The organism is Providencia sp. PROV004, assembly GCF_011045615.1.
GTDB lineage: Bacteria > Pseudomonadota > Gammaproteobacteria > Enterobacterales > Enterobacteriaceae > Providencia > Providencia rettgeri.
In genome coordinates, this window is sequence record NZ_CP042859.1 from 1,728,253 (window position 1) to 1,843,595 (window position 115,343).

Annotated in this window: 97 protein-coding genes and 7 tRNA genes (2 of these 104 only partly in view); 59 read left to right on the forward strand and 45 right to left on the reverse strand. The window is 40.8% G+C overall.

Annotated features, from left to right (window positions below):
• Positions 1–513, reverse strand: the 5' portion of a protein-coding gene (locus FVA69_RS07485; RefSeq protein WP_004912686.1) for a GntR family transcriptional regulator. 393 nt of this gene lie to the left of the window's left edge; 513 of the gene's 906 nt are visible here — the first part of the coding sequence; the start codon lies at positions 511–513; its stop codon lies off the left edge, out of view.
• Between the two features lie 143 nt (positions 514–656).
• Between FVA69_RS07485 and FVA69_RS07490 the strand changes: the two genes are divergently transcribed.
• Positions 657–1,673 carry a zinc-binding alcohol dehydrogenase family protein gene (locus tag FVA69_RS07490; RefSeq protein WP_110732031.1) on the forward strand — a complete coding sequence of 339 codons (1,017 nt, stop codon included), beginning with the start codon at positions 657–659 and terminating at the stop codon, positions 1,671–1,673.
• An 83-nt stretch (positions 1,674–1,756) separates the two neighbouring features.
• On the opposite strand, the gene suhB is transcribed toward FVA69_RS07490, so the two are convergent.
• Positions 1,757–2,560: an inositol-1-monophosphatase gene (suhB, locus tag FVA69_RS07495; RefSeq protein WP_109911478.1), complete on the reverse strand. Its 804-nt coding sequence runs from the start codon at positions 2,558–2,560 to the stop codon at positions 1,757–1,759.
• Positions 2,561–2,683: 123 nt separating this feature from the next.
• On the opposite strand from suhB, the gene trmJ reads away from it, so the two are divergent.
• From trmJ to rluF, 22 genes are all read left to right on the forward strand, one after another.
• Complete coding sequence (gene trmJ / locus FVA69_RS07500; RefSeq protein WP_004912680.1) at positions 2,684–3,415, forward strand: tRNA (cytosine(32)/uridine(32)-2'-O)-methyltransferase TrmJ; 732 nt, start codon at positions 2,684–2,686, stop codon at positions 3,413–3,415.
• Between the two features lie 119 nt (positions 3,416–3,534).
• The gene (gene iscR, locus FVA69_RS07505; protein ID WP_004264917.1) at positions 3,535–4,032 is read left to right on the forward strand and encodes a Fe-S cluster assembly transcriptional regulator IscR; all 498 of its coding nucleotides are present in this window, start codon (positions 3,535–3,537) and stop codon (positions 4,030–4,032) included.
• Between the two features lie 121 nt (positions 4,033–4,153).
• Positions 4,154–5,368 (forward strand): IscS subfamily cysteine desulfurase, encoded by a 1,215-nt coding sequence (locus FVA69_RS07510; protein WP_004912674.1) that lies wholly within the window; start codon positions 4,154–4,156, stop codon positions 5,366–5,368.
• 24 nt (positions 5,369–5,392) lie between these two features.
• The gene (gene iscU, locus FVA69_RS07515; protein WP_004264914.1) at positions 5,393–5,779 is read left to right on the forward strand and encodes a Fe-S cluster assembly scaffold IscU; all 387 of its coding nucleotides are present in this window, start codon (positions 5,393–5,395) and stop codon (positions 5,777–5,779) included.
• 201 nt (positions 5,780–5,980) lie between these two features.
• A complete protein-coding gene (gene iscA, locus FVA69_RS07520) occupies positions 5,981–6,304 on the forward strand; it encodes an iron-sulfur cluster assembly protein IscA (protein ID WP_004912669.1) in 324 nt (107 codons plus the stop codon).
• An 88-nt stretch (positions 6,305–6,392) separates the two neighbouring features.
• Positions 6,393–6,914, forward strand: a complete 522-nt coding sequence (hscB, locus tag FVA69_RS07525) for a co-chaperone HscB (protein WP_004912668.1) — start codon at positions 6,393–6,395, stop codon at positions 6,912–6,914.
• Between the two features lie 12 nt (positions 6,915–6,926).
• Positions 6,927–8,777: a Fe-S protein assembly chaperone HscA gene (hscA, locus tag FVA69_RS07530; protein ID WP_004912663.1), complete on the forward strand. Its 1,851-nt coding sequence runs from the start codon at positions 6,927–6,929 to the stop codon at positions 8,775–8,777.
• A gap of 2 nt (positions 8,778–8,779) precedes the next feature.
• Positions 8,780–9,115, forward strand: a complete 336-nt coding sequence (gene fdx, locus FVA69_RS07535) for an ISC system 2Fe-2S type ferredoxin (protein ID WP_004912660.1) — start codon at positions 8,780–8,782, stop codon at positions 9,113–9,115.
• Positions 9,116–9,449: 334 nt separating this feature from the next.
• Entirely contained in the window at positions 9,450–9,650 is a 201-nt protein-coding gene (iscX, locus tag FVA69_RS07540; protein WP_004912658.1) for a Fe-S cluster assembly protein IscX, read from the forward strand.
• 173 nt (positions 9,651–9,823) lie between these two features.
• Positions 9,824–11,119 carry an aminopeptidase PepB gene (gene pepB / locus FVA69_RS07545; RefSeq protein ID WP_036959049.1) on the forward strand — a complete coding sequence of 432 codons (1,296 nt, stop codon included), beginning with the start codon at positions 9,824–9,826 and terminating at the stop codon, positions 11,117–11,119.
• Between the two features lie 111 nt (positions 11,120–11,230).
• Entirely contained in the window at positions 11,231–11,683 is a 453-nt protein-coding gene (locus FVA69_RS07550; protein ID WP_004912652.1) for an enhanced serine sensitivity protein SseB C-terminal domain-containing protein, read from the forward strand.
• Between the two features lie 316 nt (positions 11,684–11,999).
• Positions 12,000–17,039: an alpha-2-macroglobulin family protein gene (locus FVA69_RS07555; RefSeq protein WP_164528623.1), complete on the forward strand. Its 5,040-nt coding sequence runs from the start codon at positions 12,000–12,002 to the stop codon at positions 17,037–17,039.
• Between the two features lie 72 nt (positions 17,040–17,111).
• A complete protein-coding gene (gene pbpC, locus FVA69_RS07560; RefSeq protein ID WP_164528624.1) occupies positions 17,112–19,433 on the forward strand; it encodes a peptidoglycan glycosyltransferase PbpC in 2,322 nt (773 codons plus the stop codon).
• Between the two features lie 277 nt (positions 19,434–19,710).
• The gene (gene ndk / locus FVA69_RS07565; RefSeq protein ID WP_004264899.1) at positions 19,711–20,136 is read left to right on the forward strand and encodes a nucleoside-diphosphate kinase; all 426 of its coding nucleotides are present in this window, start codon (positions 19,711–19,713) and stop codon (positions 20,134–20,136) included.
• Between the two features lie 161 nt (positions 20,137–20,297).
• Positions 20,298–21,479 (forward strand): bifunctional tRNA (adenosine(37)-C2)-methyltransferase TrmG/ribosomal RNA large subunit methyltransferase RlmN, encoded by a 1,182-nt coding sequence (locus FVA69_RS07570; RefSeq protein ID WP_004912645.1) that lies wholly within the window; start codon positions 20,298–20,300, stop codon positions 21,477–21,479.
• Between the two features lie 202 nt (positions 21,480–21,681).
• On the forward strand, positions 21,682–22,626 hold the full coding sequence (gene rodZ / locus FVA69_RS07575) for a cytoskeleton protein RodZ (RefSeq protein WP_164528625.1): 945 nt from the start codon (positions 21,682–21,684) through the stop codon (positions 22,624–22,626).
• Positions 22,627–22,818: 192 nt separating this feature from the next.
• Positions 22,819–23,937: a flavodoxin-dependent (E)-4-hydroxy-3-methylbut-2-enyl-diphosphate synthase gene (gene ispG / locus FVA69_RS07580; RefSeq protein ID WP_004264895.1), complete on the forward strand. Its 1,119-nt coding sequence runs from the start codon at positions 22,819–22,821 to the stop codon at positions 23,935–23,937.
• Between the two features lie 219 nt (positions 23,938–24,156).
• Positions 24,157–25,434 carry a histidine--tRNA ligase gene (gene hisS / locus FVA69_RS07585; RefSeq protein WP_109911481.1) on the forward strand — a complete coding sequence of 426 codons (1,278 nt, stop codon included), beginning with the start codon at positions 24,157–24,159 and terminating at the stop codon, positions 25,432–25,434.
• A gap of 10 nt (positions 25,435–25,444) precedes the next feature.
• On the forward strand, positions 25,445–26,068 hold the full coding sequence (locus tag FVA69_RS07590; protein ID WP_004912636.1) for a YfgM family protein: 624 nt from the start codon (positions 25,445–25,447) through the stop codon (positions 26,066–26,068).
• 20 nt (positions 26,069–26,088) lie between these two features.
• Positions 26,089–27,261 carry an outer membrane protein assembly factor BamB gene (gene bamB, locus FVA69_RS07595; RefSeq protein WP_004912633.1) on the forward strand — a complete coding sequence of 391 codons (1,173 nt, stop codon included), beginning with the start codon at positions 26,089–26,091 and terminating at the stop codon, positions 27,259–27,261.
• Between the two features lie 129 nt (positions 27,262–27,390).
• On the forward strand, positions 27,391–28,869 hold the full coding sequence (gene der / locus FVA69_RS07600; protein WP_004912629.1) for a ribosome biogenesis GTPase Der: 1,479 nt from the start codon (positions 27,391–27,393) through the stop codon (positions 28,867–28,869).
• Between the two features lie 181 nt (positions 28,870–29,050).
• Positions 29,051–29,920, forward strand: a complete 870-nt coding sequence (rluF, locus tag FVA69_RS07605) for a 23S rRNA pseudouridine(2604) synthase RluF (protein ID WP_109911482.1) — start codon at positions 29,051–29,053, stop codon at positions 29,918–29,920.
• 115 nt (positions 29,921–30,035) lie between these two features.
• On the opposite strand, the gene FVA69_RS07610 is transcribed toward rluF, so the two are convergent.
• Together FVA69_RS07610 and hemF are read right to left on the reverse strand one after the other, a co-directional pair.
• Entirely contained in the window at positions 30,036–31,175 is a 1,140-nt protein-coding gene (locus FVA69_RS07610) for a M4 family metallopeptidase (protein WP_164528626.1), read from the reverse strand.
• Between the two features lie 158 nt (positions 31,176–31,333).
• On the reverse strand, positions 31,334–32,251 hold the full coding sequence (gene hemF / locus FVA69_RS07615; protein WP_004912622.1) for an oxygen-dependent coproporphyrinogen oxidase: 918 nt from the start codon (positions 32,249–32,251) through the stop codon (positions 31,334–31,336).
• A 136-nt stretch (positions 32,252–32,387) separates the two neighbouring features.
• On the opposite strand from hemF, the gene FVA69_RS07620 reads away from it, so the two are divergent.
• The 8 genes from FVA69_RS07620 (at position 32,388) to cysM (ending at position 40,148) form a co-directional block, all read left to right on the forward strand.
• A complete protein-coding gene (locus tag FVA69_RS07620) occupies positions 32,388–32,819 on the forward strand; it encodes a GNAT family acetyltransferase (RefSeq protein ID WP_164528627.1) in 432 nt (143 codons plus the stop codon).
• Between the two features lie 91 nt (positions 32,820–32,910).
• The gene (locus FVA69_RS07625; protein WP_117162423.1) at positions 32,911–33,516 is read left to right on the forward strand and encodes an RpoE-regulated lipoprotein; all 606 of its coding nucleotides are present in this window, start codon (positions 32,911–32,913) and stop codon (positions 33,514–33,516) included.
• Positions 33,517–33,759: 243 nt separating this feature from the next.
• On the forward strand, positions 33,760–34,659 hold the full coding sequence (locus tag FVA69_RS07630; protein ID WP_109911485.1) for a Dyp-type peroxidase: 900 nt from the start codon (positions 33,760–33,762) through the stop codon (positions 34,657–34,659).
• Positions 34,660–35,087: 428 nt separating this feature from the next.
• Positions 35,088–36,110 carry a sulfate ABC transporter substrate-binding protein gene (locus FVA69_RS07635; RefSeq protein ID WP_109911486.1) on the forward strand — a complete coding sequence of 341 codons (1,023 nt, stop codon included), beginning with the start codon at positions 35,088–35,090 and terminating at the stop codon, positions 36,108–36,110.
• On the forward strand, positions 36,110–36,940 hold the full coding sequence (gene cysT, locus FVA69_RS07640; RefSeq protein ID WP_004912608.1) for a sulfate/thiosulfate ABC transporter permease CysT: 831 nt from the start codon (positions 36,110–36,112) through the stop codon (positions 36,938–36,940). Before FVA69_RS07635 ends, cysT begins: the two co-directional genes overlap by 1 nt.
• Positions 36,940–37,800: a sulfate/thiosulfate ABC transporter permease CysW gene (gene cysW, locus FVA69_RS07645; RefSeq protein WP_117162422.1), complete on the forward strand. Its 861-nt coding sequence runs from the start codon at positions 36,940–36,942 to the stop codon at positions 37,798–37,800. Before cysT ends, cysW begins: the two co-directional genes overlap by 1 nt.
• 2 nt (positions 37,801–37,802) lie before the next feature.
• Positions 37,803–38,891 carry a sulfate/thiosulfate ABC transporter ATP-binding protein CysA gene (gene cysA, locus FVA69_RS07650; protein WP_109911488.1) on the forward strand — a complete coding sequence of 363 codons (1,089 nt, stop codon included), beginning with the start codon at positions 37,803–37,805 and terminating at the stop codon, positions 38,889–38,891.
• A gap of 372 nt (positions 38,892–39,263) precedes the next feature.
• Positions 39,264–40,148, forward strand: a complete 885-nt coding sequence (gene cysM, locus FVA69_RS07655) for a cysteine synthase CysM (protein WP_117162421.1) — start codon at positions 39,264–39,266, stop codon at positions 40,146–40,148.
• A gap of 95 nt (positions 40,149–40,243) precedes the next feature.
• On the opposite strand, the gene crr is transcribed toward cysM, so the two are convergent.
• The 5 genes from crr to cysZ form a co-directional block, all read right to left on the reverse strand.
• Positions 40,244–40,753, reverse strand: a complete 510-nt coding sequence (gene crr / locus FVA69_RS07660) for a PTS glucose transporter subunit IIA (RefSeq protein ID WP_004912598.1) — start codon at positions 40,751–40,753, stop codon at positions 40,244–40,246.
• A gap of 48 nt (positions 40,754–40,801) precedes the next feature.
• Complete coding sequence (gene ptsI / locus FVA69_RS07665; RefSeq protein WP_004912596.1) at positions 40,802–42,529, reverse strand: phosphoenolpyruvate-protein phosphotransferase PtsI; 1,728 nt, start codon at positions 42,527–42,529, stop codon at positions 40,802–40,804.
• Positions 42,530–42,669: 140 nt separating this feature from the next.
• Entirely contained in the window at positions 42,670–42,927 is a 258-nt protein-coding gene (gene ptsH, locus FVA69_RS07670) for a phosphocarrier protein Hpr (protein ID WP_004264876.1), read from the reverse strand.
• Between the two features lie 351 nt (positions 42,928–43,278).
• Positions 43,279–44,232, reverse strand: a complete 954-nt coding sequence (gene cysK / locus FVA69_RS07675) for a cysteine synthase A (protein WP_004912592.1) — start codon at positions 44,230–44,232, stop codon at positions 43,279–43,281.
• 243 nt (positions 44,233–44,475) lie between these two features.
• Positions 44,476–45,240 (reverse strand): sulfate transporter CysZ, encoded by a 765-nt coding sequence (cysZ, locus tag FVA69_RS07680; RefSeq protein ID WP_109911490.1) that lies wholly within the window; start codon positions 45,238–45,240, stop codon positions 44,476–44,478.
• A gap of 218 nt (positions 45,241–45,458) precedes the next feature.
• Here cysZ and zipA point away from each other — a divergent pair, with 218 nt between their 5' ends.
• The 4 genes from zipA to FVA69_RS07700 all read left to right on the forward strand — a co-directional run bounded on the left by zipA (position 45,459) and on the right by FVA69_RS07700 (position 50,293).
• Positions 45,459–46,460, forward strand: a complete 1,002-nt coding sequence (gene zipA / locus FVA69_RS07685; RefSeq protein ID WP_164528628.1) for a cell division protein ZipA — start codon at positions 45,459–45,461, stop codon at positions 46,458–46,460.
• 57 nt (positions 46,461–46,517) lie between these two features.
• Positions 46,518–48,536, forward strand: coding sequence for an NAD-dependent DNA ligase LigA (gene ligA / locus FVA69_RS07690; RefSeq protein WP_123382561.1), 2,019 nt, complete (start codon positions 46,518–46,520; stop codon positions 48,534–48,536).
• A gap of 275 nt (positions 48,537–48,811) precedes the next feature.
• Positions 48,812–49,996 (forward strand): NupC/NupG family nucleoside CNT transporter, encoded by a 1,185-nt coding sequence (locus FVA69_RS07695; protein ID WP_004912578.1) that lies wholly within the window; start codon positions 48,812–48,814, stop codon positions 49,994–49,996.
• 81 nt (positions 49,997–50,077) lie between these two features.
• Positions 50,078–50,293 (forward strand): DUF3820 family protein, encoded by a 216-nt coding sequence (locus FVA69_RS07700; protein ID WP_004912576.1) that lies wholly within the window; start codon positions 50,078–50,080, stop codon positions 50,291–50,293.
• On the opposite strand, the gene FVA69_RS07705 is transcribed toward FVA69_RS07700, so the two are convergent.
• The gene (locus FVA69_RS07705; RefSeq protein ID WP_004912574.1) at positions 50,290–50,706 is read right to left on the reverse strand and encodes a MarR family winged helix-turn-helix transcriptional regulator; all 417 of its coding nucleotides are present in this window, start codon (positions 50,704–50,706) and stop codon (positions 50,290–50,292) included. The genes FVA69_RS07700 and FVA69_RS07705 overlap by 4 nt on opposite strands.
• 123 nt (positions 50,707–50,829) lie before the next feature.
• Between FVA69_RS07705 and FVA69_RS07710 the strand changes: the two genes are divergently transcribed.
• Positions 50,830–51,582, forward strand: a complete 753-nt coding sequence (locus FVA69_RS07710) for an SDR family NAD(P)-dependent oxidoreductase (RefSeq protein ID WP_109911495.1) — start codon at positions 50,830–50,832, stop codon at positions 51,580–51,582.
• 56 nt (positions 51,583–51,638) lie between these two features.
• On the opposite strand, the gene FVA69_RS07715 is transcribed toward FVA69_RS07710, so the two are convergent.
• Positions 51,639–52,676, reverse strand: coding sequence for an LLM class oxidoreductase (locus tag FVA69_RS07715; RefSeq protein WP_196718972.1), 1,038 nt, complete (start codon positions 52,674–52,676; stop codon positions 51,639–51,641).
• A gap of 14 nt (positions 52,677–52,690) precedes the next feature.
• Positions 52,691–53,314 carry a glutathione S-transferase family protein gene (locus FVA69_RS07720; protein ID WP_164528629.1) on the reverse strand — a complete coding sequence of 208 codons (624 nt, stop codon included), beginning with the start codon at positions 53,312–53,314 and terminating at the stop codon, positions 52,691–52,693.
• A 113-nt stretch (positions 53,315–53,427) separates the two neighbouring features.
• On the opposite strand from FVA69_RS07720, the gene gcvA reads away from it, so the two are divergent.
• A complete protein-coding gene (gene gcvA, locus FVA69_RS07725) occupies positions 53,428–54,327 on the forward strand; it encodes a transcriptional regulator GcvA (protein WP_109911497.1) in 900 nt (299 codons plus the stop codon).
• Here the strand turns inward: gcvA and FVA69_RS07730 are convergent.
• The 4 genes from FVA69_RS07730 to gltX form a co-directional block, all read right to left on the reverse strand.
• Positions 54,328–54,403 (reverse strand) — tRNA-Ala (locus FVA69_RS07730).
• A 42-nt stretch (positions 54,404–54,445) separates the two neighbouring features.
• Positions 54,446–54,521: transfer RNA gene (locus tag FVA69_RS07735), tRNA-Ala, on the reverse strand.
• A 140-nt stretch (positions 54,522–54,661) separates the two neighbouring features.
• The gene (locus FVA69_RS07740; RefSeq protein ID WP_109911498.1) at positions 54,662–55,693 is read right to left on the reverse strand and encodes a filamentous hemagglutinin N-terminal domain-containing protein; all 1,032 of its coding nucleotides are present in this window, start codon (positions 55,691–55,693) and stop codon (positions 54,662–54,664) included.
• 149 nt (positions 55,694–55,842) lie between these two features.
• Complete coding sequence (gene gltX, locus FVA69_RS07745) at positions 55,843–57,264, reverse strand: glutamate--tRNA ligase (protein ID WP_004912558.1); 1,422 nt, start codon at positions 57,262–57,264, stop codon at positions 55,843–55,845.
• Positions 57,265–57,685: 421 nt separating this feature from the next.
• Here gltX and FVA69_RS07750 point away from each other — a divergent pair.
• The 6 genes from FVA69_RS07750 to FVA69_RS07775 all read left to right on the forward strand — a co-directional run bounded on the left by FVA69_RS07750 (position 57,686) and on the right by FVA69_RS07775 (position 59,775).
• Positions 57,686–57,761 (forward strand) — tRNA-Val (locus FVA69_RS07750).
• Positions 57,762–57,786: 25 nt separating this feature from the next.
• A tRNA-Val gene (locus FVA69_RS07755) sits at positions 57,787–57,862 on the forward strand.
• Positions 57,863–57,896: 34 nt separating this feature from the next.
• Positions 57,897–57,972 (forward strand) — tRNA-Val (locus FVA69_RS07760).
• A gap of 36 nt (positions 57,973–58,008) precedes the next feature.
• Positions 58,009–58,084, forward strand: a tRNA-Lys gene (locus FVA69_RS07765).
• 33 nt (positions 58,085–58,117) lie between these two features.
• Positions 58,118–58,193: transfer RNA gene (locus FVA69_RS07770), tRNA-Lys, on the forward strand.
• Between the two features lie 1,288 nt (positions 58,194–59,481).
• A complete protein-coding gene (locus FVA69_RS07775) occupies positions 59,482–59,775 on the forward strand; it encodes a helix-turn-helix domain-containing protein (RefSeq protein ID WP_004912555.1) in 294 nt (97 codons plus the stop codon).
• A gap of 246 nt (positions 59,776–60,021) precedes the next feature.
• Here the strand turns inward: FVA69_RS07775 and FVA69_RS07780 are convergent, their stop codons facing one another.
• The 5 genes from FVA69_RS07780 to FVA69_RS07800 all read right to left on the reverse strand — a co-directional run bounded on the left by FVA69_RS07780 (position 60,022) and on the right by FVA69_RS07800 (position 66,420).
• The gene (locus tag FVA69_RS07780; RefSeq protein WP_226537920.1) at positions 60,022–61,788 is read right to left on the reverse strand and encodes a potassium/proton antiporter; all 1,767 of its coding nucleotides are present in this window, start codon (positions 61,786–61,788) and stop codon (positions 60,022–60,024) included.
• Between the two features lie 360 nt (positions 61,789–62,148).
• Positions 62,149–62,817, reverse strand: a complete 669-nt coding sequence (locus tag FVA69_RS07785; RefSeq protein ID WP_004264861.1) for a methionine ABC transporter permease — start codon at positions 62,815–62,817, stop codon at positions 62,149–62,151.
• Positions 62,814–63,827 carry a methionine ABC transporter ATP-binding protein gene (locus tag FVA69_RS07790; protein WP_109911499.1) on the reverse strand — a complete coding sequence of 338 codons (1,014 nt, stop codon included), beginning with the start codon at positions 63,825–63,827 and terminating at the stop codon, positions 62,814–62,816. The genes FVA69_RS07785 and FVA69_RS07790 overlap by 4 nt, the downstream gene beginning before the upstream one ends.
• Before the next feature lie 3 nt (positions 63,828–63,830).
• The gene (locus FVA69_RS07795) at positions 63,831–65,291 is read right to left on the reverse strand and encodes an NAD(P)-binding domain-containing protein (protein ID WP_164528630.1); all 1,461 of its coding nucleotides are present in this window, start codon (positions 65,289–65,291) and stop codon (positions 63,831–63,833) included.
• Positions 65,292–65,295: 4 nt separating this feature from the next.
• Positions 65,296–66,420 (reverse strand): CMD domain-containing protein, encoded by a 1,125-nt coding sequence (locus FVA69_RS07800; RefSeq protein ID WP_164528631.1) that lies wholly within the window; start codon positions 66,418–66,420, stop codon positions 65,296–65,298.
• A 213-nt stretch (positions 66,421–66,633) separates the two neighbouring features.
• Here FVA69_RS07800 and FVA69_RS07805 point away from each other — a divergent pair, with 213 nt between their 5' ends.
• Both FVA69_RS07805 and FVA69_RS07810 read left to right on the forward strand, forming a co-directional pair.
• A complete protein-coding gene (locus tag FVA69_RS07805) occupies positions 66,634–67,476 on the forward strand; it encodes a MetQ/NlpA family ABC transporter substrate-binding protein (protein WP_004912542.1) in 843 nt (280 codons plus the stop codon).
• A gap of 227 nt (positions 67,477–67,703) precedes the next feature.
• Entirely contained in the window at positions 67,704–68,441 is a 738-nt protein-coding gene (locus FVA69_RS07810) for a cyclase family protein (RefSeq protein ID WP_109911502.1), read from the forward strand.
• 52 nt (positions 68,442–68,493) lie between these two features.
• Here the strand turns inward: FVA69_RS07810 and FVA69_RS07815 are convergent, their stop codons facing one another.
• Complete coding sequence (locus tag FVA69_RS07815; RefSeq protein ID WP_004912534.1) at positions 68,494–69,729, reverse strand: SLC13 family permease; 1,236 nt, start codon at positions 69,727–69,729, stop codon at positions 68,494–68,496.
• Between the two features lie 629 nt (positions 69,730–70,358).
• On the opposite strand from FVA69_RS07815, the gene FVA69_RS07820 reads away from it, so the two are divergent.
• The 4 genes from FVA69_RS07820 to FVA69_RS07835 all read left to right on the forward strand — a co-directional run bounded on the left by FVA69_RS07820 (position 70,359) and on the right by FVA69_RS07835 (position 74,627).
• Positions 70,359–72,308, forward strand: a complete 1,950-nt coding sequence (locus FVA69_RS07820) for a PTS mannitol transporter subunit IICBA (protein ID WP_109911503.1) — start codon at positions 70,359–70,361, stop codon at positions 72,306–72,308.
• 11 nt (positions 72,309–72,319) lie between these two features.
• Entirely contained in the window at positions 72,320–73,480 is a 1,161-nt protein-coding gene (locus FVA69_RS07825) for a mannitol-1-phosphate 5-dehydrogenase (protein ID WP_164528632.1), read from the forward strand.
• A gap of 100 nt (positions 73,481–73,580) precedes the next feature.
• A complete protein-coding gene (locus tag FVA69_RS07830; RefSeq protein WP_004912528.1) occupies positions 73,581–74,111 on the forward strand; it encodes an MltR family transcriptional regulator in 531 nt (176 codons plus the stop codon).
• 96 nt (positions 74,112–74,207) lie between these two features.
• On the forward strand, positions 74,208–74,627 hold the full coding sequence (locus FVA69_RS07835) for a GNAT family N-acetyltransferase (protein WP_164528633.1): 420 nt from the start codon (positions 74,208–74,210) through the stop codon (positions 74,625–74,627).
• A gap of 14 nt (positions 74,628–74,641) precedes the next feature.
• Here FVA69_RS07835 and FVA69_RS07840 read toward each other — a convergent pair whose 3' ends face one another.
• On the reverse strand, positions 74,642–75,973 hold the full coding sequence (locus FVA69_RS07840) for a glycosyl hydrolase family 28-related protein (protein WP_164528634.1): 1,332 nt from the start codon (positions 75,971–75,973) through the stop codon (positions 74,642–74,644).
• Positions 75,974–76,267: 294 nt separating this feature from the next.
• Here FVA69_RS07840 and FVA69_RS07845 point away from each other — a divergent pair, with 294 nt between their 5' ends.
• Positions 76,268–76,765: an AAA family ATPase gene (locus FVA69_RS07845; protein WP_164528635.1), complete on the forward strand. Its 498-nt coding sequence runs from the start codon at positions 76,268–76,270 to the stop codon at positions 76,763–76,765.
• 274 nt (positions 76,766–77,039) lie between these two features.
• On the opposite strand, the gene FVA69_RS07850 is transcribed toward FVA69_RS07845, so the two are convergent.
• The 21 genes from FVA69_RS07850 to tssB form a co-directional block, all read right to left on the reverse strand.
• Positions 77,040–77,447 (reverse strand): hypothetical protein, encoded by a 408-nt coding sequence (locus tag FVA69_RS07850; protein WP_164528636.1) that lies wholly within the window; start codon positions 77,445–77,447, stop codon positions 77,040–77,042.
• A 667-nt stretch (positions 77,448–78,114) separates the two neighbouring features.
• Positions 78,115–79,452 carry a VasL domain-containing protein gene (locus tag FVA69_RS07855; protein ID WP_164528637.1) on the reverse strand — a complete coding sequence of 446 codons (1,338 nt, stop codon included), beginning with the start codon at positions 79,450–79,452 and terminating at the stop codon, positions 78,115–78,117.
• Positions 79,453–79,474: 22 nt separating this feature from the next.
• Entirely contained in the window at positions 79,475–79,903 is a 429-nt protein-coding gene (gene tssE, locus FVA69_RS07860; protein ID WP_004912512.1) for a type VI secretion system baseplate subunit TssE, read from the reverse strand.
• 1 nt (position 79,904) lies between these two features.
• Positions 79,905–80,444, reverse strand: a complete 540-nt coding sequence (tssJ, locus tag FVA69_RS07865) for a type VI secretion system lipoprotein TssJ (RefSeq protein WP_164528638.1) — start codon at positions 80,442–80,444, stop codon at positions 79,905–79,907.
• A 15-nt stretch (positions 80,445–80,459) separates the two neighbouring features.
• A complete protein-coding gene (gene tssG / locus FVA69_RS07870) occupies positions 80,460–81,551 on the reverse strand; it encodes a type VI secretion system baseplate subunit TssG (RefSeq protein ID WP_109911508.1) in 1,092 nt (363 codons plus the stop codon).
• On the reverse strand, positions 81,527–83,278 hold the full coding sequence (tssF, locus tag FVA69_RS07875) for a type VI secretion system baseplate subunit TssF (protein WP_110732018.1): 1,752 nt from the start codon (positions 83,276–83,278) through the stop codon (positions 81,527–81,529). Before tssF ends, tssG begins: the two co-directional genes overlap by 25 nt.
• A gap of 23 nt (positions 83,279–83,301) precedes the next feature.
• Positions 83,302–84,912, reverse strand: a complete 1,611-nt coding sequence (gene tssA / locus FVA69_RS07880) for a type VI secretion system protein TssA (protein ID WP_110732017.1) — start codon at positions 84,910–84,912, stop codon at positions 83,302–83,304.
• Positions 84,913–84,931: 19 nt separating this feature from the next.
• The gene (locus tag FVA69_RS07885; RefSeq protein ID WP_164528639.1) at positions 84,932–88,267 is read right to left on the reverse strand and encodes an ImcF-related family protein; all 3,336 of its coding nucleotides are present in this window, start codon (positions 88,265–88,267) and stop codon (positions 84,932–84,934) included.
• Positions 88,268–88,297: 30 nt separating this feature from the next.
• The gene (locus tag FVA69_RS07890; protein ID WP_164528640.1) at positions 88,298–89,422 is read right to left on the reverse strand and encodes a hypothetical protein; all 1,125 of its coding nucleotides are present in this window, start codon (positions 89,420–89,422) and stop codon (positions 88,298–88,300) included.
• A gap of 3 nt (positions 89,423–89,425) precedes the next feature.
• Positions 89,426–89,683, reverse strand: a complete 258-nt coding sequence (locus FVA69_RS07895) for a PAAR domain-containing protein (RefSeq protein WP_164528641.1) — start codon at positions 89,681–89,683, stop codon at positions 89,426–89,428.
• A gap of 44 nt (positions 89,684–89,727) precedes the next feature.
• Complete coding sequence (locus FVA69_RS07900; RefSeq protein WP_164528642.1) at positions 89,728–90,705, reverse strand: DUF6708 domain-containing protein; 978 nt, start codon at positions 90,703–90,705, stop codon at positions 89,728–89,730.
• Between the two features lie 20 nt (positions 90,706–90,725).
• Positions 90,726–93,299 carry a T6SS effector BTH_I2691 family protein gene (locus FVA69_RS07905; protein WP_164528643.1) on the reverse strand — a complete coding sequence of 858 codons (2,574 nt, stop codon included), beginning with the start codon at positions 93,297–93,299 and terminating at the stop codon, positions 90,726–90,728.
• A 12-nt stretch (positions 93,300–93,311) separates the two neighbouring features.
• Positions 93,312–93,998, reverse strand: a complete 687-nt coding sequence (locus FVA69_RS07910) for a hypothetical protein (protein ID WP_164528644.1) — start codon at positions 93,996–93,998, stop codon at positions 93,312–93,314.
• Positions 93,999–94,123: 125 nt separating this feature from the next.
• Complete coding sequence (locus FVA69_RS07915; RefSeq protein ID WP_164528645.1) at positions 94,124–96,520, reverse strand: type VI secretion system Vgr family protein; 2,397 nt, start codon at positions 96,518–96,520, stop codon at positions 94,124–94,126.
• Positions 96,517–99,180: a type VI secretion system ATPase TssH gene (gene tssH, locus FVA69_RS07920; RefSeq protein ID WP_164528646.1), complete on the reverse strand. Its 2,664-nt coding sequence runs from the start codon at positions 99,178–99,180 to the stop codon at positions 96,517–96,519. The genes FVA69_RS07915 and tssH overlap by 4 nt, the downstream gene beginning before the upstream one ends.
• A gap of 167 nt (positions 99,181–99,347) precedes the next feature.
• Positions 99,348–99,839, reverse strand: a complete 492-nt coding sequence (locus tag FVA69_RS07925; RefSeq protein WP_004912469.1) for an Hcp family type VI secretion system effector — start codon at positions 99,837–99,839, stop codon at positions 99,348–99,350.
• 2 nt (positions 99,840–99,841) lie between these two features.
• Entirely contained in the window at positions 99,842–101,578 is a 1,737-nt protein-coding gene (locus tag FVA69_RS07930; RefSeq protein ID WP_164528647.1) for an OmpA family protein, read from the reverse strand.
• 2 nt (positions 101,579–101,580) lie between these two features.
• Positions 101,581–102,237, reverse strand: coding sequence for a type VI secretion system protein TssL, short form (tssL, locus tag FVA69_RS07935; RefSeq protein ID WP_164528648.1), 657 nt, complete (start codon positions 102,235–102,237; stop codon positions 101,581–101,583).
• Entirely contained in the window at positions 102,234–103,571 is a 1,338-nt protein-coding gene (gene tssK / locus FVA69_RS07940; RefSeq protein WP_004912456.1) for a type VI secretion system baseplate subunit TssK, read from the reverse strand. The genes tssL and tssK overlap by 4 nt, the downstream gene beginning before the upstream one ends.
• A 22-nt stretch (positions 103,572–103,593) precedes the next feature.
• Positions 103,594–105,138 (reverse strand): type VI secretion system contractile sheath large subunit, encoded by a 1,545-nt coding sequence (tssC, locus tag FVA69_RS07945; protein WP_109911521.1) that lies wholly within the window; start codon positions 105,136–105,138, stop codon positions 103,594–103,596.
• Positions 105,139–105,157: 19 nt separating this feature from the next.
• Positions 105,158–105,655 carry a type VI secretion system contractile sheath small subunit gene (gene tssB, locus FVA69_RS07950; protein ID WP_110732011.1) on the reverse strand — a complete coding sequence of 166 codons (498 nt, stop codon included), beginning with the start codon at positions 105,653–105,655 and terminating at the stop codon, positions 105,158–105,160.
• Positions 105,656–106,930: 1,275 nt separating this feature from the next.
• Between tssB and FVA69_RS07955 the strand changes: the two genes are divergently transcribed.
• From FVA69_RS07955 to FVA69_RS07990, 8 genes are all read left to right on the forward strand, one after another.
• Positions 106,931–107,098 (forward strand): helix-turn-helix transcriptional regulator, encoded by a 168-nt coding sequence (locus tag FVA69_RS07955; RefSeq protein ID WP_336298222.1) that lies wholly within the window; start codon positions 106,931–106,933, stop codon positions 107,096–107,098.
• Complete coding sequence (locus FVA69_RS07960; protein WP_238789291.1) at positions 107,062–107,931, forward strand: hypothetical protein; 870 nt, start codon at positions 107,062–107,064, stop codon at positions 107,929–107,931. The genes FVA69_RS07955 and FVA69_RS07960 overlap by 37 nt, the downstream gene beginning before the upstream one ends.
• 22 nt (positions 107,932–107,953) lie before the next feature.
• Positions 107,954–108,973 (forward strand): P2 family phage major capsid protein, encoded by a 1,020-nt coding sequence (locus FVA69_RS07965; protein WP_164528649.1) that lies wholly within the window; start codon positions 107,954–107,956, stop codon positions 108,971–108,973.
• Positions 108,970–109,503 (forward strand): GPO family capsid scaffolding protein, encoded by a 534-nt coding sequence (locus FVA69_RS07970; protein WP_164528650.1) that lies wholly within the window; start codon positions 108,970–108,972, stop codon positions 109,501–109,503. Before FVA69_RS07965 ends, FVA69_RS07970 begins: the two co-directional genes overlap by 4 nt.
• A 159-nt stretch (positions 109,504–109,662) precedes the next feature.
• Positions 109,663–110,085, forward strand: coding sequence for a host cell division inhibitor Icd-like protein (locus tag FVA69_RS07975; RefSeq protein WP_238789292.1), 423 nt, complete (start codon positions 109,663–109,665; stop codon positions 110,083–110,085).
• A 2-nt stretch (positions 110,086–110,087) separates the two neighbouring features.
• Entirely contained in the window at positions 110,088–110,315 is a 228-nt protein-coding gene (locus FVA69_RS07980) for a hypothetical protein (RefSeq protein ID WP_004912432.1), read from the forward strand.
• Positions 110,315–113,035, forward strand: a complete 2,721-nt coding sequence (locus tag FVA69_RS07985) for a DUF927 domain-containing protein (protein WP_164528652.1) — start codon at positions 110,315–110,317, stop codon at positions 113,033–113,035. Before FVA69_RS07980 ends, FVA69_RS07985 begins: the two co-directional genes overlap by 1 nt.
• Before the next feature lie 285 nt (positions 113,036–113,320).
• On the forward strand, positions 113,321–113,533 hold the full coding sequence (locus FVA69_RS07990; protein WP_164528653.1) for an ogr/Delta-like zinc finger family protein: 213 nt from the start codon (positions 113,321–113,323) through the stop codon (positions 113,531–113,533).
• Positions 113,534–114,070: 537 nt separating this feature from the next.
• Here FVA69_RS07990 and FVA69_RS07995 read toward each other — a convergent pair.
• Positions 114,071–114,640, reverse strand: coding sequence for a hypothetical protein (locus FVA69_RS07995; protein WP_004906882.1), 570 nt, complete (start codon positions 114,638–114,640; stop codon positions 114,071–114,073).
• Between the two features lie 106 nt (positions 114,641–114,746).
• On the opposite strand from FVA69_RS07995, the gene FVA69_RS08000 reads away from it, so the two are divergent.
• A protein-coding gene (locus FVA69_RS08000; RefSeq protein WP_164528654.1) for a hypothetical protein crosses the window boundary here: on the forward strand, positions 114,747–115,343 show its 5' end (the start). 771 nt of this gene lie beyond the right edge of the window; only the first 597 of its 1,368 coding nucleotides appear in the window; it begins with the start codon at positions 114,747–114,749; its stop codon lies off the right edge, out of view.

The window sequence follows — 115,343 nt, forward strand, 5'->3', positions numbered from 1 at the left end:
AGCATTGGTTTCTAGCAATTCCCTGAACTCAAAAAGCTTTTCTGCATATTCACGCGAAAATTTCATCATGTGCCAGTTCCCCCGGTGGGTGTTTTTAATTAACCCATAACGAGAAAACTCCACTAAGAACTCCCGAACAATACTAGAACTTACATGGCTTTTTTTTGCTAGTTGTAATTCAGTAAAAGTATCCCCAGGCATCAATTCTTTGCGTTTAATCATTTGATAAAACGCTTTTTCGAATAAGACGATTTGTTGATCAGGAAGACTTGATTCAACAGGAAAGAAATCAGTTTTATTGGGATAGCGAATAACATGATATTCACTCCCTTGTTTTTCAATGATTTTCTTTTCTAATAAATATTCGAGGGTATGTCTCACTGTGGTTCGACTGATATTAAACATCTCAGCTAAAGAAGATTGTGAGGGAAAGGGGGATGTTAATAAATTTTTATGTATAGCGTCTAAAAATTCATTAATTGACCCATAGCGTACATTTTTACTCCTCACCATTTAAACACTCCTTAATCTGATTTTTATTCTTTAAAGACCGATTTAAAACCGATTTAAAAACATTTAATCACAAAATTCGGTTGTTAAGTATCTAGTCTATGTTTTTTAAATTAAAAAAGACAGATTAATTGACGGAGGAAAATATGAAACAATTGATTTGTCAGGAACCTAAAAAATTAGTCTATCAACAAGTCGTTGAACCTACAGTGCAAGTTGGGCATGTAAAAATAAAAATACATGCGGTTGGAATATGTGGAACGGATATCCACGCTTGGGGAGGAAATCAGCCTTTTTTTCAATATCCACGAGTATTAGGACATGAAATCTCTGGAACTATTTGTGATGTTGCACCTGACGTTACACAATGGAAAGTCGGTCAGCGTGTTGCTGTAATGCCTTATGTTGCCTGCTATGAATGTGGTGCTTGTAAGGAAGGAAAAACAAATTGCTGCGAAAAAATTTCAGTTATTGGCGTTCACGAAGATGGTGGTTTTTGTGAATATTTAAATGTGCCAGAGAAAAATGTATTAGCGATTGAAGATACAGTTACAGATATTGATGGCGCCTTAATCGAACCATTTTCAATCAGTGCTCATGCCGTCAGGCGTGCGCAGGTTAAACCTCAAGATACTGTTTTAGTTGTAGGGGCAGGGCCTATAGGGCTAGGTGTTGCTGCTATTGCTAAAGCGGATGGTGCTAACGTATTAGTGGCTGATACCAGCGAGGCACGTCGTCAACATGTTGAAAAAGTATTAGGCTTAAAAACGTGTGACCCAGCCGATGAAAACTACTTATCAAGTATTGAACACCATTTTTCAGGTATGCTTGCTGAGAAAGTTATTGATGCAACGGGGAATCAACACGCAATGAACACCGCGGTGAATTTAATTCGTCATGGTGGCTTAATTGTATTTGTTGGGCTATTTAAAGGTAATTTATCGTTTCCAGATCCAGATTTTCATAAGAAAGAGACAACAATGATGGGAAGCCGAAATGCCACTCCTGAAGATTTCAATAAAGTTGCAAGGTTAATGGCAGAAGGTAAGTTATCTAGTGGTATGATGCTAACGCATCAATTTGATTTTAATACCATTGGTGATATTTATGAAAGTGATGTTATTAATAATCGTGAATTAATTAAAGGTGTTATTTTATTTTAAATAACAATTTATCTTTAAATAACAACAAAAAAACCCACAATAAAAGTGGGTTTTGTTTTTAGTTCGTCTCTAGAAAGGATGTGTTAGCGCTTTAATGCTTCTGATAACTCATCTTTCATGACGGACAGTATGTCTCTAACAACACGTGGGCTACCAGCAACTAAGTTACCTGAGGCTAAATAATTATGACCGCCAACAAAGTCAGTTATGATGCCGCCAGCTTCACGCATGATCAGCTCACCGCCCATGAAATCCCACGGTTTTAAACCAATTTCAAAAAAAGCATCAACACGGCTAGAAGCCACATAGCATAAATCTAATGCTGCGGAGCCGGTACGACGCAAATCAGCACATTTGTTAAACATCGCAGTCATGATGTTCATATAGACAGGTGCATGTTGTTTTTGTTTGAAAGGGAAGCCTGTCGCAACGATAGCGCCATCAAGGTCACGTTTTTCGTCGATGCGAATACGATAACCGTTAAGCTGAGCGCCTTGCCCACGTACTGCGCTAAATAATTCATTACGCATTGGGTCATAAACAACAGCAACTTCTGTACGGCCTTTAACGCGCACAGCGATAGAAACAGAAAAATGGGGGAGACGTTTTGTGAAGTTGGTAGTGCCATCCAGTGGATCGATTACCCATTGAATATCATCATCTTTACCAATTAATTCACCACTTTCTTCAGTGATAATAGTGTGGTCAGGATATGATTTGCGGATGATTTCAATAATCAGTTGCTCAGATTCTTGGTCAACGTTAGTAACGAAATCGTTAGTGCCTTTCTGAGTGACTTTAATATTGCTAGGCATTTCATAGTTTTTAGCTATGTGATTACCGGCCTTACGTGCTGCACGTATGGCGATGTTAAGCATCGGATGCATGGGCTTTTTCCACTGGAATGTTAAAGAACGAAAAACTTGAGTGCCGAAGTATATAGATGTTCGTCACAATAAGCAATTTTGTGTTAAGCTATTGCAATAATTTTTTCATTAAACGTATAAATCATGTTAGATAACATCCGTATTGTTCTTGTTGAAACCTCACACACTGGTAATATGGGCTCAACAGCTCGTGCCATGAAAACCATGGGGCTTTCTAATCTGTACCTCGTTAATCCTCTCGTTGAACCTGATTCACACTCTATTGCGCTTTCTGCCGGGGCAAGTGATGTTATTGGTAATGCGACAATAGTTAAAACTCTCGATGAAGCTTTAGAAGGCTGTAAGTTAGTGATCGGTACCAGTGCACGTTCTCGCACCTTATCTTGGCCAATGGTTGAACCACGTGAATGCGGCATTAAATCTGTTGAGCAATCCAAAGAATCACCTGTTGCTATCGTATTTGGCCGTGAGCGAGTGGGCTTAACCAACGAAGAACTTCAAAAATGCCAATATCATTTATATATCCCCACAAACCCAGAATACGGTTCTTTGAATTTAGCGATGGCAGTGCAATTGGTGAGTTATGAAATACGCATGGCGTATCTTTCAATGGATGAAAAAAATACGGTAATTTCCGCTGATGATGAGGTAGAATACCCACCGTCAGAAGATGTTGAACGTTTTTATGTCCATCTTGAGAGCGTGTTGAATGAATCAGGTTTTATTCGTAAAGCGCACCCTGGCTTAATTATGAATAAATTACGCCGTTTATTCACTCGAGCGCATATCGAAACCCAAGAGTTACATATCCTGCGGGGTATCTTAACATCAATGGAAAAATGGGCGAAAAAGTGAGGTTAAATCCGTGGTAAAATCAGGTGAATAATACTTGAGTAAATTAGTCAGGTAAATAGTTGACTAAATTACTCAGGAATGTCACAATCTGACCATAATTTACCATGGAGTAATATGTTATGAGACTCACTTCCAAAGGGCGTTACGCAGTAACTGCGATGTTAGATGTCGCATTACACTCTCAGTCAGGTCCAGTGCCTTTAGCTGACATTTCTGAACGTCAGGGAATTTCCCTCTCTTATCTTGAGCAACTTTTCTCTCGTTTACGTAAAAACGAGTTAGTTTCGAGTGTGCGCGGTCCAGGTGGCGGTTATTTGCTTGGTAGAGACGCAGACCAAATATTTGTTGCTGAAGTAATCGCTGCGGTAGATGAATCTGTTGACGCCACCCGTTGTCAGGGTAATAAAGAAGGTTGCCAAAATGGTGATCGCTGCTTAACTCACGCATTATGGCGCGATTTAAGCGATAGAATTACAAGTTTCCTTAGCAGCATTAGCCTTGATGAACTGGTTAAAAACCAAGAAGTCATGGTTGTTGCTGATAGACAAGATAACGAACAGCGTAAGACCATGCCAAATGGGATTACACCTGAATCGATTATCAATGTACGTGCTTAAAAATATTAAAAAAATTGCAGTCGGTACATTTTGGTGAGTTATTAGACGAAGAGCTAATTTCCGCCATTTGTATCTTTAAAAATTAAAGGCAAGTTAGCTTGTCCTTTGGAGTAAGTGAGCAATGAAATTACCAATTTATCTTGATTATTCAGCAACAACACCGGTTGACCCGCGTGTGGCTGAAAAAATGATGCAATGTTTAACAATGGATGGGAACTTTGGTAACCCAGCGTCCCGTTCTCATCGTTTCGGCTGGCAAGCTGAAGAAGCGGTGGATATTGCTCGCAATCAAATCGCCGAATTAGTGGGTGCTGACCCACGTGAAATTGTATTTACCTCAGGCGCAACTGAGTCTGATAACTTAGCGATTAAAGGCGCTGCTAATTTCTATAAAAAGAAAGGCAACCACATTATTACCTGTAAAACGGAACACAAAGCCGTTTTAGATACCTGCCGCCAATTAGAGCGTGAAGGTTTTGAAGTGACTTATCTGTCACCACAAAGCAATGGTTTAATTGCTATGCAAGACCTACAAGACGCTATCCGTGAAGACACCATTTTAATTTCTATTATGCATGTTAATAACGAAATTGGGGTTGTGCAGGATATCGCAGCTATCGGTGAATTATGCCGTAGCAAAGGAATTATTTTCCACGTTGATGCAACACAAAGCGTAGGTAAATTACCTATCGACCTTAGTGCGCTAAAAGTGGATTTAATGTCATTCTCTGCTCACAAACTTTACGGGCCAATGGGTATCGGTGCGTTATATGTGCGCCGCAAACCGCGTATTCGCCTTGAAGCGCAGCAACATGGCGGTGGTCATGAGCGCGGTATGCGTTCTGGGACATTACCTGTACACCAAATCGTGGGTATGGGCGAAGCTTACCGTATTGCCAAAGAAGAAATGGCGGCGGAATCTGAACGCTTACGCGGTTTACGGTTACGTTTGTGGAATGGCATTAAAGATATCGAAGAAGTTTACCTCAATGGTGATTTAGAACACGGTGCGCCGCACATTCTGAACGTCAGCTTCAACTATGTTGAAGGTGAATCACTGATGATGTCATTAAAAGATTTGGCTGTATCTTCAGGTTCTGCATGTACTTCTGCAAGCCTAGAACCTTCTTATGTACTGCGCGCTTTAGGGATGAATGATGAGCTGGCACATAGCTCAATCCGTTTCTCTTTAGGTCGTTTCACGACAGAAGAAGAAATTGACTATGCAATCAAAATGATTCATGGCGCAATTGGCCACTTACGCGAGCTGTCTCCTTTATGGGAAATGTTCAAAGACGGCGTAGATCTTAACAGCATCGAATGGTCTCACCATTAATCAGACGGTTTCAGGAGTTTAAAAATGGCTTACAGTGAAAAAGTTATCGATCATTATGAAAACCCACGCAACGTTGGTTCGTTTGATAACAGCGACCCAAGCGTAGGTAGCGGTATGGTAGGCGCACCTGCCTGTGGTGACGTCATGAAATTACAGATTAAAGTAAATGATGACGGCATTATTGAAGATGCACGCTTTAAAACTTATGGTTGTGGTTCAGCAATTGCATCAAGTTCACTCGTGACTGAATGGATGAAAGGCAAAAGTTTGGACGAAGCGGAGTCAATCAAAAATACAGCGATTGCCGAAGAGTTAGAATTACCACCAGTGAAAATTCACTGTTCAATTCTGGCTGAAGATGCAATTAAAGCTGCTATTGCTGATTACAAAAGCAAACGCCAAAGCAAATAAGTTTTTAATCAGTCTATAGGGCAACCCATATTAATAAATAACAACAAGTTATCGTCCTATAACTGGAACAATACCCACGGCGTCTAGGCTAAACATCGCTGAGTTTCTTAGTTTAGAAATAGGGTGGGTATAAAATAATTTGAAGGCGGATGCGACTCATGAGTAGCATCTGCCTTGTTTGTTTCTAAAGTGAGGTTTGCAATGTCTATTTCTCTTACAGAAAGTGCTGCGCAGCGTATTCAATCCTTTCTACAAAATCGTGGGAAAGGCGAAGGTTTGCGTTTAGGTGTAAGAACTTCAGGTTGTTCAGGAATGGCTTATGTTCTTGAATTTGCTGATACAATCAATGAAGAAGACACAGTTTTTGAAGATAAAGGTGTGAAAGTCATCATCGATGGCAAGAGCATTGTTTATCTTGATGGTACTGAGCTGGATTTCGTGAAAGAAGGCTTAAACGAAGGGTTTAAATTTAATAACCCTAACGTCAATAGTGAATGCGGATGCGGTGAAAGTTTTCACGTATAATGCGTTTTATTAAGCCTAATTTTTGGCCAATCTTACTAATTTTATTTTATTAGTGGTATTGGTAACCGGTTCGAGAAACTGAGCACTTATGGATTATTTTACTCTTTTTGGGTTGACTCCCATCTATGCCATCGATAGCGAACAACTGACGTTACGTTTTCAAGACTTACAGCGTCAATACCATCCTGACCGTTTTGCAACCTGTTCTGAACAGGAGAAAATGCAAGCACTACAAAAAGCAGCAACCATTAATGCTGCTTATCAAGCCCTCCGTCATCCGCTAAAACGCGCGGAATATATGCTTTCATTGCATGGTTTTGATATTAATAACGAACAACATACCATGCATGATACGGCATTTTTGATGGAGCAACTTGAGCTACGCGAAGAGTTAGACAATATTGAGAACAGTGATGACGCACTTGATCTATTGGCTAAATTTATGCAGAGCGTCAAACAAATGCAGCAAGCACGAAGTGCACTGATGGTGACAGAGCTAGATGCCATGCAGTGGGAAAAAGCCGCTGATACCGTACGTAAACTACGTTTTCTCGACAAGCTTCAGCAGCAAGCAGAGCAACTCGAAGAACGATTACTAGATGAATTTTAAGAGAAAACGATTATGGCGTTACTACAAATCAGCGAACCCGGTATGACAGCAGCTCCGCATCAACGCAAATTGGCTGCAGGCATTGATTTAGGTACCACCCACTCTTTGATTGCGACAGTGCGCAGTGGTGAAGCTGCAGCTTTGCCTGATAGCCAAGGGCGCTTTTTATTACCATCGATTGTTAATTATCAACCCGAAAGCAAATTAGTGGGATGGGAAGCGAAACAACTTGCCGAGCAAGACCCGGTCAATACCATTATTTCAGTGAAACGTATGATGGGGCGTTCATTAGCCGATATTCAAAAACGCTACCCTGACTTACCTTATCAATTGACTGCCAGTGAAAATGGTTTGCCGTTTATTCAAACCGTGGCTGGCCAAGTTGACCCAATCCAAGTTTCTTCTGACATTCTAAGAACACTAGCAAAACGTGCTGAAGAAACCTTAGGTGGGGAAATGGATGGCGTAGTGATCACAGTACCGGCTTATTTTGATGATGCACAACGCCAAGGGACCAAAGATGCAGCGCGCCTTGCAGGCTTACATGTATTGCGTTTGCTGAATGAACCGACTGCGGCTGCGATTGCCTATGGATTAGACTCTGGGCAAGAAGGTGTGATTGCTGTTTATGACCTCGGTGGTGGCACTTTTGATGTGTCCATTTTACGCCTGAGCCGTGGTGTTTTTGAAGTGTTAGCAACGGGCGGCGATACCGCGCTTGGTGGTGATGACTTTGACCAAGTATTGGCTCAGTGGATTGCTGAGCAGGCAGGGGTTTCATTACAAGGTGATCATCATTTAAATCGTCAGTTATTAAATGTGGCGACAGAAACCAAAGTTGCGCTTAGTGATGCAGAAACAGTGACTATTCAGCTTGCCAACTGGCAAGGGGAAATTCGTCGTGAGCAGTTTGAAACGTTAATTGAAAATTACGTAAAGCGCACTCTGATGGCTTGTCGCCGTGCGTTAAAAGATGCGGGTGTTGAGGCTGAAGATGTTCTGAATGTCGTGATGGTCGGTGGTTCGACTCGTGTGCCACTAGTACGTCAAAAAGTCGGGGAGTTTTTTGGTAAATCACCACTGACATCCATCGACCCAGATAAAGTTGTCGCCATTGGCGCTGCAATTCAAGCGGATATTTTAGTCGGAAACAAGCCTGATAGCGAGATGCTGTTGTTAGATGTGATCCCACTCTCTCTTGGTTTGGAAACGATGGGTGGATTAGTCGAAAAAGTGATCCCGCGTAACACCACCATCCCTGTTGCTCGAGCCCAAGAGTTTACCACCTTTAAAGATGGTCAAACGGCGATGAGCGTTCATGTCGTACAAGGTGAACGCGAAATGGTGGCAGATTGCCGTTCATTAGCTCGCTTTACCTTGCGTGATATTCCAGCGATGGCCGCAGGTGGGGCACATATTCGTGTGACTTTTCAAGTCGATGCCGATGGGCTGTTGAGTGTTAGCGCCATGGAAAAATCGACAGGTGTAGAAGCATCGATTCAAGTTAAGCCATCGTATGGGTTAACGGATAACGAAATTTCAAACATGATTAAAGATTCAATGACTAACGCGCAAGATGATTTAAATGCGCGCCGCTTAGCGGAGCAAAAAGTTGAAGCTGCAAGAGTGCTTGAAAGTTTAACGAGCGCATTAGCCCAAGATGGCAATTTACTGACGCCAGAAGAAGAGTCAGAAATTGATAATGCAGTCAATGAGTTAATTAAAGCGGTTGAGGGTACAGACCCAATCGTAATTGAAAATGCCATTAAACAACTGGATAAGCAATCGCAGGAGTTTGCAGCGCGTCGCATGGATACCTCCATTCGCCAAGCGTTGTCAGGCCATTCTGTGGATGAGATATAATTATGCCTAAAATAGTTTTTTTACCTCATAGTGATTTATGTCCAGACGGTGCAGTAGTTGAAGCACAAGAAGGCGAATCTATTTTAAATGTTGCACTACGCAGCGGTATTGAGCTTGAGCACGCCTGTGAAAAATCCTGTGCTTGTACAACCTGTCATTGTATTGTTCGTGAAGGTTTCGATTCACTGGAAGAAAGCAGTGAACTCGAAGATGACATGTTAGATAAAGCATGGGGGTTAGAGCCTGAAAGCCGTCTAAGTTGTCAAGCATTGGTGACGGATGAGGATTTAGTGGTAGAGATCCCTCGTTATACTATCAATCACGCCCGCGAACACTGATTTTTGTCATACTTCACGCTGTAGCGTTGTTGGCTTCTTTCGCTAACCCTAGTCACATACTTTTGTATGCTCCTAGGGATTAGCTCAACTTGCCGCCTAGCTACAACGTGAATTATTTAAAAAATAGAAACGCTCGTCATACTTCATACTGTAGCGTTGTTGGCTTCTTTCGCTAACTCGAATCACATACTTTTGTATGCTCCTAGGGATTAGCTCAATCGCCGCCTAGCTACAATGTGAATTATTTAAAAAATTGAAATGCTCGGCATGTTTGGCGTTGTAACGTAGAGCATCAATGGTAAAAATCATTTAATAATCAAATTGGTGAGAGAACATGAGTTTAAAATGGTCAAATAGCCGCGAAATCGGTGAAGCACTGTACGACGCATTTCCTGATGTTGATCCTAAAACGGTGCGCTTTACTGATATGCACCAGTGGATTTGCGATTTAGAAGAATTTGATGATGACCCGCAAAAATCGAATGAGAAAATCCTAGAAGCCATTTTGTTAGTTTGGCTGGATGAGTTCGAATAAGTAGAGTTTTACCCTAAAAACCGAGTGACTGTCAGAAATAGTGCTCGGTTTTTTATTTTATATCAGCACTATAATGATATCCCTATTGGTATTTATCAGTTAAGGTAATGCTATCTGCCGACAGAATCAATGGGTTTTTACTGTCTGCAAAAATAGACAAAGTGAGAAAAACGATGACAAAACAAATTATGCCAGTAATGATTTCTTGTGAGCCTGCTGCACCTTGTTGGGGTGAAGGCGCATTGTTAAGCTCTAGTGATAAAGGGATGACAATCCACCTGAAACATGCAGGTAAATTATGTGCAGTACAAAGCGCTGGCCGTAAATTAGATGGTCAAGGGATCCGCAATGTTGCTTTGGCTGGCGAAGGATGGGATTTAGAAAAAAGCTGGGCATTTTGGCAAGGTTTTCGTGCGCCAAAAGGGGCGAGAACGATTGAATGGCCAGTATTGCCTGAAGCAGACCGCAAAGAATTAGAAAACCGTATTCGTACCATTGATTGGGTACGTGATGTCATTAACGCACCTGCAGAAGAGTTAGGCCCAGAACAACTCGCACAACGCGCCATTGATTTACTCTGCACTGTGGGCGCACAAGACATTAGCTACCGCATTATTAAAGGCGATGACTTATTAGAACAGGGGTATACCGGTATTCATACGGTCGGTCGTGGTTCAAGTCGCCCACCTGTCTTTTTAGCGTTAGATTACAACCCAGGTGCGAACCCAAATGCCCCTGTTTTTGCTGCGTTAGTCGGCAAAGGTATTACTTTCGATTCAGGTGGTTATAGCATCAAACCATCGTCTTCCATGAATTCAATGAAAGCGGATATGGGCGGTGCTGCAACCTTAGCGGGTTCATTGGCATTGGCGATTTCTCGTGGCTTACAAAAACGCGTCAAAATGTTCCTGTGTATTGCTGACAATATGGTTAGCGGTAATGCATTCAAATTGGGTGATATTATTCGTTACCGTAATGGTAAATCCGTTGAAATTATGAATACGGATGCTGAAGGCCGCCTTGTGTTAGCTGATGGCCTGATTGATGCGAGCAAAGAAAAACCAACGCTGATCATTGATGCTGCAACCTTGACGGGTGCGGCGAAAACCGCCGTGGGCAATGACTACCATTCAGTGTTGAGCTTCGATGATAAATTAGTTGCTGACTTGATGAGCGCTTCAGACGCTGAGTTTGAACTGTTCTGGCGTTTACCTTTGGCAGAGTTCCATCGCCAACAATTACCGTCTGGCTTTGCGGATTTGAACAACATCGCGGCACCATCGCACACAGCAGGCGCAAGCACTGCTGCGGCATTTTTATCGCATTTTGTCGAAAATTATCGTCAAAATTGGGTACATATCGACTGCTCCGCGACTTATCGTAAATCTGCAGTTAGCTTATGGGCAGAAGGCGCAACGGGTACAGGTGTAAGAACATTAGCAAACTTATTAATCAGTAAATCAAAGTAGTGAATGTTTGATTAATAACAGGCACGGGAAGGTAACTTTTCGTGCCTATTTTTTATCTTGATGTATTTGCGAGTATAATAAGCTCTTCTTTTTAATAGCAGGGGATTGGCAATGTCGCAGCAATCGAATAATAACAGTTCCACCCAAGAAACTGAGATCCAATTTACTGAGTTAACCGTACCGAAAGGCTCATCACTTAAATTAAGTGTGTTAGAAGAACAGCCGCAGGCTATTGTTGATGCGCTTAGCGAATTTTTTAAACAACACAAAGTCGTGAGACGCGGTTTTATGGTCTCCGCAGTAGAGAGTGATAACGCTGAAGAAACGCCAATATTAATGATAGCGTTAGAGTTTACTGCAGGGGCAGAAAATATTGATTCCATTATTCATGAGGCGGGGACACTTGCTTGTGAGTTTTTAGCCGATGACGAATCTATTGATTTTTGTGTGGTAAATGAGAATGAGCAAGGTGTCAGCCACTTTATTACTCAACATATTCAGCCTTTTTATCAGCGTCGCCTTGGTAGCTTCTTACGAGACACAATCCCAGTAAAAAACACATAATAGTTCCATGTATAGAGTGAGAAAAATGTTTTTCTCACTCATAAAAGGCATATTGCTCATTTATTAAATATATATTCTGCTTACTATTTAAAAAATATTATTTCATTTCACTGTTTTTCTCGCCCATCATTTTTTCCGTTTTGTCTGATAGGTGTTCTAATCACATTCTGTTAAATTATATTGATAATTGAAACAATATCAGCAGTATTTATCTGTGTGTGTTTTTAGCCATTTCCAAGTATATAGTGGGTTTTAACCTCCTGTTAAAACCTTAAAAAAACAGAATAAATTTTAACTAATTAAAGGGCGGGCGGTAATGAAACAACAATCTAGTTGGGCTTCATTGGCGGGTCTAAAAACCAAAAAGCGTTATTTAGCACTTGCGTTGGCATCTGTCGTGGCATTGGCCGGTTGTGATAATACAGAAGAAGCAACCAAAAATGAGCCAAATGTTTCCACGACAGCGCCAGAAAATCAAACTAAAACAGCGCCAGTTGCAGAGCAGAAAAAAGCAGCACCGAAACTTTCCACTGAAGAAATGGTAAAAAAATATGCAGGGAAAGATCTCACCATTTTAGATGCGTCTGAATTGCAGCTTGATGGTGCGAGTGCCATGGTGGTGACATTCTCCGTTCCATTACAAGCAAACCAAGATTTTGGCCAGTACATAAACCTCATTGATGTTAAAACCGGTAAGTTAGATGGCGCTTGGGAACTGTCTGATAACCAAATGGAATTACGTTTTCGTCACCTTCCACCGTCTAAAGAATTAAACCTCACCATTAACCCGGGTATTAAAGCGGTTAATGAGCGTACAACGACCGAAAGTTTTGAGAAAAAACTTACCACGGCGCAAATCATCCCAACAGTTGGTTTTGCAAGTAAAGGCTCTTTATTACCGAGTAAAGTCGCACAGGGTTTACCTGTGATTGCGCTGAATGTTGATAAGGTTGATGTTAATTTCTTCCGTGTGGATGAAAAGCAGCTGCCACAATTTTTAGCGCAGTGGCAGTATCGTAGTAATTATGAGTATTGGTATTCAGAAGAGTTTCTCGACAAAGTGGAGCTGGCTTATACCGGCCGTTTTGATTTAAATCCAGATAAAAATACTCGCCAAACTATTTTACTGCCGTTGAAAGATGTCAAAGAATTACAGCAAGATGGCGTATATTTGGCCATCATGCAAAAAGCAGGCAGCTATAGCTATCAATTCCCTGCAACCGTCTTCACATTAAGTGATATTGGCGTGTCACTACACAGTTACCAAGACCGAGTCGATATTTTCACGCAATCCTTAGCGAAAGGCTCTGCCATTAAAGGCGTTGAGCTACGTATTTTGGATGAAAAAGGTCAGTTAGTGACAAAAGGCACCACAGATGGTGATGGTCACGCTCAATTAGATAAATTAGCGGGTGGAAAATTATTACTGGCAACCCATGAAGGGCAAACCAGTATGATTGATCTCACGCAGCCGGCACTTGACCTGTCTGAATTTGATATTTCAGGGCCAGAAGGCTATGCAAAACAATTTTTCACCTTTGGGCCGCGTGATTTATATCGCCCGGGTGAACTGCTGCTGGTGAATGGCTTACTGCGTGATGGCGATGGTAACCCAGTTAAAACTCAGCCGGTTAAAGTTGATGTATTAAAAACAGATGGGCAAGTGGTTCGTAGTTTCGTGTGGCAGCCGGAAGAAAACCAAAATGGGTTATATCAATACCAATTTGAAATTCCTAAAAATGCAGAAACGGGCGGTTGGTCGTTACGTTTTGATTTAGGTGACGGTTCACCACAACGCTATTACAAATTCAATGTTGAAGATTTCATGCCAGAACGCATGGCGCTGGAAATTGTTGGCAGTGATGTTCCTCGTTTAACAGACCAGTCGGTTGATTTTGATATTCAAGGCCGTTATTTATACGGAGCACCTGCAGCAGACAACCAACTGCAAGGCCAAATTGTTTTAAAAGCAGATCGTGAAGCGGTAGCAAAATTACCCGGTTTTGAATTTGGCGCTGTCAATGAAGAGGGCTTACCTCGTAAATTAGATGAGTTTGACTTGACGCTGGACAGCAACGGTGAAACCGTCATTTCAATTCCAAACAGTAATTGGAGCTCAACACGTTCACCAATTTCGGCAGTTTTACAAGCAAGTTTACTCGAAGCTGGCGGACGTCCAGTGACGCGTCGTGCTGAGCAAGCCATTTGGCCTGCGGAAAAACTGGTCGGTATTCGTCCATTATTTGCCAAAAAAGAAATTTACGATTACCGCACAGATCGTTATGTCAAACGCCACAATGTGGATGAAAATTCACTCGCAGAATTTGAATTAGTCATGGCGGATGCGGCGGGTAATAAACTGGCAGCAGAAAACTTAACCGTGCGTTTAGTGTATGAACGCCGTGATTATTACTGGAGTTGGTCTGAAAGTGCTGGTTGGTCTTCAAATTATGACCAAAAAGACCTTGTTATGGCGAATGAAAATATTGCCATCGCCAAAGACGGTACAGCGAAAGTCTCCTTCCCTGTGGATTGGGGGGCATTCCGTTTAGAGGTATTAAACCCAGAGAATCAGCTCGTTTCCAGCGTCCAGTTCTGGGCGGGGTATTCATGGCAAGATAACACAGGGGGAAGCGGTTCAGTTCGTCCTGACCAAGTGAAACTCAGCCTGAATAAGCCTGCGTATTTACCAGGTGAAAAAGCCAAAGTTCGCATTGAATCCCCTAAAGCCGGTAAAGGCTATATATTGCTCGAGTCGAGTAATGGCCCACTGTGGTGGGAAGAAATTGATGTACCAGAAAAGGGCTTAGACGTTGAAATCCCAGTCAATAAAGAGTGGGCTCGTCATGATTTATACGTTTCTGCCGTCGTTGTTCGTCCAGGTGATGACTCTAAAGAAGCCACGGTGAAACGTGCGGTGGGTGTGTTGCATTTACCAATTGCAGATGAAAACCGTAAGATTGCGTTGGCCTTAACGACGCCAGACAAAATGCGCCCTAATCAAGACTTAACGGTAAAAATTAAAGCGACAGCGCAAGATGGCAAACCGTTACCTGAAAAAGTGAATGTGCTGTTATCTGCAGTTGATACTGGTGTATTAAATATCACGGATTTCAAAACCCCAGACCCGTATGACGCCTTTTTTGGCCGCAAGCGCTATGGCGTTGATCAGTATGACGTTTATGGCCACTTAATTGAAGGACAAGGTAAGATTGCTAACTTACGCTTTGGTGGTGACAGCGAGGATGCGGCATTAGAGCGTGGTGGTATGAAGCCACTCACTGAAGTGCAAATCATTGCGGAGCAAGCCAAACCTGTCACATTAAATAAAGACGGTGAGGGTGAAATTAGCCTTGCTATCCCTGATTTTAACGGGGAATTACGTGTGATGGCCCAAGCATGGAATGAAAAAGAGTTCGGCCATGCGGATAGCAAAGTGATTGTCGCGGCACCATTAGTGACACAAATGTCGATGCCTCGCTTTATGGCGGGCGGTGATAAGTCTTACTTTGCGCTTGATTTGACCAATATGACGGATAACACACAAAATGTGACTGTTAATTTCAAGGCATCAGGAATGGTGAAACTTGATGGCGTCAGCAGCCGAGAGTTGGAGTTACCAAAAGGCAAACGCACCACCATTAATTTACCTGTCAGAGCCGACTACGGCTTCGGTGAAGGCGAAGTTTCGATGACCATTAATGGTGTGAAAATTCAAGGCGAAGCGAATAAAGACTACAGCAATAGTTGGAAAGTGGGTGTTCGTCCGGCACAGCCAGCAGAAACGGTTTCTTTTGCCACTTCCATTGAGCCAGGTACTTCATGGGCACTGCCAACTAACCAAATTGCAGGCCTGCAACCGGATACCATTGAAGGGCAAGTTCTGTTAACCAGCCGTCCGCCATTAGATATCTCACGTTATATTCGAGAGTTATTTGCTTATCCATACGGTTGTTTAGAGCAAACTATCAGTGGTTTATACCCTTCATTGTTCTCAACCCAAGCCGAACTGAATAAGTTAGGGATTAAAACGCAAACAGATGCGGACCGCCATAAAGCGATTGAAATTGGTATTCCACATTTGTTAAGTATGCAACGTAATGATGGCGGTTTTTCATTATGGGATAGGAACGGTCGCGAAGAGTATTGGTTAACTGCGTATGCGGCGGATTTCTTGAATAAAGCCAATCAACGTGGCTTTACTGTCCCGCAAGAGGCGATAAGTAACGCCAATACGCGTCTACTGAGCTATTTACAGGATGGTAGTCAAATCAACTACCCGTATACGGAAAACCAAGAGGGCGCTCGTTTTGCTACTCAGGCCTATGCAGGTTTAGTGTTAGCATCACAGCAAAAAGCACCGTTAGGCGCATTACGTCAACTTTATAACCAAAGAAACTCTGCAGCAAGTGGCTTACCTCTGGTTCAGCTTGGAGTTGCATTGAACTTGATGGGGGATAAATCACGTGGTGAGAGTGCAGTGATTGACGGACTGAAAAAACAACGTAACCGCTACAGCTATGTTGGGGATTACGGTTCGGTGATCCGTGATGATGCGATGATTGTTGCGCTATTAAATGAATATAATTTAATGCCAAAATCCCGTGACCAAAAACTTCAAACTTTATCTAATAATTTGACTTCTCAACGTTATTTCTCAACACAAGAGAGCAATGCGTTATATTTAGCAGGTCGTTTCTACTTAAATGAAAGTGAAGCACCGTGGAAAGCTACGATTAATGGCCAAGAACCCCCAATGGTCTCAGATAAACCTGTAAGTGAATTCCTGAGTAAAGATCAATTGGAGACAGGTTATAGCATCGAAAACAGCGGAACGAATACTTTGTATACACGCTTAAATGTGGTGGGTTATCCGCAACATTCACCAAAACCAAGCTCGAATGTATTAGGTATCACTCGTAGCTACTATGATATGAAAGGCAATCGCATTTCGTTAGATAGATTAAGAAGCGGTGAAATGGTGGTGGTTAAACTGGAAGTTCAAGCATCCCAAAGTGTGCCAGATGCGTTAGTGGTTGACTTGCTGCCCGCAGGCTTAGAACTGGAAAACCAAAATTTAGCGAACAGTAGCGCTAATTTGAGTGAGTCCGCGCCGAACCTGCAAGAATTAATTGATGACATGCAGCAATCGCAAATACGCCATATGGAATACCGTGATGACCGTTTTGTGGCTGCGGTTGAAGTTCAGCAATACCGCCCAACGACCTTAGTCTACTTAGCGCGAGCGGTGACGCCGGGTGTGTATAGTATTCCGGTACCACAAGTTGAATCAATGTATGTCCCTGACTGGCGTGCGACTGGCTACTCGGATGGCCAATTAGAAATCGTTCGCTAATCACCTTCTAAAGCCCTTATATTGATACTCAGATATAAGGGCTTTTTTAATTTATTTTCGGTACTCCCATCAATGAAAAAATGGTTACGTCGCACAGGCATCACACTGGTTCTGTTGGTCATTATTTTGCCACTGGCTTTTTTAGCTGCTGATAAAATTTGGCCGTTGCCGATTAAGCAAATTGAAATGGCACGGACCGTGGTTGCAGCGGATGGTACACCATTGTGGCGCTTTGCAGACAAAGAAGGAATTTGGCGCTTTCCTGTTACAGTCGAAGAGGTTTCTCCTGATTTTATCGAAGCGTTATTAACGTATGAAGACCGCCATTTTTACCGTCACCCGGGGGTAAACCCGTTTTCGTTAGTTAGGGCAGCGGGGCAGTTTGTGAGTTCAGGGCGTATTGTGTCGGGCGGAAGTACCATTTCGATGCAAGTTGCACGGTTAATTGACCCCCACGAAAGAACATTGGGCGGTAAGCTGAAACAGCTTTGGCGTACGGCTCAACTCGAATATCACTATTCGAAAGATGAAATTTTAGAAATGTATTTAAACCGTGCTCCGTATGGCGGAACCATTGAAGGTATTGGCGCAGCTAGCTGGGTATATTTGAATAAGTCACCGGCAAAATTGACGGCGAGTGAAGCGGCTCTCTTTGCTGTTCTACCTCAAGCCCCTAGCCGTTTAAGGCCAGACCGTTATCCACAAAGGGCACAAGCCGCCCGTGATAAAGTATTGGATAGGTTAGAAGAATACCAAGTCTGGAGCTCTGAAAAAGTTGCCGATATTAAACAAGAACAAATTTGGTTAGCACCGCGAAAGAATCCGCATTCAGCCCCTTTGCTTGCAAGGCGGGTGACCAAAGATACGCAACAGTCCATCATTGAAACCACTATCGATGCCAGTTTGCAAAGGCAACTGGAAGACATGGCCATGAATTGGAAAAACCAACTACCAAAACAAACATCATTGGGAATTTTGGTGGTTGATCATACAGATATGGCAGTGAAAGCGTATATTGGCTCAATTGATTTTCAGGATGATAGCCGTTTTGGTCATGTGGACATGATTAGTGCTTGGCGCTCTCCAGGCTCAACGTTAAAACCATTCTTATACGCATTAGCTATGGATGACGGGCTCATCCATGCGGAATCGTTATTACAAGATGTTCCACGGCGCTTTAATGATTATCGTCCGGGGAACTTTGACAGTGGTTTTAATGGGCCAGTGAGTGTTAGCGATGCGCTCGTTCGTTCATTGAATTTACCGGTGGTTCAGTTGTTAGATGTGTATGGCAGCAAACGATTTACGGCTCAACTGCGCAATGTTGGGACTGAGCTGCGTTTTCCGTTAGGTAGTGAACCAAACTTGTCGCTGATTTTAGGCGGCACAGCCACACGGATGGAAGATTTAGTTTCTGCCTATAGCGCATTTGCGCGAAAAGGTAATGTGTCACCGTTACGTTTTAAACCAGCCGATGAAATTCGCGATAGAGTGTTGATGTCACCGGGAGCTGCATGGATAGTACGCCGTATTATGGGGGGGGAAGCACGCCCTGTTCCTGAGGCTAATTTATCAGGGCAACTCAATTTGGCATGGAAAACGGGAACCAGTTATGGTTATCGCGATGCGTGGGCGATTGGTGTTAATCCACGTTATACCATCGGCGTTTGGGTTGGGCGGCCTGATGCGACACCCGTTGCGGGACAACTAGGCTTTGCAACCGCCATTCCGATTATGAACCAAATTAATGGCATGTTACTGAGCAAAATCTATCAATCCCACGAACCACTACCAAAAGATGTAAAACCTGCCAGTGTGAGCCAAGCGGTGATCTGCTGGCCGGGAGGAACTTCATTACTGAAAGACGATAATAACTGCCGCCAAAGGCGTCTTAGTTGGATCTTGGATAATACCATTCCGCCTACTTTAATGGCGCGAGATCAAGAGTCACTATTAGGATTAAGACAAAAAATCTGGGTAAATGACAAAGGGCTTCAAGTCGCGGCAGATTGCCCAAATGCCCAAGAAAAAGAAGTACATTTATGGCCTATTACCGTCGAATCTTGGTTGCCATCAAGTGAAAAACGTGAGAACCGTTTACCCAAAGCGGATTTAGCGTGTCCACCGATGAAGCTAGAAATGCCGCCATTATTGATTTCTGGTATCCGTGATGGGGAGGTTTTACAGCGTCTACCCGGGAAAACCAGCTTAGATTTACGTTTAGTCACGCAGGGTGGGCAAGGGCAGAAATGGTGGTTTTTAAACGGAGAACAAGTGAATACAACCGAGCAAAACGGTTCTATTTTGCTGACACTCGATAAAAGTGGGAACTACCAAATTTCGGTATTAGATTTAAGCGGCCAAGTGACGGCAATGAGCTTTAGAGTGAAGTAATAGATGAAAAACGTGACTTACCCGAAAAAATAGTGTTTTTTGCTATAAAAAGTTTAACAAAATGTTGTTGTGACTGTAGGAAATTGTAATCAGAGCCCCTATAATCATCGCCTTATTTTTCTTTTTCCTAGATATGGTTGCTTTTGAAGTCTAAAGGCCTAACAATAGAATTAGAAATAATATAAAAAACTACAACATGCCTATTTTAAGTTCTTGCATCCTAAGTTACAGGGAAGAATAAAGAATAAAGGCCTAATGAATCGCTAAGAGGTTATTTATGACTGTTCAACGTACATTTTCTATTATTAAACCAAACGCTGTGAAGAAAAACGTTATTGGTGCAATCTACAACCGTTTTGAAAGCGCGGGTTTCACAATCATCGCTGCTAAAATGATGCATTTGACTCGTGAGCAAGCTGAAGGCTTCTACGCTGAACACAAAGGCCGTCCTTTTTTTGAAGGTCTGGTTGAATTCATGACTTCAGGCCCTATCATGCTGCAAGTGTTAGAAGGTGAAAACGCAATCCAACGTCACCGTGACCTGATGGGCGCAACTAACCCAGATAACGCATTAGCGGGTACTTTACGTGCAGACTACGCAGACAGTTTCACTGAAAACGCAACTCACGGTTCAGACTCTGAAGAATCTGCTGCACGTGAAATCGCGTATTTCTTCACTGCTGATGAAATCTGCCCACGCTAAGACTTCTTTAACTAATGCATTAGCATTATTGTTATAAAGTTTGTACAATGCGACGCCCTGCTATGATTAGCGGGGCGATTATATTTTTAAGACCGCAAAAATTACGTCGTGCTATACTCACTACTAGCACTGCCGAAAGTGTAACAACGAGGCAATACACCATGTCTGATATGACGACAGATGCACAATGTGCAACTTCTTCCGCTATTTCTGTCACACCAGAAAAAACGAACCAAAAAACCAATTTACTTGATTTAAACCGCAAGCAAATGCGCGAGTTCTTTGCTCAAATGGGTGAAAAACCGTTCCGCGCGGATCAGGTCATGAAATGGATTTATCATTATTGCTATGATGATTTTGACCAAATGACCGATATTAATAAAGTCCTTAGAGCAAAACTGAAAGAAGTCGCGGAAATCCGTGCACCAGAAGTCGCTGATGAACAGCGTTCATCAGATGGCACCATTAAGTGGGCAATCAAAGTGGGTGACCAACTGGTTGAAACGGTGTATATCCCAGAAGCAGACCGTGCAACATTGTGCGTTTCTTCACAAGTGGGTTGCGCATTGGAATGTAAATTCTGCTCTACGGCGCAACAAGGCTTCAACCGTAACTTACGTGTTTCAGAAATTATTGGTCAGGTTTGGCGAGCTGCCAAAATTATTGGTTCACTGAAATCCAGTGGACGTCGTCCAATTACCAACGTTGTGATGATGGGAATGGGCGAACCATTGCTGAATTTGAATAATGTCGTCCCTGCGATGGAAATTATGTTAGATGACTTCGGCTTTGGTCTATCTAAGCGCCGTGTCACGATTTCCACTTCAGGTGTTGTGCCTGCACTGGATAAGCTAGGGGATATGATTGATGTTGCGTTAGCGATTTCATTGCATGCGCCAACAGATGATATCCGTGACGATATCGTTCCAATTAATAAAAAATACAATATTGAAACCTTCCTCAACAGTGTGAATCGTTATTTAACGAAATCGAATGCTAATGCAGGGCGAGTAACTGTTGAGTATGTGATGTTAGATCACGTGAACGACAGTGTTGAGCAAGCACATCAATTAGCGGAATGTTTAAAAAACACACCGAGCAAAATTAACCTAATTCCATGGAACCCGTTCCCAGGGGCGCCATACGGTAGAAGTTCGAATAGTCGTATTGACCGTTTTTGTAAAGTATTGATGGGATATGGTTTTACCACGATAGTGCGCAAAACACGCGGTGATGATATTGATGCTGCCTGTGGGCAACTTGCTGGCGACGTGATCGACAGAACAAAACGAACGTTGAAAAAACGCTTAGCAGGGGAACCTATCAAGGTAAAAACAGTCTGATTTATAAATAGGATTGAATCAGTGAATTAGGTGATGATTTAGGGCGTTTTAGAGTTAGGCAAAACGCCTTTGTTCACCTACAATAGTTGAAGCAATAAGAAAAATTTAATTGTTGTTTCAACATGATGATAAATTATTGACGAATAAAGCTGCTCAATGTTTGCTTTATATCTTTTAAACTTGGAAATAGTGTTGCCAGCAAATGACTATCGAAAATAATACCGAACAAGCTACGACCACAGTAGGACAATTATTGACGCAAGCACGTGAGCGCATGGGGCTAACCCAAGATGTTGTTGCAGAACGATTGTGCCTTAAAATCAGTACGGTAAAAGAGATAGAACAAGATATTGCTCCCGCTGGCGTGGAACCAACATTTTTACGAGGCTATATTCGTCTTTACGCTCGTATGGTAGGTATACCCGAAAGCGAATTAAAAACGTATATGAAAACGGAAGAAACCGTTACGTTAGCCAAAGTTTCTCCTATGCAAAGTTATTCTTTGGGGAAAAAACGCAAAAAGCGCGAAGGTTGGTTAATGAAGCTGACTTGGTTGATTGTGATTGTTCTTATCGCAATGGTTGGCATATGGTGGTGGCAGGATCATAACGCTCAAAAAAATGAGCTAGTTTCAATGGCAAATCAAAATGATTTGATTTTGTCCCAGCAAGATAATAACACCACACCGGTTGAATTACTGACATCAACAGAGGTCGTCTCAACTGACACGGCGCCTGTTGTACCGGAAAATACTCTTGAATTACAAACTCAAGAGCCCGTATTAGCGACTGACCCTATTACCGAGCATGTCAAAACAATTCCATTACCTAATGCACCGCAATCTTCAGTTGCATTAGACAGAACACAAAATACAGAAACGGCTGAACCTGTTGCTGCAAGCAGTCAAGCCCTAGTATTGAATTTTACTGGCCAGTGCTGGTTAGAAATTCGTGATGCGAATAATAAAATCTTATTTAGTGGCACCAAAAATAATGGTGATAAGTTGGAACTTGATGGGCCGCAACCTTATCGCCTGAATATTGGTGCGCCAGCGAATGTCACTGTACAGTTTCAAGGCAATACTGTTGATTTAAGCCGCTTCATTAAAGCGAAACGTCCAGCAAAATTGAAGTTACCTGAAGCCTAAAAACAGACAGGTAAAAAGAAGCAAACTATATCCGAAAACATCTTTTTTGATAGGCTATAGTTTGCTTTCTTGTGTATAGTTGAGCGTATAAAAATAATCGTTAAAACTATATCGCGGTAACAAAGAATATCACGGTAATAAAGAGTACCACGGTAACAAAGAGCACATGGACGTTCGGAGAATTAAACCAAAATGCATAATGAATCACCGATAAAAAGACGTAAATCCACCCGTATTAATGTAGGTAGCGTACCCGTAGGCGATGGCGCTCCTATCGCTGTCCAGTCAATGACTAATACCCGTACAACTGATGTCGAAGCCACAGTTCGCCAAATAAAATCCCTTGAGCGTGTGGGTGTTGATATTGTGCGTGTTTCTGTTCCTACCATGGATGCCGCTGAAGCATTTAAATTGATTAAACAGCAAGTTAGCGTTCCATTGGTGGCGGATATCCATTTTGACTATCGTATTGCATTAAAAGTGGCAGAATACGGCGTTGATTGCTTGCGTATTAACCCAGGTAATATTGGTAGCGAAGAACGAATTCGCCAAGTTGTTGATTGCGCACGCCACTACAATATTCCAATTCGTATTGGGGTTAATGGTGGCTCCCTTGAAAAAGATATTCAAGAGAAGTACGGCGAGCCAACACCTGAAGCATTGGTTGAGTCGGCAATGCGTCATGTGGACATCCTAGATAGGCTTAATTTTGATCAGTTTAAGGTTAGTGTAAAAGCATCAGATGTATTTCTTGCTGTCGGCTCTTACCGTTTATTAGCGAATAAAATCGATCAACCACTGCATTTAGGGATTACCGAAGCCGGTGGTGCCCGTGCAGGTTCAGTAAAATCTGCAATTGGCTTAGGAATGCTATTGTCTGAAGGTATCGGTGACACCTTGCGTATTTCTTTAGCTGCTGACCCTGTTGAAGAAGTTAAAGTGGGTTTTGATATCTTAAAATCACTGCGAATTCGTTCACGTGGTATTAATTTTATTGCTTGCCCAACTTGTTCACGGCAAGAGTTTGATGTGATTGGTACCGTGAATGAATTAGAACAGCGTTTAGAAGATATCATTACACCAATGGATGTATCGATTATTGGCTGTGTGGTTAATGGCCCTGGTGAAGCGGAAGTTTCTACGCTAGGCGTTGCAGGGGCAAAAACCAAGAGCGGTTTTTATGAAGACGGTAAACGACAAAAAGAGCGTTTTGATAATGACAACATTATCGACCAGTTAGAGGCTAAAATTCGAGCCAAAGCGGCAATGATGGATGAAAGCAAGCGGATTGAAGTCAACTTAAAAGACTAATTTTGTGTATTCTACTGCTAAGCGGCTCACTGAGTCGTTTGGCATGTTTAGAACAAACACTCTATCAATCATCCGCATTTTTTTCTAAAATCGGTCGCTCACCGTACAAATTGACAGATAAATCTCGATTAGTATCAGTAATTGGTGTTTGTTGATTGAACCAGATGATATTTCGCTCTTATAATCAAACTTATGTAATTCTGAAAATAGAGAAATAAAGTGGGAAAAAATATCCAAGCCATTCGCGGTATGAATGATTACTTACCAGCTGACACGCGTGTATGGCAGAAAATCGAAGCAACATTGAAAAATATTTTACAGGGTTATGGTTTTAGTGAAATTCGTACCCCGATTGTAGAGCAGACCCCGCTATTTCGCAGAGCGATTGGTGAAGTGACGGATGTCGTTGAAAAAGAAATGTACACTTTCAATGACCGTAACGATGAAAGTCTGACATTACGCCCTGAAAATACCGCAGGTTGTGTCCGTGCCGGTATTGAGCATGGTTTGCTGTACAATCAGGAACAGCGTTTGTGGTATTTAGGACCTATGTTCCGTTATGAGCGCCCACAAAAAGGACGTTATCGTCAATTTCACCAGTTAGGGGCTGAAGTTTTTGGTCTTGCGGGTCCTGATATCGATGCTGAAGTCATCTTAATGACGGCACGCTGGTGGAAAGCGTTAGGCATTAGTGAGCATGTGACTTTAGAGCTGAACTCGATTGGCTCATTAGAAGCGCGTGCCAATTACCGTGAGGCTTTAGTTGCTTTCTTAGAACAGCATAAAGACAAGCTGGATGAAGATTGTAAGCGTCGCATGTATACAAATCCTCTACGTGTTTTGGATTCTAAAAATCAAGAAATTCAGGCTTTATTGAATGATGCACCTGAACTGTTTGATTACCTTGATGTCGAATCACGTGAGCACTTTGATGGCTTATGTAAGTTATTAGAAGCAGCAGGGGTTAAATACCGCGTTAATCAACGCTTAGTTCGTGGTCTTGACTACTACAACCGCACCGTTTTTGAATGGGTAACAACGGCACTGGGCTCACAAGGCACAGTTTGCGCGGGCGGTCGATATGACGGCTTAGTTGAACAATTAGGCGGTCGTGCAACACCTGCGGTTGGTTTTGCCATGGGTATGGAACGGATGGTGTTGTTAGTCCAAGAAGTGAACCCAGAATTTACAGCGGATGCTTCAGTTGCTGATGTTTATCTTGCTTCTTTTGGCGAAGATAGCCAACAAGCAGCGATATTAGTAGCCGAAAAAGTACGTGATGCACTACCAACACTACGGTTAATGACTAACCACGGTGGTGGTAACTTCAAGAAACAGTTAGCAAGAGCGGACAAACAAGGCGCTAAAATTGCACTGATCTTGGGGGAAGATGAAATTAAAAATAGCCAAGTCACATTGAAAGATTTACGCACAGGCGTACAAGAAACTATTTCGCAGCAACTTATGGCGTCACGCATCGCCGAGTTATTAGGTTAAGGAGAGACAAGTGGAAGTCTATACAAACGAAAATGATCAAGTCGATGCGATTAAACGCTTTTTTGCGAATAATGGCGTGGCATTAGTTGTTGGCCTCGTAATTGGTGTTGGTGGTGTATTTGGTTGGAACTACTGGCAGTCTCATAAAACGAATGTACTGCAGGAAAGCGCTCAAAAGTTTGAAGCAGTAAATAGCCAATTACGTTCAGGCTCAGAGCAAGGCATTGTTGCAGCGCAAAAATTCGCGGCTGAAACCGACGATGTATACAGTGCGATGATGGGCTTAGAGCTTGCACAAATCGCGGTGGATAAAGGCGATTTAGCTAATGCACAAACTGCATTGACCAATGCACTAGCCAAGGCAAAAACCGTGGATATGCAAGATTTAATTAACTTGCGTTTAGCGCGAGTGCAATTAGCCCAAGGTAATGCTGATGGCGCGATAGCGTCAGTTGCAAATATTAAAAGTAAATCATGGCAAGCAACGGCACAGGATGTCCGTGGCGATGCTTTACTCCATAAGGGCGATAAAGCTGGTGCAAAAGCCGCTTATGCTCAGGGGTTAGAAAGTGAAGGCTCTCAATCTATTAGAGGTATTTTGACTCTGAAGTTGAACAACGTATCTAATTCATAAGAAGAAAGGAAACGACAAACATGCAGTTGCGCAAAACACTTTTAGTTGGCCTAGTCGCTTCAGCTTTACTTGCCGGTTGTTCCAGCGAAACTGATTCTATTATCATGGCGCCACTTCCACAGGTTGAAAATCAATTCACCCCATCAATTGTTTGGGATAAATCGGTTGGAAATGGTGTTGAACAATTTTATTCTGAATTATCACCTGTTTGGGATGGTTCAGCCGTTTATGCAGCAGACCGCAAAGGTTTAGTTAAAGCCTTTGAACTCGATAGTGGCAAAGAACTGTGGTCAGTCGATTTATCTAAACGCACGGGTTTTCTTTCTGCTAACTTATCGGCATTGCTATCAGGTGGTTTAACCGTTGATGGTGATAAAATTTTTGTGGGTACTGAGCGCGGAACCGTTATTGCTCTGAACAAAGAAGATGGCCAAGTTGCTTGGGATGTCGAAGTTGCAGGCGAAGCCCTTTCTAAACCTGTTGTGAGTAACGACTTTGTTATTATTCACACCAGTAATGGTCAACTACAAGCTTTAGATGTCAATAGTGGTGAAATCAAGTGGACCGTTAACATGGATACACCATCGTTGTCATTACGTGGTGAATCTGCTCCTGCGGTTGCTTTTGGTGCTGCGATTGTCGGTGGGGATAACGGCCGTGTCAGTGCGGTGCTATTGTCTCAAGGTCAGTTAATTTGGCAACAACGTATTTCTCAAGTGACAAGTTCGACAGAAATCGGCCGTTTAAATGATGTCGATATGACACCAATTATTGATGACGGTAAAGTGTATGCGATTGCTTATAATGGTACTTTAGCCGCACTGGATATGCGTTCAGGTCAAATTCTGTGGAAACGCGAGCTTGGCTCAATCAATGACATGGTGATGTCAGGTGAAAACCTGTATCTTGTCGACCAAAATGATCGCGTGTTATCTGTTCGTAAAAGCGATGGTGTAACGCTGTGGACACAGGAAGAACTGCTAAACCGCGGGCTATCTGCGCCAGAAATGTATAATGGCTATCTTGTGGTCGGTGATAAAGAAGGTTATCTGCATTGGTTAGATATGAGTACGGGCGGGTTTGTAGCACAAAACAAATTAAACAGCTCCGGTATTCACAGTCGTCCAGTGGTTGCAAGTGATAAGCTAATGGTTCAGACAAAAAACGGAACAGTTTACCTCTTAACACGTTAATTTTCTGACAAACCGCCAATTTATCGATAAAATCAACGGTTCCTGAAGATAGGAGCCGTTTCGTTTTTTGTTTTCTGAGTTAAAGCCTCAGAATTCCTTTAGTTAATAAAAGTTGTGAGGCATCTAAAAATGATACCCGTCGTAGCGCTGGTAGGGCGTCCAAACGTAGGAAAATCCACGTTATTTAACCGTTTAACCCGTACCCGTGACGCATTAGTAGCGGACTTTCCCGGTCTGACTCGTGATCGTAAATATGGTCGTGCTGAAGTTGAAGGGCATGAGTTCATTATTATAGACACGGGTGGTATCGATGGGACTGAGGAAGGCGTAGAGACGCACATGGCCGCACAGTCCTTGCAAGCAATTGAAGAGGCAGACATTGTTCTGTTTATGGTTGATGCAAGAGCCGGGTTAATGCCCGCTGATGAAGGCATTGCCAAACACCTTCGTAGTCGCAAGAAAAAAACCTATTTAGTCGCGAACAAAACCGATGGAATTGATGTAACTACGGCAATCGGAGATTTTTACTCGCTTGGCCTAGGCGAAATTCATCCGATCGCGGCATCACATGGTCGCGGTGTTACTCAGTTAATTGAACAGTCGTTGAAACCTTTTGTGGAAGAAGACGAGGAAGAAGTTGAGTTGACCGAGGAAGAAGAAAATGCGGCATATTGGGCTGAGTTAGAAGCTCAAGGTGAGCTTGATGAAGACGAAGAAGATGACTTTGACCCAACAACATTACCGATTAAATTAGCCATCGTTGGCCGTCCGAATGTCGGTAAATCGACATTAACCAACCGTATTTTAGGTGAAGAACGTGTTGTGGTGTTTGATATGCCAGGAACCACACGTGACAGCATTTACATCCCAATGGAACGCGATGAGCGTGAGTATATTTTAATCGATACCGCCGGTGTGCGTAAGCGTGGAAAAGTTACAGAAACAGTGGAAAAATTCTCTGTTATCAAAACATTGCAAGCGATTGAAGACGCGAACGTCGTACTCTTAGTTATCGATGCACGCGAAGGTATTTCAGACCAAGATTTATCTTTACTTGGCTTTATCCTCAATGCGGGGCGCTCATTGGTGATTGCAGTCAATAAATGGGATGGTATGAAGCCAGAAGACCGCGAGCACGTAAAAGACATGCTTGAACTGCGTCTTGGTTTTGTTGATTTCGCGCGTATTCACTTTATTTCTGCACTGCATGGTAGTGGAGTGGGTAATTTATTTGAATCAGTGCAAGAAGCTTATGAGTCTGCAACTCGTCGAGTAGGTACTGCATTATTAACTCGTATCATGAAGATGGCAGAAGATGAGCACCAACCGCCACTTATTCGTGGTCGTCGTGTTAAAATGAAGTATGCCCATGCTGGGGGACACAATCCACCGATTGTAGTGATCCACGGTAACCAAGTTTCTGATTTACCAGATAGCTATAAGCGTTATTTGATGAATTACTTCCGCCGTTCATTGCAAGTGATGGGAACGCCAATTCGAATTCTGTTTAAAGAGGGAGAAAACCCTTATGCAGATAAGAAAAATAAGTTAACGCCAACCCAGTTGCGTAAGCGTAAGCGTTTAATGCAGCATTTGAAAAAACGCTAGTCAATAAGGCGCTGATGAAAGCTTAATTAGCCCTATTGAACGCACAAAAGCCGTAACAAAGTCATTATGTTACGGCTTTTTAATATTATCTGGATAATACTTTAAGAATGAATATCGCCCTTACGTTACTAGCATATATCATGATGAACGTAAGGGTAAGAATCAAAGATTGAGGAAAATTATGGACACTCGTTCTTCTACACGTTTAAACAAATATATTAGTGAAAGTGGTATTTGCTCAAGGCGTGAAGCTGACCGTTATATTGAACAAGGTAATGTATTTATTAATGGTAAGCGTGCAGGAATTGGCGACCAAGTTTTTGCTGGTGACGTGGTAAAAGTTAATGGGCAATTAATTGAGCCGCGTAATGAAGAAGATTTAGTATTAATCGCACTCAATAAGCCTGTCGGTATTGTTAGTACGACAGAGAGTGGTGAAAAAGATAATATTGTTGATTATGTTAATCATAGTACCCGAATTTTCCCGATTGGCCGCTTAGATAAAGACTCTCAAGGGTTAATTTTTCTCACCAACCATGGGGATTTGGTGAATAAAATTTTACGGGCAGGCAATTCTCATGAAAAAGAGTATTTAGTCACGGTCAATAAACCCGTAACGGATGACTTTATTCGTGGAATGGGGGCTGGAGTACCCATTCTTGGAACAATGACGAAAAAATGTAAGGTTAAGAAAGAGGCTCCTTTTGTTTTTAGAATTACACTTGTACAAGGACTAAACCGTCAAATTCGTCGTATGTGTGAGCATTTTGGCTTTGAGGTCACCAAGCTTGAACGTGTTCGCATCATGAATGTTAAGTTAACAGGCATTCCTGTCGGGGAGTGGCGTGATTTAACTGATGATGAACTGATTGAATTATTTGATATGATGGAAAAATCTGAATCAGACGTAAAAGTAAAGAAGCCACAGAAGTCAGCTTCTGCTAACAAAAGTAATACAAAGCAGACTTCGCCAAGTAAACCCAAAGTAAAACCAGAAAACCCGACACGCAAAAAGTTTACACAACCAGGTAGAAAAAAGAAAAAACGTTAACGTGCAGGTTTGATTAATAAGGCTGAATAAAAGAGTTGTTTTGAGCTCTTTATTATCGGCCTTTATGTTTTACAGAAAAATTAATCTTAAATTAGTTTAAAACTGTTTATATAAATTATTGCAGTTTTAAAACTAGTCCAACATCTAACCAGCTTTGCTGTGTTTTTTGCGCGATATTATCATCAAATAATTTCTTAGCAGCACGGATCGTTGCATTAGCAAATTCGATGAAGTTGGCTCTCTTTGTCACATTATTGTCAGACACGGCTTCAAGCCAAATTTTACCGGCGATGTCCCATGTATAACCTCCAAGACTCTTAGCTAATAGGTAAAAGGCTCTATTTGGGATACCTGAATTAATATGTACGCCGCCATTGTCAATAAAAATAGGTAAATCCTGATATTGAGACATATGACCAACTTGCGGGTCTCTAACATCGTCAGAAAGATAATAAGCATCCCCTGGGTTTATCATAGAACGTAGTGCCGGCGCATTTATTTGGTCAATAAATAAATTTTCGCCTAGTAGCCAATTAGAAGTATCGGCTGTTCCATTATTTAAATATTGTTTCACCATAATCCCAAGTACATCTGCGACAGACTCATTGAGCGCACCAGATTGGTAAGTATATCTAAAATCAGCTTTTGAACTAATAAAGCCGTGAGCCAGCTCGTGAGCGATTATATCGATGTCATTATAGAATGGGCCAAAAACGATTCCATCCCCGTCACCAAAGAAAATAGCTTGAGAATTCCAAAATGCATTAGCGTAGTTTGTTCCATAATGGATAACCGCATTAATATCAGCAGAACAGCCAAAAATTTGGTCAATATTTAATTTTTCCTTAAAAAAGGTACGGATAATGCCAATTGAATTAAATACTTGCCCCGCTGGTTCTGATGGCGCATGAGTATCTTCTTCGCGCATAATCACCGCGTAGTCATCATGTGGCATATGGCTATCAGGTGAAAGTCCTGAACGTTCACAAATTGGCAGGTCGGAATGCCAGTGGTTTTTATGTGGGACAGGGCGTTGAGCATCGCGAATAAAGCGATTATAGCGCTTTCCTATCATATCTATAGGGCATGCTGAAAGATTATTGCGGTGGAGTAATGCATCTTCATGTGAATAGGTTCGGCTCATAATATCATTGATATGCGTGAGCGTTGATTTTAAGTCTGTGTGGCCTGATTTAGTGACTAAACTTGCTAATAAACAAGGTGATAATAATGAACGGCCTAAAATTTGATTCATATTACAACTCCATTCAGTTGGGTGAAATGGAATCATAATCTGTCGTGATTGATTTGTAACTACTTGATATTTAAGATTTATAATCAATAATTATTATTTTATGTTAGAAAGGTAGAACGGTTATTTTTCTACCTTAATTTATAAACCAGTGTTATCAATTATGGCGAAACCCACTCTTTATTTAAGACTAAAAATTCAGTATAGAGGGCAGCTTCTGGGCTATTAGGTTCTGGATGATAGTCGTATTCCCAGCGAACAAGCGGTGGCATTGACATTAAAATTGACTCTGTGCGGCCTCCGCTTTGTAAGCCAAATAATGTACCTCTATCCCATACTAAATTAAATTCTACGTAGCGACCACGACGATATAATTGGAATTGACGTTCTCTTTCACCCCATGAATGAGCTCGGCGTTTTTCAACAATCGGGACATAGGCATCTAAAAAACCATTACCCACCGCTTGAGTGAAGCTAAAACAAGACTCAAAACCACCTTGGTTAAGGTCATCATAAAATAGCCCACCAACACCTCGAGGTTCATTTCTATGTTTCAGGAAAAAGTATTCATCGCACCAATTTTTATATTTAGGATATACATCAGTCCCATAAGGGCGACATAGATCACGAGCAACGGTATGCCAGTGGATAACATCTTCATGAAAACCATAGAAAGGGGTTAAATCAAAACCGCCACCAAACCACCAAACGGGCTCACAACCTTCTTTTTCAGCGATAAAGAAACGAACATTAGCATGGGTAGTTGGAATGTAAGGATTCAGAGGGTGAATAACAAGAGAGACGCCCATTGCTTGGTAGCTACGGCCAGCAAGCTCGGGCCGATGTGCAGAGGCTGATGCTGGCAACTTTTCTCCTTTAATATGTGAGAAGTTAACCCCAGCTTGTTCAAATAATGCGCCTTTCGTTAGTACTCGGCTACGACCGCCACCACCTTCAGTTCGTTCCCATGTTTGTTCTAGAAAAGTTTGCTTACCATCTAGCTCAGTAATTTTTTGGCAAATAGTCTCTTGCAAGTTCTGCAAATAGGCTTTTACGCGATCAATATCTGGGTAATTCATTGTTTTATAATAGAACCATAGCAAAAAAATAATGGTTAAAGTATACCCTTTTACTCGAAGAAAGGCATATTGAATATTGATTGTGTTGCAAAAGCAGAGATAATGGCAGAAAGATTAGCTTAAGTAGGCAAATGAGATGGAAATACGAGTCTTTCGGCAAAGTGATTATGAAGACGTCCTGACCTTATGGGAGCGTTGTGCTCTCAATGAATTTTCAGGTGATCCTGAACTCGATATTGAACGCAAATTACAGTGTGGGGCCGACTTATTTTTAGTGGCTGAAGTTGTCGGTGAAGTTGTCGGTACTATTATGGGGGGCTACGATGGCATTCGTGGCACAGCTGTTTATCTTGCTGTTCACCCTGAATATCGCGGTCGTGGTATTGCTAATGCATTAGTGAGTCGACTAGAAAAAAAACTGATAGCCAGAGGCTGCGGAAGAATAGAGTTATTAGTGAGTGAAGAGTCTGATGCGGCTATTTGTATGTTTGAAAAAATGTTGTATGAAGAAGAACAACCTGAACGTTTGATTTATTCGAAAAAATTAACGCACGAAACGGATTTTTAAGTTAATTGACTATTTATTTAACTTTCTATGGGAATGTTTTAGTAAATAGATTGTCACAATATGCATTATGCGACTCATAAAAGAGGATGATATGTCCCAACATGCAAAGTTGAACAGTAATAATGGATTATCGCCGTTGTTGAAGGTTTCTCTACTCTGTGGAGCAGCCTTGTTATCAGGGTGTGCGGGTGTGAAGGTTTTTTCGCCATCGACTTGGTTTAGTGGCCCGTTGGTAGTTTCTAGCTCAGGGCTTGGCCAAGTGACCAGTTTTACACCAATGCAAGCGGATATCATTAAGAAACAGCTTAATGACCGTTATACACTACGCAGCGGTATGCAAATGGAAAGTGGGGATGTGGTCACAGTTTTCCAAGGTATGGATGACAATGAAGTAAAATTAGAAATAGTGGGCCCTGAGCACGGTTATGTCTCACGTATTACGGTGAGTGATCCAAATATCGTCACCGAATGGGGGCCTGAAATTGGTACTGAATTTAGCGAAATTTACCAAAAAGCCTTCGGTATTTGCGGCTTAGGTGAACGAGTCAATGACGTTCCGACTATTGAATGTAATTCACCACAATCAAGTAAAGTGGTTTACCGTTTTACTGGTAAATGGCAAGGGCCAGAAGATTTAATGCCTCCAGATGATGACCTAAAAACATGGCAAATCTCGCAAATTATTTGGCATAAATAGTTTTATTTCATTAATGATATCGCCGGGCCTATTCAGACTGGCGATATCTTCCCACTAATACTTCTTTTTCGTTGTTTTCAAAGAAATTTCCCCTTTCTTAAATTTTCTTTCTTATAATAGACCTGAAACCTATATTCCCTTGCGTTAAAACAAGGTGAACATCATGGCGATAAGATAGGATATTAATATCGTTTTATATAAGAAATAGGTTATATAACATATTCATTTTACGAGGTTTACCGTATGTCTCATTCTCAAAGTGGTATTTTGAAAGAACATAGCCGTTTTGGTATTTTTATTGAAGCGCAAGTGCAAGAGGGATCTCTGGATGAAATTAAGTCTGGATGTAAAAGCTTTGTCGAGGCTTTAACTAAATTACAAGCCCAATACCCAGATGACCGCCTCGGCGCGGTTATCGCGTTTGGCTCTGACATCTGGAAACAGCTCGGTAAGACAAATAGTGCCCCTGAATTGAAACCATTTCGCACGCTAGGTAAAGGACTCGCTCCTGCCACTCAACGGGATATGTTTATTCATATTCAATCACTGCGCCACGATATTAACTTTTCATTAGCACAGGCGGCTTTAAAAGCATTTGGTAAATCTATCTCTGTGGTTGAAGAAATCCATGGCTTCCGTTGGGTAGATGATAGAGATTTAAGTGGTTTTATTGATGGAACCGAAAATCCGCAAGGGGAAGAAATTGCGGAGGTCACATTAATCGAAGACGGTGAAGATAAAGGCGGAAGCTATGTTTTAGTCCAACGCTATGAACACGATTTAAGAAAATGGGATCGTTTTTCGGAACATGAACAAGAAAAAATGATTGGTCGGACGAAAAAAGACAGTATTGAGCTGGACGAAGATGCCCGTAATGTTACCTCTCATGTTTCCCGTGTGGTTATTGAAGAAGAAGGTGAAGAGCTTGAAGTTATGCGTCACAGCTTGCCATATGGAACAGCAAGCGGTAAGCACGGCTTATTCTTTGTGGCTTATTGTGCAAGATTACACAATATCGAACAGCAATTATTAAGTATGTTTGGTGAAAAAGACGGCAAATACGATGATTTGTTGCGAATGACGAAAGCGGTATCGGGCAGTTATTACTATGCTCCATCAATAGAGTCATTGCTGTCTTTATAAGTTTACTCGTCATTCTTTGCGTTACAGCGTTGTTGGCTACGTAAGATTACCCTAGTCACATACTATTGTATGCTCCTAGGGCTAATCTTCCTTGCCGCCTAGCTGTAACACAAATTATTTAGAGTAACTGTTTATACTTAGCAATTTAAACATAATGATTTGTATTTATTCTATTATTATTAGCCCGTTATCATTAATGCCTACTTACTACCTAGTAATGATTTAACTTATAGAATGCTCCTCCATTGAGTAATATTCATATCACTAACTAATTAAAAAATCAGTTAATTTTCCTGCTTATGACGTTCATTTCTTTGTTATTCTAATTTGATATATAAAAAGGTGATTGATAGCTACACAGTTATAACCAAAACATATACAGTGGTTCCAATGTCAGCCATTTGGGTTTAGTTACGAACAGGTGTGGAATGAAAAAATCATTTTTGAAAAAAACGGCACTCGCAAGTTTGGCAACAGTCTCATTACTCGGCAGCTCGCCACTAATTGCAGCTGAACTGCTTAACAGTTCTTATGATATTGCACGTGAACTATTTGTGGCGTTGAACCCATCATTTGAAAAACAGTGGAATGAGGCTCACCCTGACGACAAACTAACGATTAAACAATCACACGCAGGCTCATCAAAGCAAGCCTTAGCGATTTTACAAGGGTTAAAAGCAGATGTGGTGACCTACAACCAAGTCACCGATGTGCAAATTTTGCATGATAAAGGCAATTTGATCCCAGCAGACTGGCAAGCTCGCTTGCCAAATAATAGCTCACCGTATTATTCAACAATGGCGTTTTTAGTTCGTAAAGGAAACCCGAAAGGAATTAAAACGTGGGATGATTTGGTCCGCGAAGATGTCAAATTAATCTTCCCAAATCCAAAGACTTCAGGAAATGGTCGTTATACCTACCTTGCTGCATGGGGGGCTTTTAATCAAGAAAATAAAGGTGATAAAGCGAAAACCCGTGAGCAAATGAAACAGTTTTTGAAAAATGTCGAGGTATTTGATACCGGAGGGCGTGGTGCAACAACGTCATTTATTGAGCGAGAGCTTGGTGACGTCCTGATTAGCTTTGAATCTGAAGTGAATAATATTCGCTCTCAGTATGGTGAATCAGACTATGAAGTTATTGTGCCACCAGTGGATATTTTAGCAGAATTCCCTGTCGCTTGGGTCGACAAAAATGTACAAAAAAATGGGACTGAAGACGTCGCTAAAGCTTACTTAAATTATCTCTATAGCCCACAGGCGCAAGAAATCATCACTCAGTATAATTATCGGGTGAATGATAAAGCGGTAATGAATGCGAATAAGGATAAATTTCCTGAAACTCAGCTGTTTACGGTTGAATCTCAATTTGAGAGCTGGCCAAAAGTGATGGATGTTCATTTCGTCACTGGTGGGGAATTTGACAAATTAATGGCAGAAGGGCGCCGTTAATGAATCGTTCAGGAAAGCGCTTTTTGCCGGGTTTTGGGCTAACGCTAGGTAGCAGTCTGTTCTATACGTGTTTGATTTTGCTATTACCCATGAGTGCATTGGTGATTCAATTATCAGAAATGACATGGCAGCAATACTGGGCCGTCATAAGTTACCCGCAAGTGGTTGCTGCGTATAAAGTGACGTTACTGTCAGCGTTAGTCGCAAGTCTGTTTAATGCGGTATTTGGCATGCTATTAGCTTGGATTTTAACGCGTTATCGCTTTCCTGGGCGTTTGTTTTTAGATGGTTTAGTGGATTTACCCTTTGCATTACCTACCGCTGTGGCGGGGCTAACATTAGCAACCTTATTTGCAACCTCAGGGTGGTATGGGCAATATCTGCACCAGTTTGATATTAAAGTTGTTAATACTTGGCTGGGAATTGCGGTTGCAATGGCATTCACCAGTATTCCGTTTGTTGTGCGTACGGTTCAACCAGTGTTGGAAGAGCTCGGCCCTGAGTACGAAGAAGCTGCTCAGACTCTAGGTGCAAGCCGTTGGCAAACTTTTCGTCGAGTGGTATTACCGGAGCTTTCACCAGCCTTATTAGCCGGAACGGTTTTATCCTTTACACGTAGTTTAGGTGAGTTTGGCGCCATTATATTTATTGCGGGTAATATTGCGTGGCAAACCGAGGTTGTTTCATTAATGATTTTTAGTCAGTTACAACAATTTGATTATCCGGCCGCCAGTGCTGTCGCCTCAGTTATTTTAGCGGTTTCATTGTTACTGTTATTTAGTGTCAATTTAGTACAAAGCCGCTTCGGTAAACGGTTAGGAGGTAAGTAATGGCGCAAATTACCCCCATTCATACTGCTAGCCGTACCCAAATAAACTGGGGGAAATGGCTATTAATAGCGATAGGTTTATTGTTTTCACTTTTACTATTAGTTATTCCAATTGTTTGGATATTTATTACAGCTTTTCAAAAAGGGTTAGATGCTGTTTTACTGAATTTGGCAGACCCTGATATGCTACATGCCATTGGTTTAACAGTATTAATTGCTTTAATTACGGTTCCGGTAAATTTAGTCTTTGGTACCATGATGGCGTGGTTAGTGACGCGATTTCAGTTTCCTGGTCGCCAATTATTACTAACCCTAGTTGATATTCCGTTTGCGGTTTCACCTGTTGTTGCAGGTTTGCTGTACTTACTTTTTTATGGCTCAAACAGTTGGTTGGGTGGATGGCTTGAAGGTTTTGATATCCAACTGATGTTTTCATGGCCAGGTATGGCATTGGTGACTATTTTTGTCACTTGCCCATTTGTGGTACGTGAGTTAGTCCCGCTAATGTTAAGTCAGGGTAGCCAAGAAGATGAAGCGGCGGTTTTACTTGGGGCCTCAGGATGGAAGATGTTTTGGCGTGTGACATTACCTAATATCCGCTGGGCATTGTTGTATGGGGTTGTTCTAACTAACGCTCGCGCGATCGGTGAATTTGGTGCGGTTTCGGTGGTTTCAGGGGCTATTCGAGGTGAAACATACACCTTACCATTGCAAGTTGAATTGTTGCATCAGGATTATAATACGGTGGGCGCATTTACGGCCGCAGGGATCCTCGCACTAATGGCAATTATCACCTTAATTCTTAAAAGTGCATTGCAGTGGCATTTGAGTCGCCAGCAATCTGAATCAGGAGTCCATTAATCATGAGTATTGAAATTGAAAAAATCGGTAAATTATTTGGTAAAACCCAAGTACTTAACGATATTTCACTGGATATTGCATCGGGTGAAATGGTTGCCCTATTAGGGCCTTCCGGTTCAGGAAAAACAACCTTATTGCGGATTATTGCAGGGCTTGAGCAACAAAGTCAGGGGCTATTACGTTTTCATGGTCACGATGTCAGTAAAATCCATGCTAAAGATAGGCATGTTGGCTTTGTATTTCAACACTATGCACTATTTCGCCACATGACAGTGTTTGATAATGTAGCCTTTGGTTTAACTGTCTTACCAAGAAAACAGCGCCCATCCGCTCAGGCTATTAAAGATAAAGTAACAAAATTGCTAGAAATGGTTCAACTCGGTCATTTAGCTTCACGTTACCCTGCACAACTTTCAGGGGGGCAAAAACAGCGAGTGGCATTAGCAAGAGCTTTAGCCGTTGATCCACAAATTTTATTATTGGATGAACCTTTTGGCGCGCTCGACGCACAAGTACGTATTGAATTACGCCGTTGGTTACGTCAATTACATGATGAATTAAAATTTACCAGTGTTTTTGTGACTCATGACCAAGAAGAAGCCATGGAAGTTGCAGACAGAGTGGTGGTGATGAGCCAAGGTCATATCGAGCAAGTTGGCACACCGAGTGATATATGGCAGCGCCCAGAAACACGATTTGTCCTTGAATTTATGGGGGAAGTCAACCAAATCTCTGCCCATATCAAAGGTTCAACATTAAATATCGGTGGCTATGACTTTCCACTGAACCACACTAGTGTTCAACAAGGAGAAGTCGACGTATTTTTACGTCCTTGGGATATCTCATTACAAGCTGAAGTGGATGAGCAGCACCGTTTACCTGTAAGGGTCACGGAATCGGGGCCAAGAGGGCATTTTTGGCAATTAACCGTTCAACCGTTAGGTTGGGGAAAAGAGCCGTTGTCAGTGATTTGGCAGTCTGAGAAAACAATACCCACTCGAGGTGAACGTTACTTTTTAGGTAGCCAGCAGGCAAAGATTTATCAAGGTGATCAGGCGTTAATTTTTCCACAACTCGCTGAAAGTGCATGAATATAAAATTCAATAATTTATAACACTAATAAATATATTATTGGTGTTACCTTCTCTATTACTTTCTAGGTATATTCCCGATGATTAGACTTTATATTAAAAATATTAAGTCTAATCTCTCTATGTTTAATTTTCGCATAACCATTTGATATCAAATAATTAATTATTATATTTTTATGGGAAATATAACTGGCAATTCTATAAACTTATTGTAATATAATATATCAATTAGCTATATCAGAAATGGTAATTAAGATAATCTATTTTTCTAATATTAATGTGAAGAGATTTCAATTTTTACATTTCAATATTGGGGTAATATCTTATCTCTATTCTTTCTTATTTATATATAAAAATTATAAGGATGGTAAAGTGTCGGCTCTGGAACAGTTTATCGGTAATACCCCATTAGTAAAACTTCAGCGTTTAACACAAGGGATTGAAGCTGAAATTTGGGTAAAACTTGAAGGCAATAACCCCGCGGGTTCAGTGAAAGATCGTGCGGCATTTTCAATGATTAATGAAGCGCAATTACGGGGTGAAATTAAGCCAGGCGATACGCTAATTGAAGCGACTAGCGGTAATACCGGTATCGCCCTCGCGATGATAGCCGCAGTAAAAGGCTACAAATTAAAATTACTCATGCCAGATAACATGAGTAAAGAGCGACAAGCCTCTATGCAAGCTTATGGTGCAGAACTTATCTTAGTAAGTACGGCTGTCGGTATGGAAGGTGCACGGGATCTCGCTAAAGAAATGGAGCAGCGAGGAGAGGGGAAAGTTTTAGACCAATTTAATAACCCTGATAACCCATTAGCCCATTTTAAAACAACGGGTCCTGAAATTTGGCAGCAAACTCACGGCGCAATTACCCATTTTGTGTCGAGTATGGGAACCACGGGGACCATTACAGGGGTTAGCCGCTATTTAAAATCCCAGTCAGCGGACGTGCACATTGTTGGCTTACAACCTGCTGAAAAAAGCCAAATTCCGGGTATTAGGCGCTGGTCACCGGGTTACTTGCCCGGCATCTTCGATAGCTCATTAGTTGATAGCGTACTGGACATCAACCAGCAAGAAGCCGAAGAAACCATGAGAGCCTTAGCGAAGGTTGAAGGTATCTTTTGTGGTGTGAGCTCAGGTGGAGCGGTTGCCGGTGCTTTAAAAGTGGCTCAAGCTAACCCAGGAGCGGTGATTGTGGCAGTCATTTGCGACCGAGGAGACCGATATTTATCAACAGGTGTATTTAATGAGTGAGATAATTTAATTGCCACTGGCGTGCAATAAAGTACCCCATCAATGAAAAACCATCAGGCAAGCCTGATGGTTTAAACTAAATATGGGTAGTTGAGTTATTTCTTAATACGCATGACGACAGTTTCACCCACTGTCACTGAGCCCGTCAGTTTGTTTAGCTCTTTGATTTCGTCCATATTAGAAATGACAACCGGAGTTAGAACCGATTTTGCTTTCTCTTCTAATAGTGCTAAATCAAACTCAATGATTAAATCACCTTTTTTCACTGCTTGACCTTCTTCGGCGATGCGTTTAAAACCCTCACCTTTAAGCTCAACAGTATCAATACCGAAGTGAACAAATAGTTCTATGCCATCATCTGATTCAATAGAAAACGCATGGTTAGTTTCAAAGATTTTACCAATTGTACCGTCTACAGGGGCAACGATTTTGTTACCTGCGGGTTTAATCGCAATACCGTCACCTACAATTTTTTCTGCGAACACAACGTCTGGAACATCTTCAATATTGACTATTTCACCCGATAAAGGCGCGATAATCTCAATACTGCCACTGCTACTTTTGTCTTCCGAAACGAGTGATTTCAGTTTGTCAAACAGACCCATGGACCTTCTCCTAATCGTTTTATATGGGACCGAACTAATGTGCTGTTCTTAGCATAACGTTTTTTCTTGGATAAAGGTATCTACAAGTTTCATCAATTCATCCGCTGTTGGTTGAGCAAGTGCTTGTTCAGCCAAAGCTTGAGTATCAGTAAAGCTCGCATTGCGAATTAGCTTTTTGATACGTGGAATTGAAATTGCGCTCATACTAAATTCATCCAGCCCCATGCCAAGTAGCAATAAGGTTGCACGCTCATCTCCAGCTAACTCCCCACACATCCCAGTCCATTTACCTTCAGCGTGTGATGCATCGATCACTTGCTTAATTAAGTTTAGGACAGCAGGTGACATCGGGTTGTAAAGATGAGAAATCAGTTCATTACCACGGTCGACCGCTAAAGTGTATTGAGTGAGATCGTTCGTCCCAATACTAAAGAAATCAACTTCTTTTGCCAAATGGCGAGCAATAACAGCAGCTGCTGGCGTTTCAACCATCACACCGACTTCAATTGACTCGTCAAAAGCCTTACCTTCTTCACGTAACTGAGCTTTTAGCATTTCTAGCTCTGCTTTTAGTTCACGAACTTCTTCAACGGAAATGACCATTGGGAACATAATACGCAGTTTACCAAATTTAGAGGCTCTTAAAATAGCTCTTAATTGTGAGTGTAAGATTTCTTTGCGATCAAGACAAATACGAATTGCACGCCAGCCGAGGAATGGGTTCTCTTCTTTCGGTAAATTCATGTATGGCAGGTCTTTATCACCGCCGATATCCATAGTGCGGACAATAACGGCTTGGCTGCCCATCGCTTCTGCAACTGCTTTATATGCCTGGAATTGTTCTTCTTCAGTAGGAAGAGAGTCTCTATCCATGAATAAAAATTCAGTACGATAGAGGCCAACGCCTTCTGCGCCATTGCGTTCTGCTCCGGCAACATCACGCACGGTACCAATGTTGGCACAAACTTCAACTTGATGACCATCAAGGGTGATAGCTGGCAAATCTTTTAATTTTGCGAGCTCTTCTTTTTCTTGAAGATATTCATCACGGAAGGCTTTCAGTTTGTCAATTTCGGTTTCAGATGGGTTCAAGTGGATAGTGTTGTTGACACCATCTAACACAATGAAATCGCCATTTTTAATTTTACTGGTGGCATCGCTCGTACCGACAATGGCAGGTAACTCAAGGGAACGCGCCATAATTGAGGTATGCGATGTACGGCCACCTAAATCAGTAATAAACCCTAATACTTTATCTAAATTCAGCTGGGCGGTTTCTGAAGGGGTTAAATCCGCAGCGACTAAAATAACTTCTTCGCTGATTGCACTTAAATCAACGATAGGAATATTTAAGATGTTTTTTAATAAACGTTTACCAATATCGCGTACGTCAGCGGCACGCTCTTTAAGGTATTCATCGTCAAGAGATTCAAGTGCTTGGGCTTGGTCTTCAATAACGGAATATGCAGCTGCATCAGCAGTTTTTTTATCACCTTTGATTAAAGAGACAATTTCTTGTTCCAGCTCTTCATCTTCCAGCAGCATGATATGACCTTCAAAAATCTCAGCTTTTTCGGCTCCAAGATTTTTTTCGGCTTTCTCTTTAATCAAATTGAGTTGTTCGGCTGATTTGTTACGACCCTCAATAAAACGAGCGATTTCTTTATCAACCTGATCGTCAGCGATTTTTTTTGTGCTAACAACGATAGGATCTTCTTTGAGGATTAAAGCCTGACCAAAAGCAAAACCCGGGGATACTAAAATTCCTGAAATCATAATATTACCTTACTGCTGCTAGTGCTGGGAGTTCTGATGTTGCAGAGACGACAATAAATATAGCTGATTATACAAATGTCCCCGAATGAGATCACTCAGGGACATTGAATGAAATCAGTAAACGCTATATTCGTGCGAAATTATTCTAATTCGCCCATCAGTTTAACTAAATGCTCAACGGCTTCTTTTTCATCTTCGCCTTCAGCTGAAATTGTCACTACTGTGCCTTGTGTTAGGCCTAAGGTTTGTAATTTAAACAAACTTTTCGCACTAGCGGATTTACCACCAGAGATTAAAGAAATATCGGAAGAGAATGCTTTTGCTTCTTTTACGAATTGAGCTGCAGGACGAGTATGTAGACCATTTGGTGCCGTAATAGTAACTTCTTGCTGAAACATAGTATTTCCTCAATAACTTTCGTTTTTTTAATTACCCAGCCAATTGTAGATGAAATAGACTAGGTTTGCGTATAAGTTAGATTATTAACTTGAAAAAAGGTTTCCTACTTTGTGCGGTATCAACCCTTTTTCTGCTTTTCTTGCGAACTCGTGACTTTTTCTCGTTGGCAAATTATTTTACTTGGCCTAGAGGTTGGCTAAAAAGTGATTAATTTCGAGGTGCAAAATAATTACTATGTTTAATACTAAACCCCGAATTAGAAATCATCTCCATCCGTGCTAAAGTTTGATCCATGCCACAAAAAAAGCACCATTTAGGTGCTTTTTTAACGATATTGTAACGAAATTATGTTATTCAGCGGAAATGTCAGCAAACAGGACAGTTGACAGATAACGCTCACCTGAAGAAGGTAAAATAACGACAATATTTTTACCTTTATAAGCAGGGTCAGCGGCAATCTTAGTGGCAGCAGCAATTGCTGCACCTGATGAAATCCCTGCGAGAATACCTTCTTTTTCCATCAGTTCGCGTGCGGTTTTAATCGCTTCGTCATCACTGATTTGAATGACTTTATCAAGCAATTTTAAATCTAAGTTACCTGGAATAAACCCAGCGCCGATCCCTTGTATTTTGTGAGGACCCGGCTTAATTTCTTCGCCCGCCAAAGCTTGGGTAATGACAGGAGATGTTTCGGGTTCAACAGCGACGATAGTCACATCTTTACCTTTGGTATTTTTCAGATACTTTGCAATACCGGTAATTGTCCCACCCGTACCGACACCTGCGACTACAACATCTACATTGCCATCGGTATCTTCCCAAATTTCAGGCCCTGTGGTTTTTTCATGAATTTCAGGGTTTGCTGGGTTATTAAACTGTTGAAGTAATAGGTATTTTTTAGGGTTACTATTCACTATCTCTTCAGCTTTAGCTATCGCACCTTTCATGCCTTTTGCACCCTCGGTTAAAACGAGGTTGGCACCCAATGCTTTGAGCAGTTTACGGCGTTCAATGCTCATAGTTTCAGGCATGGTTAACGTCAATTTATAACCTCTTGCCGCAGCCACATAGGCTAAAGCGATACCCGTATTACCACTGGTTGGCTCAACTAATTCTTTGTCTTTGTTGAGGATACCTTTTTTTTCTGCATCCCAAATCATGTTCGCACCAATACGGCACTTAACACTGAAGCTTGGGTTGCGAGATTCCACTTTTGCTAAAATATTGCCATTACCAAAATGCTTTAAACGGACAAGAGGGGTGTGGCCAATGGTCAACGAGTTATCATCATAAATTTTGCTCATGGGATATCCTTAAAATCGGTTAGCCGGTAATGTAATCGGTATTAATAAAAAAATAATGAGATGGATTCAACATACGTTAAGAACAAATTAATGCAAATATGATTTGAGTATAAGCTTATAACGTAATGCTATTTTAGATCCAATTGTTCTAAGAAATTTCGCTGAAAAGAAGTGAAGTATTCGATAAGAGAAAGGCGCAGGCGATAAGCCTGCGCAATAATTGGTATACAATAATTGATAAAATTAGTAACGTGCGTAACGCTCACGATACCGGTCAACCCACATCAATGTTGCACCACAGACAGCAACAGGCATGATCACTAAGTTGACAAAAGGCACCATCATTAACAGGCTAACGACACCACCAAATTGAACATTTCTCATTCGTTCTTTGGCAAGTGCTTGCTTCATTTCACTGAAACCAACACGATGGTTATCAAACGGATAATCGCAATATTGAATTGACATCATCCAAGCACCAAATAAAAACCACAGTACCGGAGCGACAGTTTGGCCAATACCAGGTATGAAAAATAGGATTAATAACCCAATAGCGCGAGGCAAGTAGTAACCGATTCGGACAAACTCGCGTTTTATCATACGAGGAACATCTTTTAATAACTCAGCCACACCCGTATCTGGCGATGGTTTACCCGTTAGCTCAGCTTCGAGTTTCTCTGATAGCCAACCGTTAAAAGGCGCCGCGATAATATTAGCAACCGTACTAAAGAAATAGGTAAATACGAGCAGTATTGAGATAACGGCGATTGGCCAAATAACATAGTCGAGCCATTGTAGCCAGTCAGGAACGTAACTCATCACTTGGTTTATCCAGCCACCAAGCTTGGTATATAACCACCAAAATGCGCCGCCTAAGAATAAAATATTGGCTAATAGGGGCAAAATAACAAAACGTTTAATACCGGGACGAGTGATTAATCTCCACCCTTGTGTAAAATAATAAAAACCGGAATGGTCTTTTTGTGTCGAAAATGTCGATTGGGTCATACTTCTTGTTCTCTCCTTTTCGGTTGACCATGTATCATATAGATATGAAATTAGGCTGACTAGCCATTATTCGCTTAAAAAAGCAGCAAATGAAAGCGGAATATTCTCTTTCTTGTAAGAAAATCGTTCTGGGGGTTGCACTTAGAGCAATTGAGAAATAATCTTAGGGTAGTTTCCGCCGTATTGGCATTATCATTCATCAACTAGAGATAGCAGCGATGCAGGATTTGCGTCTGATATTAGTGGTCGTAGGTGCGATAGCGATTGTCGCTTTATTACTGCATGGTTTATGGACCAGCCGTAAAGAGCGCTCAAAGTTATTTCGCGATAGACCCGTAAAACGTAGAAAAAACGATATGCAAGAGAATTCATCAGAATATGATGATTCCGCATTATTTACTGAAAATCAACCTATTCAGCAAGCGCCTGTTCACCCCGCTGCGACTGAGCCTGTATATCCGGTAAAAAATGAGTCTCCAGTTGAACCTAATATACAGCCACAGGCATCGGTTGAACCTGACATTATTATGAATATGGAGCCAGAGGCTAAATCGCCAGTTCATAATGAGCCTACGATGCACCAACGTACTGAACCTGTTCATGTACCTGAGCAACTCACCATTAATATGAGTGAGGAAGTGGCTATTGAGCCAGAAGTTCGTACTCAGCCAGTCATTGGTACTGCCGCTGAGCCGCATATTGATTCAACTAAATTGAGCGAAGAGCCTCAGCCGAGTACCTATGAACAAGAGACGCAGCATATTGAGAAGAAAGCTGAGCCGCAGGAAAATTCTGCTACAACAAGTAGCAAGGAGACAGTCCTGGTACTTCACGTAGCCGCTCTTCAAGGACAAGAACTTCAAGGTGAATTGTTACTGCAGAGTATTTTACAAGCCGGTTTCCAATTTGGGGAAATGAAAATATTCCACCGTCATGTGAATCCGTCTGGTACAGGGCCTGTGCTGTTTAGCTTAGCTAACATGGTAAAGCCGGGCTCATTTGACCCTGAGACAATGGCGGACTTTACCACCCCAGGGGTTTCCATGTTTATGATGGTACCGTCTTACGGTGATGCAGGGCAAAATTTCAAACTGATGTTGCAAGCGGCTCAACGTATCGCATCAGATGCGGGAGGGGTTGTTCTTGATGACGAACGCAAAATGCTGACACCTCAAAAAATAGAGGTGTATCATGCACGAATTAGAAACACACTAAGTTAAGTAAACATTGAACAAAACCCCCATTAATTGGGGGTTTTTTATCTGTATGAGTGAATCATGACTACCAAACAAGAAATAGACGAATTAAAAAAGCAGTTACGTCATCATGAATATCAGTACCATGTATTAGATGCGCCTGAAATTCCAGACGTGGAATATGACAAGTTAATGCAACGTCTAAAAGAGATAGAGGCGCAGCATCCTGAACTTGTCACCAGTGATTCACCGACTCAACGTGTTGGTGCTGCACCATTAGCTGCGTTTGATACCGTACGCCATGAAATTCCTATGTTGTCGCTAGATAACGTTTTTGATGAAGAAAGCTATCTTGCGTTTGATAAGCGAGTCAGGGATCGCTTGAAAAATCATCAAGAACTGACTTTTTGTTGTGAGCTCAAGTTAGATGGGTTAGCGGTCAGTTTGCTGTATGAAAACGGTGAGCTAGTACAGGCCGCGACTCGGGGCGATGGAACCGTAGGCGAAAATATTACTGCGAATGTTCGAACCATTCGTGCTATCCCATTGCGTTTAACGGGAAGCAATATTCCTGATCGCGTTGAGATCCGTGGGGAAGTTTTTATGCCCCAAAAAGGCTTTGAAGCGCTTAATGAGCAAGCACGCAAAACGGATGGCAAAGTCTTTGCAAACCCACGTAATGCAGCAGCAGGTTCTTTACGCCAATTAGACCCACGTATTACCGCCAAAAGGCCGCTTACTTTTTATTGTTATGGTGTGGGGCTTGTGGAAGGAGGCTCTTTACCGGATACACATTATGACCGTTTAATGCAATTCAAGGCATGGGGTTTACCGGTTAGTGATTATGTTCAATTACGTGTTGGTCATCAGGCAGTATTGGATTTTTACCATGAAATTGAGCAAGTTCGACCTGACCTTGGCTTTGATATCGATGGTGTGGTTATTAAGGTTAACTCGATTGCGATTCAAGAAGAGTTAGGGTTTGTTTCTCGAGCACCTCGCTGGGCGACCGCATTTAAATTTCCAGCGCAAGAACAAGTGACATTATTAAAAGATGTTGAATTTCAAGTCGGGCGTACCGGGGCTATCACGCCTGTCGCGCGTTTAGAGCCCGTGCAAGTTGCAGGCGTCGTTGTCAGCAATGCGACTTTACACAATGCCGATGAAATCGAACGCCTTGGTGTGCATATTGGTGACAAGGTTATTATTCGTCGAGCCGGAGATGTTATTCCGCAAATCGTCAGTGTTGTGGTTGATAACCGCCCTGCAGATAGCCGGGAAATTGTTTTTCCAACTCATTGCCCAGTATGTGGCTCTGATATCGAACGAATCGAAGGCGAAGCGGTAGCGCGCTGTACAGGTGGGCTTATTTGTGGGGCACAACGCAAAGAAGCACTGAAACATTTTGTCTCACGCAGAGCAATGGACGTCGATGGCATGGGCGATAAAATTATCGACCAATTAGTTGAAAAAGAGTATGTCAAAACGCCGGCAGATTTATATCAATTAAGTGCGGGTATCTTAACAGGCTTGGATAGAATGGGGCCGAAATCGGCACAAAATCTGGTTGATGCACTCAATAAGTCTAAACAAACGACGTTAGCTCGTTTTATTTATGCCCTTGGAATTCGTGAAGTTGGTGAAGCAACGGCGGCAAACTTAGCCGCGCATTACACCACACTTGAAGCCGTGATGGCGGCAGATGAAGAGTCACTAAAAACGGTTCAAGATATTGGTCATGTGGTCGCGAAGCATGTGGTCAATTTTTTCCGCGAACCTCATAACCAAGCGGTGATTGAAGATTTACTGACTAAGGCAAATATTCATTGGCCTGAAGTAAAAGTCGTCAACAGTGCAGAAATTGATAGCCCATTTGCAGGTAAAACGGTAGTGCTAACAGGGTCAATGAGTATCTTGACGCGTGATGAAGCCAAAGACAAATTAGTCGCTTTAGGTGCAAAGGTTTCAGGAAGCGTCTCTAAAAAAACAGATTTGGTGATTGCTGGTGAGGCTGCAGGTTCTAAATTAGCGAAAGCAAATGAACTTGGCATACGTGTTATAGATGAAAATGAATTGATTCGTTTGCTGAATATTCAATAGTGAACTATATTCAATTTGGCTTAGTTGCCTACAATCTCTGTAGGCAACAATTTTGTACGCAGGTTGTTGTAAGTCTTAACTTAAATTCTCAGTAAAATTTCTGTGCAAAAAAAGCGAATACTAGGATTTGTTATAGTTGAAACGTGATCCCCTTCTTCTTTTTGCAAAATACACCTAGTAAGCTTTCATATTAATGTGACCTCCGTCTCATTTAAATGTTGTCTATTACATAGAATATGCACATAGACTGATTCTTAAATTTGTTGGAGTCGCATATGACCTCGATCCTGCATTTCGTTTTATCTTTAGTAGTAATAGCTGCTCTTGCTATTTTAGCCAGTAGTAACCGTAGAGGGATCCGCCCTCGCTATGTTGTTCAACTACTGGTTATTCAAATTGCATTAGCTTATCTGTTCTTAAAATCGAATATTGGCGAATCATTTGTTCTTGGTGTGGCAGGGGTATTTACCCACTTGCTAGGCTATGCAGCAGAAGGGACCAAATTTATTTTTGGCGGTATGATTGAAGGCAACTTAGCGTTCTTCTTCTTACAAGTATTATGCCCAATCATCTTTATTTCTGCATTGATCGGGATCTTACAGCACGTCAAAATTCTTCCTATCGTGATCCGTATCATCGGTACCGTGCTATCGAAAGTGAATGGTATGGGGAAATTGGAGTCATTTAACGCAGTCAGCTCATTGTTATTGGGTCAGTCAGAAAACTTTATTGCGTATAAAGACCAATTGAACCGGATGTCAGACCGCAGAATGTACACCATGGCCGCAACAGCCATGTCAACGGTATCTATGTCTATCGTTGGGGCATACATGACCATGTTAGAGCCACGTTTCGTGGTCGCTGCATTGGTTCTGAATATGTTTGGTACTTTCGTTATACTCTCACTGATTAACCCGTATCCACCGGAAGGTGAAGAAGATATTCAAATGAGCAACCTGCATGAAGGGCAAAGCTTCTTTGAAATGTTAGGTGAATATATTCTTGCTGGGTTTAAAGTAGCGATTATCGTTTCAGCGATGTTAATTGGTTTTATTGCCCTCATTGCGATGATTAACGGTATTTTCTCAGCCGTATTCGGTATCGACTTCCAAACCATGTTAGGTTACGTGTTCTATCCGTTTGCGTGGATACTTGGTATTCCTGCTGATGAAGCCTTACAGGTTGGCGGAATTATGGCAGTGAAAATGGTAACAAATGAATTCGTTGCGATGGACGGCTTACAAGCGATTGCTGGTGGGTTATCTGAGCGCTCTGTTGGTATCTTATCTGTATTCTTAGTTTCTTTCGCTAACTTCTCATCCATCGGTATTATTGCGGGTGCGATTAAAGGCTTAGATGAGAAACAAGGTAATACCGTGGCTCGCTTCGGTTTGAAATTACTGTACGGTTCAACCTTAGTTAGCTTCTTATCTGCAGCCGTTGTCGGGTTAGTTTTGTAATCCACTAAAACATGCTAGATTAAGAAACGGCGTTCAAATGAGCGCCGTTTTTTTATGCTTTGATACAAAAGAGAACTAATAATGGAAAAACAAGATCTCATCGATATGGCCAATACCTATATGCCATTTGGTAAATATAAAGGCTGCGTATTAATTGATTTACCCGAAGAATATTTATTATGGTTCTATAAGAAAGGAGAGTTTCCTGCTGGACGTTTAGGGCAGTTAATGGAGATGACTCTAGGATTAAAAATAGAAGGCTTAGAAGGACTTGTAAAGCCTTTAAAGAGGGGTTAATCGTGCCCCAGTGCGTGAGTAATCTTCTGGCTTAAAGTAATAAATAACTTTTGCTCTTGGGGGGTTAATGCTGCTTTGACCTTAGCCGCGTTTTCAGCACGTCCTGTGGCTGCACGCTGCAAAAAATGATGCCCTTTGTCGGTTAAATGGGTGATCAGTTCCCGTCTATCTTCTTCAGATTGATATTGCTCGACAAATTCATAATATTTCAGAACTCGAAGAAACTTCGATAAATTTTGGCGAGAAAGGCCAAGTGCTTGGCTTAACTGGCTTGGTGTTAAGTCTCCTTTTAATCTCAATATCTCTAGCACATCATATTGGCCCCAAGTTATTTGTTCAGGGGTAAAGCTAACTCTGCGTGCAACTAGCGTACATTGCAGTAGAGAAAGCGCATCTTCAAGAGAATTTGGCATTATGACGATCCCGTAATATTCAATCTGTTGAGTATATATTGATTTTAATAATAAGACGACCAGTTGATTAACTTTAGTTAATTAATTATAGTTAACTAAAGTTAATTATAATTGAGGTGAGCTATGGGTAAATTTAATCAGCGAGTTGCGCTTATAACAGGGGCATCGACAGGTGTCGGTTTCACTATTGCACAAAAGCTGTATTCACTTGGCGCAATAGCGGTAATTACGGGGCGTAATGAGGCAGCTTTACAACAAGCCGCTAAAGAAATAGACCCAACAGGACAACGTGTCTATGCCATAAAAATGAATGTCGCAAATGCACAAGACTTTAAAACAACAGTTGAAAAAATTGAGCAACAATACGGTGCATTGCACTACTTGGTGAATAATGCAGGGATCACTGGGCCTCATGGCGTCAATATTGAAGATTATCCTTTAGAGGCTTGGCATGAGGTGATCGAGACCGATATAACAGGAACATTTCATGGTTTGAAGTACAGTATTCCTGCGATTTTGCGCAGTGGTGGGGGAGCTATCGTGAATTTATCAGCTTGCAATGGGGTAACAGGGATAGCGGGCATAGCACCTTACACCGCAGCAAAGCATGCGGTACTGGGGTTAACGCGTTCAGCAGCCTTAGAAAACGCTCAAAAAGGTATTCGTATCAATGCGGTTGGCCCCGGCTATGTAGAAACACCGAATATTAGCGTATTACCACAGGAAACGAAGCAATGGATGGCTTCAACTCATCCAATGGGTAGAATGGCTACTCGGCAAGAAATTGCTAATGTTGTCGCTTTCTTGTTATCAGAAGAGAGTAGCTTTATAACAGGGGCGTTTATTCCTATTGATGGTGGTTATACTGCGCAGTGATGCAAAATAATCAAGGTTTGGCGTCAGCCACAAAATGAGGGAAGACGCCAAAATTACTACCAGTCTACGAGCCTGCTTTGCATCCCTTGGTGGCTAGGGAAATGTGGTAAAACCTCTTCAGCCATTTCTTGTAGTACCTCTAAAGCTGGTCGCTCAGAGTATTGAATTCCAATCGCGGCATGGTTAACTCCCGCAGCTTGCCATTCTTCGAGTAGTTGAATCAAACCGTTACGGCCTGTTCGTAGAGTGAATCCTCCTCGTAAAGGAGTGCGCGGGAAATCAGGATCATCGACAAGGTCAATCCATTCATTTGTCATATGTGGCCTAAAGTCATGTTCAGGGATGAGGGCACGCCAGGACGCAATTTTCTCAGCTAAACGAAGAGCGCCTTCTGGATGACTGGTAGCTTCAGGATAGGATAACCAACCATCGGAATAATCAGCAATCCACTGTTTAGATTGGCCTGAGCCTCCTGTGACGATTAATGGTATTTGCCCAGTGATTGGTTTCGGGAGTAGCTGGGCTCGATTGAACTCACCTAGTGGGGATTGAATATTCAGTAACCCATCAGCCATTAACTGCCTAAAGTAATCAACAGCCTGTGCAAATCTTTTTGCACGTTGCTCATAATTAATACCATAGGCAGGAAACTCAATAGCTCTATCTCCTGAGGCAATACCCATTACTAGCCGGTTACCTGAAAGTTGGTCAATTGTGGTGGCCGCTTTGGCTAAATCAATTGGGTGTCGTAATGAAAAAATCGAGCTTCCTGTAACCAATGCAACATTTTTTGTTCTGGCAGCAATAAAGGACAAATAGGTCAGAGGATCAAATAACTGACCTGCATCACCAAACAATGGGTCGAATAAGGGAATATCTCGCACCCAAACTGCAGCAAAATTATATTCATCAATATGTTCGATTAAGTTTATTTGCCCTTTTAATATCTGGGTATCTCCTTGATAAAAACGTAAGGGCAGGAAAATTCCGACAGTAAGTTTGTTAGGAGAAAACATACGATTATAGCCTACATGAGATGCAAAGGACGATGATGGCTGTGCTTTTTGTTTAGGGAAAAATGGGGATGTATTCATGTCATTGTCCAATATTAGGCTTCTGTAGCAGGGGCGGGTAGAGTGATCCCTTTCATGACAGCGGGTCTCAAGGCAACTCGGTCATACCATTTCGTTAAATGTGTGTGTTGGCTAAAATCGAACGCAATAACCTGAGCAATGTGTAACCAGCCGAAATTAGCGATATCTGCGATGGAGTAATCAGAGCCTGCAAGATAAGGTGCATTTTCGAGTTGTTTGTCTAATACCGTGAGTGCCTTGTGGGTCATATTAAAATAGCGTTCCACAATCGCTGGCTTTGGTGATTTATCGAAAATAGCGAAGTTTACCCATTGACCTATAATCGGCCCTAAACTGGCAGAATGGAATTGTAGCCATTTAATGGCTTCCCACTTTTGTTTAGGGATAGCGGGAAGAAGTTGGCCTGTTTTTTCAGCAAGATATAATAAAATTGCGGCTGATTCAAAGAGAGTAATCTCTGTTTGTGGATCATAAATAACAGGAATACGTCCATGAGGATTTAACTGTAAAAAAGTGGGTTGCTGGTGGTTACCACGAGAAATTTGTATATGATTAAGGTGGTATGGAAGGTTTAGTTCCTCTAATGCTATTGTTATTTTAAATCCATTTGGCGAGCTATCAGTATAAAGTTCAAGCATAGTTGTATTCGCTTTTCTATATCGTTAAGATTGAATTGATGCCTTGATTATTGGTTTTCTACTGAAGAAAATAAAACCATATTAACTCAACTTAAATTTAGAAAAACTAAACTATGAATCCGGTTCTCCCATTACTTGCTTTACGAGCTTTCACCGAAGTGGCGAAACATAAAAGTATTAAGCGCGCCGCACACTTTCTTGGTGTGACATCAGGTGCGGTTAGCCAGCAAATTCGTTTATTAGAAGAACGGATTGGAATGCCATTGTTTGTGCGCAGTCACCACAGCATGGAATTAACACATGCAGGGCAGTGTGTTTACCCTGCGTTGTTGCAGGCATTCGAACAAATCGAAGGTTCAATGTATGTGCTAGAAAATATTCGTAAAGAAAAAACGATTAACATTAGTACCGTTCCTTCATTTGCCGCCTCTTGGCTAGTACCCCGTTTAGGGAGGTTCACGCAGTCACATCCTGAAATTGAGGTGCATATTGAAGCTTCTTCAGCATTAGTTAATTTGCATCAGCAGCGGGTTGATATAGCTATTCGCCATGGTTTAGGGCATTACCCAAATTTAGTGAGTGAGCGGTTAATTACACCTGTTTTATTACCGGTGATGAGTCCTGATTTTCCGATTAATAGCGCGATTGAAACCCCGCAAGACTGCCTGAATTACCCATTATTACAAGATAATGACCGTATGGACTGGTCACTTTGGCTAGCGGCTCATGGCGTGGAAAATAGCGAAAGAGCAAAACGGGGAAGTGCATTTGATGATGATTATTTATTGATCCGTGCTGCGATTGCAGGGCAAGGTTTAGCCTTAGTCCCAAAAGAGTATGCGATACAGGAAATCGAAGAAGGGCGGCTAGTGCAAGTGATTGATAAGCCATGGCCAGCGAGGTTCGCGTATTATTTAGTGATGTTACCGGAATCTATTGAAAAACCAGAAGTTTTAGCATTTTTAAATTGGATTAAATCGGAAGCTAAACAGACTGAAAGTGTAGAAAGTTAATGGTGGAGCTAAGCGGGATCGAACCGCTGACCTCTTGCATGCCATGCAAGCGCTCTCCCAGCTGAGCTATAGCCCCAATCGAAATGTTTTGTATTGTGCCATCTAACAGGGAATTAGATGGTGGAGCTAAGCGGGATCGAACCGCTGACCTCTTGCATGCCATGCAAGCGCTCTCCCAGCTGAGCTATAGCCCCAAACAAAATCTTTTGGACGCAGGGATGATATTCAAGGCTAGAGAGAGTGTCAATCAAATAATAGCATTTCCAAACCGATTGATTAAATATAAAGCAAATTCTAGCTAATTCAAATGATTGAAGTAATCAGCGGGTAACTTTTATTTATTAAAGCCAAACCCTTGGCCGATGTTAATTTTTGCACCGTTTCTCAAGAGCAGCGTATTATTATATTGGATATCATCATTAGTTAGATTTGGAGCCATAAGCAATAAGCTACTGCTATCAACGAGAAGGAGCGTATTTTTTAATGATATGTTATTCATGCTTATTGATGAGGTTTTTTTATCATCTGGCCGTGTGATATTAATGGCGGAAAACACCTTTCCTTGAAACTCACCTAGAGTTGAGATCTCTGCGCGTTTAGTATTAATAATTCCATTATTTGCTATATTAAATTCATTTTCGCTATGAATGAATAGATAAGGTGTATTTACCGTTGCAGCTGGCCTTATCAGAATATTTTTTCTTTTCCGCTGTTGTGGTATTGCCTCAGGAAAGATATCTGGAATAATTATTTCATCTTTTGTGATTTTAACATCACCATTATAAATTTTAATACTTCCTTCAGAGTGATTTTCTTTATTAAACCTAATTTTATTGGCTATCAAATTCAAGTCATTATAATTATTTTTTAATTTACTGATGTTGATTGTTCCTTTTTGAACTGTATTGGGTTTATATTCTCCTTGATTATTAATATGTTGGACTGAAAAGGCTGTTAAAGTGGTTAAATTATCAAAGCTACAGCGATTACAGTTGATCCCATTGGGGTTGACGATAAGGTGATGGGTTTTCTCGGTGTTAATATTAATATTACCGTTAATATAACTTTTGTTATTGGAAGTGACCTCGCTAATAATTAATTTTGCTGGATAAATAGGGTGGTTATTGATTTTCAATCCCTTTTTATTAACATGAAATTCTTGATAATAATTATGGGAAACTTGGTTTTTATCGCTTGGGTTTACCTCTATAATAGGAATATTGTTTCTGTTTTCAGCTATTCTAATTTGTTGGTTTTTACTATTATCAATGAGTACTTTCTTTTCTGAGAGAATAGAGGAAAAACTCATTTTTGAAAATATTAATATAGGTAATATGATTGTGAGATTGATAATGAATTTTTTCATTTAATGACCGTAATTGTGTGATAGAAGTGTTTACCATAAATTAATCATCACCCATACGTCTAATTAAGATTTTATATGAACCCAGGTAATATATAAATAATAACCTCATACGTGATAAGACGCATGAGGTTATTTAATTTTAGTCGTTATTATTGTGCGCTTGATTCGCGCTCACTAATAAATGAAAGTGCTTTTTCAATACGAGCGATTGAACGGGCTTGGCCGATAGCGTGAACGGTCACATCAAGGCCTGGAGATTGGCCGGCACCTGTTACAGCAACACGTAAAGGCATTCCCACTTTACCCATACCCACTTCTAATTCAGCTGCAGTAGCTTCGATGGCTTGATGAACATTTTCAGCCGTCCAATCAGTGATCGCAGCTAACTTATCTTTTACGACTTCTAACGGTTGACGTGCAACAGGTCGTAAGTGTTTTTTCGCGGCATCAGCATCAAACTCTTCAAAATCTTGGTAGAAATAGTGGCAGGATTCCGCCATTTCTTTCAATGTCTTGCAGCGTTCACCCAGTAATTTGATTAGATCAACTAATTGAGGCCCTGTGCTGGTATCAATGTTTTGTTGTTCAATATGCCATGCAAGATAGGTTGCAACTTCTTCTGCTGGTAATGTATTGATATAGTGGTGGTTTAACCATTGCAGTTTTTCAGTGTTAAACGCACTTGCTGATTTACTGATAGCATCAAGGCTGAAATACTCTTTCATTTCTTCAACGGTGAAAATTTCTTGGTCACCATGAGACCAACCTAAACGCACAAGATAATTAAGAAGCGCTTGCGGCAAATAACCGTCATCACGGTACTGCATAACGCTAACTGCACCATGGCGTTTTGACAGTTTTTTACCATCATCACCTAGGATCATTGACACGTGGGCATACACAGGCACTGGTGCCCCTAATGCTTTTAGAATATTGATCTGGCGAGGTGTGTTATTAATATGGTCTTCACCACGAATAACATGAGTGATTTCCATATCCCAGTCATCAATTACGACGCAGAAATTATATGTCGGGGAACCATCAGTACGGCGAATGATTAAGTCATCCAGTTCTTGGTTACTAAACTCAATTGGCCCACGAATTTTGTCGTCAAAAATAACGGAACCTTCTTGTGGATTACGAAAACGAACAACGTGTGGCTCATCTGGCGTATGGTTGTGAGCATGATCACGGCAGCAACCATCGTACCGAGGCTTTTCGTTATTTGCCATTTGTTCTTCACGTAACGCTTCTAGACGCTCTTTTGAACAATAACAACGATAAGCGGTACCCGCATCTAACATTTGATCAATGACATCATTATAACGGTCAAAACGTTTAGTTTGATAATAAGGGCCTTCATCCCAATTTAAATTCAACCAGTTCATACCGTCCATAATGGCGTCGATAGCTTCCTGAGTTGAACGTTCTAAGTCAGTATCTTCAATACGCAGGACAAATTCGCCCTGATTGTGGCGACTAAATAACCAGGAATACAGAGCGGTACGTGCACCACCAACGTGTAAATAGCCAGTTGGACTTGGCGCAAAACGGGTTTTGATTTTACTCATCGAGATTGCCTTAATTGCAAAACATGTTTTTGAAGCGCTTATCTATTTACTGTAAAAGACTAAAAACAAGCACAGTTAACTGGGTAGCAAGTTTGATGTTCTAAACAGCGAAATGTCTAAGCATTGCTAATATGTGTATCTATTCTATCATCCTACAATGATTCCTCAATCAAGTTATCAGAATAGAAGACAAGAAATTACGCAGTTTCGACAAATTTGACATAAATAAATGCGCTTTAAAAATAATTTCTGTTTTTTTCTTAAAAGAACAAAGAGAAAATGATAGGTAATTGATTAAAAAGGCAGCTTTTCTGGTGAATATTGAAACATCTTGATTATTTTTGCAACGAACGATAAAAATCTATTGAAAAAGCGTTGACTCAGAACTCAGTATCCCTATAATGCACCTCCATCGACGACGGGGCGATTAGCTCAGTTGGTAGAGCACCTCCCTTACAAGGAGGGGGTCAGTGGTTCGAGCCCGCTATCGCCCACCACCGTTGACGATGACAATAAATAATTGGGCGATTAGCTCAGTTGGTAGAGCACCTCCCTTACAAGGAGGGGGTCAGTGGTTCGAGCCCGCTATCGCCCACCAATTATTTATTATAATGTAATATAAGTCATGAAGTGGGCGATTAGCTCAGTTGGTAGAGCACCTCCCTTACAAGGAGGGGGTCAGTGGTTCGAGCCCGCTATCGCCCACCACTTCATTAGATACTTGCATTAAAATACAATTTAGATGGGTCGTTAGCTCAGTCGGTAGAGCAGTTGACTTTTAATCAATTGGTCGCAGGTTCGAATCCTGCACGACCCACCATCTAAGCAGTAAAAAAATCAGAATTTCCAAGATGGGTCGTTAGCTCAGTCGGTAGAGCAGTTGACTTTTAATCAATTGGTCGCAGGTTCGAATCCTGCACGACCCACCATCTCAGCCATTTCTAAGTTAATTCCCAATCAAGTAAATACTCAAGTTGCCAAGCTATACCTCGACAAGCTGGTTGTAGGTTCAGCCCGTAGGGAAAATCCTGTACGACCCACCATTAAGACATGGTGTTATTGCAGACTAAATCTAGCGAATACACACATATTATGGCAGTTTTATTTCTTAAAGGACTCAATAAGGATTAAAGTAATTAGCAATTATACTGCTTGCCTGATATGTAGAATAATTCAGGATGCGCTTTGCAATGATCATTTCGTTCTTACACCTATATTTCTATATGGCATTAGCAGAATATATTTTACTACTAATAGATAATAAAGGAGTAAGCGATAGACTATAATGATTTAATTAGGCATAAATGACAAAATAAAATTGTATAAATGAATGTCTAATTGCTATTTTGTGGAATAGAGAAAGTACATATCAATTTTTTATAAACTATTTTTATTATATCGTAAATGTGAGATACTACATCTTGGTTATAAACTCTGAGATCGTGTTTGTTTTTGAAATATTATAGCAATCTGCGTACTGTAAAAAATAGAAACTAGTAAGAACCAAATTAGATTGTCGATGAAAGTCATTTTTCATAATTTTGTGATGCTCATCTAGTAAAATGAATAATAAGCTTTCTTAACGTTATGGTTTTGTTATGTTTGGTACTTGAATATTATAAATTTTATTCTTGCTACTTTAAAAATTTACTATTTCGCTAATTGTAACAGGTTAACTGGCTTTTTAGCGTACTGATATTTTGTCGAATCAGAGAGTTTTAGAGATAAAATTGATTGTTTTTACTATTTTTTACATAAAAGTACCATCTAAACTGGGTTTATCACATTTCTCCAACTTAAATTGTATCAATAACATTAATATTGTTACAGTGTTAAATAATTCTGTTTATTTCCTTTGTTTTTAGATTATACATCGGCTATATGGGTCTTTTTTAGATAAATATTCCAAAGAAAGGTGGGTGTCTTATGGAATATAAGCATGAGGAATTACTCATTTTGTGCGTAACTAGGTGATATTACAGCACTATTTTGATTTTAAACATGAAGTGTATAGAGTGAAATACTTTGTTACATAGTTGCAATGTCAATTTAGGACTAGTTGAAACTAATTATAATGGTAGTATATCATTCTTTCCGATATATGCTGAATCGACTATAGCATTATCAAATGTTATACACATAAATATAAAAATAAAATATGTAGATAATTATCTGCTAATTTTTATTTCCTTAATATAAATTGAAGCGAGAATGTTTATGAACACGAAATATCCTGTCGCTTGTGCAGTTGGACAAAAAATAAAAGCCCTTAGAAGAGCTCAAGGCTTTACTGTTTTTCAGTTAGCTAAAGAGATAGATATAAGTGAACAGCAGCTATTTCGTTACGAGCGCGGTGTTAATCGTATTGATATAGATTGCCTTGTTCGAGTGTTAAAAGTTTTAGACGTTAACATGGGTGAGTTTTTTAGTGAAGTCCTACAAGATGATACTCAAGTAGATGAGAGCACTGGTGATAAAGGGTTTGAAAGCTCTGCATATACCCTTGTATAACCAAATATCCATATTGTCTCAGAATGAAACGTAATTAACTTTCGTTCTTAATTATTTCAATTGGGAACGTAAATTAAATGTATCTGCTGTGTATGATTTAAATAAGACAATAGCTATTTTTAGCTTATGTTTCATAATAGAACAAATAAAAGCCCGAAAGGGCTTTTATTTTTATATCCTTAAACTAACAATTACTTAATATTTCACTCGGTATGGGGGTAGTTTTTCTGGCGTGCTTATGCCTAGTTAACTTTCTTGTTCTTGAATTGGCTCTAATATTACTGTGACGATACGTGTTTCGATCATTTCTCCAATTCTTAATTGCAGTTGTTCTAGTTTTATGACGGTATCTTGTAAAGGACTCGATATAGAAGCATAAATAAATTGGTTAAGCGTCCTTTCATCGCCGTTATCAATTTGAATACCATAAGAGGATTGGATCTCATTTAATCGCGTCGTTCCTTTTAGACTTAACCCTGTATCGGGTAGTTCAATAGGTATGTGCTCAGAGATATTTTTTTCTGAAAAAAGACGTTCAAGGAAAATACGGTTTTCAGGTTTAAGAACAACGAATAAATGGTCATCAGCGTGAAGAATAGTTGACCCCCTTGGTGGTAAAACACTTTTTTCTCTCGTAATCATTGCAATGACAGTTTGGTCTGGTAATGCTAATTGTGATAACCGACGACCTACCGCAGAGCAATCCTCCCCTAAAGTATATTCCACTAAATCAGCATCTATTTGGTCTACTGCGGTAATATCTAAAGTGGCTGCAGGGATCAATGGAGGTGGCTGCATTAAATTCAATTTACGTGCTACATAAGGCAAGGTTGAGCCTTGTAAAGTTGCTGAGATTAATACCACAAAGAAAACCACGTCAAAAATCAGATGGGCATTAGGTAGCCCGTAGATAAACGGGAAAATAGCGAGAATAATAGGCACTGAGCCACGTAAACCTACCCAGGAAATCAATGTTATTTCAGGTTTTGGAAAACCAAATAATTTTAGGACAGGTATTACAGCCAATGGCCTCGCAATAAAAGTTAAGACAAGGGCGATAACTAAGCCTTCAAGCCAGACTTCAATAAGAGAACTTGGGTTGACAAGTAACCCTAACATAACGAACATGATAATTTGGCTTAGCCATGCTAATCCATCATGGAATAAAAATGTATTACGTTGAAAAACAAACCGATGATTACCAATTACCACACCGGTAACAAAAATAGATAAGAAACCACTGCCTTCTAAGTTACTGGCGAGCCCGAAAGAAAGTAGTCCACATGCAGCGACAAGGACAGGATATAATCCAGTTGCTAGTAGCTTAATCTTATTGATAATTTTGACTGAAACCCAGCCAACACTCAAGCCAACAACTGTCCCTATTCCCATCTGGCTAAAAAATAGCAAAATTAATTCACTACCTGAAGCTTGTGGATTCATTAAGAGTTGTAATAAACCAACCGTTAAGAATATGGCAGTAGGATCATTGGTTGCACTTTCTATTTCTAAAGTAGATTGCAGACGCTCGTTTAAATAGATCCCAGCGTTGCGCAGTAAGGAAAAGACGGCAGCGGCATCGGTAGAACCGACGATAGCGCCAAGTAGTAGCCCTTCAAGCAGAGGGACACCGAGAATATAAGCTGCGGCGAGCCCAGTTACACCAGCAGTTACAAGAACGCCAAGTGTTGCTAGTGTAAAAGACGGTTTCCAAACTAAACGAATTGACTTTACGGATGTTTGCAGACCTCCATCAAATAAAATTAAAGCAAGAGCAAGAGAACCAACGGCATACGAAACATTAACGTTATCAAACGTAATCTTACCTATCCCATCTTCACCGGCTAACATGCCAATAAATAAAAACATGACTAGCATGGGTAAACCAAGTCTAGCTGACAATTTGCTAGAGAAAATACCCAAAAGAATGAGTATAGAAATCAATAAAATGAGTTGTTCAATAGTTGGCATAATCAGTTTAATCTGTAAGTGAATAAAACGCTGACGATGCATCGTAAAGCGCGCGTAGAAAGCAAAAAATGTCAAAATAGCAAGATAACTAAATATACACTGAGAATAGATTATTTTAGCGAAAAGCCGATAATATCCATTAAAAAGTATATCTACATGATTATAATATAAATAAATTTAAATAATTTGATTATTTATCGCATTTTTTGTCATTAAAGTGAGTTAAAGCACGTAAAAAAACGATAAATTTGAATAAGTAAGCATCGAGGTGGGCTTATTATATTTTTTTAATCAAAGATAATTATGGCGTGGGGAGAGAAGTATTGAAGGGAGGGAATAGGCATTTATAAAGTAAGGTCAAAATAAAGAAGGCCGAAAAAATTTTCGACCTTCACCATTACACTAATGATAGCGAGCTTTTTTAGCTAAATAGTCGCCAATAAATTGCATGCCTTGAACGATAATTACCAATGTAACAACGGTGATAGCCATTGCGACATTATCAAAACGCTGGTAACCATAGTTTAGAGCTAAGTCACCCACACCACCACCACCAACGGCGCCTGCCATGGCGGTTGCACCAACTAAAGTAATACTGGCAGCGGTTAAACTTAGGATTAATGATGACTTCGCCTCAGGTAAAATAAAGTGCCAAACAATTTGCCAATTTGTTGCTCCCATAGAATCAGCCGCTTCAATAATACCTGAATGTACGCTGAGTAATGAGTTTTCAACTAAACGTGCAGTATAAGGAGCAATAAAAATAACTAATGGTACAATTGCTGCAGTTGTTCCTATTGAGGTTCCAACCATAAAGCGTGTTAGGGGGATCATTGCAACTAATAATATGATAAAAGGCAATGAGCGAATAATATTAATAATAGGGTTCACTATACGATAAATACATTTATTTTCCCAAATACCGTCTGGCCTCGTTACAACAAGTACGATACCTAACAGAATCCCAAATATAGAGCCTAATACGAGTGCAACGCTGACCATCGTAAAGGTTTCTGACATCGCTAATAAAAACTGTTTAGTTGTTAAAGCGGTTTCGAATAATTGTGTCATATTGCCCCCTTATTGACAGCAACCCCACGTTGACGAAGAAAAGAAACCGCCTCATCCATTTTTTCTTTATCACCAATAAATTGGACAAACATGCTACCTAGCACGACACCACTGATTTCTTTCATGTTGGCAAATAAAATATTTATTTTGACAATTTCTTTCAGTATTAACTCATTAACAACAGGTTGTTGAGCGGAAGTTCCTAAAAATTCAAGACGATAAACATCTTGTTGATGTTCTAAGTTATGTAGAACGCGCTCTGGAATTTCTTCGTTTAACACGGTTCCTACAAACTTTCTGGTTGTGTCTTGGCGTGGGTTGGCAAAAATATCAAGTACGGTTCCTTCTTCGACAATTTTACCTGATTCCATAACAGCAACACGGTTACAGATTTGTTCAATAACTTCCATTTCGTGAGTCACGAGTAAGATAGTAATATGTTGTTCTTGGTTGATCTTTTTTAATAATTGCAAAATTGAGCGAGTCGTTTGTGGGTCAAGTGCTGAGGTGGCCTCGTCACATAATAAAATTTGTGGGTTATTGATCAAAGCGCGAGCAATACCAACTCGTTGTTTTTGTCCACCAGATAACTGCCCTGGGTATTGGTTTTTTTTATCGCTAAGTTCGACATATTCAAGAATGCTATCAACTCGCTGAGTGATTTCCTGTTTATCAATACCTGAGAGTACTAAGGGCATCGCAATATTTTGTGCAACAGTTTTCGTTTCCAGTAAATTAAAATGCTGGAAAATCATACCGATGCTTTTTTTATGTGAACGAGTTTCTGCTGGGGTATGCTCAGCAATATTTTGGCCATTAATGATAACAGCACCACTGGTTGGTTTTTCTAATTGATTCACTAGGCGGATAAGTGAGCTTTTACCAGCTCCGCTATAACCAATAAATCCAAAGATATCCCCTTTATTGATATGCAAATTAATATCTTGCAATGCAACTAAAGACTGCCCATCTTTTTCATAGACTTTTTGAATATTTTGAAAGGTAATCATAATTTACTCTACATTATCAGTTAATTGCATACGTTCTGAAGGTGGTGCAGCGGGGAGCCACTCATCACCTAATAATTCAGCTTCTTGGCTATTTTTGACTTGCTCAAGATGTTGTTCTTGATGGTTCAGATACAATTGAGCGGCAATATGGTCAGCCAATCGTTCAGCTCCAACATTCGTTCCGGGGATTAACCCTATAACGGGCCCCATGCTGAGTGATGCGCTTAAATTAAAACAATATAACTGATTGATTTTTAATGTGTCTGAGTTGCTTTTAGCTTGAAATTCAAAGTGATTACCTAAATAAGGGTGTGAAGCTAACTCTGCATTTTCCTCATGGAAAGATGGTGTGTATGCATCCCCCCATGTTTTGACTAGCAGAGATAATTGATGAAAAGCTCTGTCCTTAGCCCAATTAATTCGATAGCCAGTTGCCAAGATTAAATAATCTAATATGAATTTGCCTGTTGTGGTCGTGACGTGCAACTTTTTGTTTTTTACTTCAATAAATTTAACTTGAGTATTGAAATTGAAATAAGCATTTTCATGGCGAGAGACTCTCAAGGTACTTCCGTGAGGGGCTGGTGTTTTAGCTTTAGCAACATAATCCGTGTAATGCCACTTTTGAGCATCGGTAAAATAGGTATATGCATTGGTAAAACCTGCACTTCCAGCAACTTTTCCTCGGTTTACACGAGGCATATCGTTAGCTCGGATCAAAATTTCAACCGAATTAGCGCCATTTTCTAATGCCGTTGCTGAGCTATCCATCGCTCCTGCACTATAACCTACAACACCAATATCTAAGCCTTTAAAACGGCGATAGTCAGTGCCTGCGTAGGAGTGTTCCCAATAGGCTGTTGGAATATCATTCATAAAGCTAGGGATATTGGCCTCACTAAAAGACTCCATACCCGTTGCTAAAATAACATGTTGTGCTTGATAACTGACTGTTCCTTCAGGGGTATTAAAAATTAATTCACGGTAGTTATCATTAAGTTGTACATCAACGAGATGGTATTGATTAAGCACATGGGGTTCAGTCATGGTTTTATACCATTGCAGGTATTCACCCCATTGCAAACGTGGAATTTTATCAAGTTCATCCCATTTTTGAATACTAAATTGGGCTTTAAACCAAGCTTGGAAAGTTAATGAGGGAGATGCAAGTGCAGGGCCAACCACATGTTTTGGTGAACGTAATGTTTCCATTAGTGCAGGGCTTTGCCATGGGCCTTCTTTGCCAGAAGCGGCCTGATCGAAAACAATGGCGTTAATTCCGCGTAATTTCAGAGCGAAAGCTGCTGTAATCCCTGACATGCCCGCGCCAATGATAGCGACATCAATAACTTGGTTTTCAGGACAGTTTTTTGATAATGACCAAGACGTTATTGGTAAATTTAAATATTGCAAATCTTGTTTTATTTGCGCTTCTAATGCCTCTAAACCCATAATCAGTTCCATTGAATTACTCCTTGCCCTCGGCTATTTCAAAGGGTTCTCCTAGTGATAACATTAAGCGGTTCGCCCATGAAAAGAAGGCTGTTGATTGAACTAAATCGAGTAATTCAAGTTCAGACAAGCCTAGCGTTTGTAACTCTTTAATTTGTGATGATGTGGCTTGGATGGGGGTTGCAGACAAGGAAGCAACCAAATCTGTGATGGCTAGTAGTCTGTCATCAAAACCTTCTGCAAGTACTGAACCTGTCGCCGTTGCTAATAGTTTATCAACATCAGCGCGTCGCTCTTTTGCATATTGACTAGCTTTTCTTGCGTGAACAGAAGCACAGTATATGCAACCATTAACTTTACTAGTTACAGCTGCTGCAAATTCACGTTCCCAGCGAGGTAGCCCTTCAGAGGTATAAAATACGCCACGGTCAATTAAAGTTCGTAATTCTAAAATTTTGCATTGATGGGCAAGTAGTAAAAAATATTCAGAGTTTAATTGACCAAATTTTTTCATAACTTGGGCTTCTTCAGCGGATAATGTCTTCGCATCTCTTGCTGAAATCCAAGCTTCCCATCCTAAATTATCTTGTGTAAAAGCGGTTGGGGATGAATTTCCTTTGCGGGTTAAAGGTTGGTGGTTCCACTTACCTGCAACAACTTTAGGTGCACTATTTGTAAGATTACTACTATCCGTCAGTAACAGAATCCCTTCGATTAGCCGAGCTTGATAAGTGACATAAGTTATTAATTGAGCAAGTAAAATAATGTCACTTTCTTGCCAACCTTGGTTAGTTAATTCGGCAATCAATTGGTAATGAGTGTCTTTCGGTGACTGTGTTAAAACTTGCAGATATTCTTTTGCTGCGGCAAGTGGTTTGCTAAGCGGTTCATCAGGAATTGAGTTTATTAATTGCAAATAAAATTCAGCAAGGCGGGGACTTCCTGTAATTTTTGCAACTTCATGGGCAAAATAATATTTCACATCACTTGTTAGCCGTGTCGAGGGCGCTGAAAAAATGGCTTCAAATACGGCTTGAGTATTTTCAGTCGCCACATTACGTTCATGGCGAATCTTAGTTAGACTGGAATCTGGTGTTAAGTTAGTTAAATAATTAATTACATCATTATTGGAAATAGTCATAAAGTAACTCACTTTTTTTAAACGTTTTTTATCTCCTTCATTACATATCAATCACATCACTAATCGAACGATCTATTTGTTATATGCTTATAACCAAAAGAGATTAAACTAAGCCCTTATATTACTTTTGTATTAAGTTATAACGATATAGTCTAAGTCGTGCTCTCTAATTATGATTATACTGCCCAAAATATCTTTACAGGGTTGTTACATATGTTAAAACAAAAAATAATAGGCTTGTCTTTAATTACTACGGCTTTAGTTGCGTTGGCAGGTTGTGGTGATAATAGTGAAAAAGATAATCCGAATAAAAAACAAATTACGATAGGCTTTGGTGTTGGTAATTATATTGACCAAGTGGATAAAGGTATCGTCCCGATTTTAGAGAAAAAAGGTTATACGGTTAATTTGCGCCAATTTTCGCAGAATAGGCAAATTAATCCTGCTTTTGAAGAAGGTTCAATCGATGCTTCTGTTAATCAAAGCCGCGCCTATATGGAGGCTTATAACAAAAAGAATAATATTAACATGGTGGCATTGACGGATTCACCGAGTGCGCCACAAAGTCTGCGGTCAAATAAACATAAAACACTGGATGATGTGAAAGATGGTATGATCGTCGCGCTATCTAATGACCCTGTTAATGCAGAACGTGGTGCTAGAATTCTGGAACAGTTAGGTTGGATTAAAATTAAGCCAAATGTGAGTACATTAAGCTTTAGTGTTAATGATATTTCGCCTGATAAATATAACTTAGATATCCGAGAAACTGATGCAGCACAAGGGTTACGATTATTAGATGATGTCGATTTTGTCGTTGTGAATGGCAACTATGTTGCAAGTGCAGGTCAGCGCATTGCTGATGGCTTGGTCGTAGAAAATTCACCGCTAGAGCATCGTGTTATTGTGACTGTCATGCAAAAAGACTTAGATGCTCAGTGGGCAAAAGATTTGAAAGAAGCTTTTGAGTCTAAAGAATATGCAGATTATATTCGTTCGCAGCGTATTTACGATGGTTTTATTGAACCTGAAAGCTGGAACAAATATCCTAAATAAAACCCTAGTCTGTTTTTTTATTATTAGTATTACGTTAACCACTAATTTTTATTAATTAGTGGTTTTTTCTATATAAACTAAATATCTTACTGATTTAATGTGAAAAATATTCGTGTTGAATTTGTAGACAATCTGGTGTTTTTTCGTTATTTAATAGATTAAGAGCTGAATTATAAAAATAGAATATAGATAAGTTTATGTAAAAAATAAAACTGACAGGGGAAAGTATGAGTAACGAATTAATTGATGCATTTAATGTAATAAAATCTAAAAGATGGGTTGATTTGACACATAGCTTCGATAAAGATTCACCGCATTTTTTTATGTTTGATTCTGCTGAGTTTAAAACATTATTTGGTTATCCAGAGGGTTTTTTTGCACAGCAATTTACATTTCCAGGCCAATATGGCACTCATATTGATGCTCCTTGTCATTTTGTCGAAGGAATGCGTTATTTACATGAACTCGAATTAAAGGAACTTGTTTTGCCATTGATTGTTATAGACCAATCAGAAAGAGCAAAAGAAGATCCTAATTTTGCATTTTCTCGTAATGATATTCTCAATTTTGAAGCACAAAATGGCCAAATTGAATCCGGGAGTTTTGTTGCATTACGTACCGATTGGAGTAAACGTTGGCCATCACAAGAGCTTATGGATAATAAAGATGATGAGGGCAATAACCAAATACCGGGTTGGGGAATGGACGCTCTTAAATTTTTATTTGAAGAACGTGGAATAAAAGCTATTGGACATGAAACATTTGATACTGATGCAGCAAAAGATTTTCGAAAAAATAATGCATTACTCGGTGAGTATTATGTATTAGAGCAAGATACATACCAAGTTGAATTACTCGCTAATTTAGACCAAGTGCCCACACGTGGTGCCGTGATTTTTAATATTGTCGCTAAACCAAATAATGCCAGTGGTTTTCCTGTGCGTTCTTTTGCAATACTTCCATAGGAAATATAATTATAACCAATCTGCTAATGTAATAGCAGATTGGTTAAAACGGCTATAAAGCAATTATAATCCATGCAGCGGCTAATAGCATACACAATAGCGCGACAACTCCTCCGGATTTAGAAAATTCACCGAAAGAGATTTTTACACCATATGCCGCTGATTGTTCAACGACAATAATTCCAGCAAGGCTACCGAAGACCAGTAAATTACTTGAAAAGCCTGAACCCAATACAAGAGCTGCGCCTAATGAATCGGCATTACCATCAGGTGTTAAGAATGGGACGAGTAACATAACTGAGGGATTATTTCCAACGATAGTGCTTAGAACACCGGTCACTAAAAATAGGGCTAATGGATTATTGAGATCCACACCGTAGCTTCGTAAATCCGTTAATAATTGCTGAGGAAGGCCTGTGGCGGCAAAAGCAGCGTTAACAACAAATAACCCCATGATGAGTAATAGAAGATTACCGTCGACGAGTTTAAGCATATCACTCGAGGCAATGGACCGGTTTAATAATAAAAAACCAGCAGCAGTCAATGCTATAAGTTCTTTAGGAATATCAGTCACAATAAAGGCAATGATGACTGCGAAAGTAATAACACCAGCTTTTGCTGTCTCCCATACATTTAATGTTTCTTGGGTTTTTTGTGGGGAAGCTGCTAGCGTATTTTCTTTAGCCAAATACCAACGATTACGATATAACCAAACGAGTACCAACCATGTTAATGGTAAAGAAAGTAGGGCTGGTATTGCTGATGCCTGTAATAAGCCTACAAACGAGATATCGAGCCCTTGGGCTGCGATCATATTTTGTGGGCTACCAATTAATGAGCCGGCCGCGCCATTATTCGCCGCGAAACAAAAACCAAGTAAAAATGGAATTGGGTTTAAACCGCGAGATAAACTAATTGATACTAATAATGGTGTCATGGCGACAACAACAACATCGTTAGTGAGAAATGCAGAAAGAAAGCCACCGACAAGAATTAAAACCGCGAGTAATGTAGGGGGAGAAACTTTTAGCATTGCCACTCGGTTTGCGGTCCAACTATAAAAACCAGACACAACAAAAGAAGCAGAAACGACCATAAGCCCAAATAACATACCAATCGTTCGGTAATCGATAGCATTCCACGCATGAGGCGGTGTAATACTGCCGATAGCCATCATAGCGAGGGCGCCAATAACAGCAGCTCCAGTTCTATCAACTTTGAAGCCTGGTAGCTTACCAAAGCCCATTGCAATATAAACTAAAAGAAAAACAATAACGGTTAACGTCATGATATTCACATTTTAATTAAGAAAATTAGAGGTAATTTATCGATGAACACTCAGCGAAGCAAGGCTAAATAATGTATTGATAATAACATGTTGCAGTTAGCTCTATTTAAGATTGTCGCTAAAAGATAACAATAATGTAATTAAGAATTAAGTTTACAAATAGCGATAACAAGCATTGACCATAAGAAACGATAATCTGATTTGTTGCAGCATAAAAAGAAAAACAAAGAAAATACATTTGGTAATTTTATTACAAAATTAAAAAAGTATTTGGTCAGTTGAGAATTTGATAGCAGCTCATAGGATTAAAAAAGAGAAACTGAAAATTAATTGTGACAAAAGTCACTATTTAAAGATAAATAACGTTTTTTAATTTGTGATTTAAGTCACAAAAAATGGTTTTTTAGTGCAAAAAAAGATCAATGTAATTTAGTGACACGAGCTTTTTGTGAGCTTCATCAATATAAATATAGGGTGGACAGGGGGGTAATGGTGACTTTGATCACATAAAGGCCCACGTGGTGCGAATCTGATAAAGCTCATGCTAGAGTGAAAGTGTTGAAAAAATCACGGACGTTATTTGGCGATAACGTTACTACTTTATCATTCTCGTACCACGGGGTTCTGTCATGGTAACATCAAATATCAAATTAAAGGTACAGAATTTTGGGCGTTTCCTCAGTAATATGGTTATGCCTAATATCGGTGCTTTTATCGCTTGGGGATTAATTACTGCGTTATTTATCCCAACTGGCTGGTGGCCTAATGAGACATTAGCTCAACTTGTAGGCCCTATGATCACCTATTTACTACCACTATTAATCGGTTATACCGGTGGCCGTTTAGTCGGTGGAGAGCGGGGTGGAATAGTTGGCGCAATAACAACAATGGGTGTAATTGTTGGGGCCGACATGCCAATGTTTATGGGGGCAATGATTGCTGGTCCATTAGGCGGATATGCAATAAAACGTTTTGATTTGTGGATAGAAGGCAAAATTAAAACGGGTTTTGAAATGTTAGTGAATAATTTTTCATCTGGCATTATCGGTATGTTATTAGCCATTTTGGCTTATTTAGCGATTGGGCCTCTTGTTGCAGGGCTATCCAAGATATTAGCAGCCGGTGTAAATGTGATGGTGGAGAATAATTTACTTCCACTCACGTCTATTTTTGTTGAACCTGCCAAAATCTTATTTCTTAATAATGCTATCAATCACGGTATTTTTTCACCACTAGGTATTCAGCAAGCATCAGAAACAGGTGCATCCATCTTTTTCTTAATTGAAGCCAACCCTGGACCCGGTTTAGGTGTTTTACTCGCGTATATGTTTTTTGGCAAAGGTAATGCTAAGCAGTCTGCGCCAGGAGCCGCAATTATTCACTTTTTTGGTGGCATCCATGAAATTTATTTTCCTTACGTCTTAATGAATCCTCGGTTAATTCTTGCTGTTATTCTGGGTGGAATGACAGGGGTATTTGTGATGAACCTTTTTCATGCTGGGTTAGTCTCTCCTGCATCCCCGGGCTCAATATTTGCAGTTCTACTGATGACGCCTAAATCATCACTTATCGGCGTTATTTTATCGGTCGCAAGTGCTACAGTTGTTTCTTTCATCGTTTCAGCTCTTTTATTAAAACGAACACGAATTGGTGATGATGATGAACTCGAGAGTGCGACGAAAAAAATGCGTAATATGAAAACGCAATCAAAGTCATCATCAGTAAATTCAATCAATAAAGATGCTTCTATCAATTTAGCTCAAGTGCACAACATTATTGTCGCTTGCGATGCAGGCATGGGCTCAAGTGCAATGGGAGCGGGGGTATTAGCCAAAAAAGTACGTGATGCTGGCTTGCTAGACATCACCGTCACTAATATGGCAATCAACGATTTACCAGAAAATGTTGATATTGTTATCACTCATAGGGATTTAACGCAAAGAGCGAAATCATTTGCGCCAAATGCAATCCATATTTCTTTAACAAACTTCTTAGATAGTCAAACGTATAATGATTTAGTCACGAATTTAATAGCTAAAAAAAATCCTAAGGCAGCTAATGATGGGCATTTAATTAAACAAACTATTGTTGCGGCTAATGATGAGTCATATGACATAACCGAACATGAAGAGGCTTTGTTTACTTTAAGTGCGAAGCACATTCATTTAAATCTGGCGGCAGAAAATAAAACCCAAGCTATCCGCTTTGTAGGGCAGAAGCTAGTTGAAGGCGGGTATGTTGAGCCTGAATATATAGAGGCTATGCTAGCTCGTGAAAAACTAACACCAACATATCTTGGAGAGTCTATTGCGGTACCTCACGGAACAATAGAAGCCAAAGACCGCGTATTAAAAACTGGCATTGTTATTTGCCAATATCCTAAAGGCGTACAATTTGGTGAAGAACCCGATGAAATTGCTCGCTTAGTGATTGGTATTGCAGCACAAAATAATGAGCACATTGAAGTTATTACACGAATTACTTCCGCTTTAGATGAAGATGGGGTCATTGAGCGTTTATGTGAAACCCAAGATGTTCAGGAAGTACTCGAAATTTTAGCGTCTCAAAGTGCAGCATAAGGAGAATAATAATGAAAGTCATTCATTTTGGTGCAGGAAATATAGGCCGCGGTTTTATTGGTAAATTATTAGCAGACGCAAATTCACAAGTCACTTTTACGGATGTCAATCAGCCATTAATTGACCAACTAGCACATCAACAATCTTATAATGTTCATGTTGTTGGTCAGGAAAATCGTATTGAGAAAGTCCAACACATTCACGCTGTTAATAGTAATGACCCTAAAACGATAGAGTTTATTGCAACGGCAGATATGCTTACAACAGCAGTCGGGCCTCAAGTGCTTGAAAAAATTTCCTCAACGATAGCTAAAGGCATTATTCATAGAAAATCGTTGGGAAATAACCAGCCACTCAATATTATTGCATGTGAAAATATGGTGAGAGGAACTAGCCAATTAAAGCAACATGTATTGGCTCAATTGCCTGAAGAGTTACATCAATGGGTTGAGCAGCATATTGGTTTTGTAGACTCCGCAGTTGACCGTATTGTTCCTCCGATGGAGGTAGCGAATGATGACCCGCTTGATGTTACCGTCGAATCCTTTAGTGAGTGGATTGTTGATCAGACACAATTTGTTGGTGATATTCCTATTATCGAAGGAATGGAATTAACGGATAATCTAATGGCATTTGTCGAACGTAAGCTATTTACGTTAAATACAGGCCATGCAATAACAGCTTATCTGGGACAATTATATGGATACCAAACAATTAGTGAAGCGATTGGCGATTTGAGGATCCACACTATTGTTAAATCGGCAATGAAAGAAAGCGGGCAAGTATTAATTCAACGTTATGGCTTTGATTCGAAAATACATAATCAATACATAGATAAAATACTGAGCCGCTTTGCGAACCCATATTTAAAAGATGATGTTAGCCGAGTAGGACGACAACCTATGCGAAAATTAAGTTCAAATGATCGCCTAATTAAGCCGTTATTAGGTACATTTGAATATCAATTATCACATGAAAATCTGATCATAGGTATTGCAGCTGCATTGCATTTTAGGTGTGAAACTGATCCCCAAGCAAATGAAATGGCAAAGTTAATTGCAGACAAAGGACTTACCCAAACGGTCATTCAACTTTGTGGAATAGAGCAATATCCAGAGGTAATTGATAAAATTTGTACTCAATACCAGTTAATGATGTTGAGTAAAAAGTAATATTACGGATAATGGGTTAATTATTGAGGTTCAATCACTTTATGGCTACCTACTATGTGAAAGCAAGTAATATAGCCATAAAGTGATAAAAGAAGCTAATATGGAAAATAAACAAAACATTGAAAATCAAATTCTTGAGCGGTTGAATCAACGACCAGAGGTGCACTTATTTGTTCAAGATGTCGTTATTTTAATTTCACAAGCTATTGATAAATTAATGTTAAAAGTTTTCAGAAAGGATGACTATGCAGTAAAATATGCAGTTGAGCCTCTTTTAACTGGAAATGGCCCATTAGGGGAGTTATCGGTTCGTTTGAAACTCTTATTTGCGTTAGGGGCTATTTCTCGTGAAACCTATGAAGATATAGAATTATTTCTTGCTTTGAATGAGTCATTATCTGCAGAAAAAATAAATATAAATTTTACGGATGATGAAATTTTAGGCAGTATTAAAATGCTTCATTGTATGGAACCATTACCAGAAATGATGAGATTTAATCAGCCGGAAGATCTTATTGATAATCAATTAATTGAATTGCAAAAACACCGTTTTCAGCAAATGATCAAATCTTCATTGATATTGTCTGTAACAGCCTTAATTACCCAAATTATCGAAACGGATGTATTTTAAAATAGGTTATTCTATTATCTCTATTTTACTGTTTACTTACCAAGGTAAATATGTTTGAAATAATACGTTATTAGCCGAGAATCAGCAGAGTATCGAATGAATATTATTATTGCACATGAAATCACCACTGAAGATAAAGAGGAGTTACTTGCAGGGTTGCGTAGTTTTAATACTCAGTTTTTAAATGCCGACCGGTTTGGTTCATTAGGAATTTATTTTAAAAATGATGATGGTGTGATGCTTGGTGGTTTACTTGCCTCAGTTAAGGCAAATTGGTTATGTATTGATTATTTATGGGTTAGTGAAATTGCCAGAAATGATGGATTAGGGCGTGAATTGATGTATACCGCTGAACGGGAAGCAATAAAATTAGGTTGTATTCATAGCTTAGTTGACACATTTAGTTTTCAAGCCTTGCCATTTTATGAAAAATTAGGATATGTGAAACAAATGTCATTACCTGACTTCCCGGAGACAGGCATGCAACGACATTATTTAACTAAACGTGACATATAAAAAGTACCTATAAATTATGGCATGATCGGTTTAGTCGATAAATATTGTGCTGCATAATCAGGTAGGCGGGCCTTTATTTTATCAATTGTTATTTCAGCAATGACACCACTTGTCGGTACTAACTCGTTTGTTTCAACGAAAATATTCTCTGAACAAAAGAACTGATTAGATGAGAATGATTTTTCTGGTGAAGTAACTAATGGTTTGCTCTTAGTCCTATTGATAAAGCGATTAGAGAAAACTAGATAATTTTTAATATTAATAGATTTATCTTCAGTATCTACAAAATTTTGCCAATAGCTAATTAAAGCGTCAGATAAATAATTATTAAAAATGAAGGTGTCTTGCATAATTAGCCATTTGTCATCGACATTGTCATAGGGGCGTGCATTAAAAGAAATGTGATTAAGATAGTTACCAGCAAATACGAGTCCTTTTGCATTACGAAACTTTAATTGACCGGATGGCTTATCATCTTTTGGCCAGCCAGAGAAATAATTTTGAATAACTTCAACTTGTTCATACTGTTTAATATAAATACCATGATCACGTTGTATATCATCTTTATCTGTTTTAGGATTGTAGAGAAAGATTTGGTCACTACCTGAAATAAAGTTTTTACGAAATATCCCTTTTTTGAGATTACTCGTCGAATACCAACCGGAAACAAATTCACCTTGGGCATCATCAAAAGATATTAATTTTTTATCTCTTAAACTTAAAAGTGTGGTGAGCAGTATCTGTGTTTTTTTATCAAGCCATGGTGTTGCTAAGTTAATCTCATCGACCGAACCTAAAAAATTTTGTTCAATTAATAAACCGGAACTATTACCATAAGTACTAAGACCAACTCCTGCATAGTTACGCCCACGCATAAAAACATTACCATTTATTGTATAGAAATGACTAGAACAGGTCAGTTGCGCTGTGCTGTATTCGGTTATTGTGTTAATAAATACATTATGGCTAATACGAATTGCAGATTTGTGTCCATAAAAATGTATTCGAATATTGTCAAAGATTATGTTCTCTATGTTTATATTTGACACTTTTGTTCTGTAGGTACTATCACCGAACATAACCGATTGTCCTTTGGGATTTAAACAACGAAAAATTGTGCCTTCTATCGAACCCAATAAGGAATTATAAGATGTTAATAATACATCGCTAGCAAATAAGTAAGTACCGGCAGGGAAATAAATACCTTTATGAGATGTGTTACTTTCTTTAAGTAAACTTAATATCGCCTGACTTAAATCTTTATCTGTATTTGGTAATATACCTGCATCTTGTGCATTGATATAGCCATCCGGTGTGTCATTGCATGTGGGGCTTTGATTTATCATGTATATATCCTATCGACGGTTTTATTGTGGGGATATGAATAGTGTCACTTATAATTATCTGGTACTTAGCTATAGTACTAGTCATAAGGGGGATAAGTATATTGTTTTATCAATAATTCAGCAATATAAATTAAAATTATCATGGTCTACATTGTTTTTAACGCATTGATATTTATGTTAAAATTAATTAAAATATATTATTTCGAATAATATTTTTTAATTTTTGGTTCATCGGCATAGTTATTATGTAAATCTATCATTCGCAGTTTGATTATTAATAAATGAAGATAAAATATGAAAATTTGTATTATAGGGACGTCCGGGGCAGGAAAAACAACATTATCTGCCAAGCTAGCCGATGAATTTAATACGCCTGTATATGGCTATGATGAAATTTATTGGAATAAAACTCAGGCAGAATATATCAAAAATCCTCAACCTATTATTAACGCATTAGTCTTAGAGATAACATCTAAAAAAGAATGGATTATTGAAGGTGCTTACGATAGGCGTTTAACTCCCTTTTTTCATGACTATACGTTAATTATTCGCTTAAATGTACCTTACCATATATGTGCCTTTAGAATCGTAAAACGATACCTTGCATCTAAATTTACAACGATACGGCCCAAAGAGACATTTTTCAATACAGTTGAGTTACTACGCTTTGCAAAGCAATTTGATAAGCAGCTTGATGATTTCTTTGCACAAAATCCTTTATTTTCTTCTAAAGTCATCATTATAGATAATTCCAAACAATGTATTGGTACGATAAAAAAACATTTAGAATAAATAGGGTTCAGTGGCCTGTCCGGCTCTTACAGTATAAATAATTTTAGCAATAACTTTATTTGTACATCTATCAGTTGGTTTATGCTCTCTAAAGGCTGTTTTTGCTTCATCTCTTTTCTTCTGGTATCGGCTAAATAAATTTGCCCATAAAAAATACTATATACATGAGTACTTAGATTCCACTAGAAATTACTAGACCTTCTTGGAAGTAAAAATAATTAATCAATTCTCGTATAAAAAATAAAATAACATTCAAGCGGCCAAGTCATTTCAATCACTCAGAATGGCACTCAATCAGTTGGTAGGAGGAGGGATCATTAATTAAAAGTGACTCATTTTTAATTAAATATCTATTAGCATTTTTGCTTATAACGAATTGAGGCGGGGGGATTTTACAATCCTGTTCATCAATAATAGATGCATTAAATCCTGTGGCTATTTCTTTTAATGTATAATTCCCCTGGCAAGCATATAATTCTTGCCAGGATGAAATAGTTAACTTAGCCTCATTGTTAAATTTAAATTTTAGATTAATAAGTGTATTAACATCATTATTTGATTTTTTCTCGGAATAGTGTAAATAATAGCAACCAATGGTTTTAGTTGCATATGCACAATTTAATATAATGAATGAGAATAATGCACTAATAAATATAAGGTAACTCATTTTTGATTCATTCATCGATGATAACTAGTATACATAGCGTAATAGCAGAAAGTAAGTTAGCACTGCGTTAATTAACCGATTAATAAGCATTTTGACGAACATTAAAGGGTTGTAAAATCCTATTCCAGATTTCAATCATTTGTTATATTTGTCTTAATAATGAATTCTAAAATTTCTTTAAACATTTCTTTTCTATCTAAATTTATAGAATATTTAGGCACTGTACCGTCATCGTGCCCGCTCTCATAATCCATTGATGGCGTACTTTTCCATTTATTGTTAGATTTGAGTAACGTATATTTGCGCTTATCGCCATTCATCTCAGTAGAACGGTTGTCGTCAGACAGAATCGCCCGTATCTTTATGTTTTAAGTTAGACCCCATAATGCTAGGTAAAAAAATAACAGGAACCACTTTGGTTGCAGGGACATAAAGGTGGGCTTTGGCGTTCCGTGATTGATGTTCAGTCGTACATTCCCAAGAAACCCGTTTTTTCACATCAAATTGACAAAATGGTGCTGGATATTTTCGCCTTGTTCATCCTGACTCATTGTATTTTCTTCAAATTGAGCATGCCGATGATTGATTTGATATTCCCACTTATACTCAAATACATTTATTTATGAAAAATAAGGCGAGAATGATGGCAATATCGATGAGCAATTTATCGAGTGATAGGGAATTATTTATTTTGCTGAATCAATGCATATCGGTTCAATAGTTGTTTAAAGTGAGTATCAATACGTTGATATTCTGATTCAGGTACAGTGCCTTGCGCTTGTAATTGTTCTAGTTGGCGTAGTTCTTCTTCGAGTGGCAACCCTTGATTAAAATGTTGACGTGCATTAAAAATAATCGTTTTTAATTCAGACCCAGTGATATAGCTGCGAGGTTTACCATCGAGACTGTCTAAGCGCGTACTGAGATTATTTAACTCTGACATTCCTTCAGACCACTGTTGGAGTTTATCGCGAGATGACGCATTGATTTGCATATTTTGCTGCCATTTATCGTTTAACGCTCTGACTTCTTGCCGTTCACCATATTGCTTCGTGAGGTAACTCACCATGCTTAATCCATACTGTTGAGACCAAATTGGGGAGACGGACTCTAATTCTACGAGGTAGTTATCGATTACCTTGAGTTTTTCAGGAGAAAAACTATTCGGTTGCGCGGCATTAGGTTGTAATTGTTGCTCAAGAATTGAGGCAATATTCGGCGTAAAGTCAGGTAACTGGGGTAGCGCTTGCGCTAAAACGTGGTTATTGATTTGCGGGTGTAACACATACAAAGTTCCTGCACACAGCGCGCCTGTGAGCACAATACCGAAAGCCAGACCCACACAAATGCCTTTGCGGTAAGAAGGCTTGGTCGGTGTACTGATAGTGGCATTGGCCTTGATGGAAATTGGCGTTGCTGCGGCACGGGCATGAAATGATGATGGTGAGGTTTTCGGCAATTGCAGCGGCGTTGGTGGAATAAAACCACTATCGGGAACATCGGTATTTTCGAGTTGCTTGGCTTGAGTGGTGAGCAAGTTTTGCAGTCGTTCCAGCTGAGTGAGGTGTTTGAGCTCTAATGTTTGCAGCAACTGTCCAATTTGGTTGAGCGTCGCTTCAGTTTGATACAGTGCTGGCAGGTCTGCATAAACAGGTGCATGGGCGCGTAACCCTGTCATGAGTTGTTGGCTCAGCGTTGCGAGGATCTCAACCCGGGCATGGGTCTGTTGTGGCCATAATCCTTGCCAGTGGCGGCTCAGTAAATGTTGGAGTAAAGATAAGCCTTCGTTTAATCCCGCTATGCCATTTTGATGCTGGCGGATCAGGGTAAACCATGCGCAAGTTTGTAAATCAGCGCCATTTTGGTTGAATAAGGACAAACATAGCCCATGAGCTCGCGCCCAGTCAACATCAGGGCGGGCAGGGTGGAAGCGTTTGTTTAACTCGTCTTTAAGGGCAGAGAAATCAGCCAGGGTGCGAGGGTCGCCACCAAGGCGTAATGTGTTTAAATCTGGGGTCATAGTCTTTTCACGCTATCGTCGGTTAAATCGTATCGAATTGTTTTTTCAGATGGTGGACGAGAATGCGTCCATCCGGCATAAACTCAGTGCCATAACGGATTAACCCTTGCTCATGTAATTCAACCTCAAGGGCGTAATGGAGTGCCCCAAAGCTATTTTGCGGTAATAACACTAAAGAGAGTGATTTGATACGGGGCTCATACTTGAGTAACGTTGCTGATAAAATGGTCATCATATTGTGAGCGGTACCGGGGAGACCTTGGATCATTTTACTCATATCGGGGAGTCCGTAGTCGGGAAGATGTTCGATGCTACCCGCTCTGGCGTTGAGAATGCGGCGAATATTGTCCATCACGGATACCATCACTTGGTCATGTTCTGGGATAGCATCAATATCTAATCCTCCCGCAAAATACCCCGTCAACATTTCATATAATGAAGGCTGGGACATGCTATTTTTCTCCGAGTGGTTTCAAGGTCATGGTGTTATCCGCGAGGGTGAGTAAGCGTGGATCATCGGGTAATAACCGCTTTTTGGGGATCACCACGCGCCAGTTGTCGGTGATAAGGTCAGGGTGATGGAACATCACGGCAACGGCAACAAATTCAGCACCGTCCTCAAGGGGCATATCAAGGGAAATTGATTCGCCAGGGCGAATTCGCAGGTCTTTTTGTGTGACTAATGAGGATTTGAGTACTTGGCTATCTTTAGCGAAAAGGGTGGCATAGTCGCTTTCAACAAAGCTTTCAAAGTTTTTTAGTTGATAAACACGGATAATCGTTGATAGCGAAGCGCCAGTATCGTCAGTATTGAGTGCTTCGCGTGCCACGAAATCAAGATGGACGACTTTCACTTGCTTATAAAATATCGCGTTTGCTGCACTGCGAGTGCCATCGCTGACCATTTGAGTCAGTCCGCATCCAGTGAGGTTTAATGCTGTCAGAAGCACCAATGTCTTGCCGCAAAATGACAATAAAGGGAGTTGTTTCATAGGTGAGTCCCAGAATTAGAATCGATAATTAGCATAATGTGAGGGCGGCGTAGAGTGTGATGTTGCCGATAACCGCTGATAGCGCCCCAAATTTAAGGTAATAATGTGTTCTCGGTGAGGGGCATTAGGCGCCAATGTGCCCATCGCGGCGGTACGTCCCAGTTGAACACCTTGGCGAGATTGCGTGCTTAACGTTGCGTTAGGGAGCAACTTTCTGGGTAATTTGAGACAAAGACGGGCATTGACTCTTGACCCTAGGTAAACATGCAACAGCGCCATTAAATCTTGATACAGTTGTCCGTCAGGCAACCAATTGCGGGCTTCATTAAAGTTATCTGTCTGTAAGGTAATCAAAATTTGGCTGTTTATATCGGTAGAATACTGACCTAAAACAGGCTTGTTGGTTAAGGTCATCGGTGTTCTGCAGGATAACCCTGTTTGAGTGGTTTGCTCAATGCGTCTTGGGTCATGAGGCTTGATGTTAACTTGGGTATCAGGCGCGAGTAATTTAACTAATGATATAACCCCTTCGGCGGTACGAGTTGGAAAACGTAGCGTACCCAGTAATGCGAGAAAGCGGGATAACGGAGCTTGTATATGTTGCGCCGTGCCAGGTATACCTAAGCCAATTAACCCATATAAATACTGGGAAGTTTCGTCTTCACCTCCCGCTAAAAATGTTGCAGGGTAAGAGTATTTTCGCCAAATACGATAAAACTGCGTCGTCAGTCGGTGGTTAAAAATATCTAAAAAATCGGTAAGAGACTCGGTTCCCTCACGTCGTTGTGCAATGTCATCAAGGTAGGTTGTCGGTAGCGGGGAAGTGACACCATATAACCCTAAAAATGTCGTTCGAATACTGGGTGTGTTGCTATCTCGGTAGCGGTCTTCAATGTCGATACCTTTAATTTCGGTGACAGGAAAACCCATCCCACGATGGGGACGAAACCGGATAACATCTGTTTTCGGGTCTTGGGTGCTACCGAGTGGCGGGCGCTGTTTATTACTCTGTTCTAGCAGTTGGCAAAACCGATAGAAGTTAACCAGTGGTAGACGCTCCCCTAGTGCATCAAAAAGCTGATTTACTGAGGATGATTCTCTGTCCATGTGAGGCTATTTCCTTTTGGTACAATATGGAGAGTTAATTGGTTAAATAGATGCACGTCGGTATAAAGCGCGAAAAAGCGATTGAGCATTTCACCAAAGAGATGAATATCACCTTCACCGTTAAATCCGTTGCTATCAAGGGTGATATCGATGGCAATACCACGCTGTAAAAAGCCTTTTTCGAAGCGCTCAATAAGGTGCTGTTCAACGTGGATCATGGCATCGAGTTTGCGGCTGTTTAGATCATCATCTCGCCAGTCATAGAGTGCCAATGTGCCACGTAATACTTCTACGTTATCCATCATATTGAGGAAGCTAGCGCCAAGGTGACTGAGGACACGCCAATGGAACCGATCTTCTGCAGGGGGATAGCACGGCAGGGTTGGCTTACATAAATTACGAACCTGCAATTGGGTTTGTAGCGTTTCTTCGGTTCTGTCGAGCAATGTACTTTGCAGCGCTTTGCGTGGAAGTTGTCCGTTAGTGCCGGTTAATTGTAAAGATAAGGTTTCACTTTCAAGGGTAGCGGTCGGTTGTTCGCGTTCTCCCCCTAAAATCAGCCATGTATCATGTAACCCACTGACACCGCGCTTAACACGAGTGTGGTAGTAGTGTTCTGGCGCATTGCGGCGCAACATGCCGCCTCTGTGGCGGAAACTGCTGAATGGAACATAATGAATGTGTTCATCTCGTCTTGTGCCATGAACCGTATCGACAGCATAAATTTCGGTGTGCCCATCTTGTAGGCGACGGGGACGCAGTAAATATTCACTTTCTAACCCGTTAACGGTGAGTGGGTCAGCTTCAATATTGAATAAGTTGATCACCGGAACGCTGTGCAGTTTTAGGTTATCCGTACTTAATGGAATGTCGCTATCCCATAGCGTATCAAGCACAATTTCGAGTTCAAAATGACTCAATCCTTCAGGTAATTGAATTTCACCGAGCCCGTTTAAGTTGACGAAAAAAAATTTTTCACGGAAAGAAAAATACTCCAGTAATAGCTGGTAGCCGCTGAAAGTGCTATCACTTTTAGGCCACAGTTGGTCTTCTTCAGCAAAGCCCCCCGGGGAAAACCAAAGGGGTAAACGAATACGATCAGGGGACGATGGCAGGCGAATATAGGTGGCTGCAACTTGCTTAGTCAGCGCTAAATGGAGTGCATAGGTCGTTGGAACGTCACCAGAGAGATAAAAGGAGAGTGCATTAAGTGCGGTTTGTTTCCAGTCAGCGAGCTTCGCACAATCGAACTGCAAACGAATTACGGAACGGCCATCAGGCTCTGTGGTTAAATTAACGGTTGATAGCACAATGGGATTGAGCGTTAAGTCTCGCGTTGTGCGATAGCGGCAGACGGTCTTTTTGGGACCAATCGGGCGCGAAAGCACTTCAAAGTTAGCAGGGATCACCGATGAGAGTTTCATATCGTGAATATCTGGCGCGAGTTCAACGACAGAAAGCGATGGAATGGTTTGTAGATAATGAGGCCAAAGTAGGCTAACTAACCCTTCTGTTAACTCAGGTAAATCATCATCAATTTTTTGGCGCAATTGCCCCATGGAGAAGGCAAAACCTTCAAAAAGTCGTTCAACAAAAGGGTCAGGAATGCCCACTTTGTCTAAATCTAATAACGCCGCACGATCGGGGTGAGCTTGAGCGAATTCTTTAGCTGCTTCACGCAGATATCGCATCTCCGCATCATAATAGCGAAGGGTTAAATCATCCATTTGTGTGGTTCTCATTGATTAATTTAGGGGTAGAGTACTAAGGCTCGCACAGGATCTAATCGTGTTAGTTGAGCCAGTAACTCAGACATCTGATGATGCAGTTCAGCTTTGTCAGGCGTATTACGCTGCGTTTTCCCTCGCAACAGTTGCAATTGGCGGGCTTTAACTTCAAATAACGAGTGTGGTTCCCAATCAGCGAGACGCATCTGCTCAGCACTGTGGTCTAATTCACGAAGTAAATTCAGTGCCAAATCATAACGAGCAAATTGTTCGGCCACTCTTGCCATCACTAATTGCAGCAACCATTTTTGACGGGGTGTTTGGATATTCGGACGTGACATTAACCAGGCTAATGCGGCTTCAACGCCTTCAGTGTCAGCTTGAGTTAACGCTTCTTGTTCTAACGAAAATATTGAGTCGTTATCATCGTCACTTGTGCCACGAACAGGCATGTGATGGAGAGACTGAATATTCTCTTCTAGAATATGCTGTTTGATCCACGCTAATGTGACTTCATCAGCGAAAGGTGTGCCATCTTCCCAAGCGAGATTTTCTAAACCCGGCAAGCGAAGTAAGAACTGCTTTAAATCAGAAGCAATCACCTCTGCCCAGCCGTCCCACGGCGCAGGGGATTTACTCAATGCCTGATGCAAATACCACTGCACATCTAACCAAAAATGGTTAACTCCTTCTGCAAACAATCGATCAGCTTGCTCGGTGAGTTCGAGCCAATTTTGTTGCAGATATAAACGTTTTAGCTGCGCTTTGGCATCTGAGCGTGGTGGGGCTAATCGAGTACAACCTTGCTGATTTTGTGGTGGCGATTGGTGCAGGGTATCCCAACGGACAGATTTCATCAGCCGGTGACCCGACAGCCAGCCGTTCGGTTGATTACGCAGATAATTGGCGAGTACTTTGGCTTGATCAAGTAATTCTCGACCAGACTGAATAGGCGTGATAGCGCTGATACCCGATGATATCTGTTTCGTTGAGATATTTTCTGTTGATTTAATATTTTGTGGAACAACACTATTCGCACCACCAGATTGTGCAAGTCGATTTTCTAATGCGCGTAGTAGTGGTGCAAGATTAGGACGGTTTGCTTCATCCCATGTACTAAATTCATCCACAATCGAACTAAGTAACGCCACGATACGTGCGAATTCGTTACTATCCACTTCAGGATAAAGGGATAAACTGTCGATAACCCGTTGACCCGCCAACCATTCAATGGCCGACTTTCGGCTATTTGGGCGATTTGGTAGCAAGTCATCATGGTAACGGTGGAGTAACCCTGCCAGTAATCCTAATCCATCGGCTAGGCCCGTTTCACCTTCTTGATGCAAGCGTGCCCAAACGTAGTAAGTGATCACGCGTGCGTCTTTACAGACATGAGTTAAGAGATTTTCGGCAAGTGTACAGATTAATTGTGTATCTGAGCCTGATAACTTGTTGACTTCTTCTTTCATGCGTTCGAAGTCATCGTCATAGCCAGGGTCTTCCCCAACCGGATTTTCAGCTGTGATTGGCAATAACCAGCGTTCCCATAACACGACTTGTTGTTCCACTAATTGATTAGCGACAAGCGGATTTCCGGTAAAACAGGCTGTGCGTAAGGCAGTTAATAAAGGCATAGGTGATGTCCTATCGAGGCTAATCCAAGAAGATTTTTTCAGGTAGCACAAAGTTACGTAGTTTTAATAGCGCCAGTGGGCCTTGGCCCATTTCAGTGCGCAGTTGGTAATTGAGTGTATTGCTATCTGGTGTTACCCATGACACGGTATAGCTACTGGTGCTTCCTGCATAAGGCGCGACATTGGCTGTCTCGAGTAAACGGATTAACCCCCAAACACCACGATGATCACCATAGAGTCGGGTACCGGTGGAGGTCGTCATCCAAGACAATGAGGCGCCTGACGCGACGGTATCGGCAGGCCATACAAACCGTTGCCATTGAGGGAATTGGTTATCGTAGGTGAGGTTTTGCTTATCGATCACCAGTATCGTTTGCATCACTTGTTTACTGGTGCCTGGGCGCATTTCGAAGTATAGGCGAGCTTCTCCGTTTGCGAACGCTACATCGCCTAGCTCACTCAAGGTATTCATCGCCTGAATAAACTCAGGGTTAAAGCGTAAGCCTTGAGCATTCGTGCTATTGGGTACCCAATGGTTGCCTTCTTTGCGTAAGACACCTTGCAAACGTGTTTCTAAGAAACGCTGAATACGTCCACTATCAGGGCGAAGATATTGTGCCATCAGAGGCAAAGAAATATCGCTTTGCGTATCTTTCAAGGGATAGCGACCGCCAAAGGCGTTGTTCCATTCATTGACAATCGCATTTTGCCATTCGCTATTAATGCCTTGGGCAGTTGGTGTGAGCAATTGCTGCCACGCTTGGGTCATCGGCTCCACTAACAGTGCATCGCCAAAAGGTTGCCACTCTTGACCAAAGCTGGCGGCAATCAAGCTTCCCATGTCTCGGGTTTGTGCAAAATCGACACTTTTACCTTCCAGAATACTTTGTGCGAATGCTTGTGACATCGATTGTGGGTCGGGGGCATTCACGACTTGTTGGAGTTTTAAACGTACACGAGTAATGCGGGTTAAATACGCTTGTAAACTCAGATTATCGCCAGTTTGTGAGGCTGCTTGAGGGTCAACAAAGTTCAGGATAGGACCAAACGTCTCTTCCAATGGGCCCGTAAAATCGGCTTTTTGGTTAATCACCGGTTTTTGTTCTTTGTTGAGCAGGTCTTTCGCGGAATTCATAAAAGAATCGGCGAGCTTTTCTTGCTGGCGTCCGGTTTTCCCTTGGTAGGAAAGGGTATTCATCAGTGCAATTACCGGAGATTGGCGCACATCGCTCATTAGTGAGAGTTGGTCAATGGTATCGGACAGGTTTTCGGTATGCCGCCATTGCAAACTGTTTAAAAAATTTAACCAGCTACTTGAAAAATCGGCAAAATAACGCTCGGTGAGTTGCTGTTTAAGTACGTCAGGCGAAATATCTTGGCTAAGTTCATGCTGGTTGTCGCTCAATACCCAGTCAATTTCATTGCGTCGCGATTCGACCGTTTTTTTGATTGCTGGCTCAATGGACTCTTCCCATGCTTTGCGAGTAAAAATTCCCGGTACAAACTCATCGGTGGTCAATAAAAAGCTAACATCGGTATCGTTTGTCATGTCATTGAGAGTCATATCCGGAAATTGATTCTGTGCTTGCAAAAGCACTTTTTGGTATAACGAAGCACTTTCGCTGCGTTGGCCGATTTGTCGAATGAGCAAGGTATGGCTTTGATTAATCAGGTTATTGTTAGCCGATAATTGCCAGTAAGGATGCTTGGGTAGCTGCTGCGCGTAGAACATGAGCAACTCTTTGCCAAGAGTGTGCCATTCACCTTCGTTCATTCCTTGTGGGACGGGGAGGGTCGTGAGCACGCTATCAGTAAAAAACGCCGGATCCATGCGTTCAGGGGTACTCATCATGAGATAAGTTTTTAAATCTTGATATGCACGTTGTGTAGCTTGGCGACGCTCATCACTATTTGGCGATAATTGTGTATAGGCTTGCAATCGTTGCTCAAGTTGTTGACGGATATTATCTCGCAGAGGAGGGAGTACCGTCTGCTGATACAACGGCCATAAATGCGCTAATAGCGGCTCATTGCTATTCAAGCCAAAATGCAGCCAAAAAGGCACTGAGTTCTGTTCCCGATGAGTTAACAGCCCAAGAGTTTGCTGAAAATCATACTGAGCTTTGAGGCGTTCAGTTTCCGGTAATTGGCTGTTAGCGGCGACGCTCGCGCTTTGGTAGCTCTCTTCGATAAGCTGGCGATTGGCGAAATAAGAGACAATCATGCCTGCACCCCACAAGGTCATGGCGGTAGCAGCACCGTATTGAAGGAGACGTTTTTTGTCAAAGCCTAAAGAGGCAGGCTGTAAACCGGATGCCAGTTCAGATTGCACATTTAACCAGCTTTGCCAGCGCGTATCGGGGTGCCAACTATTGGGTAAACGTTGCTGATTTAACGGATTGATAGAAGGGCTAAATGCGATGCCGGAAAAAGGCAGCGTACGTAATTGGGTATTGAGTGGCGCTAATGCGGTCGCAAGCTGCTGGCTGCCCCCGTTTTGTAGAAATTGGGCTAAGGCGAGTAGATAGGTGTGTTTCTGTTCACGAAGTAGTGCTTGAGTTCCGTTGATCACAAGTGCAGGGATCAGGCTTAACAAGCTAGGCGATAGTGCCTCAGCTGGCATATTTTGCTCTGTCATGCAGAGAATAGAGGGCGTTTCAACCGCACTGAGGGACTGTTGGCCACTGACACTCCATACCCAAACTGGCGCACGCCAACCTAATTCTTGAAAGAGGTTTTGGATGGCACGCCCTGCATTGTGGGCTGTTGCGGTATTGAGGTTAGTGAAAGTGACGTTGTTGTCTAAAAGCTGGGAAGAAATGCTGTTTTCTGTCACCCAAATCACACCATCGAGTGGACGACGTCGGCGCAGGTGTTTGAGGGTTTCTAGTCGTTCAGAGTCTATGGAACTCCCGATGTCACCACCGTAGATGAGTAGGGTGCCATCACACTCTTGCCAGATTTCTTGCGTCAGGCTAGGGGCCAGTTTTTCGACGGCGGAGTGGGAGCCGAGGAGGAGCTGTATGGAGACTTTGGAATGCCAGAAATTGCCGTATTGGGATTTTAGGGTTTGTTTTATAGGTAAAGATAGTAACTCTGTTTGATATTTTCCGGATAGGTTTTCTCCGAGTTGTCCCTCATTTAAGTCATAAGTATCTTTTTTTATCCTAAACTTGATGATTTTATTTCTAATTTTTTTAATTAATTTAACTAGCCCAATAAATAACATGGATAATGAAATAATATATAAGGACGCATTGGCCTTGTGGCTTGGTTCTATAGCGTAACTTCCGCTCCAAAACCAAGTGAATAATAAAGACACAAGTGCAAGGATAATGGTTATGTAAAATAACATTTTAAAGGTCTCTATATTTTAAATTGCTAATTAATGATTTTTATTGGAAATGATTCTGGCTTTATGCATATTTTCTGTATTTAGAATTAATTGTGGCAAGTCGCTTTTTTGAGTTTGCTCTAATGCTAGGCTGATTAACAGTAATTCTGATAACTCACTGGTTTCACCGAATACGGCATTAGCATTAATCAGTTTTGGTTGAGGTGATATACCTAGAGTGCTTAATTTTTCTAATATTTGGCTAAGTTCAAACTCATCTATATTGCTATGCCAAATGTTCTCTATTGCATAAGGTATATTTCCACCGAAAGATAAAACGTTCTCTATACAGTAATCTAGGATATTTTCGGGAGATTGGTGAATGTTAGCGCCATGATTTTCTGAGTTAGATAACAACTCAAGTAAGACAACAGCTTCTGAGTAGTAGCTTGTTTCTGTATTAATTTGCATTCCTAATAAAAATATAGGGGGATGAGCTAGGAGGTTGGCTTGTTCATTCATAAAGGTACTTAATTTATTTGGAGGTAAAAATTGAATTTGATTTGAGATTTTATTTATTTTTTCAATTAAATATTCTTTTGATAATTCGTTGATATTATCTAAAATCACAAATCTAGTTTGTTTATTTGACGCTATCTTTGATATTGACTCGGTATTACTTAATAAAAAATGGTCAAGAATTCCAGTGAATCTTTCTGTGCTATTTTTTGACGTTAATATGGGGATGTTAGCGTTTTTTATTATGGATTTGTCTTCTTTTTCTGTTTGTTTTAAAAGATTTTTATCAGTTAACGCAAAAAGACTATTTCCCTGATTTCCTAGAGCTGTCATTGTGAAAATCAAATTACTATTAATTGTTCTTCTTTTTAGTTTTGTTTTTTCTTTTATAAGTCTATCACGTTCTAAGTTCCATTGATTAATATAATTAATCCTTTGAATGTATGTTAAATAAATCGATAAAAAAGTAATGGAAGAGGTAATAAAAGAGATAAAAAAAATATAAACTAATCTATGGTTGCTTTCAAAAGTAGAAAAACAGAATAAAGTAATGCATACAATTAATCCGATAGATAAAGAAATAATGATAGTATGAAATAAATTGAACTTATTTGGAATTGACATTAATGGAGGAAGGGTTGCATCTGGCTGTATCATGTTTTATCCAATTGAAATATTTGGTAAAGAAGTAATCAATAAACATCCGCATGAAAGTCTATGTCCATGAAAAGCAATTGCTTGCCCTTGGTCATTGATTTTGTCACTTCCTTCGGCGATCTGATTAGTGCCGTGTTTGGGACATGAAGCTGTATCTCCAACTCGCGCCACACCCTTGCCGTGCATTTGTATTCTACTTGAAGCGGATAAAACGCGACCATCAGATGACGTTCTATCACCGAGTCGAATGATTCCTTTCATAAATATTTTCTCTTGGTTACATGTAGATGTTAATTAGGATTGCCTTACCGTTTCCATCGATTTTTTGCGACCGCAGTACTTTCTGCGTAGCGCCAAAAAAGCAGGTGTCGCCACTGCCATCTCATATCAACACTGTGGCAATCAAACTGATATGGGTCATTATCTTCAATCTGACAATCGGCTTCGACCTCTGGTGTCCACTGAGGAATTTTACTGGTTTGAAATGAAAGCCAGCGGGCAGGGGCTTGCAATATATGCAGAGGAAAGAGCAGAATCGACCCAATACGGCCTACTCGCATATTGAGCATGCGAAAACCAAGCCCTAACGACTCTTTTTGCTCGTTGATGGGTAAAAACCAATGAGAAATCTCAGCGACCTCTTTCACTCCTTTCTTATCTTCCATATAACGGCGAACAAACTCCCAAAAGCGCAGCACTTCCTCTTTATAGAGTGAGCACATACTGACGGTAAATGTATCAACCACCCGTAACTTTTCATCATCGAGGATGTGACCACACAGGTACCACATTTTAGGGCTGAGACCATTGGGTTTTTCTTGTCGCAGGGTAAAATAGATATCTTGCCACGGGATAGTTTGCACCGCGCCATTAGTGCGAAAAAGGTGAACAAGCTGTTTTTTACGATTAAAACGGATAGGGTAGTGTGTATAAATAAACCATTCAATTTTGAGTACATAAAGCGCAATTAATATGAATGGAACAGAAATTGAAATCTTAAACCAATCTAAATTCAGAGGAAAAAAAATAGCATTAACGGTGAAATAAGTCGCTAAGGCAAGATAAATCAAAACAACAAAAGAAACAAATCCCCTATCTTTATAGTGAACATCAGTCACTTCTAAAAAAGTGGAGTTTAATTTGATGAGCGATAAGTCACTTGTTAAATCCTGTTGTGTAATGTGTTCAATATGCTGACCTTGACGTAAATGGTTTGCCAAGTCATCACTGTCTAAAAAACGATTAATCGGAAAGCGAACTAATATTTCTTTAATTTTTTTCATGATAGGTTTAATGTCCTGAATTATTGTTCCCATAGTTTGGCAAAAGCTTCATCTTCATCTTTAGCTAATGAAAATAATCCTTCATTATTTTTTCCGAAATACATGCATTTGTTAATCCATAACATTAAATCATTTGGTTTGTAATTCTCGATAGCAAATGCAACGATGATAAATATAATCGATATGATAACGCCTACAATGGGAATTCGACCTAAAATACAAATGATTAGTAAAAGGCCTAGAAAACTAGAAAAATAATATAAATTTGACAACAAAATATTACCTTTTTCTTCTTCTTTTTCATAATCTAAATAATCTAAATAAGCAAGTATCGCAATACCTACTACAGATACACCTTGAGCTACTCTCGAAAGTATTCTAAACCAGCGAACTTCTGTTAATGCCCCTTTGGCCCACGCTGAATTGAGCGTCGCAAATGAAAACTCTAATATTGCGCCAGTTACTCCAATCCAACTGGCGATTAGCCGTTGCCCAGCTCGCGTTTTAACGCCACCATACCAAGCACTTTCTTGTTCTATCATGCAGGCAATTCCTGCAAGTTGAAAAAGAATCGATGCAATATTTCCCGTGCTTGCGGTAACGGAGAGCTTTTGTTTTAGGTAAAGGTTATGAGCTTGTTCAGAGGTTGATATGTCGCTAGTAATACGTTGGGCTATTTTTACGATTTCTTGAGGTGTTTTTCCTTTAAATTCGGGGTGCATATTTTCGGTTAATAATACATTGCTACGTAGAATACCATCCCCTGTTAAATCTCCCCCTTGGGCACTCTTTATTCCCATTTCTTTGAGCACCGTATCTGCAATGCCTTTTTGATTGATTTGATTTTCAATGGCATTACGAAAAATGTTTTTAGCCTCGAGTTTTTCCACAGGACTCATTTTCTGAGCATTAAAAGTTTCTCGAACGATAGCTTCTGTCAGCATTTTGGATACTGTTTTTCGTGCACCTTTCTCTGACATGCTTATTAATGGGCTATTCTCATTAATAGCAAGTAGTACAGGAAGCCTTGATGTCTTATAAAGAGATGCACTTTTTAACACTCGGATAATGGGACCCGCTAATACATAATTCAATGTGTTAATTTTATCATTAAAGTGAGTCTTTTGGGTGAGATCTTGTAAAAATTGGCTGTGGAAGGATAATAAATTTCCCCATGGCAATGAATGTAATTGTAAATTATCGGTAGATTGAGGGATATGTTCTTTATAAAATTGAGCTGCATCATTTTGATTAAAGATATAGGCTCGCATAAAAATATTTTTTTTGTCAAGAAAATCACCGTTTAATTGTGTTTCAATATAATCTGCACATTCAGCACTGACCTGACTGCCAATTAAACAAGAACTCAAGGTATTTGTATAATTTTCTCCACTTGTTTTATTATTCGCATCAAAATTATAAATAAAATAATTTATAAAAAGAGAGTGTTTTAGCATCGCAAGGTACATATCGAACAAAGGGATTTCGTAATTAGATTTGTACTCATTTTTTTGTGTATTGTAATCATTTTTGAATTCATCAATATTATTTTCATTCGCATGTGCCAAATAGCGTTCCCATTCATTATCAGCCCATGATTCGTAATTTTCATTTGTATAATCTCGAATTTTTTTTGCATTTTTTTCCGCAATACTTGGCCATATAAAGGTTTCACCATCACCAAAATAGGCTTTATTTTCGAGTTCTTCCGCGGCTAAAAATTGCTGAAGCTTGTTATTTTCCTTAACATTATATTCAGCTAAAGAGATATTTGAAAAAGCAGTAAGTTTTCTATCAAAATCACTTAATTTGGAATTTTTTCTACAAACAGTAAGAAAGTTATCGTGTGACTGTAGAATTAATTGTGATAGATCTTCCGAAATGGCAATGGGATCTTGAAGATGAATAATTGCTGCACGAGATGGATCGGGGTTTAATGGGATAGAGGCCAAGTGAGTGGCGGTATTTAATAAAAAATCACCATCTGATTTTGTTTTTGTTAACCAAGGAGAGGAATAAAAATCAAAAGAAGATGCTGGGATTTTTGCGTCACAATATTCAGCAACAGTTTGACGAAGTTGAGTCAATGGAACAGTTTGATCTGCTTTTTTATCTAATAGCCATAATTTTAGGTCAAAACATTGCATGTGTTTTTCACGAAATTCTATTTGGTGGTGCATTTCACGAATAGCATCAGTCCATGCGTATTGTGACCAACTAAGCCAAAAACGACCATTATCATTCGGATTTATGGCTAAAGGTAAGGATATAAAGGAAGCTCGAGCGACTTCATCTAACTTAGTTGCACAGGGTTTTTGACCTAATTTAGGAATGATTGAGGGGGCATCGTCCGTCACTTTCCAATAATAGGCATCGTCAGTGACAATATAATCAGTCCATGTTTGTCTTTTTTCATCGTAAATATGTAAATAACCTTCTCGAAGAAGACGAGATGTATATTTTATTTTACCGCGTTCACTAACACTGGTGGTAAATTCAGGCGGTAATGCTGGAGCTCCTGAGTTATCAAGGGTGATTGCAGAACGGACTGGGAGGATTGCTACGCCTCTTCTTTCGCAAAAATTACAAGACATAATATTCCTTAATTATAATGTGTTTTCACAATACGCGAGGATGTTATTCCAATCGTCGATGCTCAATAATGAAAGGCTTTCATGAAAGTAACCAGGATATTGACTCGTTTCTTTTAAAAGATTAATTATCTGAGGTGATTGGTAATAAAAATCATGAACGAGTATGCATTGTGTAATAAAAGACATGATGTCATTAGTAATTTTATCATCAAGTCGTTGGCTAACTTTTAAACATGTAGCTATGTCCATGTCATTATTTAATTTTTTAATGGCCTTATTTATTATTCCGATATTTGAAAGGAGGGCTAACGTATTATTCTTATTATCATTAAATGTTGTTTCTACAAGTTCAGGAAGATAAGTTATATGACCGAACCGACTATGGAATGTAAAAAAATCGATACCGAGAGATTTTATTTTATTAAATAAATGATTGTGCGGAATTATTCTTATTAATTGCAACATAACATTATGGTCATAATAGCGCAATAAATAATTTCCACCTGTTTTGGGTGCATAGATTAAAGCATTAGCAAGGAGATAGATGAGCGTATTATGGTCGTAATGACTTTTGATTAAAATTATTCCTCCATTTTTTTTTGAATCAATTATCATTTTTTGGAGTATTGGTATTTGTTCAGAATCTAGATGGCGTAAATCAACAAGAAAAGGATATAAATGGGCCTGAGGCGCTATCATTTCTGTAATAATCGGGCTTGCATTCCATGTTATGGGTAGGTTGGGATAAATGACTCTGTCAATAATCACGTGGGAATGAAAGTGGATTGGATACGCATCCTGAAAGTGTTTTGTAACGTCGATATTTAGTCCATTTTAACTATAGCTTCGTTATTAAATGTATCACTGAGTGTTTTGGCTTCGCAAAGCGTAAATCCTTCGAAAGGAATAGCTATGTTTTCAGGTGATAGCATATTGACGTTAGCAGATTTGAAATCAATGTCCCCAGAGGTAACAAACGTTATTTTACCGTTTTCCAATATGATAGATGAGCCATTACATTGCACGGTGACCTTTTTGTTGGCAGTAAGCGTTATTTCATCCTCATTACTGGTGATACTGATCCCTTTTTGAGCGGTCAAGGCAATTTCATCATCTTGAGCTTCTATCTCGATTTTTCCAAAAGCAGCTGTTAATTTTGCCCCTAATTCATGTGTAAATATTGAAATTCCTTTTTTAGCGGCTAATGTTAGTCGCCTAAATGCAGTCATTGATGCATTTTCTGAAGATGTAATTACGAAGTCATTGCTTGAGCTTTGCTGCATATATCCCATAGAACTTAAAGCGATTCCATCTGGAGATGATGCTACTAATGAAGCTTGAGAGAGTTGATTAAAATTATTGTCTATTTGGCTTGTATGCCGTTCATGATCAGATGTTTCAACATTTGAATGCCTAGCTAAGTTCATAATGGACTGTGCAAGTTCTAATGCATTACTCAACTGTGTAATTGTTGATTCCATCGCCAACACATCACCACCAGCTTTATCCTGCTTATCGGTGGTAATAAACAACCCTTTACCTGCACGAATTGCACCCCAGCTATCTGTACGTAGCTCAAAACCGTCACCGCGTTGTTCGCGTTCGGCGTTGACCAAGTGCCCCAAGTTTAACTGCGTTTTTCCGCCATACTCGGTGCTGAGTTTAATATGCTCTTGCCCGCGTTTATCCTCCATGCGCAATTTGTTATTCGCAGGCGTGCGGATCACATTACGGGTGTTATTTTTATCCGTTACGTGGTCGGGGTGGCGGGAGTCATGGAGTGCATGAGCAATGTAAGGACGGTCTGGGTCACCCTCATGAAATGCGATAGCGACTTCAGTCCCTTGAATTAGCGGGAAATGCATCCCATACGTATCGCCGGCGTAGGGTTTCGCCAAACGTACGGGCATACTTTCATAACCCTTGGTTTTATCATCACGGTCTGCATCGAATTTGACCCAATAAAACCCATGTTCATTTTGGTGGGCATAAATATCGTGGTCTTTTGCGCTGGTGACGCGTGCCATTAATGTTCCGGCAATGACAGGGCGCGGTTTGAGTGCAGGACGCCAGCACAGTGATTCCGTATAAGGCACGGCGTCGAAACGGACGGTCAGCGCTTTATCTCGGCTGGCGGTAAAGCGTAATCGCGTAATTAAAATCGGTGATTTAAAGACGGCCGGTAAGGTCGAAATGAGTGGGTTATCTTGAATATTTAATACCAATAATGGCGTCAGGTCTGCCGCGCTACTTTGCCCGCGTAGCAAGGTTTGTCTCGCTAAAAAGCGCTCGTGATCGAGTCTTGCCCAGAAGTTAGCGGTTTCAGTTTCAGGGCGAATTTTATCTCCACGGGTGAGGTGGCGGCCTTTATAGTGATAAACATCGCCGTAATTGATTTTTTCCCCATCACCGCGAGTCATGTCTGCGACAGCGGAAATCAACGTATCTTCCGCCAGTCGGTGGTTATAGTCTTTGGCAAAAACAGTGCTTTCAACTACTTGATGACGTAAAGATAATCCCCAAACACTGTCGACATGGTTATCGCTCAGCCCAGATGGGCTATTTAATGGCAGCGTTTTGTCATACACATAGCCACGTTGGCTGTCAGTAAAGTGGAGCACCTCGGTTTGGGTATCATCTTGTAAACCAAAGCGATAAAAAATCCCCACTTCACTGAGTAAGCGCTCAATAAATTGGCGGTCGCTTTCGTTAATTTGGTTGATTTGTTCGCGTTTGGGGTAGGCTTTTTCGAGATGAAATTCGAATTCCCAGCCTTTGAAATTGTGTTCGCGTAAAATTTGTTCAACTACTTGCGGCACAGATTGGTTGATAAAGAAACGGTGGCTACGAATTTGATGGCGCAGTAGCGCAAAAAAAGGCTCGATAACTAACTGGTAGCGGGCTTCATCTGCAGAGCCAGAGAGACGACGGAAATCCGTCACCACGCCATGAACGCGCTTGGCAACGCTCGGCTGAGTGGCGAGTCCCATTAAGTTATTCATCGGTGCCGAAAAGGTCAGGCTAGCATTACGACGCAGTAATTGTTGAGCAGAAAGATCTTGAGCGGAACAGGTAAACGTAATCTGGTAGCGATAGGGTTCGCTAGCGGCTTCACGCCCGGTAAAATGTTCAACGTCCAGTAGGTCTGAGCAGCCTTGCACTTCAAGGCGATAGCGGTTTTGACCTTGAAGGAGGTTTTTGGCTGTATCGAGTAGGCTCATGGATTTATATCCTCAATATCACTGAAACTCAGGGTGATCCCGTCTTCTTCGCTATACCCTAACGTCAGGCTTTGTGCTTGCTGGTGGTTGGCTTGGCGCATGAGTAATTGTTGGCTAAGTACTGGCAAAATTTGTTGGTTAAGTAGGCTGTCTATATTACGGGCGCCGGTGTCAGGTAATAAACAGGCGCTCACGAGGGTGTCATACAGCGCTTCTTCGATAATACCCTCAAGCTTGTAGTGGGTGTAGAGACGCTTAATGACGCTACCCAGTTTCATTTCAACAATTTGGCGCAGTGCCACAGGGCCTAATGGGCGATAAATTAGGGTTTGGAAGCGGGCAAGTAATGCAGGTTGGAAGTGGTCACGCAAGGTTGGGCGCAGCAGTTCTTGTAACTCGCCGTCGGTCGACTCAGGGAATTCTTCGAGTTGTTGCATGATCAAGTCACTGCCCAAGTTGGCTGTCATTAAGATCACGGTATTACGAAAATCAATTTCACGGCCTTCGCCATCGCGCATGAAACCACGGTCAAATACTTGATAAAACAGGTTAAGTACATCACGGTGGGCTTTTTCCACTTCATCGAGTAATACCACGCTGTAAGGGCGCTTGCGAACAGCTTCCGTTAAAATCCCGCCTTGACCATAACCCACATAACCTGGAGGCGAGCCTTTTAATTGGCTGACGGTATGGGCTTCTTGATACTCAGACATGTTGATGGTAATTAAGGATTTTTCGCCACCAAACAGGACATCTGCCAAGGCTAAGGCTGTTTCCGTTTTCCCTACGCCACTTGGGCCAACCAGTAAAAACACCCCTTGCGGGCCATTTTCTGAAGCGAGTCCTGTACGCGCCGCACGTAACCGTTGTCCAAGCGCCAATAATGGGCTTTCTTGACCGACTACGCGTTTACCTAGCGACTCTTCTAACTCAAGTAGCTCGGTTTGTTCATCTTTTAATAGGCTGGATAAGGGCACGCCTGTCCAATCAGCGATGACAGTGGCCACCGTTCTGACATCCACATCCGGAGTGATCAGCGGTTCATTTTGTTGTACGAGTTCTAACTGTGATTGGATATCGCTGACATCTTGGGATTGTCGACGCTGCTCTAAGAGCTCGCTGATAAGGTTTTTTTCTTGTTCAAAACGCTGTTCTCGCTCAGTCAGTTGTAGGGCGATTTGGGCGTCTTGAGTGACTAATTCGCTCAGCAGGGATTGGTTGGTGGTGTTGCCAATGGCCAAGTCATCAAGAATGGCTTGCTGTTCAAGTTCTAATGCGGTGCGTTTGGCTTTTAAACGCGTCAGTTCTTCCGGGAGCGTATCGAGGCTCATGCGGATACGCGCGCTGGCGGTATCGAGCAAGTCCACAGCTTTATCGGGGAGTTGACGACCGGTTAAGTAACGGCGAGATAAGGTGACGGCGGCTTTGACCGCATCATCGGTAATGTGAACACCGTGATATTTGGCATAGCGAGGTTTTAGCCCCCGCAGCATTAAACAGGCTTTTTCATCATCAGGTTCATCGACTTTGACTACTTGGAAGCGGCGTTCTAAAGCGGCGTCACGCTCGAAATATTGCTTATATTCAGACCAAGTGGTTGCGGCAATCGTGCGTAATTCACCACGGGCAAGGGCGGGTTTGAGTAAGTTAGCGGCATCTGCGCCACCGGCTTGGTTGCCTGCGCCAATAATGGTATGGGCTTCATCGATAAATAGTAAAATTGGTGTTGGGGATTGTTGTACGGCTTCAATCACGTTTTTTAAGCGCTGTTCAAATTCGCCTTTTACGCCAGCTCCCGCTTGCAGTAGCCCTAAATCTAATGTGCGTAATGATGTGGTTTGCAGGCTGACAGGAACGTTGCCTTCAACGATGCGTAGAGCTAAACCTTCTACCAAGGCGGTTTTACCCACCCCCGGTTCGCCCACGAGAATGGGGTTGTTTTTGCGACGGCGAGAGAGAATATCCACCATTTGGCGAATTTCATCATCACGTCCAAAGACAGGGTCAATCGCGCCTTCGCGTGCTTTTTCGGTCACATCCACCGTAAATTTATTCAGGACGGCCAGTAGTGCTTCACTCAGAGTGTCGCCAATTACATTTGAGTTTTTCGCCTTTTCTACCTCGTTAGCGTCAGATGGCGTTTCTTGGGATAAAGACTGATTATGTGCGGCGAGTTGTTGTACATCAGGTCGTTCATCGGATTGCGCGTCAAGCATCGGCCTTAAGCGCTGAAGTTGGGTCGTACTTAATGTCATTAACGGCCACAAATTATCATTCGGTACCAGTGACGGTTGCTGAGTCATGGCAGACAAGAGATGCACGCTGCGAATGTGTTCGATGTCTTCATCCAGAGACGCAATCACCCACGCTTGTTGAATGAGTTTAAGGAGAGGTTTCGATAAGGAAGGGCGGGTATGAATGGAGCGTGGTAAGCTGTCGATATCTGTCAGTAAGCTCTGCCAAAGGGCTGACATATCCCATTCATAGCGGCGAGCTAACACCGTGATATCGCTTTCCCCTATTTCCAATAATTTGAGCAACCAATGTTCAATGGTAATTTCCGCATGCGCTCGTGTCTGGCAGAGTGAAGCTGCCGCTTCTAATGCGCTGGCACAGTAAGGGTTTAGGCGACGTAATAGCATCACGGATGAATTGTCCATATTCTCTCTCTTGTATTGGGGGGAAAATGGTTAGAGACAGCAAGGAACGCTACCGCCCCTAACCGTTAACCGAGGTTCATTAGGTATCAAGATAAATTGTGTGTTGTGTGTCATCGGCGTACGAATACGTACAAAAAAGCAGACGCCGAAACGCCTGCTTGTCTTAATTAAGCGGTAGCACGCTCATTCCACGAGTCGGAATGAATGATGTTGCCGTCTTTGTATGTCCAAGTGATTTTTTCATAGCGCAGCTCAATCTCTTCGAGATGGTTGTGCTTCTCTTTATTAGGGTCTTTAATGTCGTGCATTTTTGGCGCGACTTTGACCACTTTGACGTTTTCGAGCTTGGTATTGAAATATTCGACTTCTTGTCCTGCATCATCAATGCGGTACCATTTGAATTCGGCTTCTTTCAAAGTTTGGCCAGTCGTTACCGCTTTGTACAAATAAGGGCTTGATGCATCAATTTCTTTCACGAAAATAAACGGGGTATGAATACGTGTACCCGTTAACTTACCGGTATTGTTATCGGTTGGGATGTACAGGTTATGGTCTTGTGCGACCACTTCAATACTGCCTTCACGGTCTTGTACATTAACAGAGCCCTTGATATCTGCGCCGCCGTCATCTTTTAGCCATAAATAAACAGGAATAGCCATTGTTACTTCTCCTTTCGGGTCGAATGTGTGTCATCGTCCATCGGTGACACGGTTTGATTATCTGTCTCTTGGCAAGCATCTGCCTGAGGGATGAGTCGTATTTCAACGCGCCGATTCTTCGCTCGGCCTTCAGCGGTTTGATTATCGGCAACAGGGTTATTCTGGCCATCTCCTCGAACGGCAAAACAGGCTGGACTGATATCACTGGTCTTTATCATCCAATCTCTGACCGATTCGGCGCGTTTCAGGGATAGTGTTTGGTTGAGTGCTGGGTTTCCGGTGTTATCGGTATAGCCTGAGACGACAATCAACCAACCGGGTTTCGCTTTAATATTGAGTAAGGCGTCGACCAAAACCTTGGTGGCACCTGCTTTTAGCGACGATTGTCCCACATCGAATAGCGATAAGCTGTCAAGGCTGACTATTTCGGGGGCATTTTGAACAATGATAGGCGCAGGAGGCGGTGGGGGCGCCCAACCACTTAATAGTGTGTGCAAGTAGGGTAATATTCTCGCTCCCTGATATAACGCTAAAGAATGAGAGGTTGGGACTCCTTCGCGTTCCCAGCGCGCTAATTGAGCTGCATCATCTTGCAGTTGCTGGTAAGCAGTCTGTTTTGGTGCAAGTGGTGTATCTGATAGTTGCGAAAAACGCGCAATATCTTCACCAATATGACGAATGAGTTGCTGATTATGGTAGTAACTTCCGATTAATGTGCCTATTAAAAAAACACCAAAAATAATTCCGATAGCGCCGAGGGTTCTTTCTGTACGGCTTAAGCTAATATCATGGTGTAAGCGACGCAACATGACATCGGGCAAAGGTAGCAAATCAGTAGTTTGAATTGATGAATATAGAGGCAGCATGGTTTTTTCTTGAATAAATTGCTGCCATAAATTGTTTGGTTGGCTAGTGATATCAATCCACTGAATAGCCCATGCTGAAGGGATTTGTTTCGGTGCTCCAGCTTGAGGTAGTATGAATTGAGGAACTAAAACTTGGTTTAGCCAGCTTTGTAAGGTATCTAGCCATAGAGAAAATTGCAGGCTTTGTTCTGACTGACCGATATGCGTGGGTAGCCACACAGAGTAAGGGACTGACATTGTACCTTCTTGCTCCACCTGAAATTCAGTTTGGTGGCTGAGTAACGTCATCCAAGGGGTATGTTCATCATCAACATGCATAGCGGTATCAGCGTAATGAGGTTTAGAAAGGTATACCGTTACCCAAAATGGCAATTTAGCACCGATTTTTTGACGACCTTCCCCAATAGCTCGACGCCAATTGAGTAGCGCTTGTGTTAGGGTTTCTTGTTGTGTCAGTTGCTCGGGTAATACAACGTATAGTAAGGATAAGTGCCCAGATAGCGATGGGGCATATTCCACCAATGCGGCAATCAATTTAACGAGCTCAGTGGGCGCGGATACACGAATATACCAACCTTGATTTGTTTCTCTGTGTAATTGGGCATCCAGAAATAGCGCTTGAGATTGACCACAAACTAAAATGACAGGCCCCTGATAATTATCAGCCGGAAATGCACCTGTATAATCATGTTCAGTGGATAATACTTGGCGTCGTTGTTTATATTGCAAAAACAACATTCCACCCGTCAGTACTAAGACGAAGACGGAAACAAAAATGGAGACACTTTGCCCTAGAGACCAAAACCCCCAAAGTAGCCACAAGAAAAGTCCCGTAGCAAAAAGCGTCAGACACGGTTTGATTGGATTTTGCATGCCTATCCTTGTGTCATCCACTGTTGTAGTAAATGTTCTAGCGAAGCACTGAACCCCCACCACATGGCGACGAGTATGAGAATGCCGCCTATCCAACCAAACCAGTAAAGTCTGCGACGGCTAAACCGTAATTTAGGTTTTACGACGAGAGGTAATTCTGAAGTGACCAGATAGTCCGGAAGTTGAACATTGAGTTGAGCGACGATCCGCTCACGTTCTGGCGCTTCTTTTTGACGAAACTTACCGACAAACCCGAGGGTAAGCACACGATGAAAACAGAGCAAAACGTCAGGATTCGGGGCGGTTTCGTTTAAAATGCTGCGTAGGCGATCCCAAAGTTTGTCTCCCGCTTCTAATGTATTGAAGTAGCGGGCTTGCAAAGGAGATTGGATCCAAGTGTTGTACCCATCATCTTGGTGCTGGCGATTCATCACGCTTTCATCAATTAGCGCACATTGGGCATATTGCATATGTTCAATGGCGGATTCAGGGTAGCCATGTTCGAGTAATTTTTGGCGTGTTTCATCAATGAGTTGGCAAACACGACGATAAAAACTATCCCCTTGAGTGATGGCAGTGCCTTGATGTAATTGGCAAACCATCAGCCAAGTTTGAGCGAAGATCATGTCGATAGTATGGTGCGATGTTGTATTGTTCATGAGCGAAGTACCGCAAACAGCTCTAATTGAATGTCACCTAACGTGCTTGGAACATAGAACGCACACTGCCCAGAAGAGAGCATGGCTTGACCCGCAGGTGTTTCAATATCTAGCGCAAAATATTGATTTTCTAAGCGAAGAGGAACCGCCGTTGGGACATGACTGAGCGGTTTCAATGGAATACCATTGAGTGCCACATTAACGACGTCAGCCACATCATCACTACTACCCGCTTTGCAAAGGAGTGGAAATTGAGCGATTAATAAGTGAGCCGGTAATGATGAGCGAACCGATAAGTAAAAATCGGCTTCTTCACGTAATCGACCGTCATGGAGTTGACCTTTCCAGAATGGACCTTCTTTTACTAATTCAATACTGATAACACGCGAAGGTAAGCTGGCTTCAAGTAGCGTATTTAATAAAGAAAAAAGCGGTGGAAAAACCTGCTCAGGCTGCTCATGTTTGTATAGTGGTATATCTTCCAATTTATGTTCTAAAGAGAAGGTTAATAAGCTCCCTGCTAAACGAGCAAGTTCTCGGTAGAGTAATTCAGGATGACGATGTAATGCAGACCCGAGTTCATTGAGTACGGGTTCAGCGCTGTTTAGTGAATTCAATAGCCAAAATAATGAGACATCAGCAACCACAAAGTCGGCCATTTTTTCATTACTTTCGCGACGTAGCGCCATTAAACGGCGGCGTTTAGCTACTAATCTATGCATAAACTCCGAGAGTAATGAACGTAATTCAAGGCTACCCTGACAAGCAAGCAAGGGGGGAATAAAACGGTTGTCGAATTCCCACATCCCTTGAGCGTTGCGGATAAGCCGTGCAACCGGACAGGTCATATAGGCTTCATTCTCATCATGGGCAAAACGTAGCGTTGCCACATGACGCAATACTGCAATATCCGTTTCCTCATGTCCGAGCAGATCTTGAACTTTAACCCACTCTTGACTAAATCGACGAGGGCGATCGGTACCCGCTTCAGAGGCTAAGTTGCCACCATTTGCTAGCATTAAAGGTAATGCTAAAACGATGTCTAACGACTGGCGGTCTGCGTAGTCAGCAAGGGATAACACAGGAGGAAGCGCATCAGCTAGAGTGGTATCAATAAGTGTGCCATCATGGAAACGCACAACCATTTTTTGTGCGCTAACGCGAGATAAGGTTAAAGCACTGGCATCAAATTCCGCGCTAATCACCCCCCACGTTGAGGCAATGCCCATTTGAGCAACGACTTCAGCGACATGGCTGTCCCAACGGGCTTGTTGTTGAAATTGTTGAGGGGCCAAAAAGGCCCCGTCTGTCCATAGGGGACGGTAGATTTTCATCCTGAATGACCTTTATGAACCGTTAGGCTTTGGCTTTAGGCATTTGTGAAACTAACGATAAATCAACATCCATACCTTCGACTTGGAAGTGTGGGACGGCATACAGTTTCACGCGGAAGAAGCCAGGGTTATCTTCAATATCTTCGACAACCACTTTTGCATCGCGTAAAGGATGAGAGGCTTGTAAATCATCCCCCGGATCAGTCATTTCAGTCACTAAACCACGCACCCAGTTGTTGAGTTCTAATTCAAGGAGGCGTCTATCTTTGGTGGTACCAATGTTTTCGCGTTGAATAAGCTTCAAGTAATGGGCGATACGAGACAGTAAGAAAATATACGGTAAGCGGGCGTTGATACGGCTGTTTGCAGTTGCGTCAGCGGTGTCATACAGTGCTGGTTTCTGGGCTGAGTTGGCAGAAAAGAAACAGGAGTAATCACGGTTTTTGTAGTAAGACAGCGGGATAAAACCAAGGTTCGCAAACTCAAACTCGCGGGTTTCTGGGATCATCACCTCAGATGGGATTTTGACCTGACTACCTGTTCCTAAATCAAATAAATGAATAGGTAAATCTTTCACTGCGCCACCTGCTTGCGGGCCACGAATTTGCACACACCAGCCATTATTGATAAAGCTTTTTACCATATTAGCAGCAAAGGCAAATGTGGCATTCGTCCACAAATATTTCTCGTGATCTGGCCCTTTTACTTCTTCGACGTAATTGAAGCTACGAACAGGTACAGTATCTGGACCATAAGGTAGGCGACCCAATACACGCGGCATGGTTAAACCAATATAACGGGCATCATCCGAGTCACGGAAGGCTTTCCATTTGATGTATTCAGCACGGTCAAAGTAGTTACCAATATCTTTGATTGCAGCCACTTCTTCCATGGTTTCTTTGCCAAAGAATTTTGGCCCAACAGAGCCAATAAATGGCATATGGGCAGATGCGGAGACTTTAGAGATACTACGTAATAAGGCGATATCTTGAGGGCTGCGATCAAATTCATAGTTAGAAATCATCGCTGCAATAGGCTCACCACCTGGAGTGTCATATTCCGCAATGTAGGTATGGTGGTAAAGGCCACTTTGGATAATTTCCGGGCTATCTTCGAAATCTTGGCGTAGGTCATCTTTGGCGATATCCAGTAGCTCAATTTTGACGTTTTGACGAAAGTCAGTGCGATCAACGAGGAATTTTAAACCACGCCAAGTAGATTCAACTTTTTGGAAGTCTTGATGGTGCATCACTTCGTCAAGTTGTTGACTAATTTGCTTATCAAGTTCAGCAATATGATGATCAAGTAAGTTGCGGTCTAAACGTTCCACTTTTTGACCGGATGATTTTAAACGGTCTAAAAAGACTTGAACAGCAACCGTGACCCGTTCATCCGCAGTTGCATCCGCTAGTGCAGCATTATCTTGGAATTCATTAATATCACTGATTGTAGCAACAGGGGTTAAATTAATTTTTTCAAATAAAGAAGCATAAACACCATGATTAGACGCATCATCAAGTACAGTCGTTGCACCTTGGGTTGATTCAGTTTTTACAGACATCAGCATAATCCTTTAGTAATCCAAATTAATCTTTCTTCGGTGCAAGTTGGGCTAGCTCTTCGCGCAGTTCATCACTGAGTGTTGGATCCTTAAGGATATTTTCCAATTCACGGCGAAATGTGGCGTTATCGAGGAGATTAGATTTTAGGTCGCGTAACAGATTACGCATGGCTAACATTGCGCGCAGTTGTGGGATTTGACGAGCCACTTGCTCGGGTTCAAAGTCCGCCATGTTTTTAAACGTTAATGCGATACTTTCTTCACTTCCATCCCCTGCTAAGGTGTTTTTAACCGTTAGATTGACTGACGGTGAGAATTCATTGAGGACGCTGTCAAAGTTATTTTTATTGATATTAACTTTTTCACGTTCAGATAGCGCACGATCATCTTGCCCATGACTATAATCACCAACCGCTAACAGCTTCAGGGGTAACTCGACTTTTTTCTGAGCCCCCCCCGTGTGCAGATCTAATTTAATATTAACCCGCGCTTTAGGGACTTCATTTTGAAAGCTATCTGACATGAGTGAATTTCCTTGAATTTTAACAGGTATATTTCTTGGTTATTGTTAAATGGTTACAATTGAATTTGATATATTTAACTTATGTAGTTATTTTATTTATATCTTCACCAAATGAATAAATCAACTTTTCTTATCAATAAGTGTGAGTGCAAATTAATGTATTTTTTTGAGTTATCTTAGTTTTGTAATTTGAAAAACCAATAATATCAACATCTAATGACTTTATTTTCTTATTGTTATGATTTTTCTGTGTCAACCAAACCTTTTTGTAACACTTTATTTCAAGTTGTTACAGGGTGATTCATAAGAATATTTACTCGTTTATTGTGTAGGGACCCTGATTTTGAAATAGGAAATTACTTTATGAAAAGGAATTGATGAACCCTATGAAAAATCATCGTTTTTAATGGTCTTTGAAAGAAATGTGTGACATCGGGCATTATTACGACCGCAGTAAAAAAGGGATATTGCAAAACAGCCACGGCCATTTGAATACAAACGCAAAAATTGGGTTGTCATCAATCTAAAAAGCTATTTTGGTGTGAGGATGAAAAGGTAAATACATCAAGCTTGCGGAAAGCTTTAAAAGAAGGATATAAAGAGATTTAATTGATTAGAAAGGATTTTTATTGAGTCAGGTAGACTTCGGGAGAGTTAGGCATGGTGTCCCCTGCAGGAATCGATTCCCTTAATTATCTTACTGATAAAATATAACTTTTATTTTAATTTTTATTTTTCTATACATAATTATATACATTCCGTTTGGAATCATGGTAATCCCTGTTTCAGAATTGAAATGTTCTGATTGTCAGCAAAACGTTATTTTTTCATATGAATCTTCCCGATTTATTTTATGAGAATGTCCCATCTATGAACACTCTGTTTTTTGGGGAGGAATACCTCATAAACAACAACTATATTTATCACATATCAATTTATTTACAAATATTTACAAAAAAGAAGGGCAATAATTTAGATGTATGCAAAAAAATAGTAGGAAGTGCAAATAAAACCAAATAAATGCAAATAGACACAATGGTTACTTTTTGAACATTATTGTTAATTACCGTTAACGGTTGTTAATTAGCTATCAGCTATTAATAGTTCAATAAAATTGAACGAGTTAAATATTCACTGACTTTACCAAATTAATATTCTATGCAAATATAACTGCATCTCACGAGATACAATAAAGTCTAAATTAATCTTAAAGGAATAAATATGAGTTTATTACCTACGGGTAATCTTAACTCCGAAAAAAGTCGGCTGTTAAGAATGCCAGACGTAATTTCATTAACTGGGCTACCTCGTTCTACTATTTATTTTAAAATGAAACATAAAGAGTTTCCTAGCCAAGTACAAATAGGATCACGTTCTGTTGCTTGGTTAGAATCAGAAGTACATGAATGGATAAACAACAATTTAAGGAAAAGGACATTATGAAAAATATATCTTATTACAAAGATGAAAATTTATCGTATATATTTAATTATAAGTTTGCATCTATAAATGATGATAGTAAAGATACTGGATTTATTATACGGACAATTGAGTTATATCGATTGTCTCAAATGAAAGATAAAATAAAACAGTTTTGTGAGCTAACTAACTTTGATTTTGATAATTTAATTCCTAGCGTGGAAGAAATTAAATTGTTGATAAAGCAAGGTGAAGGAGTTGTTTCTAACTATTCGAAACTCTCTGAAAAAGAAACGGCTGAATTGAATAGTTTAACAGAATACATGTCAAACCTAGAAAATGGAAAGCTCAAGAAGCCCGCCCACCAACCAAGCGCAAAAACATGGGCTGAAGATGCTTATCGGGCGATAGAGCGGCAACAAAGCCATGTTAAAAATGAAAATGATAAACTCAATAAAATTAATGGCCTTTACGGTTTATTAAAGCCTGTTATTGAATGGATGATATCAGAAAAAGTTAAAGGGATTAAATCTGATTTATTAAATGCGTTACCAAATCAACAGTGTCATTTAAATTCATTGATATCAGATATGAGTTGGGGGCATGAGCAATCATGTAAATTTATATTGGATGAAATGAGTACGTTTGAACAATGTATTGATAATGTTATAAGCAATTGTACTTTACCAAAAGATCCATATACATTAAGAAACACACCGACATACCGAATTGAATATTATAAGCATTATTACAGTAACAAAGAACCTCATTTAAAAGAAATATTAACCGCCAAAGAATTTGCTGAATCAATGGTTAATGCTGAGCGCAGATTACAACAAAAATTAAAATATCTATAATTTAAAATATAAGGAACATACTATGTACGTAACCACTATTCCAGATGTGGCAATGACTTTTCACGCCAATTTTACCCGTGGGGCTAATTATTTATCTGAAAATAGCCAGATGTTTTCTATTTCTGAGCCTTCTGAAAATTTATTACGTGTCGCTATTTCAGATGCCAGTTGGTTTATGAATCAATTAACGCTGGCAGATGTTAGCGAAGAACGCGGAAATACCATTAACCTTGGTGATAATACGCTTCACACAGGGCGTACTATCGCGACACGATTCCATAAGAATATTAATTTTGAAGGTATGCCTTATGTTTTAGAGGAAACAGATACCTGTGCCGCGATTTCGTTTGAGCAGATGTCCATGATTGCCAATAGCGGCAGCGGGGATGATGAACATTTTACTAAAGTGATGTCAGAATTATTTTCTAAAGCCGTTTCGTTGGACATGATACGCGTCGGTTTTAATGGTGAGTTTTGCGGTTATCCCACGAAGCCCGAGGTTTATAAACGCGGTCAGGATGTGAATAAAGGCTGGCACGCAATCGCAGCCGAATTTAACGAAGGTTCGCAAATAGTGACCGATAAAATTTTATTAGGAAAAGACGGTGCTTTCCCGAATTTAGATGCAATGGCTAACTATCTCATTATGAAAAAGATCCCCGAAGAATACCGTGAAGACCCGCGTTTAGTGGTGTTGGTGGGGGCAGAGTTAGCAGGGTTATACCGCGAGAAACTGTTCGCGGCATCCGATAAACCCGCAGATATTCAAGCAAGCCAAATGGCATTAAGTACCGTTGCAGGGCGTTTTGCCATTATTCCACCGTTTATGCCAGGTCGTCGTTTGGTCGTCACCACACTTGATAACTTGCATATCTATACACAAAAGCACACTCGCCGTTTTCGTGCTGAATTTGTGGACGATAGAAAGGTGTATGAGCATAGCTATCTACGCAATGAGGGCTATGGCTTAGGAGATGGGAATCTATATGCTGCCATTGATGAAAACGCCATCCAGATTGAAGAAGGGGTATTTTCACTATGAGTGAAAGGATTGAACCTCAATTAACGACTGTTTGGATTTGCGTGGCTACATCAGGGCAAACACTAGACGGGCGGCATATTGAGCCTAAATGGTTATTGGATATTGCTGATAGTTATGACCCCGCGTATTACACCGCGCTCATATGGGAAGAGCATAATCGAAAACTGGATAACTTGGGCGAAGTGTTAGCCGTTAAAGCGGAAGAGAGTAACGGAGAAACCAAGCTCTATGCACGTTTAAGACCCAATTTGAAGTTGGTGGAGTACAACAAACAAGGACAAAAATTGTTTTGTTCTATCGAAGTGGAAGAGGATTTTCGCGGACAAAAAGGCGTTTTTTATCTTGGTGGGCTGGCTGTCACGGATAGCCCATCCAGCGTGGGAACGAACCGTTTAGAGTTCAGTATTAACCGTTCTCATTTTTCACGTAAAAAGAGCCGTGTATCGCTCAGTTCACCCACTGCCTTTAATTTATCGGATGGATTAAAAGGCACTAAAAATCGGTGGTTCTCTGCCATTTCAGCAGGTTAAGAAATTAGCCCAGTTTCTCGCTGGGCTAATTCCTCTATTTATCAACAGTACATCAAGCTGGCTTCAATCATGAAAATAAAAAAGTTGCATCTATCTAAAGGGTTGGGCTATAGTTCTTATGCGCTAGCAAAATCTAGCGTCAGGATTGGAACCCTGAATATGTACAAGGCGACAGTAGACGCCTCATGCGTCTTTTTTTATGTCGTAAATAATGCCAACCATATGGCGAATTGCGCCTATTCGAATTCAATGGTGGCGTTGTTAGGGCAACCGAAAGGTTGGCTGGTCTCCTTGTACGCCAGTAGTTCCAACCCTCTCAACGTCACCACCCCTTTAGAGATTGGAACCTCTGGTGGTGACTCCTTAACCAAGTGCAAGGAGATCATCGTTATGATGGCTATCCCTACCCAAACTCAATTTAAATTTCTTTTCTTGTGTGTAAAACGTTCAGATATCACTGCAAAACCGTGCCGCCTTTCAGCGATAGCACCGACCGAACAAAGCGCAAGAAGTCTACTTGTTCGTGATTTTATTCTCTTATTCGCAGGTCGTTTACCTGTGGAATCAATAAAAGGGGAATAATCATGAAAAACAATCCTCTAAGAAATACGGTCATTTCCCCCGCAGGTGAGAAACAATTGTTAAGGGCTGCACAAATAGCCTCTTTTCTTTCTGATTTACTCGAAGCCAATGTGATTAGTGGATCTCCCCATGTATCCAGCGAGGGTATGGCGGCAGTCATGGAATGTTTAGCGGAGCAAGTTGAGCAGGTGATTACTGAAAGTAGCTTGATGAACAAGGACATTACATAATGAACAATCAAACTCATCAAAATTCTTCGATGGCACAAGCACGGACTCCATCAGTGAGCGATATTGTTAAATCTGCAAATGGTCGTTGGGGATATATTTTAAATAATTTGGGCGTCACCGTTCCTGATAATCATAAACATGGGGCTTGCCCGAAATGTGGCGGCAAAGACCGTTTTCGTTTTGATGATAAGAACGGGAAAGGCACATGGTTTTGTAATCACTGTGGCAGCGGTGATGGGTTGGATTTACTCAAATTAGTGACAGGGCAAGATATTAAAACCGCCTGTTTAGAAATTAATAAAATACTGCTTTTACCTGAATTCAAAAAAATAGCGCCAACCCAGATAAAAAAGGTTAGCGCTACTCGGGGCATTGAGTCATTTGAAAAGCTGAAAGCCTTGTCTCTTTCAGGGGAAAGCCAGTACCTAACAAATAAGGGCTTAACCAATCACCAATGCTTAATCATTCAGCAACACTATACACAAGGTGAGCTGAAATTTCCAATCGGTTCGTTATTGCTTCCGTTGGTTGATAACCTGTTTTTGGTGAAAGGCGGGCAACTAATCAGCCCAACGGGTGAGAAAGCCCTGTTATCTGGTTCTGCACTCTCTGGCTCCTTTATTATTGTGTCGGGTCAGGCACAAGAATCCCTTGAGCAAATCGTGATTACAGAGGGCTTTGCAACAGGCTTAAGCCTATCAAAAGTGATTGATTCGTTTATTGTGGCAGCGGTTGCCGCCACTAACCTAGTGAAAGTTGCTCAACAATTACGGGAACGCTACCCACAAGCAAAAATCATTATCGCGGGTGATAACGATTATATTGATGGGAAAGAAAATACGGGCAAATTGTGGGCAGAAAAAGCGGCTAAAGCGGTTGACGGTTGGATCACGTTACCACCCACCCATTACAAAGCGGATTGGGATGATTACCGCCAAGAAAACAGCACTGTTAAAGTGAAAGAAGCCTTTTTTGAGGAAATGACTTATTGCGGCAAAGATAAAGCCTATTTACCTCAAGGCTTTAGGCTGACTCAAGAATATTTGTGGTATGACAAATTGGTGAATAAATCGGATGGTGACACCGAGGTTAGAAACATCAAAATCAGTAGCCCGATAAAAGTTACCGCAATTACCTGTGATGCGGACGGCAGTAATTACGGCCGTTTATTGGAATGGGATGATACCTACGGAAATTGCCGTAAATGGGCAATGCCAATGGAAATGTTAAGCGGCAGCGGTGAAGAATTACGTCGTGTCCTTTTGGTGAACGGACTTTCCTATATCAATATTTCGGGGCAGGCTCGCGCGCATTTAATGGAATACATTTCATTGTGCCGACCAGAGAAAAAAGTCACTTGCGTCAATAAAACGGGCTGGCATGGCAACGTGTATGTCTTGCAGGATGAAGTGGTTGGAACAGGGGCAGATTCCGTTATTTTGCAAACCTCCAGTGTACAAGGTAAAGATTTTAGGGTTGCAGGCACTAGCGAGGAGTGGCGAGAGCATATTGGCAAATATTGCGTAGGAAACGCTAGGCTGGCGTTTTCTGTGAGTCTTGCCTTTGCATCATCATTATTAAAATTAGTCGGTGTGGGGGGCGGTGGCTACCATTTAAAAGGCGAATCAACAGACGGTAAGACCACCACAATGAAAGTGGCGGCTTCGGTTTGTGGTGGTACGGATTACTGGTACACATGGCGGGCAACAGGTAATGCGCTTGAGGGAACGGCTTGCCGTCGTAATGACGCTACGTTAATGCTGGATGAAATCCGCGAAGTGGACGGACGCGAAGCGGGTAACATTGCTTACATGCTGGCAAATGGTCAAGGTAAAGCCCGCGCAAAAACAGACGGCAGCGTCAGAGAAACAAATCGCTGGAACCTACTGTTTCTCTCAACAGGCGAACTGTCATTGGTTGAACATGCCGCCAATGCGGGCGAACGCACCTATGCAGGGGTTGAAGTCCGTATGATACAAATCCCCAGTGATTCGGGTAAACACGGTGTATTTGAGGATTTGCACCAGTTTGCGAGTGGTAAAGCCTTAGCGGAGCACCTTGAGCAAGCCGTCACGAAATATCATGGCTCTCCGTTCCGTGATTGGCTGAAATATCTCACCAATGATTTAACGTTTATTTCCAGTACGGCTAAAGCGTTATTAAAAGAGTACACCGCTAAATTGACGCCTGAAAATGCAGGGAATCAAGTCGGGCGAGCTATCACGCGCTTTGCGCTTGTGGCAATGGCGGGGGAAATTGCCACATTAGCGGGGATTACAGGCTGGAAAGAAGGTGAAGCCTTTACAGCCGCAAAAACCTGTTTAGATGCATGGATGAATGAACGTGGTCATACCGCTAATCAGGAAGACATGACCGCGTTAGAACAAATCACCGATTTTATTTCACGTAATCAATTTAGCCGCTTTGCCGATTGGTATGACGAAAACAGCCGTCCGATGAACATGATGGGCTTTCGTCGTGTCGAAAAAGGGGTATGCAACCAAGAACCAACAATTCAATTTTACGTATTACCGACGGCATGGAAAGAAATCTGCAAAGGTTTTGACGCTCGAAAGGTGGTGCGTTTGTGTATTGAGAAAGGCTGGCTTGAAACGGGGAACGATGGGAAAGCCCAAACCAGTATACGCCTACCAGAAATAGGGGTGAAACGGGTGTACGTCTTTAACAGTGAAGTCCTCGGTTCATCGGATATTCTCTAATAAAAACTGACCATCTTATATTTTTAGTGTAACAGGTGTAACAAGGGTTACAGATATGATTTAAAAGGATTTTATCTGTTACACTTTTTGTTTTTAAATGGGTAACAAGGTGTAACACGTTAGCGATTGTTACACCTGTTACACCTTGAATTTTTGAAAGTGTAACAAAATAAGTTCTTATTATTCAAGGCTGTAACCCTTGTTACACCTGTTACCCTTTAAAATAGCAAGGTATGTATTTAATTGGCTTTATTCTGGAAGGCATTAAGGAAAAGGTGATTAACCATGCGAGTCATGAAAGTGTACTGTCCTGTTTGCGGTGAACAGGCAACAATTCGAAAAATTCAAATGGAGGGCGTTGATAACATTCCTCATATTTACTGTTCCTGTAATGATTTTGAATGTGGTCATACTTACATGTTAACCCTGACTTTCTCACACACGATACAACCAAGTAATTTGAAGTCAGCCAGTAACCAACCTATTTTGCCGTTATGATTGATTTGTATTTTACGTGGCTATCTCACAGTAATTTTTTGAAGTAGTCACTTAAACGTTAAGTGTCATTTAGCAAAATAAATTTCATTCGATTTCAGTTTTTCAATTCTCCGCAACCCGCATAAAAACTGGCTTTTCAGTTTTTATGCGGTGCATTCGCTCAAGTAAAAATCTCACGTAAAATAGAAAAATCATTTTATTTCAATTGGTTGTACTGTCATTCACTAAACGCACTCCACCTGAAAACTGAAATTTACTGAAAATCTTTTCACATATTTCAGTTTGAGATTTTCGGCAACGCCCTAGTATTGGCGCGGCTTGGCGATAGGGTTTGTAGAATTTTAAAACTGAAATAATTTTTAGATCCAAATTGTGCAGGCGGGTGCGGTGTAGTGCGTTTTACGTGGTAAAAACTTTTCATTCGTGCTCACTGTGATTCGCTAGTCAGTCACAGTGAGCACGGCTCTTATATTGATTGGGGAGGTGCATCTTGATAATTAGAGGGCTTACAGTGGCGGATAATGCAAATTACAAGGGTCATGCAGGGCCAATCCAATCCCTATCAACTTTTTGTAAGATTTTTTCCCATGCATTTAACTCAACGTCATCTTCTTTAGTTGGTGTGGTAGGGGCTTTCGGATTACCCGTTTGTACTTTAGCTTTAACTTTACTCACGGCTCTAATTTCTTTTTTCTCAGAAACAGATAAATGTTCTCTTAGCGTAAAAGAAACTTGCCAAGCCATTTGCCCATTAATTTCAGACGCATCGATATTTCCGGTAAATGTACCAATCCGAAAATTTACCGATTTAGCGGTATGATTCGCTACTCGATAGCGTTTAAGTTTGCCGTTCTCTTTCGCTTCTGCGAGTGTAAATAATCGGGCTAAGGTAGCCCCATCCGTAAAATTAATAACCCCAGTGATACGAAGTTCCTTTGGCTTAACACCTTGTTCTGCTACTGCTGTGCTGGATGTTTGTCCTGATTGGTCTTTATCTTGGAATTGAACGGATAGGCTTACTTTGATGTTTTTCAGTGGAATGGCTTCACCATCAAGGGCGAATGTGATTGTTGGATTTTGTGTAACGGGTTGGTTTTGTTGCATCATAATTTATTCCTTTAATAGTGATATTTCGTATCCTGCGAGCTGTGTTAATATCATGAAACCAGAAAAAACACACTAATATCTTAGTATTTTAAATTTGGGTAAAACAATGGAATATCAATTAACAGATTTAGATGAATTATTATCTGGAGTGAAAAATTTACATTCTAAGGGATATTTGAAAGAGGCAATCGTTTCTTACAGGGCAGGCGCATATAGAGCAGCTGTAACGTCGACATGGATTGCTATTTGTGTTGATGTTATACAAAAAATACTAGAACTTGCTAATACAGGAGATCCTGAAGCTATAAAGCTAAAAAGCCAACTAGATAATATTAATTCAAATAATGTTGCAGGAATGTTGAGTTTTGAAAAAGATATACTAAAAGTAGCTCAAGAAGATTTGGAAATAATTTCTTTGATTGAACGTACTCAACTTGAACGAATTCAATTTGATAGGAACATATGCGCCCACCCAACATTTTCACCTGATGGAGTTCAGTTTGTGCCGAAGTCTGAACTAGTTCGAGCCTATATAGTAATGGCAGGTAATTATCTTTTATGTGTAAGTCCAGTTAACGGTAAGGCTATATTAGATATTATTTATACATTTATAAATAGTAATTCTTTTCCTGATGATGAAAATAAAGCATTTAATACACTTAATTCAGAAAGATACTTAGGCAGAGTTAAGAGCTCTGTATTC

Coding starts and splice junctions, on each gene's coding strand:
- FVA69_RS07490 (WP_110732031.1), top strand. CDS start 657: ATGAAACAATTGATTTGTCAGGAACCTAAAAAATTAGTCTATCAACAA.
- suhB (WP_109911478.1), bottom strand. CDS start 2,560: ATGCATCCGATGCTTAACATCGCCATACGTGCAGCACGTAAGGCCGGT.
- trmJ (WP_004912680.1), top strand. CDS start 2,684: ATGTTAGATAACATCCGTATTGTTCTTGTTGAAACCTCACACACTGGT.
- iscR (WP_004264917.1), top strand. CDS start 3,535: ATGAGACTCACTTCCAAAGGGCGTTACGCAGTAACTGCGATGTTAGAT.
- FVA69_RS07510 (WP_004912674.1), top strand. CDS start 4,154: ATGAAATTACCAATTTATCTTGATTATTCAGCAACAACACCGGTTGAC.
- iscU (WP_004264914.1), top strand. CDS start 5,393: ATGGCTTACAGTGAAAAAGTTATCGATCATTATGAAAACCCACGCAAC.
- iscA (WP_004912669.1), top strand. CDS start 5,981: ATGTCTATTTCTCTTACAGAAAGTGCTGCGCAGCGTATTCAATCCTTT.
- hscB (WP_004912668.1), top strand. CDS start 6,393: ATGGATTATTTTACTCTTTTTGGGTTGACTCCCATCTATGCCATCGAT.
- hscA (WP_004912663.1), top strand. CDS start 6,927: ATGGCGTTACTACAAATCAGCGAACCCGGTATGACAGCAGCTCCGCAT.
- fdx (WP_004912660.1), top strand. CDS start 8,780: ATGCCTAAAATAGTTTTTTTACCTCATAGTGATTTATGTCCAGACGGT.
- iscX (WP_004912658.1), top strand. CDS start 9,450: ATGAGTTTAAAATGGTCAAATAGCCGCGAAATCGGTGAAGCACTGTAC.
- pepB (WP_036959049.1), top strand. CDS start 9,824: ATGACAAAACAAATTATGCCAGTAATGATTTCTTGTGAGCCTGCTGCA.
- FVA69_RS07550 (WP_004912652.1), top strand. CDS start 11,231: ATGTCGCAGCAATCGAATAATAACAGTTCCACCCAAGAAACTGAGATC.
- FVA69_RS07555 (WP_164528623.1), top strand. CDS start 12,000: ATGAAACAACAATCTAGTTGGGCTTCATTGGCGGGTCTAAAAACCAAA.
- pbpC (WP_164528624.1), top strand. CDS start 17,112: ATGAAAAAATGGTTACGTCGCACAGGCATCACACTGGTTCTGTTGGTC.
- ndk (WP_004264899.1), top strand. CDS start 19,711: ATGACTGTTCAACGTACATTTTCTATTATTAAACCAAACGCTGTGAAG.
- FVA69_RS07570 (WP_004912645.1), top strand. CDS start 20,298: ATGTCTGATATGACGACAGATGCACAATGTGCAACTTCTTCCGCTATT.
- rodZ (WP_164528625.1), top strand. CDS start 21,682: ATGACTATCGAAAATAATACCGAACAAGCTACGACCACAGTAGGACAA.
- ispG (WP_004264895.1), top strand. CDS start 22,819: ATGCATAATGAATCACCGATAAAAAGACGTAAATCCACCCGTATTAAT.
- bamB (WP_004912633.1), top strand. CDS start 26,089: ATGCAGTTGCGCAAAACACTTTTAGTTGGCCTAGTCGCTTCAGCTTTA.
- der (WP_004912629.1), top strand. CDS start 27,391: ATGATACCCGTCGTAGCGCTGGTAGGGCGTCCAAACGTAGGAAAATCC.
- rluF (WP_109911482.1), top strand. CDS start 29,051: ATGGACACTCGTTCTTCTACACGTTTAAACAAATATATTAGTGAAAGT.
- FVA69_RS07610 (WP_164528626.1), bottom strand. CDS start 31,175: ATGAATCAAATTTTAGGCCGTTCATTATTATCACCTTGTTTATTAGCA.
- hemF (WP_004912622.1), bottom strand. CDS start 32,251: ATGAATTACCCAGATATTGATCGCGTAAAAGCCTATTTGCAGAACTTG.
- FVA69_RS07620 (WP_164528627.1), top strand. CDS start 32,388: ATGGAAATACGAGTCTTTCGGCAAAGTGATTATGAAGACGTCCTGACC.
- FVA69_RS07625 (WP_117162423.1), top strand. CDS start 32,911: ATGTCCCAACATGCAAAGTTGAACAGTAATAATGGATTATCGCCGTTG.
- FVA69_RS07630 (WP_109911485.1), top strand. CDS start 33,760: ATGTCTCATTCTCAAAGTGGTATTTTGAAAGAACATAGCCGTTTTGGT.
- FVA69_RS07635 (WP_109911486.1), top strand. CDS start 35,088: ATGAAAAAATCATTTTTGAAAAAAACGGCACTCGCAAGTTTGGCAACA.
- cysT (WP_004912608.1), top strand. CDS start 36,110: ATGAATCGTTCAGGAAAGCGCTTTTTGCCGGGTTTTGGGCTAACGCTA.
- cysW (WP_117162422.1), top strand. CDS start 36,940: ATGGCGCAAATTACCCCCATTCATACTGCTAGCCGTACCCAAATAAAC.
- cysA (WP_109911488.1), top strand. CDS start 37,803: ATGAGTATTGAAATTGAAAAAATCGGTAAATTATTTGGTAAAACCCAA.
- crr (WP_004912598.1), bottom strand. CDS start 40,753: ATGGGTCTGTTTGACAAACTGAAATCACTCGTTTCGGAAGACAAAAGT.
- ptsI (WP_004912596.1), bottom strand. CDS start 42,529: ATGATTTCAGGAATTTTAGTATCCCCGGGTTTTGCTTTTGGTCAGGCT.
- ptsH (WP_004264876.1), bottom strand. CDS start 42,927: ATGTTTCAGCAAGAAGTTACTATTACGGCACCAAATGGTCTACATACT.
- cysK (WP_004912592.1), bottom strand. CDS start 44,232: ATGAGCAAAATTTATGATGATAACTCGTTGACCATTGGCCACACCCCT.
- cysZ (WP_109911490.1), bottom strand. CDS start 45,240: ATGACCCAATCGACATTTTCGACACAAAAAGACCATTCCGGTTTTTAT.
- zipA (WP_164528628.1), top strand. CDS start 45,459: ATGCAGGATTTGCGTCTGATATTAGTGGTCGTAGGTGCGATAGCGATT.
- ligA (WP_123382561.1), top strand. CDS start 46,518: ATGACTACCAAACAAGAAATAGACGAATTAAAAAAGCAGTTACGTCAT.
- FVA69_RS07695 (WP_004912578.1), top strand. CDS start 48,812: ATGACCTCGATCCTGCATTTCGTTTTATCTTTAGTAGTAATAGCTGCT.
- FVA69_RS07700 (WP_004912576.1), top strand. CDS start 50,078: ATGGAAAAACAAGATCTCATCGATATGGCCAATACCTATATGCCATTT.
- FVA69_RS07705 (WP_004912574.1), bottom strand. CDS start 50,706: ATGCCAAATTCTCTTGAAGATGCGCTTTCTCTACTGCAATGTACGCTA.
- FVA69_RS07710 (WP_109911495.1), top strand. CDS start 50,830: ATGGGTAAATTTAATCAGCGAGTTGCGCTTATAACAGGGGCATCGACA.
- FVA69_RS07715 (WP_196718972.1), bottom strand. CDS start 52,676: ATGAATACATCCCCATTTTTCCCTAAACAAAAAGCACAGCCATCATCG.
- FVA69_RS07720 (WP_164528629.1), bottom strand. CDS start 53,314: ATGCTTGAACTTTATACTGATAGCTCGCCAAATGGATTTAAAATAACA.
- gcvA (WP_109911497.1), top strand. CDS start 53,428: ATGAATCCGGTTCTCCCATTACTTGCTTTACGAGCTTTCACCGAAGTG.
- FVA69_RS07740 (WP_109911498.1), bottom strand. CDS start 55,693: ATGAAAAAATTCATTATCAATCTCACAATCATATTACCTATATTAATA.
- gltX (WP_004912558.1), bottom strand. CDS start 57,264: ATGAGTAAAATCAAAACCCGTTTTGCGCCAAGTCCAACTGGCTATTTA.
- FVA69_RS07775 (WP_004912555.1), top strand. CDS start 59,482: ATGAACACGAAATATCCTGTCGCTTGTGCAGTTGGACAAAAAATAAAA.
- FVA69_RS07780 (WP_226537920.1), bottom strand. CDS start 61,788: ATGCATCGTCAGCGTTTTATTCACTTACAGATTAAACTGATTATGCCA.
- FVA69_RS07785 (WP_004264861.1), bottom strand. CDS start 62,817: ATGACACAATTATTCGAAACCGCTTTAACAACTAAACAGTTTTTATTA.
- FVA69_RS07790 (WP_109911499.1), bottom strand. CDS start 63,827: ATGATTACCTTTCAAAATATTCAAAAAGTCTATGAAAAAGATGGGCAG.
- FVA69_RS07795 (WP_164528630.1), bottom strand. CDS start 65,291: ATGGAACTGATTATGGGTTTAGAGGCATTAGAAGCGCAAATAAAACAA.
- FVA69_RS07800 (WP_164528631.1), bottom strand. CDS start 66,420: ATGACTATTTCCAATAATGATGTAATTAATTATTTAACTAACTTAACA.
- FVA69_RS07805 (WP_004912542.1), top strand. CDS start 66,634: ATGTTAAAACAAAAAATAATAGGCTTGTCTTTAATTACTACGGCTTTA.
- FVA69_RS07810 (WP_109911502.1), top strand. CDS start 67,704: ATGAGTAACGAATTAATTGATGCATTTAATGTAATAAAATCTAAAAGA.
- FVA69_RS07815 (WP_004912534.1), bottom strand. CDS start 69,729: ATGACGTTAACCGTTATTGTTTTTCTTTTAGTTTATATTGCAATGGGC.
- FVA69_RS07820 (WP_109911503.1), top strand. CDS start 70,359: ATGGTAACATCAAATATCAAATTAAAGGTACAGAATTTTGGGCGTTTC.
- FVA69_RS07825 (WP_164528632.1), top strand. CDS start 72,320: ATGAAAGTCATTCATTTTGGTGCAGGAAATATAGGCCGCGGTTTTATT.
- FVA69_RS07830 (WP_004912528.1), top strand. CDS start 73,581: ATGGAAAATAAACAAAACATTGAAAATCAAATTCTTGAGCGGTTGAAT.
- FVA69_RS07835 (WP_164528633.1), top strand. CDS start 74,208: ATGAATATTATTATTGCACATGAAATCACCACTGAAGATAAAGAGGAG.
- FVA69_RS07840 (WP_164528634.1), bottom strand. CDS start 75,973: ATGATAAATCAAAGCCCCACATGCAATGACACACCGGATGGCTATATC.
- FVA69_RS07845 (WP_164528635.1), top strand. CDS start 76,268: ATGAAAATTTGTATTATAGGGACGTCCGGGGCAGGAAAAACAACATTA.
- FVA69_RS07850 (WP_164528636.1), bottom strand. CDS start 77,447: ATGAATGAATCAAAAATGAGTTACCTTATATTTATTAGTGCATTATTC.
- FVA69_RS07855 (WP_164528637.1), bottom strand. CDS start 79,452: ATGACCCCAGATTTAAACACATTACGCCTTGGTGGCGACCCTCGCACC.
- tssE (WP_004912512.1), bottom strand. CDS start 79,903: ATGTCCCAGCCTTCATTATATGAAATGTTGACGGGGTATTTTGCGGGA.
- tssJ (WP_164528638.1), bottom strand. CDS start 80,444: ATGAAACAACTCCCTTTATTGTCATTTTGCGGCAAGACATTGGTGCTT.
- tssG (WP_109911508.1), bottom strand. CDS start 81,551: ATGGACAGAGAATCATCCTCAGTAAATCAGCTTTTTGATGCACTAGGG.
- tssF (WP_110732018.1), bottom strand. CDS start 83,278: ATGGATGATTTAACCCTTCGCTATTATGATGCGGAGATGCGATATCTG.
- tssA (WP_110732017.1), bottom strand. CDS start 84,912: ATGCCTTTATTAACTGCCTTACGCACAGCCTGTTTTACCGGAAATCCG.
- FVA69_RS07885 (WP_164528639.1), bottom strand. CDS start 88,267: ATGTTATTTTACATAACCATTATCCTTGCACTTGTGTCTTTATTATTC.
- FVA69_RS07890 (WP_164528640.1), bottom strand. CDS start 89,422: ATGATACAGCCAGATGCAACCCTTCCTCCATTAATGTCAATTCCAAAT.
- FVA69_RS07895 (WP_164528641.1), bottom strand. CDS start 89,683: ATGAAAGGAATCATTCGACTCGGTGATAGAACGTCATCTGATGGTCGC.
- FVA69_RS07900 (WP_164528642.1), bottom strand. CDS start 90,705: ATGAAAAAAATTAAAGAAATATTAGTTCGCTTTCCGATTAATCGTTTT.
- FVA69_RS07905 (WP_164528643.1), bottom strand. CDS start 93,299: ATGTCTTGTAATTTTTGCGAAAGAAGAGGCGTAGCAATCCTCCCAGTC.
- FVA69_RS07910 (WP_164528644.1), bottom strand. CDS start 93,998: ATGATAGCGCCTCAGGCCCATTTATATCCTTTTCTTGTTGATTTACGC.
- FVA69_RS07915 (WP_164528645.1), bottom strand. CDS start 96,520: ATGAGCCTACTCGATACAGCCAAAAACCTCCTTCAAGGTCAAAACCGC.
- tssH (WP_164528646.1), bottom strand. CDS start 99,180: ATGGACAATTCATCCGTGATGCTATTACGTCGCCTAAACCCTTACTGT.
- FVA69_RS07925 (WP_004912469.1), bottom strand. CDS start 99,839: ATGGCTATTCCTGTTTATTTATGGCTAAAAGATGACGGCGGCGCAGAT.
- FVA69_RS07930 (WP_164528647.1), bottom strand. CDS start 101,578: ATGCAAAATCCAATCAAACCGTGTCTGACGCTTTTTGCTACGGGACTT.
- tssL (WP_164528648.1), bottom strand. CDS start 102,237: ATGAACAATACAACATCGCACCATACTATCGACATGATCTTCGCTCAA.
- tssK (WP_004912456.1), bottom strand. CDS start 103,571: ATGAAAATCTACCGTCCCCTATGGACAGACGGGGCCTTTTTGGCCCCT.
- tssC (WP_109911521.1), bottom strand. CDS start 105,138: ATGCTGATGTCTGTAAAAACTGAATCAACCCAAGGTGCAACGACTGTA.
- tssB (WP_110732011.1), bottom strand. CDS start 105,655: ATGTCAGATAGCTTTCAAAATGAAGTCCCTAAAGCGCGGGTTAATATT.
- FVA69_RS07955 (WP_336298222.1), top strand. CDS start 106,931: ATGCCAGACGTAATTTCATTAACTGGGCTACCTCGTTCTACTATTTAT.
- FVA69_RS07960 (WP_238789291.1), top strand. CDS start 107,062: ATGGATAAACAACAATTTAAGGAAAAGGACATTATGAAAAATATATCT.
- FVA69_RS07965 (WP_164528649.1), top strand. CDS start 107,954: ATGTACGTAACCACTATTCCAGATGTGGCAATGACTTTTCACGCCAAT.
- FVA69_RS07970 (WP_164528650.1), top strand. CDS start 108,970: ATGAGTGAAAGGATTGAACCTCAATTAACGACTGTTTGGATTTGCGTG.
- FVA69_RS07975 (WP_238789292.1), top strand. CDS start 109,663: ATGTACAAGGCGACAGTAGACGCCTCATGCGTCTTTTTTTATGTCGTA.
- FVA69_RS07980 (WP_004912432.1), top strand. CDS start 110,088: ATGAAAAACAATCCTCTAAGAAATACGGTCATTTCCCCCGCAGGTGAG.
- FVA69_RS07985 (WP_164528652.1), top strand. CDS start 110,315: ATGAACAATCAAACTCATCAAAATTCTTCGATGGCACAAGCACGGACT.
- FVA69_RS07990 (WP_164528653.1), top strand. CDS start 113,321: ATGCGAGTCATGAAAGTGTACTGTCCTGTTTGCGGTGAACAGGCAACA.
- FVA69_RS07995 (WP_004906882.1), bottom strand. CDS start 114,640: ATGATGCAACAAAACCAACCCGTTACACAAAATCCAACAATCACATTC.